The following is a 90,700-nucleotide window of genomic DNA, read 5'->3' on the forward strand; positions in this document are numbered from 1 at the left end:
TAGATGTTTGCAGAAACAATAAAACGAATAAAATGACTCGATTCATCTGCACCAATTCTACTGCGTTTCTCCTCTGGCAAACAACCAATTTTCGCTTTTTCGAAATGGAATAGGCCATTTCCATGGTAGTGGGAAGGCCAAAACATGGAATTTTTACTCAAATTGGAAGATTTGCTCCGCAAACGGAAAGAAGAATTACCTGAAAAATCCTACACAGCGGAATTGTTTCGCGACGGGGTTGATCGTATCTTAAAAAAAATTGGAGAAGAAGCAGGGGAAGTCATCATCGCTGCAAAAAATCCAAATGAAAAAGAACTCATCCATGAAATTGCTGATTTGGTATTCCACTTGGAAGTGTTGATGGTCGAAAAAGGAATCAGTTTGTCCACCATCGCCAAAGAATTAGAAAAACGACATAGCTAAACGTTTCCATTGGGAAACAAATGAAAGTCATCCTCTTACTTTTTTACCCACTCACTTGGGTCTATCGGTTTTTGTTTTGGTTGAACCAAACTAAAATCACACCTTCTCGAATCCCCCATGTGATTGTGATCAGCGTGGGAAATATTACTGTGGGAGGAACAGGTAAAACTCCTTTTGTTCAATATTTAGTTCGTTATTTTCAAAAACATAACAAAGACTATGCGATAACAATTCTCTCACGTGGGTATAAGGCAAAAAAAACAGAGGAAGGTGCCATTTTACCAGATGGAAAATCTCCTGACCTCTATGGTGATGAACCAAGCCAACACAAAGAACGATTTCCAAATGTACAAGTGATCATTGGGAAAAATAGATGGAAGAGTTTTCATACATATAACCAAATCCAATCTCCAAAACATATTGTCATTTTGGATGATGGATTCCAACATAAACAAGTAATTCGGGATTTAGACATAGTTCTGTTAGACGCCAATTCTCCCTTTGGAAATGGATTTACCATACCAATAGGATTTTTAAGAGAACCAATCACTCATTTGCGACGAGCGAGTGCAATTGTATTTACAAAGATCACAGAACACAATCAGGCACAATTCCAAAGAGGTAAAAAGGTTCTGGCAAAAACTGGAATCAATCTGCCAATTTTTTCTTCATTTTTAGATACAGCTTTTTCAGAAATCAATTTAGCACCAGATGCAAAATTTCGTGAAATAGGTCCGAGGACAGATTCTCGGATTTCAGTAAAAAATGTTTCAATTGAGCAAGCACCACCAAATCCAAGTTACTTTCTCTTTACTGGGGTTGGGAATCCGACACAAGTATTACAAACTGCGAAAGATTTTTTAGGAAATCAGGAAATAAAATACAAATTTTTTCCTGACCACTATCCTTTTACAGAATCAGCTTTGTCTTCACTCATTCCCAATCACAATGAGGCGATGGTTTTTTTAACAACGGAAAAGGATTGGGTAAAGGTACGAACACAAACTCAATTTTTAAAAGAACTGGAAAGACGAAAGATCAAACTCTATCTTCTTGCTATTGATGTGATAATCGCAGAAAGTAAAGAATTTGAATCTATGTTAGCTGGTCTCGTTTCCACATACGAAGTAAAAAACGGTCTGGTTTCAAAGACTGGATGATACGATCTGGGATTTCCATTTTTAATTTTGAATTTTCCTTTCTTTCTTTGATGATTTGATCCACTAAAATTTTTCCGGCAAGGAGTGCATGGGTCAGGCCACGAGACCCAAGTCCATTCAAAATCCCAACAGTTTCAAAATAGGGGATTTGAAAGGGTTTTCCATTTTTGCGGAACAAGTTTTGGTACTTCACAGTTGTGTCTAAATCAGAGACTTTTGGAAGTTTTCCTACCACAGGGTGGCGGTCTTGGGACTGAGTCCTATAACTCACTCGAGTTCCAAAGTTTTTTACATCGACTGTCTCGTTTTCGTTAATCACCTTAGCTAAATGTTTCTGCAATCCTTCCCACATCATGATGGTTTCCTTAATCCGAGGTTCTTTTTCTAAATGGAATTCATCAAAACTTGCACCTAATACTCGTTCTCCGTCAATATCCGATGTGATATAGTCTCCATACAAAATGGAAGATTGGTTTTTACAAATAGAGCCAGGAATTTTTACGATTTGACCTCTGACTTGTTTCATTGGAATCCATTGGAGATTAGGATCATTTGCAAATTGGAACCCCTGAGTTAAAAATAAATAATTTGCTGAAAGTGTTCCCGTTTCGGTTTGGCAAATCAGTGTTCCCTCATGGTCATCCATTCCATCCTCTTTACTTGGTTGCCAAGATATGAGGCGTGAGTTACATTTGATTTCCGGTTTTGCCATTTGAATGAGCTCCCTAGTGAGTGCAACAGGGGAAAGGGCTTTTCCTTTGGGAAAGTAAAGAGAATCTAAATTCGAATGGAGTTCTTTTTCAAGGTATGCCTCAGCTTTTGGAATTTGATGTGAAAGTAGTGCATTCGAATAACGGTCATAAGCTGAAATAGTTTCCAGGAGAAAATGAATTCCATCTTTATGCGGGACAAGGGTTCCCAATTCCAAAGATTCCCAAAGTTCTAGAAAGTATCGGTAGGCTAAGTACGAAAATTCCGATTCCGTTGTTTTGTGTTTGGTAAGAAAAGGGTAAACAACTCCAATGGGATTACCACTTGCGTGTTTGGCAGGTGAAGATTCCGATTCTAATAAAATGGTTTTGATTTTTCGTTGAGAAAGAGCATAACAAACGCTAGCTCCCGCAATCCCACCACCGACAACAATTGCCGTTTTTCCTTCGGATTCTCCTTCGTAAGTATTCGTTTCCAATTAAAGGAAAACTCCCGTAAGCATTTCTCTTTTTTTACCAAACCCTTTTTGTTTTTGGATCTGAAACCCAAGTCCCTCTAAATTCCGACGAATGAATCCCGCTGCGGTGAAAGTGGCTAGTCTTGTGCCCACATGGGAATGGGTTTTGATTTTGGTAAGAGTTTCTTCGGACCACATCATTGGATTTTTTTTTGGCGAAAACCCATCCAAGTACCAAAAGTCAACCGATGGAAAATAATCCAAACAATCCAATACATCTCCAAATAACAGTTCTAAGGTGAAAATGTTCTTTGATTGGGGGTGGAGGGTCTCTGTTTTCCAAATCCGATCCATAGGATTTTTTTCCCAACGTTCAAATGCCTTCTCATAGTCCCCGAGTAAGATTTCAGTCCATAATGGCTTACCAGGAAAGGAAAGATTCAGCGACTGTAAAATTTCGATTGGTAGTGGGAACCCTTCTAAACTATAAAAATGGATTGGGGGAGGGTTTGGCAGGTTGTACCAAAATGCCAAGGTCACAAAAAAATTGAGACCAGTTCCAAATCCCAGTTCCCCAATCTGATATATGTTTTTCGAACCTGAGCTTAGAAACTCAGGGATGCGGTTTCCTTCGAGAAATACATACCTTGATTCTTCCCATCCACCTTCTTTCGAAAAATACACATCTCCAAAGCTGAGGGAAATGGGAACCCCTCTTTCAATTCGATAGCAGCTTGGCTTCTGTTTGGTTCCATAAAACTTGTGGGATCGGCACTCTTAACCAATGGTACAAAAGGCAAAGGATTGGGAAACGCAATCTAGATCCGCGTTTTCCAATTCGAATGTTTGGCAAATCATTTCAAAGTCGAAATTTGATCGTTTGCAAAATCAGATTCTCTCGTTCCGTCGGCCAAACAATCGCCCAATCATCCATTCCTTCCCATATCCCTCCGAACTCATGACCAAAGCAACCATACGGGTCAATTTTATTATGTCTCATAAAAAAGACTTTCCAAATAGAGGGTACAAATCATATTTTTCCCAGGTTTGGGGGAGATTCTATGGATTTTGTAAAAATCCGGGGCAAAGACTTACAAGACTGCATCATGCAGATGAAAATGAAGTATGGTCCTGAGGCTCATTTGTATGACCAACGTGTGATCACAGAAGGTGGACTTTTTGGAACCGGCCTTATGGCACAACGTATGTATGAAATCGATGTGGGTGTGCCTGAAAAACAAAATTCCAAAGAAAGGATTGAAAGAAAACTCAAAGACCTCAAAGAACTCATCAAACAAAAACAAAGGACTGAATCCCTCCCCGAATCAGGCCTTGTAGGGATCGGATCCAACCAAAGTCTTTCACTGGCAGGAAGTCCAACTCACAGTTCTTATACGGCACGTAAAAAAAATATTGAATCCGTTCGTCCATTTTCAGAACGAAAACGAAGACAAGGCCAATCGGTTTATGAAATCGAGTCGTTTGAAGAAAGACCAGTGGGTTTGTCCCTTGCGGAAGCAAAAGAATCGTTTTTAGAACCTAAAATTGAATCACCTTCCAAACAAAAAGAAAAACACCCTCATATCCAGAAACTCATCGATCGGCTGTTACGTGAAGGTTTCTCTGAATCCTATTTAGAAGAAATGGCAGTCACACTGGAACAAAGGTTGTCTGCAGTGGACTTAACTCGTTACGCCAATGTGACAGACAAAGCTGTGACGTATTTAGAGGAACGAATCCAAGTGGATTCAGACCTTTTTAGTGGAACCCCTCGGGGAAAACGAAAGGTTGTATTTTTTGTCGGACCCACTGGATCTGGGAAAACAACATCGATCGCAAAGTTGGCTGCTAAGTACAGTTTGCATATGGGGAAAAAAGTTTCCCTTTATACAACTGACAATTATCGTATCGCGGCTATCGACCAATTGAAGTTTTATGCAGATGCAATGGGCCTTCCGTTTTATGCAGCCAAAGACTTACGCAAATGGAAAGAAGCCATCCTACGCGATGGATCCGAACTCATCCTTGTTGACACTGCCGGGTACTCGCACCGTAAGTCAGAGAACCTCGAAAAACTGCAGGAATTTTACGAAGTATTTGGGGAAAAGGATCATATTGAAACCATCTTAGTGCTTTCCTCCACTGTTTCCAAAGACAATGCACTCGCGGTGACAAACGCGTATGAGTCGGTAGGTTATCAAAGAATTTTATTAACCAAGCTCGATGAAGCAGAATTTTTAGGTTCTGTCGTAGAATTAGCCGATACTATTCACAGGGAATTCGCATTCTTAAGTGTAGGGCAGGATGTTCCGTTTGATATCCTAAATGCCACGAAAAAAATCCTTGCCGAATGTGTAATTTTTCCTGAAAAATTGAAAGGGATAGCGGGCGAAGTCTTCGAGAAGACTGTGTAAAAGCGCATCGTTATCCTGATACCTAGGGGTAACGATGGACCAAGCAGCAAATCTTAGAAAGTTAACAGAAACTGGCACCGGATTGAAACTCGTCCAACCCCAGGATGCTGCAAAGAAAACCAAAATCATTGCAGTGGCCTCTGGAAAAGGAGGAGTGGGTAAAAGTACAGTCTCTGTCAATTTAGCCATCTCCATTGCCAAAACGGGCCTCAAAGTGCTTATCTTTGATGGTGACTTGGGTCTTGCCAATGTGAATGTCCTCCTTGGCATCATTCCGAAATACAATTTGTACCACGTTGTCAAAGGCCATAAGTCTTTAAAAGACATCGTAATCTCCACTCCCGAAGGTGTGGACATCATTGCCGGGGCTTCTGGGTACTCCCAACTTGCCAACCTTAACGAAACACAACGAAACAACCTCATCAAAGGATTTGCCGAACTCGATCGTTATGATGTGATGATCATTGATACGGGTGCTGGGATCTCCGCCAATGTGATTGGCCTTGTGATGCCAGCGGATGAAGTCGTGGTCGTCACAACCCCAGAACCTACTTCCATTACCGATTCGTATGGTCTCATCAAATCCATTGTCTCGCAATCCAAAGACAAAAACCTCAAAATCATCGTCAACCGGGTGCGTTCAGCGATCGAAGGGAAAAAAGTTGCAGACCGAGTGATTGATATCTCGGGTCAATTTTTAGAAGTCCAAGTGGAAAACTTAGGGTTTATCTTCCAAGATGAAGAAGTGGAAAAATCCATCCGAGAACAAAAACCATTCATCATTGGTGCCCCACGTTCCAAAGCGGCTGCTTGCCTCACAAGAGTCACTCACACCCTCTTACAGACAGAAGGTGGTTATGATGATGAAGAAGGCCTCACTGGATTTTTTAAGAAGTTCTTTAGTTTTGTGGACTTCAAAGAAAAGGAAATGGAATCCAGAATGGAGGAAGACAACTAAGTGCTCGTCGGATTTGTACTGGGATTTGCAATCCTCGGAGCCATCATTAGTTCCGTTTGTGGATTTTTAGTCGGAAACCGTATCGGTTATATCTTTTTTGTCTCTCTCATATCAACATTTGCTTTTGGTGGACTTGGGTTTGGCATTTTTAGTGTCCTACAAAAGAAAGTCCCTGAATTTTTAGAATTTTTATCTACCTTTTCGATCGGTGGTTTCGGTGGAGAAGGCCATGCGGATGACATGGACCATGACCATGCGGGGATGGAACCTTCTTCTGCCATGGGAACCTCGTCGGATGACTACGGTGTCCAACCGATGGGGGACGCTGCCATGGATGCAAAACTGGCAATGGCCAAGTCAGGAAAGTTTGGAGACCATATCATTGTGGATAAAATTGCGATCAAAAACGAGCCAAAACTCATGGCGGAAGCAATTCGCACCATGATGGCAAAGGATGACCCGCAAGAGGGCTGAAAAATTACTGTTTTTAGAGGACATAAGAAAAAATCCTCTTGTAATTTTCATTTCTTTACGATTTATAAAGTAAAGAGATCCCATACCCTGGTTCCCAATGTCAAGATTGCTAGACAAATACAATCAGTTTGATGAGACAGATCTTTGGAAACAATACCGTGTCAAAAAGGACGCGGAAATCCGAAGTTATCTTGTTGAAAAATATTCACCTCTCGTCAAACACGTGGCCGGGCGGATTGCGATCGGAATGCCACAGAATGTGGAATTTGAAGACCTCGTCAGTTATGGCGTCTTCGGTCTGTTAGATGCCATTGAGAAGTTTGACCCCTCTCGCGAAATTAAGTTCAAAACCTATGCAATGACTCGTATTCGTGGGTCCATCTTTGATGAACTTAGAAGTGTGGACTGGATCCCTAGGTCCATCCGCCAAAAAGCAAAACAACTGGAAAACATCATTGCCATGCTCGAAAACAAAGAGGGCAAAAAGGTGGATGATGAAGAGATCGCCAAAGAACTTGGCGTCTCGATGGAAGAATACAATTCCTTACTTGCAAAACTTTCTGGAACCTCACTTGTTTCTTTAAATGATATCTGGTTTCTCGGTGATGAGAACGATGAAGTTTCCTTTATGGAAACCTTAGAGTCTCCGATGAATATGAACCCAGACAATATCATCGAAAAAGAAGAAATCAAAAACGTAATTGTCGAAGCCATCCAATCCCTCCCTGAAAAAGAAAAAAAAGTCATCGTTCTATATTACTACGAAGACTTAACCTTAAAAGAGATTGGGGAAGTGTTAGAAGTTACGGAATCTAGGATCTCCCAACTTCATACGAAAGCTGTCGCAAGGCTTCGAAGCAAACTCTCCAAAGTCAAATCAGCGATCCAAAAAAGGTAATCGGCAATGTCACTCACTGAATTTCTTACAGAGGAACTAAAAGAGTTCGATCGTAAGGAAAAAGAACAAGTGGAAGTCATTGCTGATACCATCGAAGAGTGTCTGGCCATTGCTTCCAGTCATCTCGGACGCAAAGTTCATGAAATCGATTATACCGTTTTAAAACGTGGGAAAAAATCCTTATTTTTTTCTGAACCATACCATATCCGAGCCTCTGTCATCCCTGATGATATGTTACTGGATGAACTCAGTTTATTGGATGAACACCTAACGGGTGGTAGTGGGAAATTAGTTTCCAAAGAATTAAAAGAACTTGTCACACCAAAAAACAAAGACGGCCGAGTGGTTGTCAAAATTTACAGAACTGGTGTTTTTTTAACCGTTTACCCTCCTTCAGGGGAAGGCCATGAGATGACGATGGCGGATGTTTCCAAAAAACTTTCGTTTCGTGGTGTGGCAGGTGTTGACCAAAACCTAATCAATAAAATCTTAAAAGAGAAAAAAGGGGAACCCGTCCTCATCTCCAACCAAAAACCAAAAGCTGGGAACGACTCCAGTTGTAATGTGGAGATTGCCCAAGAGAACATGCGTGCCTTTGTGACCGTATTCCCTGCAAGGCCAGGTGGACGTGATTTAGAAGTGTCTGACATCGTTGCCGCCTTAAAAGGGATGGGTGTAGCGCACGGACTCAAAGAAGACGAAATCCGCAAAGCCCTTGATGAAGAAGTCCATAACAAACCATTCATTGGGGCAGAAGGTGATTTCCCTGTGAATGGGAAAAATGCAGAGATTAAGTACTACGTCCGCACCGAAAAGAAAATCAATTTTAAAGAAGACCAATCAGGTCGTGTGGACTATAAAGATTTGGATATGATCGAAAACGTTGTCGTTGGACAATTGTTAGCTGAGAAAATCCCCGCTGAAAAAGGAAAGTTCGGTCGCAATTTATTTGGAATGGTTTTACCGGCAAAAGACGGACTCGACACAGAACTCAAACAAGGAAAAGGAACCATTCTTTCCGAAGACAAAATGCGTCTCACTGCCGAAGTCAACGGACAGGTGTTATACGCTGCAGGTCGCCTCTCTGTGGAAACCGTATACCGCATCAATGGGGATGTGGGAGTTCGAACAGGAAATGTTACTTTCCTTGGCTCCATCATCATCACAGGGAATGTGGAAGACAACTATTCTGTGAAAGCTGCAGGGAATATCGAAATTTATGGAACCGTGCAAAAAGCCATTGTGGAAGCAGACGGCGACATCATCGTCCGCCAAGGGGTCACTGGGCGCGAAGAGGCGCGTGTGGAGTCCACAGGTGGGAATATTGTCGCCAAGTTCATCCAAAATGCGACTTGTATCACAGAAAAAGACATCATCGTCCAAGAAGGGATCTTACATTCTCATTTAATGGCAGGTGGAAAAATTTCCTGTAAAGGGAAACGGGGACAAATTGTGGGGGGAACCATCCAGGCCGCCCAACTCATTTCGGCAAAAATCATTGGATCCCAAGCAAACCCACAAACCGATCTCATCGTAGGAAACAATCCCAAGATCTTAAAACAGATCAGTGAGTTTGAAGAGAAGAAAAAAGAAAACCAAGACAAACTCGACCAACTCACGAAAACCATGCGAACTTTAAAGGCACGTAAGGATGCCGATCCTGCTAGTTTTACAGCTGAACAAGATGCCCATTTACAGAAATTAGAAGCAGGGACAAAAAAACTCGAGAAACGGATCGCAGAAGCCAGTAAAGACATCCAAACCCTTACCGAATATATGGACGAACAAGCCGCGAATGGTCGTGTCTCTGTGGAAAAGACCATTTTCCCAGGGGTCACCATCCGGATCCGAAATGCAGATTTCAAACTCCGCCACGAAACCAAAGCCAAAACGTTTTACGAAGAAGAGTCCCAGGTGCGGAGCATGCCGTACGAAGACCCAGATGAAACAAAAAATGACTGGAGAAAAAAGAGAGGGCGTGGTAAGTCTAAGAACTAGGAAGGTTGCCAAATGATACTCAACGAAAATTTCGCCAGTATCGCCCACCACTACGATTTTGCACGTAGGGCTCAGGCTGAAAATCCCTTCACCCACCAAAACCAGGTGGTAGAATTGCAAAAGGTTGTGATCCAAACACAAAACCGAGCCCAAACGGTTCCTGACACAAAATCAGGATACCAAGGTTCGGCTGCAAAACCGAAACAAGACAAAGAGAATTCGGTATTTGCTTATTCCAAAGAAGGGATTATCTACAATCGTCCCAATTTGGAACATGGGTCTCGTTTTGATTCTAAAGCTTAAATTTTTTCTACGGAATGTTGTTGGAAATGTTCTTTAGGGGAAACATATGGAGCTTTTTTCTCTCGTATTAATCAATTTATTATTCTGTGGGATGATGTATGTTTTCATCTCAGCAAAAGTCCAAAAAGCAGTCAGCGAATACTATGATAAAAAACTAAACCGAGCCATCGATATGGCTACGGCGGAAACCATACGGGAGTTAGATGCCACTGTCAGTATCATTGAATCAAAGATGGTGGCACTAAGGTCTATGATGGAAAAGGGTGAAGCTTTGGTAAAAGAATTCAAACATTACCAAAACCAAGGACTCTCCATGAAATCAGAGTTAGTTCCAACTCCTGTTGAAACGGAAGAGCCAATCCTCGATACCAAAGAACAAAGAACAGGTATTGGTAAAATTTACCAAGCAAACCAAATCCCCGTCACAATTGATGAAGCCGAAACTACGGAAGGGGCAGTGAACCAAGCCTTCGGGAAACTAGGAAAAGCTGTGAAAGGAATGTTTGGAATGGAAGCTATGAATTCTCCTACCAAAGAGGCCATCGAAAATTTAGAAGTTCCAACATTCCAACCTAAGATGAATTATACGGTCGGTGGAAATCCTTTCACAGAAGAAAAACCATCCGAATCCATACGCAATGAAATCATAGAAGGCACAAAAAAAAGAGAATTCTTAAATGAAGTATCCAAAGCAAATGATCCTGCTTTTGCTTCCTACCAAAGGATGAACCTTGACAAAGTAGAATTTTCGATTGAGTCTGCATTGGAAGAGTTACCTCCATCAGCCACAAAGATTGATAAAGTGGTTCATCTCATCAAAAAAGGATACAAACACGATGAAATTTCAGAAGCGATAAATATTGGAATTCATGAAATTCATTTGATTGAAACGATTCGACTTGATCGATCTAGAAGAATCTAAAAATATGTTTCCATGTCTTCGTTTCCGGTTCTCAATGTAGGATTTTCCAATGTTGTTTTTGTTTCGAAGATCCTATCGATCCTCATAGCCGATTCTGCAGGAGCAAAACGCCTCCGAACAGAAGCAAAATCGGAGAACCGTCTCATTGATGCAACCTGTGGTCGTAAAACGAGATCTGTTCTCGTTTTGGATTCCGGCCATATCCTCCTCTCAGCCATCCGCCCAGAAAGTTTGTCCAAACGATTGGAGACAGGTGACAACCATATTGGAGAAGGGGAAGAGGAGTCTGAAGATTGAAAGCAATTCCAAATTTATACATCATTTCTTCCGTGGCGGGAGGTGGGAAATCGACCATCATCCAGGCTCTGCTGAAAGAAAACCCGGAATTTTATTTTTCCATCTCTTGCACGACAAGGGCCCCAAGGCCAGGTGATGAAGAAGGAAAAACGTATTATTTTTTAACTGTCCCAGAGTTCCAAAAAAAAATCGTTATGGGAGAGTTTTATGAATGGGCAGAAGTGCATGGCAATTATTACGGAACACCCAAGGCTCCCATACTCGATGCCATCAGGGAACATCGTGTCGCACTTCTTGATTTAGATGTCCAAGGTGCAAAATCCGTAAAAGCAATTAGGCCAGAATCAGTGACCATTTTCATTGAACCTCCGAGCCGTGAGATTTGGATTGAAAGGTTGATCCGCCGTGGTACAGATTCCCAAACCAGTATTGAAAAACGAATCGAAAATGGGATCAAAGAATTAGATGAAGCACCTAGCTTTGATTATGTGGTTGTGAATGATAAATTAGAAGATGCCATCACAGAAGTGAAGGCCATCTTAAGTGGCAAATAAAATCCAAACATCCTTTTGGAACGCTTTCATTCTATTTCACGAAACTGATGTAGAGATTTTACAATCTGGGAAAACCCATTTGTTGTTTTATGGTTCGTCGTTTTCCTCATCAATACTTTTACCATAGTTGGGAACATTTTTGGCACCCGCATCCAACCACTTGTTTGAGATCACTGACCTTCTTTCAGCAGGAAATAAAGTGAGTAAATAGGTAGTGATCGTTTGCCTTCCGTCCTCTTCGGCATCACGATCCATTTGTTCAAAGACTTCAATGATATCATAATCAGGCCAATTGATGAGCATATCCCTCGCGGATTCGGGTGGCATATTGGCAACTTTGTTTGCGAGAACCTTCACTTTTTCGGCACGTGCATTGTCTTTTTTGGCTTTCTCAGCCATTTCCTTTTCTTTTCGTTGGATTCCTTCTTTGAGTTCTTCCAATCGTTCTTTATCTGCATTGAGGGAAGAAGATTTTTCTTCTAACTCACGTTTCATTTGTTCCAATTCTTCTCTGTCTGCAATGAGACGTTCTTTTGCTTTTTCCATTTCCAGTTTTTCCAACTCAGTTGGAGAAAGTAGATCTTGATTTACGAGTCCTGCTTGTTTTTTTAAGAATGGTAAGTAGTCTTCGGCATTGATGACTTGGAAATAATCAAAAACAAAAAATCCAATTGCTACCAAGAAAAAAATCAATACAATCAAAAAGAAGGATCTTGTGTTGTCTGTTACACTTGCCATTATGATTTGCCTTGTCCTAAATAATATTTTTCATAAAAATCGCGGAGAGTTTTAAAGTCAGACGCAAGTTCGTCTCCACCATCTTCTCTGTTTAAAATTTTGAAAGTTTTTGGAATTTTTTTAGAAGCCTTTGGTCCAAAATTTTCAGATGGATCGAATAATGTCTGTTTGCTTAATTGGAAATTAAATTCTTCCACATCCCTTCGTTCCATTCGATTTCTTTTTTTCTTCCATTCGAGAAATCGTTTGTCTTTTAAAACTTCGATCACTTTTTTATTCATTCTTGCCACCATTACATCTTTCCGTACCAAATTCACTTCATGTGTTTGGTTCTCAATTCGGTGGTCTATTTCTTCATTTCGACGAATGAGACCTTTGATGTATTGTTCGATGGAGAGATAATCGGATAAACTGGTTCCCACTTTGGCAGAAGAAAGAATGGCTTCATAAGAAGATTGGATTTCTCTTTCATTATTTTCTTTTTCGGAAATCAAAGTATTGAGTTTGGAGACAACGAGGGACAAACGGCGGATTTCTTCCTCTTCTTTTAGGCTCCGCAGCTTTAAAACCGTTTCCAAACTAAACCGAAATCGTTTCACAGCTGTCTATTTCTTCGGTTCTAAATAATTTTTGTACTCTTTTTTACTCGTCTTTTTAAAAAAATACGTAATTCTTGGAATATTGTCCCATAAATACTTACATCTTCTTCTTTTTCTTTTGAGCCAGGTTTTCGCTACCTTGTCACCTGTCTGGGCCACCCCTCTCAGTGAGCTGGTGGAAAACAGCAAGGGAACTCCTATCCACTTGGAGGGAGATTGGGAGTTTTACCCTCGTGTCTTTTTGTCGGAATCAGAGGAAAGGACAGGTGCAATGCAAACCCTAAAAGTCCCTGGGATTTGGAATTCAGTCCTTGGATCAGGGGAAGGGTATGGCACATACCGCCTTGTTTTGCAAAAACCAAACTTTGTGGAAAAAGACCAAGTCTTTGGAATCAAAATTTTAGATGTCGCCACCGCTTCGCGGGTGATTTGGAACGGGAAATTACTCGGGTCATCGGGAACTGTTGGCAAAAGTAGACCTGAGTCCGATCCATCTTATGTTTTCCAATTGTATCCTCTCCCTTGGAGAGAAGGGACAAATGAACTCTTAATTGAAATTTCGAATTTCCACCATTCGAAAGGGGGAATGTGGGAACCACCTTACATGGGTGAGTGGAACAAATTGTACAAAGAAAGTGAAGCTGATCTTGCTTCTTCTTTGTTTTTAGCGGGCTCTGTATTTATCATCGCTTTATATCATTTTGGTTTATTTTACTTCCGGCGCACAGACAAAGGGAATTTGACCTGCCCCCATTTTCAGTACCAATGGATAAGTTAGTTTTCTCTAAACATTTCAACCATAAGATCGCTTAAACTCTGAAGGAGTCAAGTAATTCAATGAAGAGTGAAGACGCTCGTCGTTGTATTCCTTTTGGAAAATTCGCAAAGCATCGGTTAACTCTCTTTGATTTTTAAAGTAGTGTAGATTCAAACACTCATCTCTAAGTTTACCATTGAAACTTTCTATAAATGCATTTTGTGTTGGTTTTCCTTTTTCAATAAAGTGAATTTCTATCCCCTTATCTTCTGCCCATTTCTGGAAGTCTTTGGATGTAAATTCTGTTCCATTATCCAAAACAAATGCTCTTGGAAGTCTTTCGAGGGTGTTTAAATATCTGATCAACTTTTCTGACGAAAAAGTAAACTCTGCCTGAAGTATGGTATTCTCTCTTGTTAAATGATCAATACCTGTTAAAATTCTTTGCTTTCTTCCATCAATCGTCCGTTCGAAAACAAAGTCCATTGACCAAACTTCGTTTGAATTCTTAGGCAATGGTAGTTGCTGTGATGATGCATTTCTTTTCTTTCGCTTCGGTTTTGTCCTTATTTTAAGCCCTTCTAAGCAATATAGTCGATATACTTTCTTATGATTGATTGTCCTACCCGACCTTCTTAACCTTCGGTAAATTCGTCGATAGCCTTCCCGTTTCCATCGAAAAGCAAGTCTTCGAATTTCGTTCATTGTCTCTTCATCAATAGCTTTCGGCTGATAATAATAACTTGATTTAGGAAGAAGAACAACATCTAGGCTTCTGTTTAGAGAAAGTCCCTCTTCAACTAGCAGATCAACTGCTCTCTCCTTCGTTGATCTGCTCAAAACTTTTTTCCCAAAACATTCTTAATTGCTTGGATTTCGAGAGCCATGTCAGCTACCAATCTTTTGAGATTTGAATTTTCCTGCTCGAGTGCCTTCATCTTCTTGATTTCGCTAAGCTCCATTCCTCCATACTTGTTACGCCAGCGATAAAATGTTTGTTCAGTGATTCCGTATTTTCGTGAAAGTTCCTTGATTGGAATACCTGTTTCTGCTTCCTTTAATATCCGAAAAATCTCGCTTTCTTCTATCTTCTTTCTTGCCATAATGCTCTCTCCTTAATATCGGAGAAAACTAACTTAAATATCGGTGCAGTTTTTGGGGAGCAGGTCAAATTTATTATTTGGCTTTGCTGCGCTGCTTTTGGCACTCAGGACATTGTTTACAGGAGAACGTTTTATCTTTAATGAACTCACTCCAATATTAAGTTGGAATGTATGTTTACGAATTGAATACTTCACCTTTTATCTTTCCCCATATTTGTTCTTTGCTTTTTTTCGAGAATTTTATCCAGATTTTTATCCAAAATGGATGCACCGTTCACTTTTAGTTCCGACACTTTTATTCATTTCTTTTTTATTCCTTTTACCAACGGAAATGTACACAGAGTTAAATGCGTATTTCCAAATTGTCTTTTTGTTTGGAATTTTGATGATTTTGCAAGGTGTGTTCCGAGCCGCCTTTCATAAAAAAGAAAGTGGGTTTTTGTTTTTAGTAGGTATCTGCACGGTAGCCAGTGCTGCCCTTGTCGATTTGTTAAATGCAAATCAAATATTTTATTCCGTAGAAGCAATTCCAATTGGTATTTTTGTTTTTATCCTTGTCCAATCACTCACTCTCTCGAGAAGGTTTAGCAAAGCATTCTCTGAAGTGGAAACTCTTTCCAAACGATTGCTTGCACTCGACAAATTGAAAGATGAATTTTTAGCAAATACTTCCCATGAATTAAAAACTCCCCTAAATGGAATCATTGGAATCGCCGAATCGATGTTTGATGGAATTGGCGGGAAACTCAACCAAGAACAAAGACAAAATTTAGGAATGATAGTGAGTTCCGGGAAACGATTGTCTTCCCTTGTGGATGATATCTTAGATTTTTCTAAAATGAAAAATCGAGATTTAGATTTGGACCTAAAGGCAATTGACCTTCACCAAATCTGTGATTTTGTCCTTGTGATTTCACGGCCATTGTATGTAACAAAAAATCTGACTGTTAGAAATAATGTGCCAATCGATTTTCCCCCAATTTTAGGCGATGAAGCGAGACTCCAACAGATTTTATTCAATGTAATTGGGAACGCGATTAAGTTTACGGAAAAAGGTCGCATTGAAGTTTCTTGTGAGATCGTGGACAAAATGGCAGTCATCTCCGTAAACGATACGGGGATTGGAATTCCAAAAGACAAATTTTCTGATATCTTCCGGTCATTTGAACAAGTTGATTCCTCCACCACACGTAAGTTTGGTGGAACAGGGCTAGGGCTTGCCATCTCCAAACGTTTGGTGGAACTGCATGGTGGTAACATTTGGGTAGAATCAACTCCTGGACAAGGTTCGAAGTTTTCCTTTTCATTGCCACTTGCTAGGGAAGGGGAGATCCCTATGGAAAAACCACAGATGAAAAAAACCGAGATGTGGTTTGGTGGGGATAATTTTGAATTTGAACCGATTGAAGATGCCGAGGAAGAATTTGAAGGGGAAAAGCTAAAAGTCATCGTTGTAGATGATGAACCCATCAACCGTCATGTTTTGAAGAATCACTTAACACTGATTGGTTGTGATGTAAGTGAAGCTTCAAATGGTGTAGATGCAATTCGTCTTGTTAGGGATGAAGGTCCATTTGAACTGATGTTACTCGATATTATGATGCCCGGGATGAGTGGTTATGATGTATGTACAGTGTTACGTGAATCGTATTCCTTATACCAACTACCTATTTTGTTTTTAACAGCCAAAAATCAAATCGCTGACATCATTGCCGCTCTCGAAGCAGGTGGGAATGATTATCTTGCGAAACCATTCGACAAACGTGAATTAATCTCTAGAGCCAAAAATCTCATTACCTTAAAAAAGGCAGTAGAAGAACAAAACAAATTTATTGCCATTCAAAATGAATTGGGTTTAGCAAGAAAACTCCAATATTCCATTTTACCAGAGGAAGCACCAAATGTAGTTGGGATCAAAACTGAGTTTTATTACGAACCGATGGACAGTATCGGGGGAGATTTTTTTGATTTCCATGCCATCTCTGAAACAGAGTTAGGTGTTCTTGTCGCTGACGTATCTGGTCACGGTATCCCTGCAGCCCTAGTATCGGCAATGTTAAAAATCGCTTTTTCCACACAAGTGAGACTTGCAAAAGAACCAGCACAACTTCTAAACCAAATCAATTCCACATTACTGGGAAAAATGAAAGGAGCCTTTGTCACCGCTTCCTATGTGTATATCAATTTAGATACCAAGGAAATGATACATGCACGTTGCGGCCATCCTCCTCTTATTTTAAACCGAAAAGGTGAACCCAAACCCAAACTTAGTATGCCACAAGGAAAACTCATTGGATGGATCCCGGAACTCGATATCCAAGAAGACCATATGAAAATCCAATCGGGAGATAGGATTGTGTTGTATACGGATGGTATTACTGAAGCAACAAATTCCAAAAAAGAGATGATTGGACAAGAAAATTGGGAATCGATGTCCAATCGTTATAGTGGGTATCCTTTGACAGAATCCAAACGTTTGTTACTCGAGAAGATCAAAGAGTTTACAGGTGATCGAACTCCTGATGATGACGTAACTCTTGTGATTTTGGAAATAGAGTGATTGCTTCTACACTTTTATCTTAATCAGTAAATGATTTTCGCTGAAAGAAAATGAAATATGATTTTAATTCCATAGAATTTGAATCAAAATCCATTGGATTTCGAAAATTATTTAGAAATAAATCAGTGAATCGAATTTAAACCAAAAAATCACTAAAATTCATCCTCGTTTCGAGAAGAGGATTGTAAAATTTGCTCTAATCGTTTGATGGCTTCGTTGTAAGAAGATTTTTCCTCAATCCTTTGCCTCAAATAATCATCAATTTGCGATTTTTTATCGATGGCCATATCAATTTTTTCATCTGCACCTCTGACATAGGCATTGAGTAATATGATGTCTTCAGAATTTTTGTATTTGGAAATGAGTTCACGAACGATGGATGCACGCATATAATGGTCTTCGTTGACAATCTTTTGCATTAGCCGTGATAATGAAGAAGGAACATCAATCGCAGGGTAATGGCTTTGTTCTGCCAGTTTTCTTGTGAGTACAATGTGACCATCAATAAACCCACGTACTTTATCTGCTACGATATCATCCATATCGTCTTCGGCATCTGTCAGCACAGTATAAAACCCAGTGATAGAACCGCCGTTATGTGAAGTTCCTGCTCGTTCTACAAGTTTTGCCATTTTGGTGAACACACTGGAAGCATACCCTTTTGTAACGACAGGTTCCCCAATGGACAATTCACGAAGTGCTTCCGCATACCTTGTTAGGGAATCCATATACAAATTGACAGACATTCCTTTTTCACGGAAGTATTCTGCAGCAGAACATGCCAAGTTTGCACAACTCACTTGTTCCATTTTGGAAGAATCGGAAGTGGCAACAAAAACGACCGATTTCGTTAGCGCCTCTTTCCCAAGTTCCACATGGAGGAACTCATTTACTTCACGGCCCCTTTCGCCGATCAGAGCCACTACGTTGACATCGGCGTTTGTATAACGGGCAATCATTCCGAGTAAACTTGATTTACCAACACCAGATCCCGAAAAAATTCCTATCCTTTGCCCACGACCAACAGTTAACATCCCGTCGATGGCCCGGACTCCTGTTTCTAAAATTTCGGTGATGGGTGGTCGATCGAGAGGGTTTAAGAATCTTGGTTCGGACGCTCTTTCTTCTTTGGTGATGAGAATCCCTTTGCTATCAATTGGTTTTCCAAGACCATTTAACACTCGTCCTAAGAGTTCTGGTCCTACATTTAAAGTGATTTGCCTTCCAGAAGAAAACACAAAGGCATGCGGGAATATCTCTTGTGTATCACCTAATGGCATTAAGGTGTAGAGGTGGTCTTTGAATCCAACTAGAACACAAGGCAGATAACCTTTGTCAGAACCTCTTTCGACTTCTAAGATCTCACCCACTTTAGAATCGGGAGGACCTTGTGAATAAATGACATTGCCCACAACAGAAACAACGACCCCACTCTTACGAATGGGTTCGATTTTTTCGACAACATTGAGATACTTCGAAATGGCATCGATTTGTTCTGTGAATTTTTTTTCGATCATGGACGCTTTTCACTCATCCAATCATGTGACATAATTAAATCAAGCGAATTGAGGCCAGGAACCCACCTGGAACCTCTTTCCCGATTTCTTATCGACAGAGTTTGATTTGGTCTAAGTTTGCAATTTGTTTAGGGGAAGGGAGCTTTTTCCCAAGAACCACGTTCCCACCTTCTCCCATACTTGCCGATTCATAGGCCCATTTCCCAAAATTGGTGGAAACGGTATAACAGTCTGGAAAGGACTTTGCTTCTTTCAGTTCTTTTCCCGTCCAAACGAGGATCTTGTCAGGAGTGCGAAGGAAAAGATTTTGTCCATCTTCTGACCATCGGATTCCATAAAGGGGTAAGGCTGTCCAAAAGCTGATGGGATAGGATTGGATTTTTTTGTCTGAAACTTGGAGTAGGTTCAATTCAAATTCTGTAAATTCTCCCTCTCCTGTTGGGTTTGCGGTAACAAGTGCCACCAAATTTCCATTTGGTGAAGGAGCCATTTGGAAAATGATTTTTTTCTCAGGTGTGGCAGGGTACGAAAAAGCGCCCCCAGATTCAGGATAGATGGAGAGGGTTTGGTTTAAGGTTCCGTATTCATCATCCTTTCCCACGAGTACGAAAAGTGATTTGGATAGAGTATGGTAAAAAATTCCATCTCCTAAGGACCAAGAAGGTAATTCCCATTCTCGAATCACTTTCCCACCTGTTTTTTCATTTTGGACCAATTTGATTTTACTTTGGTAATTTCGTTTGTCAGTGGTTCCATTCATCGGATTCCAAGAATCTTTTTCCTGGAAATGGACCGTTAGGATCAGGTTGAAATTTGGGTCATTGCTTGGTGAAATTTCTTCCGCTAATGTAGCATCACGCCAAATCATTTGAGAACAACCAAAAGCAGCGAAAAGGACAATGGGTAACAGAGTTTTCATAGGAAATGAAGATAGTTGGAAAACACTGTCTGTAAACAAAAAAGGGGATCAATGTCCCCTTTCAGTTAGAAAAATAGATAGAAAAAGGAATTATTTTCCTTTTTTAGCTTTCGCTTTTTCTTTATTCTTTTGGTCGATTTCTGCTCTATGAGTATCACAAAGTCTGTAAAGAATGCCTGTTACCGGGTTCTTACGAGTTACTTTTGTACCACAAACGATGCATAGACCTTGCGCTCTTCTTCTTTTGTAAAGTTGTTGAACTCTCTCCGCTCCAGATGCTTTGTACTTGGAGATTTGGATTCTGAATCCTTTGAAAAGGTAATTCCCAATCGACTTCTCAGGGTCTTTTTTTAGATCATCTGCAATTTTATCGATTTGTCCTGGGCCTACTTTTTGTGGTTCCATAGCTTTCTTTTTCCTTTAAACTAATTTATATTTTTTTTGACGAAGGGAAATCCCTTGCCCTAACAAGAGTATCTCTCTTATTTCCAAATAATTCAAGATATTTTTTTTACCGAATAACAATTTTTTGATGTTTTGCGACGTTTTTTTTCTAAAACGTTTGATAGGTGATCGTTAATTTTTGAATAATTTGATTTGAATCGCTTTAGGAAAACTTGGACATGTTTCTACACAAAGTCCACAACCTGTACAACTTGAAAGTGAAAAAACTGGTAAATTCCCCTTAAATTTAACGGTTTTTTCGATTGGGCAGGTAACAAAACAAGCATTACAGGTTGATTCTCCCGTTTTCTCATTGATACAAAATTCCTTTAATAACTTCGCCTTACCAAACTTTGGTGTCGTATCGGACACTTCGTACGGTAGTAGGGCTTCCTCAGGACAGGCAGAGATACATGGCCAATCCGTACAAAGATGGCAAGCTTTCGCATTGGGGTCAAAATGAGGAAAGGATTGGTTTTGGTTTTCTTCTGTAACAGGGAATAAGACGGCGTAAGGGCAGGCAAAAATACATTCATTACAACCCGTACACAAGGAAAAAAAATCAGAACTTGCCCCAGGTGGTAAGGACAAGGTTTGGAACATTCTCGTTTTTCTTTTCCGAACAACTGTCGGTTTCGATTTTAGTTTGTTTAAGGAATCTTTAGAACCTTTCGAACGAATTTTTTTCTTGGCCTTTGCTTTTGGATTGAGTTTCGGATCTGATTCTTCTTTCCAAACTTCTTTGATGGCTTCTGAGATTTCGTCTGCCTTGGTGAAGGTAAACTGGAAAACGGATTTAAATCCTTCTCGAAACAGATCCTTTCGTTTCATTTAACTCGGAATTCTTTCGATTTGAGCCCCAAGAGAACGAAGCCTAGTATCAATGGACTCAAACCCTCTGTCAATTTGAACAATGTTATGGATCTCACTTTGTCCTTCTGCGCAAAGGGCTGCTATGATCATCGCCATTCCGGCACGGATATCAGGGCTTGCCACTCGTTGTCCATACAAACGATTGGCTCCAATCACAATGGCTCGATGTGGGTCACAAAGGATGATTTGAGCACCCATTGCGATGATATTGTCCACAAAGAAGAGCCTGGATTCAAAGAGTTTTTCATGGATGAGAACAGTTCCCTTGCACTGTGTTGCTGTGACAAGGGCCACTGAGGTCATATCTGCCGGGAAACCTGGCCATGGAGCATCATCGATTTTTGGTGTGGCTCCATGGTAGTCTGGGATGATTTCCATTTTTTGGTCAGAAGGGACAAGGATTCCTGTCTCCGTCGGCCTCACTTCGATTCCTAACCTTGAGTAAACCATTCGGATCATACGGATGTCTTCTAAATTGACATCTGTGATGTGAATTTCTCCTCCAGTAACAGCTGCTAGGCTGATAAAGGATCCTACTTCTAAATAGTCGGAACCGATGCGGTGTTTGAGTCCACCTTCGGGGGAGGACAGTGAAGTTACACCTGTGATGGTTAGGTGGTTTGTGCCTATCCCCTCAATTTTTGCACCAGCAGCAACTAGGAAACGACAAAGTCCTTGCACATGAGGTTCAGAGGCGGCATTCCGAATGATGGTGGTGCCTTCTGCAAAAACTGCTGCCATCACAGCGTTTTCAGTGGCAGTGACAGACGTTTCATCAAGAAGGATGTCCTTTCCGAAAAGTCGGTCAGCTGTGATCATATAGCCATCTGGGAAGACTTCGATTTTGGCACCAAGGGCTTCGAGGGCGAGGAGGTGGGTGTCCATCCGCCGCCTACCAATTTTGTCACCACCTGGTTTTGGTAGAAAGACACGCCCAGTCCTTGCGAGGATTGGGCCTGCAAGAGTTACGGCGCCACGGAGCTGGGAACAAAGTTCGTATGGTAAATCCGATTTCACTGGATTTTTTTTCTGAAAGAGGTAGGATCCTTTTGTATCGAGGGAAGTGATTTCCACGCCAATATGGCGGAGGACATCCATGAGCTTTTGGACATCGGCGATTTCAGGAAGGTTTTCTAATATGACATCTCCTTCCCATAAGAGTAGAGCCCCGAGTAAGGGTAGGGCTTCGTTTTTATTCCCTTGGGGAACTATTGTCCCATGGAGTGGATTTTTGCCGATAATTTTGAAGTAGGAAGAACTCACCTTGCTTCCATTCGACACAACAGAGATATGAGGAAAAGTAATTTATGAATTTTATGGCACAAGTCGTTTGGATTTTTCCAAAATTTGATACAATCTACATCTTTTACATCGTGCTTATGGGACTTGCTGCCTTCATTTACGTAAAGTTGATGAATTATTTACAAAACAAACAAGCAAGTGTGGTGAACCATTGGGTGGAATTCCAAAGGTATGCCATTGCCAGAAAATGCAACCAAGTGGAACTCAATATCCTACGCGATTTTTATGATCATTTAAATGAAGAAGAAAGGGAAATTTACCTATTACCTGAAAATAGAAACAAACTTAAAAATGCACTTTATCGTTATTTTTTAAAATCAAATGCGAATACAACGGAAAAGGAAGTAAATTTATTCGATAAACTCTTTCGTTCAGGTGTAGAATTCAAAAAAGAAATTTTATCTCTGAATGACTTAACCATTGGTGAAGTGGCAGCACTTGAGGCTGACGGAAGAGAAGAGCTTACCTATGTGATGCAAAAAACATCCGACGAATTGTTGTTATCTGCGAAAGGGATTTCAAAAGACCTGCTTGTTCCTGGTAAGGAGGCAAAATTGTATGTGTTTCGTCCCAGTAGCGGTGGTTATTTATTAGATGGAAGGGTGATACGCACGAATGATAGTGGTGTGATTTTTCATTTTAATGGGAAAATCGAAAGGAAAGGTGAATCCCATTTGATGTTAATGGATAAAATTTCACTCACAGTTTCGCCTTGGCCACCACCGGAACAGAAAAAGGATTTAGAATTAGATAAAAACAAATTAATGTTAAGCGAAGAAAACATTGATAAACAATTGGAAGTTTTAAAACGGATTGCCAAAGACCAAAAAGAAAATAATGAAAAACGATTTGATATCAAAGAAACAGCCAAGCCATTCATCACATTATCAGAACGTCTGTCAGATCGAGGGATTTTGTTTACGTTTCCAACGGGCATCTCACCAGAAATCTGGAAACACCAAGACTTATGGGAAGTGAGTTTTAGTTTTGAAAAAGGCCCTGAATTTCATATCCGTGCGAAAATGATGCCCACCAAACAAAAGTCAGACTTGTATTTACTTCGTTTTGTAGATGCCGATGAGTCAGTGCGGAAATCTTTGTATGAAGAAATCCGCAAACGTGGTGGAGTGAGAGAAGTATTGTCTTAAAGAAGATGATTTGATTTTATAAATCACTTCAAAGACTCATAAACTTTCAGGAAAGGCACCAATCGAAGGTGTCTTTGCTTCTTTTGTTAGTAAAATTAGATCTACTTTTGGAATATCTTTTCCTGAAGTGAGTTTCGCACCTAAAGCTTCCCAAGATCCTGTAGTCAGTGAAAACGATAACAAATACTCTACATTACGTAACTCTGGCAATTGGATGAAGGGAGTCCCGCCATGCATCACAAGGAATCGTTTATTTGGGTATTTTTTGGCAAGTCCTACAATGGATTTGATTTCGGCTTCCGAAGTAGAATCAAAAACATAGGTGGAATATGCCTTTTGTTTGGTGAGACTAACAAAGGATTTCAAAGGAAAAGATTGGATCTTTCTGTTTTTTAGAAACTCTTTTAATTTTCCATTTTTAACAAAGGAGATGGTTTGTTCTGGAATGATGGTAGCTGTCACAACTGATTTTGGATACGCACGAATCGAGTCTTCGTTGATTTCTTTTGCATAAAATTGGGACTGGTTTAGTTTTGCATAACGATCGTTTCTTTCTTTTTCCCAATTTACCAAATACTCTTTCTGCTTTTGGTTCTCTTCATACATTTGAGGAGAAATAGAATTTTTATCGTATATTCCCAGTTCCAATTTTTTACGAATTTGTTTTTGGACAGCTGATTTTAATATATCGTGTTCTTTTCCTTCTTTGTCGACAAAACGAAACTGACCTTTTTTGTAAGCATCCATGAGTTGTGCTTTGAATTTTCTAGCTGTTTCTCCCCAACTTGTAAGTAGGACGATGTTTGCACCAGCAAGGATTGTGAGGACTCCTGGACGATCTTTTTCATAATTTTTGGATATCGCGTGCATTTCCATTGCATCGGTAATGATGATTCCATCAAATTGTAGGGATTTACGCAAAATGTCTGTTAGGATGGTTTTGGAAAGTGTGGCAGGAAAATTAGCATCGATTTTGGGATACATGATATGGGCTGACATAACTGCTTCCGCACCACCTAATATCGATTGTTTGAAAGGCACTAGTTCCAACTGTTCCAAGTCTTGTAAACTTTTGTTAATGATCGGCAGACCTAAATGGCTATCGACTGTGGTATCTCCATGTCCTGGAAAATGTTTGATCACAGGCAAACACCCACCAGCCCTTGCCCCTTTTTCATAAGCAACAGCAACTTCCGACACTCGATTGACGTCCGATCCAAAGGAACGTGTGTTAATGACTGGATTGAGTGGATTATTATTAATATCTAAAACGGGAGCAAATAAAAAATTAAGACCTAAGTTTCTCAATTCGTAAGAAGTAACAAATCCAACAACTTCACCCCATTCTTTTTTGCCAGTTTGGCCAACTGCCATAGCCCCTGGGTAATGTGTGATCCCATCTTGTACACGGAATACTCGTCCGCCTTCTTGGTCTGTTGAGATGAGAAACGGAGGTAGGCCGTTTTCTTTTGCAGTCAGTTGTAAGTTTTCTGTTAGGGAAAGGATTTCTTCTTTTTTGCCTAAGTTTTTTCCAAAGAGGATGATTCCACCTGGTTTCGTTTGTTTGATTTCTTCGAGAGCTGTTTGGTCAACTGTTTTTGAAGGAATGGCAATGTGGATGGTTTGACCTACCAGTTCTTCTTCCGTCATTCCATTGGTGATGGACCATGCTTTTTCATCTAACCAAACTTTTCGTTCATTGGCTGCAAGTTCTGTCAGGTAAAAACCAAAACAATAAGAAGATCCAAAAAATCCAAACAAAAGGAAAAAGGAAAACGAGGTGCGTAAGAGAACTTGGTTCATAGACTATGTTTATAGGTTTTAAGATACGCTTTTCTAAGACAACTACGAAAAATCTCACCTGACTATGGGATTTGATTCGTCTGACTATTTAATGGATGATTTTTATAAAAACCTAAAAGCCAGTTCCAAATTTCAAAATATTTTTGAAGGGACAACCGTCTCAAAAGTTCCAGATGATTGGTTCGTTCTCATCACAGACATTGTTGGTTCTACAAAGGCAATTGAAGAAGGGCGTTATAAGGACGTAAACACTGCTGGTGGACTCACTGCGATTGCTGTGGCAAATGTGTATGGGCATATGGATTTTCCTTTTGTGTTTGGTGGGGATGGGGTTACATTTTTACTTCCTATCAATTTACTTTTTCCCATTCGTTCCGCAATTGCTGATACAATCTCCCAAGTAAAGGCGGCATTTGGTTTGGAGATGAGGGCAGGGATTGTACCTGTACAAGAATTGTATCGGGCCGGTACGGAATTATTTTTAAGTAAGTTCAAAGCGTCCGATCATTATGTGCAATGTTCTCTCTTTGGTACGGCACTCCCGCTTGCTGAACAATGGATCAAAGAAGGAAAAGACGAATCGTATTTGGTGCGGGAAAACGAAAAGATTTTGCCTGCGGATTTCACTGGTTTTACTTGTCGTTGGAAGGACATCCCAAGTGAAAGGGGAGAGATCGTTTCTCTCATCGTAAAACCAAACCATTCCGATTTGGAAGTATGTAAAAAAATTGTGACAAGAGTTCTCAATTTTATACGTTCTGAATATGGTGAAGAAAAAGATTACCACCCACTCAGTCTCAATCAAATTGAATTGGACAATGGAGATCATTTACGTAAAGAAGCAGTCGCAAGGACAGGAAAACATTCAGGGTTGAAGTTTCGCCTAACACTATTACAAATTTGGATTGAAAGGACACTTATGGCCCTTGCCATCAATTGGAAACTTCCGATCAAATCAGGTCATTATTCATTGGATCGACTTAAAGAATACCAAGTCATGTCTGCTGATTTTAGAAAGTATGATGGCACTCTCAAAATGGTGATTGATGGTTCAAAAAAACACCGATTGGCTTTAGAAAGTTTTTTAGAACAGTTGGAAAGGGAAGGTTTGCTCCACTTTGGAATTTTTGTTTCGAACAGGTCACTTATGACCTGTGTTCTGAAAGTTGCATCCTCTGATGAGGTTCATTTTGTTGATGGAGCTGACGGCGGTTTTGCGATGGCCGCAAAATCCTTAAAGGAAAAACTGAAAGCAAATTAGAGGAAGTTCGAAAGTTTTTACTGAATGGAAATGGTTTGGTTCCATTCAGTATCGATAACGTTTATGAACTTATATCTATTGTTGGACGCAGATGAGTCGTTTCGTTTCGGAACAAACAGATTCTTGGCTTGTGATACTTGTGCTTGAATTCATTGTCCACGACTGACCATATAGGAAGGTTGTAGGTGATGATGGACAGTTTTGGTAAGTAAATCCGTGGCAATTGTGCCGGTAGGTTAGCCCATCGCCTGTACATGCAGGAGTGGAAGCTTGAGTAGCGGGTGTTAACGTATTCGTCATACCTGTCCAATAGTGATGACCTATTGTTGAAAACTCTCTTAATAAATTTGTTGGATCAAATCCTGCCGTACCATTTGCAATAAAAAGCCTTGAGTGTTCATCACTGCAGTTGGAATATCCAGAAGAGTTACATCGATAATAGTGGCGACCAGCAGTTAACACCCAGTTTGTTCCATTTGGAATCCGATCGTTTGTCACACTTCCACCACTATTGCTGACGATTAAAGCCTTATAAGTTCCAGCGGGTACGCCGCCAGGTTTATTATTGTTACAGGTATCATCAGCTGCAAATACCCCTTGTGCCGTCATTTCACCGTTGTAACTGGAAGTGGTGACAAATATTGCCTTTCCTGCCGGTTCATCGTCTTCATTGGTGATGCTATGGTCTCCAGGATTTGCTGCATTTTGGTAATTCGTATCCGTGTTTGCCGCCATTACAAACTGGATATCGAAGGATTGGTTCCCGTCCGCATAGGTATCATCAAGTCCAGTGACAGTAAAGGTTTGTTTTTTTGCAGAACTTGCACATCCAACATCCGATGCATTTCCAGGTTCCACTTCACTATTTACAGGGAAGGTGATTGGAGAAGAAGTGATGGCTCCACATTCACCGGAAGCAGCAGTTCCCGCTGTATACGATTTACAACTGATGTTGAGGATGACAGGTTGCGTCGGGTTATTCCCACCCAAACACACGGATACTGTTGCTGTGTTGGTTGTATTTTCGTTTGTATTCCCCACATGAGAAATATAAAAAGCCTTTTCGTCGTCTGTGGTAGTCGCATAGACATCGATTGGGTCATACGTAAGTCCACCAGAAGATGTTAATGTTGTTACCGTCCAATTTTGATTTAAATCAACGAGGGCATCATCCACATGTGTTAACACAATTTGGTTTGTTCCACCTGATTCCATAAAATTAAAGTTAGATGTTCCGACAGTGACAGTTGCAGGGACAGTCCCTTCGGAGGTATCGGAACTCAAAAGACCAATTGTAACATCAGAGCCAGGATTGGATTGTGAAATTAACCAAATATTGGTGGATCCACCCTCCACTGCCGACAATCGATTGTCTGAAGTTCCTCGTGGTGAACCAGAAAAATTACAAGGTTGGAGCAAGTGGGTTCCATCGTTATCACAGGAACGTATGCTAAATGTGGGTTCCGCTACTGTCGTATTGTAAGTGGCATCGGCAGAGGAAGCAACAAACGAAACTGTATAGTCCGCATTCCCAGTGTTTGCTGAATCCGATTTTCCTTCGACTCGGAAAGTTTGGTAGTTATTCCAATCGGTGGGTGAAAAGGTAAGTGTTGGAGTCAAAATGGTACACTTATTTCCACAATTGGAAGAAAAGGAAAGTGTTACATTGTTTGTTGGTTTGGTTCTTAGTTTCAATTGGAAGTTCGAATACTTGGTTCCCAATTGGTTACTTTCATCTGTTGCAAATCGGTTAACCGCCCCACCTGCTGACCCAGTTGTCCCTGACGTAGAATCAAAGCGAATATAAGCATAACCAGGAACACTTTGGTCTCGATTGTAAACGACCACATTCCTTGGTTTGATACCATTATAATCGGCATCAGCACTACTCGTATTGGATACCTCGACAGTATACACTTTGATGCCATCAATTTCTAAATCGTCAACTGAACTGATTGTGACCGTTTGTTCTGTGGCAAAGTTGGCATTGGTGAAAGTTAATGTCTTCGGATTTGCCGTTCCTTCTCTATTGTTTGCATTGATAGAATCAAACACTTCATTGATGGGAATGGTTACATTGGCAGTGGGTGCAGTACGAAGCCTCACTTGAAAGGTTCCATTCGTCGCAGTGGCAGAAGGACCTGGTTCCTCCATGACTCGAGAAATATTCGAAACTCGAACTCCAGGACCTTCATCATCTTCAAGAGAAACGGAAATATCGCAGGCATCTTTTCCCGTGTAAGTTCCTGAAACCTCTTCTCCACTTCCATTTTTTTGGGTCATGGTTCCTAGGGCAACTGTCATTGGATCTACCTTGGCACTTCTCACTGCATCTTGGGCGACAGTAAAAGTAAAACATTGCCTAACTGCGACTCCATTGCCAGTAAACGTAAGTTTGGTGGGGATGGCAACATCTGGTGCTGGGAAAGTTTTTAGAGATGTGATCCTTGTTCCATAATTGGAAGTGATTGATACGGGGATGTCCAAACTGCCGCTAAATGGAACATTGGGGTAAATACAAGTTTGGAAAGATCGATACCCCCAAGCAGTTCCGCCGTCAGTGTCGACATCAGTTAATCCATTTTCACTCACGGTGCTAAATGTGGAATTCACATCTCCATCTTCCACAAGAGAAACAAGTTTTGTAGAAATGGTAACATCACTCGAACAAGCAGGTGTTTCCCGACTTCCGAACGCTTGTTCAAAACGTTCACTGATACCAAATAAAAATGTGTCACCAGCAGATACAGAACCACTGCATCCCACTAGGAGAGATACTAGGGATAAAGTTATAATGATATGGGATTTCTGCTTAATGAAGATCATACGAAATTTTCCATTTGTGGTTCTATTTTTATTACACTATAAATGGAAGTCATTCTGTTCGTGGCAAATCTATTCTAAAAAATTGACTGATTTTTTGTCACATAATTCATGTTAGATAGTGTTTATCTTTTCAGCAAATGCTGTTAGTTGAAAAAAAATTGCGTGTATATCCTAAAACTATGTGGCAAACAAAAGTTAAATTAATTGTCTCTTCTGGGAATTAATTTCTGAAAGCTAGTTCTTAGAATTAACAATTGATTTCTATACTTGGTGCAAATGATAAGGACAGTTTGTTTTATGTTTAGAAATTTATTGATCATATCCTTTTCGTTCTTATTTGCTTTCGAATGCCAAACCACCACCAAACCAGAATGGATGGAATCGGAATCATTCCAAAAATTTTGTGGCTGTGTCCACATTGATGAATCGAAACCCAGTGAACATTTGGGAAGTTTGCCCGTAGGTTCCTTAGATAAATTGGGCACCCCAGAGTATTTGGAAAAATTATACAAAGGACTAAAAAGTGATTTTGAACACACTGGCACACCTTTTGAAGAAGTGGGTGGAAGTCTTGTTGCCAAAGGTGTAGAACTCAAACGAATCGAAGACGATGAAAAACGCCTAAGAGAACTCCTCATCATTATCGATGGAGACGTTGCCTTTCCTTCTGGAAAATCAACCCTCACACCTAAGGCAAAGGAACTCATTGCAAAAGTGGGGGATGCAATGGAAGCATATCCGGAAACCAATTGTAGGATTGGTGGTCACACTGACAGTGTGGGAGCTTTTTCAATGAACTTAAAACTCAGTAAAGAAAGATCCCAATCCGTAAAAAAAGAACTCAAACTTGTCCATAAAATCGCAGAAGAGCGATTTAAGGAAGTGGATGGTTATGCGGACCAATACAAAATCGTAGATACAATGTTAGCTGAGAAAAAAAATCGTAGGACAGAAATTTACGTAGGGACCGTTCGCATTGTTTACTAATCATTTTCAGGTTTATCTTTTTCGATTCAATTTGTTTTTGCACTTTGTCTTTGTACTCGTGTTTGCATTCAGTTTTGGTTCTTTGCTAGCAGAAGAGTCCAAACCATTGGCGCCTGGTGCTGAGCCAAAAAAAATCCAAACCAGTGCAGTCGATAAAGGAAACCCAGTCCAAAATCCAAATCCAACTCCAAGTGCAAATCCGGAGTCCAATGCAAATTCTAATCCTGCACCCTCTCTTTCTGAAAGAGAAGACAACCAAACTCCAATGGAAATTTTTAATAAGGTCTATGAACACAGGTTCATGATCCGGGGAGGTTGGGGGATTGGAAAATTATCACCTGCCATCCTCAATGAAACGGGTCCGGCTTGGTTTCAAAATTCAGTCTTTCGCCAGATTACAGAACCTGGAGCCCCCCTTTCCGTCCCATATAAACCAGCAAAAGAGTTAGGAATCAATTCTCAGTTTTTTGACATCCGTTATGGGTATAAAAACAAATATGAAATCCAATACGCAGAAGATACTTCCTTAGGGGTTTATAGTCGTGACTTACCTGCTTCCAATAATTTTATATCACCCCGAACGGATACGTATTGGGCCAGTAGTTTTGAAGGGAACCGGTTACTTCGGTTTGAAGGGGTAAGCCAACACTTACGATTTTCTTATACCCACCCCATTACAAAAATATTTATGATAGGACCTTCCATCAACTTCCATCGTTATACGGAACGAAATAATATATCTTACGGCTCTTATTCCACAAGTCGACCAGAAGCTTCTGTTCCCAATAAGGTGACATGGTCGATTGGAGGGGATGCAAACGCAGAATATTCGATGAAAGGGATTTTACCAGGGGTGTATGCAAAATTAAAACTTAGGGATTGGTGGGAGATCCGCGGGCGATTGGAACTACTTGATAGGAAGGGAAACTTTTCTGTGTTAGGTTCTCAAATCATCCAAGAAGTGTATGGTGATGGGACATCTAATTTTTCTGCAGTGTTACCTGCTTATGGTGGGAAAGTCAGAGACAAGGGAACCATTCTCAATTTAGAAACTTCCTTTCAATACTGCCGGTTTACCTTGGACATTGGAATGATCCGCCAAGACGTAAAACGAACTTATGATACCTATTTGGGTGATACCATAGGGAATGTGCCACGGACAGATTATTCGGCACGTAGTGTGTATATCGGTTTTTCTGAAATGTCAACTTCTATCAAACACACAGTGACAGAGTTTTACATCATGCCAGGAGTTTCCTTTTTCTACGACGAGGACAAAATCTATTAGGTTGAAATTTGGTTGGTTATCTGTTTTTCCTTTTTAAAACACTTCGTTCGTGGACCAACCCACTTCCTGCAAAACAAAATTTGATCAACAGAATCTGAATTAAAAAAGTTTGCTTTTTTTAATTTCTATCCCCATCTAAGATGTGATGCGATATCTGTTTACACTTTTTATTTTATTTTTTTTGATTGTTTGTGGAAAACCTTCTGAACCCAAAAACGAAATACCCTCGCAAACCAATGAGTTAAACCAAACCAAACGAATTGTTTATTTCGGAGATTCTTTAACCGCAGGGTATGGATTGGCAAATTATGAGGACGCTTGGCCTCATATTCTCACAAACAAAATCAATTCCGAAGGTTATTCTTACCAAATGACAAATGCTGGAGTGTCGGGGGATACAACGAGTGGTGGTCTCGGGCGGTTGGAGTGGGTGCTTGCGGAAAAGCCAACTGTATTTTTACTCGAGTTAGGTGCGAATGATATGTTACGTGGGATCAGTCCTTCCGTGACAAAAGAAAACCTACGGACTATGATCCGCCAAATCAAATCCCAATACCCAAACACCAAAATACTGTTAGTTGGTATGGTTGCAACGCCCAATATGGGTAAAAAATATGCAAATGCATTCAACTCCATTTATCCTGAACTTGCGAAGGAAGAGGCTGTTCCTCTTGTTCCATTTATTTTGGAGAAAGTCGCAAGCATTCGGAAACTGAACCAAAAAGATGGAATCCATCCCACTGAAGAAGGTCATAAACTTGTGGCTGACACAGTCTACCCTTACTTAAAACCACTTTTAGAAAAATAGGATATCATACAATGCAAAGTCCATTCCCCATCCCTCCATTTGCTAGCGAGTGCAAAACGTACGCCAAAACTTCCTTTGGCGCATCCTTCCAACATCCCTTCGTTTTGGCATTGGCAGATGGCACCCTTGATCCCAAACTCTTTCGTTTTTACCAGATTCAAGATGCAAAATACTTAGAATCATTTTCTGATGCTTGTGCCATTCTTTCCACAAAGGTGACAGATCCAGATGACAAACTTTGGCTCATCGATGCGGCAAGGATGGCTCTTGTGGTTGAAGGGCAACTCCACATTGGGTATGGAAAAACCTTAAATTATGATGCAAAAACCATAGCCGAAACAGAACCAACACCCAATAATTTAGCCTACCAAAACCATATGGTAACCACGGCCTTGAAGGGATCTGTCCTCGACGGCTTTTGTGCAATTGCTCCTTGCCCTTGGCTTTACATTGAACTAGGCCAACACCTATTACGCGAAAAAGGTACGATCCCAGACGACCATCCTTATGCCTCTTGGTTAAAGATGTATTCTGATCCTGGGTTCAACGAGTACATGACCCATCTTCTCGCGAAGTTAGAGAAATATGCTTCCGGTGCTGACACACAAACCAAAAACAGAGCGAAGTTAGCCTTCCAACAAAGTTGTAATTACGAATGGATGTTTTGGGAACAAGCTTGGACAAATCAAAACTGGCCTTCCCGATAAAGGTCTGTTAGTTGGATTTGGGTAGGCTTTTAAAAAGGGGAAATCGTAGGCACAAAATTTCTAATCTCTTAGGGGAACTGGAACCACATGCCAAAAGACTGGTTCGGATCCAGTAACCCTCTGCAACACTTGTTTTGTTTGATCCTTTTCGACTTTTTTCCTTGCCGATTTGTCCTGATTCCAAATGATGGTTTCACAAACCTTCTGCGGGAATAGCTCAGCGGTAGAGCATCTCCTTGCCAAGGAGAGGGTCGCGGGTTCAAGTCCCGTTTCCCGCTAATGAAGGTCTTCTTCTTTTTCTTTCCACTACACTCTCTTTATTTACACTGGATATAATACGATGGAATTTACGGCTAAAAAAAATAACAACGCAACTTGTGACCTCAGCATTCAATTTAGCGCTGAAGAAGTCCGCACCGCCTACTCTAAGGCTTACAAAAATGCTGCTGAAAAAGTAAAAATCCCTGGTTTCCGACCAGGAAAAGCTCCCCTCAATATGGTGGAAAAAGTCCTTGGTGACTCTGTGATGGACGATGCTGCCAACATAATGCTCAACCAAGCAATGGCAGACCTCTTTGATAAATTGGAACACAAACCGATTCGTTTGCCACAATTCCAAATGGAAACTTTTGATAAAAATACTGGTGCCAAAGCGAAAGCCACTTACGACACAAAACCCGAAGTCACCTTACCAAAGTTAAAGAAAATCAAAATCCAACCAAAAGAAATCAAAATTTCTGATGCAGACATCCAAAAAGAATTGGAAGGCATTCAAAAAAATATGGCTCGTAACTCTTTGAAAGAAGAAGGCGAACCTGTGGAAGCAGCTGACTTACTCGAAATCAATTATAAATTCAAGGAAACAGGGAATGAATACCCAGATCAAAGCCAAACTGGTAAATTCCAAATGGGCGCTCCCCAAAACCCACCAGGGTTTGAATCCAACTTACTGGGAATGAAGTTAAATGAAACGAAAGAGTTTACCTTTACTTACCCAGATGTGTATCCGGCATCCCCTGAGTCTGCAGGAAAATCCATTATCTACACAGTAACAGTCACCGCGATTTACAAAGTGACGTATCCAGAAATCAACGACGACTTCGCATCAGAAGTGGATGGTTCTGCCAACTTACAAGAGTTAAAAGAAAAAACAAAAAAACAACTTGTTGAAATTTTTGGTAATGCTCTCACAAAACGAGCTACAGATGATGCTTACAACGAAATCATCAAAGAATCAAAATTCATCATCCCAGAATCACTCATTGTGGAAGAAACAGAAACGGTTTTCAAAAACTTTATGCGTGAATTTGGCCTTCCAGTGACTTCGCTTTCCGACTACGCAAAACGACTCGGAAAGGAGGAAAAGGAAGTTCGTGAATCTTTCTCCAAAGCGGCAGAAAAACGAATCCAAACTTACATTTTGAAGCAAAAAATCGCGGACGACCACAAAATCCAAATTTCGGATGAAGAAGTGGAGGCGGGTTACGAAAAAGAAGCCCAAGCCCAAGGAATTCCTGCCGAAACCCTCAAAAAAGAAGTCCAAAAACAGAAGGCGGAAACCTACTACCGTGACAAATTCCTGTTTGATAAAATTGACGAGTTTGTTTACGCTGAAGTAGAGAAAAAATCGCCAAAAGCAATTTCAACGGAAGAAGCTGAGAAAATTCTTAGCGGGAAAGAAGAGTAAACTATGTCCACATTATTACCATATGTTTCAGAACAAACAAGCCGTGGCATCGATCGTATGGATGTCTATTCAAGGCTTCTACGGGATCGAATTATTTTTTTAGGTGCTGGGATTGACGACACCTATGCCAATGCTGTTTGTGCCCAACTTTTGTTTTTAGAAGCAGAGAACCCAGACCGTGATATCTATCTATACATCAATAGCCCTGGTGGGTATGTGAGCTCTGGGCTTGCGATTTATGACACCATGCAACTCATCAAACCGGAAGTGAGAACCCTTTGCATTGGACAGGCATCATCCATGGCGGCATTATTACTCGCTGGAGGAGCAAAAGGAAAACGTTCTGCACTTCCCAATTCTAGGATTATGATGCACCAACCTTACGGTGGAGCAGGTGGGCAAGCTTCGGATATCGAAATTTCTGCAAAAGAAATCATCAAGACGAAGAACACTTTGATCGATTTATATGGTAAACATATCGGAAAACCTGCGGCGCAAATCCAAAAAGACACGGAAAGAAATTTCTTTATGAGTGCTGAGGAAGCGAAAGAATACGGTATCATTGATAACGTGATCCTAGAACGCAAACAAATGATACAAGCCTAAGGAGGGCTAATCTCCATGACCAAACGTGCAAGCCAAACAGGGAATTCCAGAGAAAAGTTACATTGTTCTTTCTGCGGAAAGGCCCAAGATGAAGTGAGAAGGCTTGTTGCAGGTCCTGGAGTTTATATCTGCGATGAGTGCATTTCCTTATGTAATGAAATCATCGCCGAAGAACCACAATCAGGTGAAAAAACTGCGATTGTGGGTGACATTCCAAAACCTACCGAAATCAAAAAAATCTTAGACCAGTATGTGATAGGACAAGAACAAGCGAAAAAAGCTTTGGCTGTTGCTGTTTACAATCACTACAAACGTATTTTCCATAACGAGCGTAAGGCGGGAGATGTGGAATTGGAAAAATCCAATATCATGCTCATTGGACCTACTGGCTCAGGAAAAACTTTACTGGCGCAAACCCTTGCTCGGATTCTTAAGGTTCCCTTTGCGATTGTGGATGCAACTGCCCTTACAGAAGCAGGCTATGTGGGTGAAGACGTGGAAAACATCATCCTCAAACTCATCCAAAACGCTGACAACGATGTCAAACGTGCCGAAATGGGAATCATTTATATCGATGAAATTGATAAAATTTCCCGTAAGTCTGATTCTGCTTCCATCACGCGCGATGTGAGTGGAGAAGGGGTACAACAAGCCCTCCTCAAAATCATTGAAGGAACTGTTGCAAATGTCCCACCACAAGGCGGGCGAAAACACCCACACCAAGAATACATCCCGGTCGAAACCAAAAACATTTTATTCATCTGTGGGGGAGCTTTTGTAGGTCTCACTGATATCATCAAACAACGAGTTGGTGTAAAATCCATCGGATTCCATTCCAATGAAGCAGTGAATGACAGAGGAAGGAAAATTGAAGAAGGGGAATCCATGGTTCACCATGTAATCCCTGATGATTTGATGAAATTTGGCCTTATCCCAGAATTCATTGGACGACTTCCGATCATAGCGACTCTCGACGAACTTACGATCGAAAGTTTAAAATCGATTTTTACAGAACCAAAAAATTCCCTTCTCAAACAATACCAAAAGATGTTTGATATTGAAAATGTAAAACTCAAGTTCACTGAATCAGCCATCGAAGCCATTGCCCAAACTGCCATCAAACGTGAGAGTGGTGCGCGGGGACTACGTGCAATCGTAGAAGAGATCATGATGGAACTGATGTTCCAAATTCCATCCCGAAAGGATGTTTTGGAAGTTGTGGTGACTGACGAAACCGTTCTCAAAAAAGAAGCACCGATTACGATTCTAAAAGGGGACATCGAAAAGATCGCATAAAGTTAGTTTGTTTGTGCAGTCTGGCATCGTCCGTTTTTTTCTTTTCCTTGTGTTTGGCATTTGGTTTGTCCATTGCCAAACGGTTAACCCATTCCCCTCTGACAAAATAAACGCAAAAACGAATCCAGTTGGAACTTCGATTGAATGGATCAAAATCAAAGAGACGGTTTGGGTCCATAAAAGTTTTGGAAGTTTCCAAGGGAAAATTTATGAGTCCAATGGCCTCGTTGTTTTAACAAATCAAGGTGTTGTTGTCATTGATACCGCTTGGACAGAACCACAAACAGAAGAATTGATCTTAGGGATCCAAACTAAATTTCAGAAAGACATTTTATTCCTCATCGTGACCCATGCACATGACGACCGTATGGCGGGAGTCAGCTTATTCCACAAAAGAAATATCCCAGTTTATAGTACAAATTTAACTGCGAAATTGGCTAAAGAAAAAGGACTCGGAATAACAAATCCCATCTTAGATGTACAAACAAGATTTTATTCTGGCAATCATTCCGTAGAAATCTTTTTTCCAGGCCATGGGCATTCACCTGACAACATTGTTGTATGGTTGCCAGATACCCATATCCTTTTTGGAGGTTGTCTCGTGAAGGATCTCGATGCAATAGACTTAGGGAATGTAAAAGATGCGAATTTAGTAGAATGGGAAAACGCAGTGAAACGAGTGTTAATTAGATACCCTGATGCAGAGGTTGTGGTACCCGGTCATGGAAACTGGGGTAAGTTAGACTTATTACGCCATACGATTCGTTTACTTGTTTCGACGAACCACTAGGATCGATAGTTTTTCCATAGGATTGGATAGGTTTCGTTCCCGCCCAAGAGCACTCATTTTTTTCGCAATGGCTAGTAACATTTGGCGAGAGGAACTAGGCCTTAAGTCAAGTAAGTAGTCCACAAATTCTTCCATGATTTCAAACGACGTGAGTCCAAATTGAGTGAGGGTGCGGTCACTTGCCCAAACCAAATAATCACCAATTTCAATTCCATCAGCCATGGAGATGGGATGTTTGTGGTTGGGATACCAATGGTCATCTCCACTGCCTTCTATCACCTGGATGCCGTGGTCTGAAAATTGAAAGATAGGCATGTCCATATAATGCAAAAAAGACATTTTATCATCTTTGTTTTGGATCACAAAGGCAGAGAGTTTTAATTTGAGAAATGCAAATTGGTGGAGAGCATATTTTAGTTTCGTTAATAATTCTTCAGTGGAAAATAATCCATCTCCAAATGATGACACGATCCCGTGGATAAATACTTTTTCGGAAGATTCCAAAATCCCAGGTTCCATATGACCTGCTATGATTCCAAATAACCCATCTTTTGCACGAACGATCCTTATATAATCTGCTCCCGCGTATCGCATGACAGATGGAAATACTGCAACATCAAAACCTTGGATATTCGGGATTTTGATATCAGGGATCTGTTTGTTTACGGAAGAAGCTTGGGTTGTTTTCCAATCAAATTTGTTTTCAAATTGTTCTTCACCGAGACTTTCTTCCCCTTGTAAAAGAGTAAACATTACGGATTTATAAATTTTATATTCATCCGAATTGCGGCTTAGGTTACGAATGTCCTTTGGGATTTCATTTTCACTATCTTGGATATGAAACACAATGTGAAGTATGTATTGGTATAAAAATCCAAGAAAATAATATACGATAAAACTAATACACAATGCCAAAAGAAAAGAACTATAAATCCCAACCAAATTGAAGTTTAGAGTGTTTTCCCCTTTTGGATTTTGCCAATGGGTGAAAGTGAACTCAGCAAATAAAAAGTGAATGAAAAAAAATAGAAAACTAATGATGCCAAGGAGAATGGGAAGTTTAACGCGGTAACTCATTTTGAATCGGTAGCTTCCAATAATTTCATCATTAGGGCAGATAAAAAGAATAAAAAACTGAGTGGAACAAGTAACATAAGCATTGAAAATACATCAGGCCCTGGAGATAGGACAGCTGATACCACTGCGATGATGAGTACTGCTTCTCTCCATCGTGTGATGAGAAATCTTGAAGACAAAAATCCAATCCTTCCTAGTAAAATGAGAACAATCGGTAATTGGAAGGAAGCCCCAAAAACTAAGTGTAAATTAAAAAACAAATCGTAATACTCATCGATAGGTAAATATGGATCCACACCATCTGGTCTCAGAACGACAAGGAATACCCGTAAAAAATTTTCAAAGACAGTAAACCAACAAAGGGCCAGACCCGACCAAAAGAGCAAGGTAGAAAACAAGATGATGAATTTCCCCCATTTTTCCGTCCTCGGGTCTACGGCGGGTGCGATGAAACCCCAAAGGATATACAGCAAAAAAGGAAGGGAAACGAGAACAGATAGGATCAGGGACGTTTTTAAATAAATGAGAAAGGGAGCCATCAATTGGATCTGAAAAAAATGCGCATCAGGTCCGAGGACAGATTTGTATGGTTGGATGAGAAAACTGTGGATCTCAGAGCCAAAATACAATGTCCCAATCATAAAAACAGAGACAACTAAGATTGAATGGATCAGTCTCTGCCTGAGTTCTTCTAAATGGTCTCCCAGGGACATATACTTTTCCCTGGTTTCCGAATCCTCTGGCAGTGGCAGTGGGGTTCTATTTTTTTTTGCCAAAGGGATGGACTAAGCTTTTTTCTTTTTTGTGGATTTGGAATTGGGTTCGGAATTCTGTTTTGAATCTTCTACAGGAAAACTCGTTTGTGTAGGTTCCTCGTCTTGGCCTGTGAGAGACTTTCGGAATTCTTTGATTCCGGAACCCAAGTCCTTCGCGAGACTTGGCAATCGTTTTCCACCAAAAAAAAGTAAGGCTAAAAAAACGATGAGTGCAATCTCCCATGGTCCTAAATTAAAAAAAGCAATAGGTGCTTGAAAAGAAAACGGATTGGATGGCATATTTCCCTCTTAAGGCAAGAGTTATGCAAGCGAATCTGGAAGCAAGCGGAATGATAGAATTCTTTAAGGTCTTGCCAAACCTATTTTCTGGTGGAGTGTATCTCACCGACCCAAAAACTGGCCAAATTTTATTTTCAAATGAATTTTTTAAGGACAACCTCGGTTGCCAAAAACCTGGGAAAAACTGCCTCGAAACGGATTTATTAGCCTGGGTAAGTGCCGAAGACAAAGAAACCTTCCAAGAACAAATCCTCTCCATGCAGAAATGGAATGACCGAGACCAAATCATCAGTGACTTCAGGTTCCAAATGCCAAATGAAACGCTTGTTCGGTGGTTTCAATTTGAAAAAAGAAAAGTGAACATTCCTGGAATGGATTCATCATTACACATTGTATTTGTCCGAGATATAACGAACGAAAAGACAAATGAAATTAACATCGTTGAACAAATTCAATTTTTCTTAGGTCTTTTTGAAAACGCATCTGTAGGTATGGCCTTACAAGATTGGGAAGGTGGATATTTTCGTATCAATCCAAGGTTTACCGAAATCACAGGTTACAGTTTCCAAAATCTAACGGACTTAAATATCAAGCGGATCAAAGGGGAAACAATTACAGATGAGGAGATGGAATACTTTAGTTTTTTTAAAGAAGGTGCGGAAGAATCACGCCTAACTCGAAAAGATGGAAGGAGGATTAATGTTTACAGAAGGATTAGTGCATTTCGTAACTCACAAGGAAAACCTGATTTTTATTATGTATTTTTGGATGATGTAACAGAAAAAAAACAATTGGAATCATACCAACTCCATTCTCAAAAAATGGAAACCATCGGTAGTTTAGCGACAAACATTGCCCATGATTTAAACAATTATCTCCAACCAATCCACGTGTTTTCACAACTTGGCAAAGAACAAATTGTAAGTGGTAAATTCAACCAAAACCAAGTATTGGATTATTTGGAAAAAATTAGAATGGGTGCAGATAACGCTCGTTCTATGATTCACCGAATCATACATTATTCAAAAACAAAAAACGAACATTCTGTTACTAAAATTGATATCTCTTCTGTGGTTGAGTCTACTATCCCACTGCTCATCTCTGGTTTACCTAAAAATGTTGAAGCACAGTTTGATTTTTATAAATCTCCCCTTTTTACAAAAGTTGATGCGGTCCAGTTTTCAAAAATACTATGTGAACTCACATCTGGTGGGATTTTGGTTTGGGACGATCGAAAAAGGGGTTTAGTGCAAATCCAAACCAAACCTTTCGATGAAGTGCGTTTGTTAGTTTCATTAGAATTTAGTGGTTTGTCTTTACCAAGTTTATCTGAGCTCACTATCCTTGATCTAGCGAATTTTAGTGATGAAGACTTCCAATGGACAGGAATCCATCTGATCAATCGCTATGTGAAAAATTGGGGAGGTGAATTTTATTTAGACAAACCCGATCCCATGACTTTAAAGGTATTTCTCTACTTACCTTTGGAAGAATCATTACCGATTTTGAATCAGTTCCCGACCGGTTTGGAATCGAAACCAAAAGATATATGGTCTGAAATTTCAAAAAAAGAAATTTGGATTGTGGAAGATGATGAAGCTGCCAGTGAAGCGATAAGTTTTGTATTATCACAAAAGCAAATCAAACCAAAGTTATTTGGAACCTCATCTTCCGCCTTGCAGAACCTAAACCAAAATATCCCAGATTTTGTTTTGTCTGATTATCGATTGAGAGAAATGAGTGGCCTTGTTTTGATTCGTAAAATCAAACAAATCAATCCAAATTTGGCGGCTGTTTTGTATACAGGGAATATGGATGGATTGGATGCGGAAGAACTCTTAAAAGAAGGGATATTGGTTCGTTCAAAACCAATATCTGTCGATGAATTGTACGAATCGATTTTGTTATCGTTTGGTTTTCTTTGATTTTTTAACTTCTTCAGCACCAGTTGTGTCTTTGATGAATTGGATCATTTCTTTTTCGATCAGGGCCTTGTCAGTTTTCACATATTTAGAAAGTAGGACATGGGCACCATCTTCAATCTTCAAGAGACGATTTTTTGCATTGGCATTTGGTCCTGATTGGATTGAATCAAACACTGCAAACATGGCGTTTATAGATGCAACAAAGTCATGTTCTCTTTCGGACTTGTAATAATACATGAGTAGGGTAGGAGCACTTACTTTTGGGTATGGATTTTCTTTGTCCATAAACCGTTTGAGATCTAAGATGTTTTGAATGGCACCATAATACTGGTCTAAATACCAATACTTTGCAGACTCATCTTTTGGATCCGTTTTCGAAATTCGAATTTCACCTTTGATGGAATCAATAAACGATTTGCCCCAATAAAAGCGAAAGAGATGAGCAGTTGGATCGTCAAAATCATAAAACGGCGATGCCAAAATCAAACTATCGATAAGTTCTGGGTGTTTGGCAGCAAGGTAAGTGGCAATGTTTCCACCCATACTTGTCCCGATAACAACTGTTTTGTGTCCAAGTTCCTTGGTATAAATTAAACTATCTTCAGCATCTTGTAAGTATTTTTGAAATGGGGTATTTAGATGGTCTTCGATATTGGTTCCGTGGCCAGGCAAACGTACATAATAGGTATTTGCTCCGAAGTATTCACTCAGTTTGTTTGTGACTTCTTCTCCCTCACCACGGCTTGCTCCAAATCCATGTAAATACAAAATTGCAATTGGTGTTGGTTCTTCAGAAACTCTTATCAAATACTCTTCATTGTTAGGTTTTGTATTTTCCTTTTTACTGATTTCTAATTCGTTTTGGTAAAAGGCCTCAAAATTTTCAAATTTGCGATTGGAATCATAATTGTATTCACCGGTAGTCCATTTGTAAGTGGATAGAAGAAAGGAAGATAGAATGAGAGTGATGGCAGTCACCCATTTGATAATTAATCTCATCGAGGTTCTCTTGTTACGAAAGGTAAATAGTACAAATATAGGAATTCTGTTACTAATTCAAGTCAATTTGTTTGTTTTCTGTCACAAAACAAATCCAAACCCTTCGTTATGGACATTCCCAGTTCCCGATGTGGCAAAAACAACGGCAGTTTATGGAATGATTCAAAATCCGTTCGGCAAAGAAGTTTCCATTGTTTCCCTCGAGAGTAACCAATATAAAACAGTAGAATTGCATACAATGGAAATTGATAAAGAAGGAATCAAACGGATGAGAAAGATTGATTTTCCTGTTTTGTTACAACCAAATGAATTGATCCATCTGGAGAGAGGTGGTACTCATCTTATGTTACTCGATAAACAAAATAGAAACGAAAAATTAATCATCACCATTCAATATTCAAATGGGAAAATAGAAAAGCAAGAAGTAGAGAAAAAATCATTATGAAACAACATAAACTCCATACAATATTTACCTTCACAATTTTTGTATTTTTTATATTCCAATGTGGTTCTGGAGTTGAGCTCACAGAACTACCAATAGGTGGAAATATTATAGCCCAAGATAAATCTGGAACAAAAGTAAATTTGAAATCCTTTCCAGAACCAGTAATACTTGTTTTTTTTGGTTATACCTATTGTCCAGATTTTTGTCCCAATACTCTTGCGAAAATCAAAGTGGCAACTGAAAGTTTCACAGAGTTCGAAAGGCGACAGTTTCGGGTTGTGTTTGTATCGATAGATCCTGAGAGAGATTCTAGCGAAACAAGCACAAAGTATGTGCAGTTTTATATTCCGAATGCCATTGGTTATAGTTTTGATTTGGCCACAACAAACCAGATCGTAAAACAATATGCGGCTTATGTCGAAAAAACAAAAGACGGATTATCGTTTGATCATTCTACCTATCTCTATGTTTTGGACTCGAATCGAAAAACTCGCAAACTCATTAAATCAACCGATGAAACAGAAGTCATTACGAAAACCATACGGACGTTAAGCGGCAATACCGTTCAGTCGAAGTAAAGCTTCAATGTCTGGATCTTTTCCATAAAAATCACGAAAAAGATTCATGGCATTGGCAGACCCACCTTTTTCTAAAACTGTTTTTCGGAAATGTGCTGCATGTTCTAAATCAAAGACACCTTTATCAACAAAAGAATAAAATGCATTGGCAGAGAGAAGTTCTGCCCATTTATAAGAGTAGTATCCTGCCGCATATCCGCCAGCAAAGATATGCGTGAAAGAGTTTTGGAATTTGTTGTAAGTGGGTGGAGTGACAACTGCAATTTCATTTCTCACTTGGTTAAGGATTTCTTGTACTCTTTCTTCTGATGGTTTTTCTTTATGAACCAACATATCAAATTTTGCAAACTCTAACTGTCTAACCACACCCATGGCTGACATAAAGTTTTTTGCCTTCACCATTGTTTCGATATATGAATTCGGAATTGGTTCTTTTGTTTGGTAATGTTTTGCAAAAAGTTGTAGAACTTTTGGTTCATATACAAAGTTTTCCAAAAACTGAGAAGGGAATTCTACCGCATCCCATTCCACACCATTCACACCACTCACAAAGGCTTCTTTGACTTTAGAAAGTAAATGGTGGAGGGCATGGCCCAATTCATGGAATAGTGTCACCACATCGCTTGGTCGGAGTAAACTTGGCTGTGACTCTGTTGCTTTGGGAAAACTAGCGACAACGAATGCGATTGGAAGTTCGGTTTTACCTGTTTCATCTTGGAAATGGGGTTTCCAGTTGTGCATCCAAGCCCCACCTTTTTTTTCACTCCGTACTTCTAAATCCAAATACAATCTGGAACGAGTTTCCCCTTCCACTAAAAGATCATAACAAAGTACTGACGGTTCCCAAACATTGGTTTGTATTTGTTTGAATGTAACACCTAACAACTTCTCTAAAAATTGAAATGTACCTTGCAAAACTGTTTCCTTTTCTAAGTAAGGTCGATAGATTTCTTCATCATAGGAAAAAGATTCCTTTTTCAATTTTTCTGAATAGTATGTAAGGTCCCAAGGCTCCAAATCGTTTTGTCCTAACGATTTTGCGTAAGATTTAATTCCATCGTATTCTTTTATGGCGATCGGTTTTGCTTTTTCTGCCAAATGATTTAAAAAGGAAATCACCTCTTCTGGTGTATTCGCTACTTTTGTAGCCAAACTCAAATGGGCATAGGTTTCAAAACCTAAAAGTTTTGCTTCTTCGTCTCTGAAACCTAAAATTTCTTCGATGAGTTTTCCATTTTCAGGGGCTCTTGTGCAATACGCATCATATAGTTCTTTTCTGATCTTTCTATTTTCTCCATAGGTCATATACGCTATGTAAGATGGAAAATGAAGTGTGAATTTATATGTTCCGTCTGGTTGTTTTGCGGAAATTTTATCACTTTCAGGAATGCCTTTTACATCTTCTTCTTTTAAATACAATGCAAATGCATTTGTGGCATTTAACACGTTTTGGGAAAATTGATTGGTTAAATCGGACAATTGAATCCGGATATTTTTAAGTTTTTCCTTCGTGCTTTGATTGAGTCCTACACCTGATAATCGAAAGTCTCTGATTTCGTTTTCCAAAACCTTTGTTTGTTCTGGATTCAATGATTTGTCAGTGGACTGAATTTTTAATAAGGCAGCAAAGATGGTTTCGTTTTGTCCGAGGTCAGTATAATACTCGCTAAGTTTCGGTAAAATTCTACTGTAGATGGTTTGGCTTTCTTCGCTGTTTTTGACAGAGTTGAGATGGGAAAGTTCTGTCACAAGATCTCCAAGTTCTGTTTGGATCCTTTGGTAAGGTTTTAAAAAGTTTTGAAAGGTAAATGAATTTTGGACGAGTAACTCTTCTATGAATTTTTTGTTAGACTCCATCTTTTCTAGAATGGACGCTTCTTTTTGTAATAGATTATCTGAATGAAATTCGGGAAACATCGCTACCTCTTAGGAATTAGACTCGATTTCCAATCCTTAGAGGCCATATTGGAGTTAAGGGGAAAGTATGCCACTGGAAAAAAGGAAAATTGTATTCTTTGATGGTGTTTGCCATCTCTGTATGGGTTCCGTTCAGTTTTTATTGAAACACAATCCTTCAGAATCCCTTTTGTTTTCCAGTATCGGTTCTAAAACGTATTTGGAACTGGTTCCAAAGAGCCAAGAAACATCATTACCTGATAGCATTTTGTATTGGAAGGAAGGAAACCTTTTGGTTGAGTCTGACGCCATCCTTGGAATCACAAAAGAATTAAGTTTTCCTTGGAAACTTGGCATTTTCTTTTGGATTGTACCAAAATTGATCCGAAATGGAATCTACCGTTTCGTCGCCAAACACCGTTACCAATGGTTTGGCAAAGCAGAATCTTGTATGGTGCCAACACCAGATGTAAAAAAACGATTTTTGGACTAAGGATTCGTTTTCACCAACCGAAGTGTTAATTTTTTATTTCGATCGTAAGCATATAGGGAGATGGGATCAGTTATCGCTTCGGTTTTGACTCCTAAGGCATCTAACATGAGTCTGTCGGAATCTGTTAGTAGGATTTTTCCTTTTACTGTCAAAATTTTATCAATACTGATTTCTTCTACTTTCCGTTCTAAATAGAAAGCAAAACTTGGAATGCCAAGGCCACCAAATGAATATAAGGTTTCATTAGGTAGTAGTTCTTTTTGAATTGTTTCAGCTAATATTTTTGTCTCTTTTCTCATATCACTAAATTTAGGTACAATTACAAATCCAATCACACAGAACATTAGGATAGCAGTTCCTAAATATATTCTGTATAAGTAAATCTGGTTGTGTTTTTTTGATAAATGTTCTGCAAGTAAAATCGAAAGGATTGGATAAGCTGAGAGTGGATACGAAGGAAGTTTGCTGGAAATGAATTCATAAAATACCCAAGAAAAAATTAATCCCACCATCAAAAAAGATCTAGGGGATAGAGGGAGTAGGATACCATTCCGAAACGATGAAAAAATAGTATCTTTCATTTCTTTTGCGTTTAAATGAGAGATGAATCTCCAAAACATTTCCTTGAGAAAGGAAAGATACACTCTTGTCCAAGGGAATAAAGTAATGAAAAATAAGACTAAGTAGGTACCTGGAGGTCCTGATTGGCCAAAGACGGGATTCGTCGCCCTACGTAAGATGTACCAATCAATCATCCAGCGAATGAGTGCTCCATCGTCTCTTTGCCAAGATTCATAACCCCAATAAAAAATTGGTAAGATTGCCAATGGCAAACCAAACCATGGATGTAGTTTCCAAATAAGTGGGCGTACCTTCGAAAAAAAAAGTAAAACAAAACAAGTGCCACAAAGAAAAATCAGGATTGGTGGCCCCTTTATGAGGAGTCCCAAACTCACCGAACTCCAAAAAATGAAAACATAAATCCATTTTCCAGATTGAATCAAATGATACAGACAAACAAATCCAATCATTCCAAAAAATACTAAGGAAGAATCAACAAGTGCGATTTTTCCATTTAACGGAAAGTAAAGTGAAAAACTAAGAATGCTAAATGCATACAATGCAGTACGGCTGTTAAACATAATATGAGCTAAATGGTATGTCAATAGAGAAGTGCCTAAAATGCAAAGAGCAGGAAATATCCTTAGCACAAATTCATTTGTTCCAAACATTTCAAAGAAAGCCGATGTGATCCAAAACTGAAGTGGTGGTTTTCTATGTGGTTCTGAATAAGGGAATTCCATTTTCAGATAATCCTTAGATTCTGCCATATTCCGCGCAAAACCTGCGTAGGCCGCTTCGTCCTGGTCGATGAGTGGGGATGCATTGCCCCAAAACAAATACAGAGAAAACCCAATGAGGAGGAGGAGAAATGTTCGTTTAGGAGTGAAAAATGGCACAATCCTAAAAGGAAAAGGGGTTAAGCGCTGTCAAAACCAATTTTTGAAAAGGGCTTTTGTCTTCATTTTGTAACAAAACTGGAATCAAATTGGAAAATAGATTTTATAGAGTATTTCCATGTTATTGCATGTCCCAGGTCCGATGATTGAAACGGAAGGAAAGGTTGTCAGGCCATCCCTATGGAAGTATCGATATCCACTTTTTCTCATTACCCTGCTTGGGATTTTGTTTACTTACCAACTAGCTGTTGTTTTGCTCCTTCGAAAACCAAAACAAACCATTGATGGTTCATTCACTGGATCCAAAATTTTAAATCCCTATGAAAATTGGGACAATGAAAAGGGTGAAAAAATTTCTCTCCATACTCACTCAGATGAAGTTTGGTTCACACCAGAACGTCATACAGTAGCTGAAATCACAAACGAGTACAAAAAAGAAGGATTCTCCAATCTTGCCATTACTGATTACGGTCAAATTTCTGATACCGAGGACAAAACCTATATCCGTGGGTTTGAATGGGGTCAAAACGTTAAAAAAAGGCATATCCTTGCCATCGGAATCAAAAAAGCGATTTATGATTTTTTCCCCATCTATGCATCCAGAGAAAATCTAAACTGGGTAATGGATCGTATGAAAAAGTTAGGTGGTTACGTAATCCTACCACACCCAAAATTATTTGATTCTTACTCCAAAGAAGAAATGTTGTCGATTGAAGGATTCCAAGCTGTAGAAGTGTATTCACCATATGGAGACGACTCTAAAATTTTGGACTCACTCCTTAGCAATGGGAAAAATATACATTGTATGGCAAGTGACGACTTACATTATTTCCCCGAAACAATTGTAAACAAGTTTGACCAACCTTTTTGGAAAGATATGATCCAAACTCTAGGCCACCAACGTGGTCGCAAGGGTGAAAGTTTTTTACGTTATGTCGTAACAAATGCTGGTGTCAGTAACGAAACTTCCGTATTACAAGCATTACATTCAGGATCTTTCTTTTGTGTGAAAAAATTCTTCCAAGGTGCCGAGGATCCAAAAGTTCCTCTCATCCGCGTGAATGACAAACACCAAATCCAAGTGGCATCCAAAGAACGTTATTTGGAAATACGGTTTATTGGAAAAATGGGAGAAGTGTTACAAGTAAACCCCGACACGAGTACAGCAACTTACGAGATTTTGGAATCGGATCCATACGTTAGAGTGGAATTGATCGCACTCACGGGTTCTATTCTTTCCAACGCAATTGTAAGAGGCCAATAAAGAAAAACACTAAACGTGCTTTGGTTTGGGATTTTTTACTCGAGTGTTCCTTTCCATTGAGATGAAACTCCAAAGAATACAAGTTGTGAATCGCTGGATTTCATTTTTGATTTTGAATCGGTTATTTGTTCCTGAAACGTTACAAAATCAAAAGTTCCATCCAACGAAAGTCTCGTCTCTTAGAATATTGCCCTATTATTTAAACGATAGATTCTGAGCAGAACCATCAAAAGCATCCATATATGCTTTGGAAGTTTCTTCGTATTGTTTCACAGTTCCAAGGGCTGCTTGGCCTGCAATACTTGCTCCTAATGCCACATAGGTTCGATTGAAGGCTTCATCGACTGACATAAAATCAGAGCCACCCACAGTGGGGCTTGGGTAATCTGCTGGGACTTGGTCTGCATTCAATTGGTCTGTGACATATCCATTGATATTAAAGATTCCATAAGACAATTTGGCTCCTGCAAAGGAGGAGGCAGGAAGGTTACAAATGGTTTCAGCTTTTGTTGCTAAAGTAGTAAAGGTAGCTTTTGCGGTGGTTTGGAAAGGCAAATCAAACTTTTGCATGTACGCTAATACATAATAAATATTGTCACTACCACCACAGGCAGCTTTCAATTGGTCCAGTCCTGTGGCATTGGATGGGTTGATTTCTTTTAGTTTGGTAAAACTCAATCGCACAACCGATCGAAAACACAATTGCCTTCCAGAATCCACTTCTGTTAAAACCACTCGGCCATGTTTGCTAATCCAAGAAGAGTTCTCGGGGCCATTCCGCCAGGTATAGGTTTGGAATTTCGTTCCATAAATGGATTCATTTCCTGTATAACTTTCTGTGATCACATCTCCTACATTGGCAAACTGTGGGTTCCCAAAATCAACTAACCGGTAGTAGATGAGAGCTCCATCATTTCCAAGGGTGGTGTTTGGGTCATCGAAAAACAATTGTAAGGAGGGAATGGATGCCCCAGTTTTTTTGATTTCAAAAAAATGGTTAAAGGTTTTGTTCCCTGTGTAAGCTGTGGATGCAATGTTAGCCGTTGGTGTATTGATTTTGATGGTAAGCGTGGCAGATCCGAACCCACTTAAGTTCACATTGGTGAGAACATCGGTTCTTGTTTCCCCAGGATTATTAAAATACCCAGCGTTTTTCAATGCTAAAATCAAATTGTCTATGATGCCCGAGTTCCCTCTCGCCCAAGTGGCAGATTGTCTCACAAAACCCCAGTTATCTGCGCTTGTGGCGGACCAAAGTTTTTCTGTTCCAATTCCCAATTGGATGGCATCAGCAAACATTTCAGAGAGGAGGGTTTCTTTAGATTTTCTAGTTTGGGATTGGAAATCCGTAACCTGAAGGCTAACCGTCAAAAAAAGGATGAAAAGTAGGATTTTTTTCATCACTTACTCCGCAATCCCTTTGGGGATACAAATGGTAAAACCTGACTTCGGTCCAGAACATCCGGCTGCTTGGTTGTACGCATAGACATAGAGGAGGAGGGCAGTCAGTGCATCTTCTTTTTTGTTGTCTTCCTTTTCAAAGAGAGAACAAGAAAGAGTGAAACTCAATATGAGAAAGGAGATAATGGGAATTAGATAGGATCTCATACCTTATATAACAAAAGGTATGAGATGTTTTTGCAAGGATTTTAGCGAGAGAGGATTTCGTATTCCCATTCGGTCACAAGGCTTTGTTCGATGGGAGAAGTGAGGCTAGGAGGAGCCACAAGGGAACGCGCTAAGGTTTTGGTTCCTGTCACAGCTGGAGGTAAGAGGTGATAAAAGGAATCCTCTTTTTTGCCACGGAGTTGGAACTCTTTCCATTCTTCCCTGGTGACAAAGGCACGGATGCGATCCTTGGAAGGGGTAGGAGAAGCGCGAAAGGAAATCCGTTTGTCTGGGATCGTCACCTTTTCGCCTTTCTTCACAAAATTGTCATTTTGGATTTGGTTTGGGAAGAGGAGGACTGGTTCTCCTTTTTGGTTTTCAGGCACTAGGACGACATAAACATAATTGTCTTCCGTGGTTTCCAATTCAAAACGAATGGGTTCCCCAGCCACGTACGTTGATTTAAGCGAATTGATTTTGACTTGGGAAGAAGTGTTGGCACCGGTATGGGAAAGCGCTAGGTAGATATTTTTTTTGTCTAGGTAACTCAGGAAATCAGAGACAAGGGTTTTGGCTAAGGATTCAGGAAGTGCATTTCGATACTCTAAGGTTTCGTGTAAAACATCAACAAAGGAAATCAATGCTTGCCCATCCTCATTGGAGACCAAAACCAATTTATCAACTTGTGTTAACTTCTGTAAGTTGGTCTTTGTCTCTTCTGTTGCTTCCCCAGCTTTGTCAAATTCCCAAACCAGTTTTTCTGATTCAGGAAAGGTGAAAGTTAAATTGCCTCTCCCACTGGATTGGATTTGTTCTTTGATAAAGTCTCTTAAGATTCTACTTTCTTCTGTGGAAGGATAAGCTTCTACCGCAATTTTAAAAACAGGAGTGCTTACACTTCTATCAGCGGATACAACAGATAAACCTGCGATCGAAAAAATTACCAAAAAACGTTTCATCTTAACCTTGGCCTTTATAATCGTTCATCATTTGGTCATTTTTTTCATACTGTTCTTTGATGCGTTGGTAGTTCTCTTCTTTGATGGCTTTGAACTGTTCAAAGATACGCATTTTTTCTTTTACAAATTCATCTAAAATTTGTTTTTTTAATTGTTTGCCAGAAACCACCACTTCTTCGTTTTCTGCAACTAATGTTTGTTTGCCTTTTTTATCAGGACTTACGGCAACTGTCCCTTCATTGACATAAACTCCCGTCTCCACATCCTTCAATTCTTCATCCTCACCGCCTTGGTTGGGAGTGGAAACAAGGAACTCTGTGCCTCTCACACCTGCTACAAAACTTGGATTGACGACGCTAAGTTGGGTGTTACTTGGTGCACCACCTTCTGGTTTGTGTGCTTTGACAAATAACTTACCACTCACTAAATTGAGAGTGGTTGATTTCGTTTTCGGATTGAGTAGTTCATCGATTTTGAGAGAGGAAAATTTGGAAAGTCGTACGGTGGCTTGCGTTGCCAATTGGATTTCGCAACTTCCGTCCTCTGTCGTGATGGTGTCCCCTTTTTTTAGGACACTCCCTAATCGAACCGTTTCCTTCGCATTTTTAAAACGTGGGCCTGAAATGTAATTTTTCCCTTGGACAAAACTCACAACACCCACTTCATCAGCGGTGATGGCAGTTGCGAAAAGGAGTAGGAATATAAGAGAGAAATAACGGGTCATGCCACTTTTATAAAGGAAGAGTTTCCTCTTACAAGCCAAAAATCAGAAAAAAAAATCAAAAAAATCCCTACAAACGATCTATTTTTGGAACCAATATAAAAATCCTTCACCTATCCAGCGATATGCGGCGAAGTCTTTGGCTTTTGTTACTACTTCTGAGTTTTGTCCATTTACCAGTGGGTGCGGAAGGGCAATTGTTTTGGGAGGATTGCGTTTGGATTGGAATGGAGCGCAATCTCCACCTAAAATTGGAGAAAACCAAATCAGAATTATTCCCCATTTTGCTCAAAGAAAAATGGAAACAATACCTCCCCAAATTAGGAGTTCATTATTTTGGCATATTCTCTCGGAACAAAGAACAAATTGACCAAGAATACCGAGACGTTCGGATCCAAATCCAACAAATGATTTACGATGGAGGAGAAACGGAACGAGAAAAACAGAAAATTGAAATCAAACAACTCATCCAAGTAGAAGAAAAAAAAATCATAAGGGAAAAGGTATTTAAGTCTATATCCAATCACTATTTTAATGCCAACAAACGAATGTTTATTGATTTGATCTACCAATTGAGAAGTGATCGGTATGGTTTGGAAAAAGAAAAACAAAAAACAGAAGTGGCTTCAGGGATCATCGCTCCAAAAGAAGAAAAAGTTGGTAGGATTTGGGAGGCTGAGTTTGCATCAAAACGAATCCAAGCGAAATCTCAACACTTATTAGCCAATTTAGAATTGAAACAATCAATGTTTTTAGAACCCGAAGAGATATTCCATTTAGAACCAGGATTTATGGAAAGGATCCAAATCCATCCACCCATTCTCAGCAATATAGAAACGAATGAAAATCATCCCTTACGAAAAAAAAGTCGTTTGCAATTGGAACTTGTCTCTTTGGAAGAAAAATCATTAGAAAATGATTGGAAACCAAAATTTCTTTTGGGAGGTTATGTTGGCCGGAATGGGAATTCTGGTTTTCCCTTACAAAATGAAATTTATGGAATTAGTTTTGGTGTACAGGCAAACTTAGGTGGATCTAGTTTTACGTCCAATTCGCAAAACGGAACCCAGTCGGAAGGAAATGGTATCCAAAGGATCCCTGGATATGGACCGCAACCCGTAGGGCCCGGTGATAATTCTTTTCAAAGTGGATCGTTTGGATTGTTTGATGAAATCGGGAGAGAGAAAAAAAGATTTGATGTCAACTTAAGTCATGAACAAGCATTTTTAGAAAAATCACAAAACGAACTGATCTTAAGGAATAATAGTAAAACAACGGAAATCAAACTTTCTGAAGCATACCAAAAGTATTTATTATATTTAGAATGTACAAAATCGGCAATTTCTAATCTTAAAAAAAAGAGATGGGAACGTAACTTATCCTTAATATCTGAATTAGAATATTTGAAATTAGAAGAAGAAGTTTTCCTCCCATTGGAAATGGCCATCGAACATTATTTTGCTTATCTAAGTTATGCTTTAGAAATGGCCTTGTATTTAGGAGAAGATCCCTTTTCCAATCGTTATTATCACTTAAAACAAGAGAAGTCGAATCACGAATTAGTCATGCTATTAAAGGAGTGGAGTTTTTCCAATCCAATCGAAAAAAATCAAACTCCGGAACCAAATGTGATGAAACCAAACCCTTTCCTTTGGGAGGAAAGGTATGAGAAACGTTAAACAAAATCTTTTTTGGATTCTTATTTTGATTTTTCCCCTCCTCTCTTGCGATTCAAATTTTGGAACTTCTAAGGAATGGCTAAGTATTTTGGCAACAGATGAAGCTCCTAAGGTGATTTCTTTTACACCAACGTCTGGTAGCCAAGATGTCCCATCCAAAACTGAGATTTCCATTCTATGGAACCAACCCATGGAGATCCAATCTTGTGTATCCGCTTTTTCGTTAGAACCACAAGTGAAAGGAAAATTTGAAACAACGGATTTCTCACTTAAGTTTTTGCCCAATCAAAATTTAGTTGCTGGAGGGTATGTGATCCGTCTCACCAAACAATGTGAGAACAAAAAAGGAAAGGATTTGGACCGAGTGTATTCCATTCCTTTTTCTGTAGTGGAACCTGAAGAACCAAAAATTAATTCTTTTTTCCTATCAAGTGGAACACGCGATGAATGTTTGTCAGGTGGAATTCAAATCAATAGAATGTTAGGACTTGCGGAATCTGTCTGCACTGGAACACCGGGGCCTCCTAATTTCAGAGTTGTTTTCAACAAACCCATGGACAAAACAAATGTGGAACTTCTTTTGCGTTTTGAACCTTATCTTTCTCATCGATTGGAATGGGAAACAAATGAATCACTTCTCATCCAATTTGATTCCTTATTGCCATCTTCTACACGTTTCCAATTCCTCCTACCTTCAGGAATATTGGCTTTGGATGGCAAAAAGTCTTCAGAACCAATACGATTGGATTTTTTTGTTGGAGAAGGTGTAACGGATCCTTTTGTCATCGGATTTGGTTTGGAATCACAAAATTGTGGAATCGGTATACAAGAGTTAGGTTCTAGCTCACATTCTCGTTGGGACGCAAGTACATGTTTTTGGAGTACGGGCTTACCCATTCTCACACCTGAATCATATTACTTTCGAGGTGGTGACGATGGCACTGGCGACTCGGGAGAAACAGGTGCTTGTGCAGATGTGAATACAGACAATTTTCGAATTTTTTTCAACCAGTATATGGACACCACGTCTGTTATTTCCGCATCAAAACTCACAAAAATATCTCCCCCATCGTCAAACATACGTTTGTCTTCATGGGTCTGGAGCCATTGCCAAACCCAATCTCCATATGGATGCCGACAACTAACCTATTCATTTGCAGAAAGTGAGGCTAGTTGTAATGGATCTTTATTCGGAAATAATGGAACAGGTGGGGATTTTAATCTCACAAACTCCTCTTCTTCTCCTAATTTGTATCCATTTTATGAATTTCGTTTGGATTCTGATGCTAAGTCAAGTTTTGGGAAAAAAATGCCACATGCGTTTGTGATCCAGATGGAGGCAAAGTGAATTCCAAATTTCGTTTGTTTGTGTTATTCTTTGTTTCCTGTATCTCCTGTGGCGAAGCAGTTGGGTATTTAAAGTATCCAATCCCTGATGGGAATCAATTGCTACTAGTGCCGACTGCTTCGCATATTTTTTCAGACCATTATAGTTTAGAAAAAGAAATTTTAATTTCGATCAGTGAAGAATTTGAAAGAAACGGCTTCCAAGTCATTCCAAAAGAAGAATATAGTTTAGCCCTTCACGAAGCCCCGAATGCAAAAGATCATTTAGAGCGATTAGAATTTGAATTAAGCCAATCAAAGTCAAGTTATGAACCAAAACTCAAACATTGGATTCGCATCGCAAAAGAAAAGGGAATCCCTGAACTTGTTTTCGTTCGGTTTATGAAACCTGAGACGAGGAACTTGATTCAGGTTCGGTTGTTATGGATTCATATCATAGAAAATGAAATGGAACGGTTTGATTGGAACTGGGAAAATCCAAATCGTTTTCCATTTCTCAAATCGAAACAAGAGGGAAGACTATGAAGTCGATTTGGGTTTGTTTCACTAGTATATTGTTATTTGGCTCTCAGATTACTTGTCATCGTGGTGAACCTTCGGAAACGAAAGAGTATCAAATCCTGAAAGATGCTTATTTATCAGGCCACCTGACGGTCGTTCGTTCTATTTTGGCTGGTAAATCGAAAGAAAGAGGGCTTCACCCAAAAGAATCCATTCTCTATTTAAAATCATTATTTTACCTCAAAGAATGGAAGGAATTTTTTCTAGTTTGGAAGGATTCAAAAATCCATCCTCCGGAGTTGGTATTACTTTACTTCAAGGTGTTATTACTTGTTGGTGAGGATGAGAATGTAAACGAAGCAGAATTAAACCAATTAATGGATTTGGTTATGGTTTCTCCTGAAGCCATCCTTTTATACCTTCGTGTGAAAAACCACAAAATCAGCGTTAGCGAAAAAAAACTTTTTTTGGCCCAAGTGAACGCTTTTCGGAACACATTGGATGTATTAGAGAAGGAGTTAAATCGCAAATGATTGGTTCATTCATACAAAGACTGTTGTCCCCAACAGTTTGGTCCCTTCGGATCTCCATTTTCCTTCCGCAATTGTTATCCCAACCTTGGTTTTATTTTGTTACCTACACTTTGTTATTTTCTTTAAATTGTGTATGGAACTGGGATGCCTTCCAACAGGAAAATCATAACTTACTTACAAAACAAACTGGTAACAAATCAATCATCCCTTTTTGGCAACTGTATCCATTCCAAATTTTTAGTATTTATTTTTTGGCTTTTAGCTTTATATCCTTTTCTTGTATTGTTTTCTTCCTTCTTTCTTATCCCTTTCGTTATCAATGGCAAAAACAAATGGTTTCGATTGTAACAATCTCGTTTCGATCCTTTTTTATGTTCTTTTGTATTTTGTTTCTGGGAAACAAAATTTTGGGAGCATTCAATTCGAATCATGATTATGGGATGATCCTTTTTGCCTTTTGGATGATACTATTGTCATTGTTTGTGCAATACTATTCCCGTTTGGTATCAAAGCAATTATCAAATACGAAATTATCTGACAGACTAAGATTTACGATTTTAGGTTATTTCATGCCACTTAGCTTTTTACTGATGGTTTTGGTACTTTGGAAATGAAATTTAAATTTTTACAAAAAGTCCTCTATCAAAAAATCCGAAGTATCTTGATCCTGGCATTTATTTTCCTTTTGGCTTCATTTTTCTATTCAAGGTTTGCGCCAAAAAACATTCGTTATCGTTTGCCTTTGCTATCAAAGTTTTTGGTCTTCTCAGTTTTTGAAAAAAATACAATCGAATCAATTGAATCTTCAAACAAAAATAAGAGTCGTCATTTCATAAATCCTCGTATTGTGGAAGAGAATGAAATGATGGAATTTCCCGCAGTTGTAGAACCATCAAAAGAAATTTTCATCCAAAGCAAACAACCTGGACGTATCAAAAAAATCCATGTAGAAGAAGGCCAGTCCGTCAAAATAGGACAACTTTTACTCGAGTTAGATGATGAACTCATTCGTTTGGAAGGTGATAGGTTACAAATCAATTTGATTGCAGCAAAATCTCAGGAAGTGATTACCCGAGAAAAATGGGAACATGCTAAAAAACAAATAGAAGTGAAGGTAAGAGAAATTGATAAAAAAACAGAATGGGTGGAATTGGCAAAAAAGGAATACGACTATGCAAGTGATCTAAAATCAAAAAAAGAAATCCTTTGGAAACAGGGTTACATTTCGAGTCCAGAATATGAAAAATTGAAACTGGAAGAAGAAACAAAACTGACCCAATTTAAAAATTTAATTAGAGAGCGAGAGAGTTTGTTGTCGATGGTATCCGTTCCATCCGATCCAAACAGGATCTCGTTTGACGAAAAGTTAAAAGAATGGAAAAACCAAAACACAGTTTTGGAGAGGGCAGAGTATGAACTCAGTTTGTCCAATATCAAAATCATCCAAAACCAAATCAAAGCCAATGAACAATTAAAAAATGATTCCAAATTGTATGCTCCTAGTTCGGGAAAAATTCTAAAGTTGAGTGTAAAAGAAGGTGAGGTGACAAGTCATATACCGCTCATGAGTTTAATGGAAAAGAATGAAATTTCTGTCTCTTTCCATGTGGGTGAAAGAGAATTAAAAGAAATTCAGTTAAAAAAAGAGGTCCAATATTTTCCTTCTATTTCGAATCAGACAATTGCCATCGGAATATTAGAAAAGATGAATGGATATTTAGATCCTAAATCCCATGGGATTATGATCAAGGCAAAACTCATTAAACATTACCAATCATTGTTGCCTGGTATGTTTGGAATCGTTAAAATCAGTTCTTCCGCAAAAAAAGAAAAAATATTGGTACCCACTAGATCTTTGTTTGGTGATTACAATTCTGGTTTTTATCTCCATTTGAAATCAGAAACCGGAATCGAAAAGAGATTTGTTCAAATTAAAACCTATTCTGAAACCGAATCAGAAGTCATCGCGGGACTTGGTCCTTTAGATGCCTTTGAAATCCAACCTTTATGATACGCTTGTATGAGGTCTATCAAAAACGAAATCGATCGTGTTTGGTTTTTGTTTTGTTTATCTTTATCGTATTACTCTTTCGATTGCAAGAGATTCAGATCAAACTCCTTCCCGAGTTAACATCTCTACGATATTTTATTGTGACTGATTTTCCAAATCATTCTGCGTTGGATGTGGACCAAACTGTTAGTTTGCCAATCTCCAATCGAGTTTCTTCCTTAAAATCAGTAAAAAAAATCAGAACAAGTTCTATTCATAGTGAATCTAGTGTTCAAATTGATTTACAATTTGGTTCCAAAGTTTCGGAATTCAAAGATGGTCTTTACCAATTATTATTTGAGATAAAGGAATCCCTTCCTATTGGTGTGAATACGCCAAAATTATCAGAAAGAAGTGAATACGAACAACCATTCGCAGAAATTGTGATCCCCAAATCTAAAAATCGAAATCCATTAGAGTTTGATTATCAATTGCGTGGGATTATCGAAACATTAGAAAGAATCTCGGGTGTAAGCAGTGTTAGTACATTTGGAGATGAGAAAGCAAACATACTCATTTCAATGGACCAACACTATTTCAATTTTTTCCCGATCAAACTGAGAGATTTGGAATTTCAAATCCAAACTGGCATTCAAAATGGTTCGCTAGGTAAGTATTATGGAGCGAAGGATGCAACGGAAATTAAATTCCAGTCTGAAATCGCAGACCAATTCACTTTAAAACAATTTCCGATACATTTAGGAAATGGTGAATTTTTTCCTTTAGATCGAGTTTCACGAATCACAAATGTTCCTTCTGGGAGGAATTTCCTTACGAGATGGAAAGGTGAGGAGTGCATTTACATTCGAATCGCTGCTGATCCAAAACACAATCCTCTACAGATTGCAAACCAAATTGAAAGTGTTGTGAATGAAAACCAAGGATTAAAAGGAATAGAGATTATTTCGAGTTCTGCATCGGAACTGAAAGCCCAACTCTTCCAGTTTTTCTTTTTTTTTCTGATTAGTTTTGGTATGGCTTTATTTTTTTCTTATCGATTATACCAAAACTTACATGGAGTGATCATCTTATCAGTTTCTGTAACATTCACCCTTGTTCTTTTTTTACATCTTTTATTATTGTTTTCAGTTTCCATAAATTTACTTAGTTTGAGTGGTATTTCTGTTGGAATAGGAATGTTGTTTGATGCCAATAATTTAACGTATTATTCAATTGATACGGAGTGGAGAAAGTCGGAAGTTTTGGAGCGATTTGAAGTATTGGAAAAAGGGATTCGTTCTATCTGGACATCATTGGTCTCATCCAGCTTCACCACCATTATCGTATTTTTACCACTTCTTTTATACGTACATGAATGGAGAGAATTTTTTTTTGATATTGGTTTTTGTATTATTTTGTTAATTTTCTGTTCTTTATGTTCTTCTATCTTTTTTGTTCCCTTGTTTTATCTGAGTTTGCCACGAGTCGTTTCGAAGTATCCTCTTCCTTCGAAAACATTTTCCTTTTTAGTAAGGTTCCGAAAAATAGTTCCCTTAATTTTAAACAAAAAATCTGTTTGGAGATATAGTTCCCTTTTAGGATTTCCTGTTTTATTTTTTTTGTTTCTCTACTTTCCGAAATTTTTGATTTACCCCGAGCCATTACCTGTTGGTAAAACCATACAATTGTTTCCGAAACAAATGATTTCTAACAAGGAGTTGGAAGAAGTTTTGTTTCGACTCTCAAATGCCTGCAAAACGAAAGAATCAAATTTGAATTTGTTGGTGTTGCCCATTGGTGGGAAAAAAACAAATTCTTTAACGCAAACGGTAACTCCCTTTCAAATCAAAGTTTGGGGAGAAAATCATTCCTGGGAATGTTTGGCAAAACTCACTCATTTTTTTCCTGAATCCAAGTGGACATGTAAGATTGTAGACATTCCATCAGAAATCTCAAAATCGTTACCCTTCCAATCACAAGACCATCTTACCATCTTAAACGCAAATTGGAATTTACTTGTGCAATTCTATGAGAAAATCAAACAAACAAAACAATCTTTCAGTGGAATATTCTCATATGAGCCTAAACAAATTTTTATGGAATTTTTGACTCCTAAGAAAATTCCAATTGGAATGGAAGATTCAGATCCAGACGAATTCCGCAGGCAAATTTTATATGCCAATCACGCAAAGTATTTAGGATCCATTGGTTTGGGTGAAAAGGAGGATTTATACCTCTCTACAAATTGGAAAGAAGATTTTGTTATGAAAAAAAAGAATTCTAATCAGAATGATTCCACTCAAACATTTAGTTTCACAAAATCGGTTCCATATGAAGATGTTTATGATAAAAAAGTGGAAACCATTTACGAAGAATACAAGAGGGAATCAGGTTTATTTTACTTAGAATGGCTCGGAGGCATGAGTCAGATTCAAGATCTTTTACAAGAAAAAACAAATGGATTCCAATTTATCTTACATTCGAGGAGAGATGAAATTGTAAATTTTTTTACCACACTATCTTCTCTGCTTTTGATTTCATTTTCCTTCGTATATTTGTTATTAGTTGCAATTTATGAATCATTTCGTAAACCATTTTTGCATCTTTTTATTTGTATGATTGTTTTTCTTTCGGTAATTTTGATTTTATTTTTGTTAGTTTCTGAAATCCATTTCGGACATTATATTGGGATTGTCATTGTTCTTGGAATTTCTGTGGATAATATCTCACTTTATGATGAAAAGTGGAGAGAATTTAATTCCATCAAAAATTCAGAGATACGAAATACAAAGGTGCTCAATTGGATAGAAAAGCCAATCCTTTTGAATTCTGGTACGACTGTCTTTGGATTGTTACCTATTATCGCTATGAATCTTTCTGGAATGGAATTTGTTCGTTCTATTGCAATATCGATGTTTGTTGGAATTTCGGTTTCCTTGTTCTATTTTTATACTTTGTATCCAAAGTTATTTGCAAAGAATTTCGATTGAAATTATGCCATTTGCCATCATTCAGAATTATCGTTACCAGTTTGTCTCTGGATTGGCTTTTTTAGTTTTCCTCTCTCTTTTTTATTCGAATCAAATTTCCATTGAAGACGAGAATCAGGAAGATGAATTTTTGCAGTTAGAGATTTCTCATCATTGGCCAGGCAAATCTGCTTTGCAAATTGAAGGACAAATTGCTAAACCATGGGAGACAATATTGAAAACAGTAAACGGATATAGGGAACGTCAATTTGTATCCGATCATGGTATCTTAAAAATCTACTTGCAGATGGATAAGGTCAATTCGCTCTCAGAATTCATTCAAACACTTCGCAATGTATACATATTAAATCAAAACCAGTTTCCAAACGATGTACATTTCCCTCGTATTCAATCAAGGGAAGATAAGTCCTCTTTTTTCATCGTTTTAGAACAGATAGGTGGTTACGATGCTACCTCTGAAAAGGAACTCGAGCTGATATTGAGAAATTGGGAAACGGTTTCATCGGTAAACTTCCAATCTGGGATGGAAAAAGAAGTTGTTGTTCAGGTAAATGGAAACGATTTCCAAACTGACAAACTGCCAGCTTTATCGGAAGTTTTCCAAAATTTAAAACAAAGTCATTATGGGATTGGAAAAGAAGTAGAAAGTGGTCGCATTTCCTTAAAAACAATTCCGAATTCCATTGATGATTGGAGGGATGGAGTTGTTTTACAAAACCAAAAAAGTCCAGAATGGATACGATCATTATTACATTTCCAGCTGACTGATACCAATCAACAATCTGCGGTTCGCGTGAATGGTGAATCAAAATCAACAGTTATGGTTTATGCAAAGTCAGCATTTCATCTTCTCTTACTGGAAATTCAACTGCAAACTTTACTCAAAGTTCATTCCCATTGGAAGATCATTATGGTTTCGAAACAAATTTTTATTGAAAACGCGAAGGAGTTGTTCTTCCTTTTGCTTTTTTTGGATCTTCTATCTTTTATTTTTTTAGGGTTATATCAAAAAAACTGGCTCCAACTATCGGCACTCATGATCATTTTTTATATATCAGTATTGTATTATCTTTTTTTATCTTCTGTATTCCATCTAACATTGGGTAATTTTAGTTTCATTATTATTTTGTTTTTTAAATTACACTTACCTTTTTCCAAGAGACTTCGATGGAAACTTTCAGGTACGAAGCTCTTCCTAGTTTTAATTTTACTTGGGCTCTCCGTTTTAGTTGGATGGGTCCCTTTACTCGTTTTGAAACTTGTTATTTTTTATGGTTTATTACTTTTATTTTCTCAGATTTTATTTCGTATCTGCGATTGTTTTTGTGAGAAACATGTTTTCCCATTGGGAAGGGCAAAAGAAGAAAAGATTTTGTGTGCATTTGAAAAGTGGAATGGAAAACGAATGAAAAATCCTAAGTTTTACCAAGTGGCACTTTCTCTTTTTGTTTTGATTTTTACCACATTGTATTTGTTATATGATGCTGGAATGTCAAAACCAATTGCAATGGAAGACAGTTTTATGAAGTATGCAAAATTGGAATTTCCAAATTATATTTCTGAAGGGGAAGTTTACCGGATCACAAAACAAGTGGAATCTAAGTTGATTGATGGCAATTGGACAGATTTACTCATTGTCATTCCAAAACCTTATCGCTCTGAGTTTTATTTCAAAAATAAACTGAATGGATTGGAAATTCCATTTCGAAAATTGCCAACAGAATTGGGTTATTTTCACTTAGTAGAAGGAAACCATGCCGATACGTCTCAAATTTTGCGGTTCACACAAAATGATTTAGCGAAATTGGAATCGGATCTCATGCAGTTAGTTCCGTGGTTACAATACAAAAGTGAAATCTCCGATGTTGTATTATGTTTCCAACCTTCGCACGAAGGATTAGAATTCAAAACAAATTCATTTTACCGAGTATTCCTTGGTCACTCACACCAAACTTCGATAAAAGAAGATATTTATACATTGCAACCCAATTTGTTAGGAAAGTTTTTATGGAACGGAAGATTGATAGATATCAAATTTCAGGTGAATCATTGGGAAAATTTAGATCCTTATTTAAAACAGATGAAAAAGTTAACTTTGAATCAAACAATATTTGATTCTTCAATTCGGAATTACTCTCCAGTGAAACTGTTGAATCGATTTTACCAAATCAACGGAAAACCAACCTTAGAACTTATGGTCAAAGGTGAAAACATCAATTGGGCAAAACTCGAATTCGAAATTCATGATTTTTTAAAACAAACAGATACGCATTTGTATGAGAGAATTTCCCCTAGTGCTCCCGTTCCTCAATATTCGATTTTACTTATTGTTTTGATTTTTGGAATCGTTAGTTTTCGTAAAAATGAAATTTTGAATTCTTTCCTTCGGATTTATTGTTTGTTGTTGGTTTCGAAACTCCAAAACACTTGGTTTGAAGCGAATTACATTCAAATCGTTTGGGTATTGATTTTTATACTGAGTGTAGAGTTAACAAGTAGGAAAAGGAATTTATTTCGAGTGATATTTAGTTACCCGTTTATTTTTAGTTTTATCTTTTTACTCCTGTATCCAGGAAATGTTGGTTATTTATTATTTTCTACGGTATGTTTAATCATGTTATATGCAATCCTTTCTCTAAAATTAAAACATTCTTTGCATTTTTTAAAACCAAAATATTAATTTGAAACCCTTAGGGGCAGAGGCCCTTTATGGTACAATTTTCCAAACGTTTCCAATCCATCCTATTGTCCTTATTGGTATTGTTTTCTTTCATTTTTCATTCAGTTCTTGCAGATTCTATCACAGATACTTGGGAAGTTCCAAATTACCAAAAGCAAAACTATGCAGAATTTTATGCATACCAATACTTCTCAAGTTCATTAGAAGATTGGGATTTCAAAGTGGAAGAGATGTTGGCGGAATCAATCAATTCTTGGTTAAGGGAAGCAAATGATCGAATTGAAAGTATTTTGGCAAATGAAACTGATTCGGATCTGATCATTTCCAATGAAGGTTATCTTGATGAGAGAAAACGATCATTAGTATCTGAGGTATCCATTCTGTATGCGGAATGGGAAAGGGAACTTTTTGGTGATTACTTCGAAAATCGAGATGCCTTTTTGTTGAAACTAGAGACAGGCAAAGTTGACCAATTGTATTTGGAAAGGATTGGTTTGGAAACAATTTACGATGAATATACTAAAGAAGAATTATTACAGTTAGAAAATCGTGAAAAAATCATACAATCCGCAAAAGAATGGGAATATGAATGGGAAAATTCAAAACAGGAAGGTCTAGATGCGTTTGCTACTTCATTAGAGTTATTGAAACAAGATTACGAGTCATATTTATTTAAAATTGAAGAAACGGAAGACCGATTCCAAACCAATTTAAGTGCGATTAGTGAATACAAGGAAACAGTTAAGAGTGTCATTTCTTATATGGTCTCTCAATTGAAGGATGGATTGGAAGTCAATTGTGGCATTGCTACAGGTTGCCAATATAAAAACATCGATGGAAGTTTTAATGAAGCTGGTAAAATTTTATCCAAACTAATTTCAGAATTATCTGAAGAATTGATTTCATCAAATGAAAATCCAGATTCCATTTTAACCTTAATTTCAACGAAAATTCAAAATTTTCTTAGTATAGAATCGAATTTGGCCTTAGAGGAACATTCGTACTTTCAAAATCGAATTTATACTTATCAAACTGGACTCAATGTAAATTTAGATCAAACGAAATCTAACTTTGATTTGGGACTTGCCGATTGGATTTTACGCACTCAATTGTACCATGCGCTCACACCAGACCAAAAGTATGAAAATTGGAGGATTGAAACTGATGAAAAAATTGGAAATTTTTATAAAATTCATGATCCGTTTTTAAGAGCAATTTTCCAGTCAATCCATCATTCGGATGAAAATCGATTGGTGAGTTTGATCAATGAAAAGTTAGGGCCTGGACGTAGAGTCAATTCCATGTTAGGTTCTAATTTATATACAGATGTACATCATTTTTTGAATAATGATGAGATTTTAGGAATTCCCATTCCATTTGATAGCGCAACAAATGTGAACGGAAATTTATTGAGAGATGGAAATTTTTATTATGCATTTTGGAAAATGGAGAGGACCACTCCCGTTTTCCCTTCTGGAACATTTTATCGCCAAATGGGCGCTATCGGTTATTCTATTTTGTTTGAGATGTATGACGAAACTTCTTCTACTTCTGCACAGTATTGGAATGAGAATTACTCACAACTAAATTCACAAAATCATCACTTCCAAAATCGGTTATTACCTGCTATCGGAAGTTGGGAATCGAAAGTGAAACAATATGCTGATGACTTTCGGACTTGGGCAGATGCCAAAGAAAATTTGAAAAATGAAGCCAAAACAAATTTAATTGCAAATATTGAACGATTGGAGGTTTCCAAAGAGAATTGGCTAAGCCAAATCGATAGAGAAAAAAAAGAGGGGGACGAGACATGGCTTAAATTGTATGAAAAAGGAGAAGCTGTTCTTGTAAGTCCGACTAAAGAAGTTTCCAAACCAAATGAATTTTTGGTCTCCAATTTTGATGAAAAAGGATTAAAGTCATTTGAGGAATTATCAGATTGGAAAGGAACAAATGAAGTTTCCGTTGGCGAACAAACTTTGTTATCGGAATTCCAACGGACCATTACTGGTGTAAATCAATATGCAAATGTTTTGCAGATGAATTATGATTTGGAGGCTCTCCAAAAAAAAGAACAAACTAAACTTTTAAACCAAATGGTTTATTCACTGAACCAGGACTTATTGCAAAGTCGATCCTTCACAAAAGAGGAAAGTATACTGGTTGGGAACTATGATTATCAAACACTTTCAGCGGAGGAACGAAAGAATTTTGGACTTTGTTATGAAAATCCGAATCGGGCAGAATGTAACCATTTATTAAAAAAAGAATACGAAATTCAAATCAATCATAAAAGCCAAAATGTAACCATACGAAAAGAAATTTATGATGGGATGTTAGGAGTCAAAAACCAAGAAGGTGAATATACGGCCTCCAAAATGGAGACGAATCGTCATTTTCAATTGAGCCAAATTGGAAAAATCCAATCTTCCGATAGAAAGGATTTTTTTGTGGAATGGTCAGATGAAGATTGGAATCTTTTGACTCAGAAACAAAACGAACTATCAAACCAATTTTTAACAAAATCTTTGGCGAATGACCAACTAACAATTGCTTCAAATATCCAATCCATTGAATTTCAAAATCAAAGGAATATGGAAACATTTTATGCAAATAAAGAGAAACAAGAAAACCAAGATTCTCTGATGCAAGAAATTGTCCTTGCATATCTAGGTGATGGCACAAAAGGCATAAAGGCATCCATGCAAGGTAAAATAGAATCTTCGATTAATAGTGAATTGGCAAAAGTTTGGATCCAAGCTTCGGGTGGAAGTGAGGCAGATATCCAGAAAGCAACCATGGCCATTGAGTTCATGCGAGGAAGATTGAAAGCTAAGAAAATTGAATCTAGGGACAATTTTGTTTCCGTGCAAAATCCGATGAGTGCAATTGAAACGGTTATCGGTAAATCGATATCACATGGAATGCAATTTTTGAATCATTCTACAGGAGGGATTTACACCATTCCCATCAATTTAGCAATTGGGGGTGTCCTGACTCATACAAAAAGTTTAGTTGGTGAAACGCGATATGATGCATTAAAAGAACAAATTTCAGGTAGACATGAGGAAATTGCTGATCTGAAAGCAAACGAAGTGCAAATGGCAAAGAACGCAATTTCAAATGAGATCGCAACGGTTACGGGAATTGATTTAGATATCATGTCGAAAGTGATTGAGGACAAGTACAACCAAAGAGAAATCAAAAAATCAAAACGTAGGAAATCGGAAAATAAGATTTCCGATCTTCAATCAAAATCAATTGGTGCCTATGGTGGGATGATCAAAACCGCCATGGTAGCAACAGGGATCAATGAAGCCGAAATTGCTTCTTTGTTGGAAGACACAAACCAATTGATCCATTCTCGGAATATAAAACCTGATTCTAAAGTCGCCACATACTTTCAATATACAGAACAAGGTTTTGGAATGCAAGCATCAGGAACACAATACCAATCTTCGTTTTTGGATTATACGGATGGAAAGACAGTTGTCACAGAATTAGGAAAACAAGCCCTAACAAAAGAAATTTCCAGGCTAACAGGAATTGATGAATCCTTTCTAAAACAAAGCGTAGATATTTCTTATGGCAATCGCGAGCGTGATAAGGCAAATCAAAAAGCCAAATCGAAAGCGGCAAGACAATCCGTTGTAAACGCCATTTCTTTAGCGATAACAATGGGAGCTAGTGGTGCTTTAACAGGTGTCAATTCGGTTTTATCTTCTGTTGGAAAGGCGGCAAGTTTCGTGACACAAGGTGTGATCCCTGCTACAGTAAAGATGGGACAAGTGATTTCCACAACCATCGTGCAGACAGTTGCTGGGAGCCATGAAGGTCCGAAGGGGGCTGTCGCAGGATTCACCAATGGTGTATTAAGTGGAATGATTGGGGAACGAACGAAATTCCAATCGGGATTTCTCAAAGGATTAATCCCTGGAATTGGAGTGAAATACAGTGCAGAAGAAGGATGGGGTGGAACCATTGGAATTGGAAATTCGACAAGTAATATCAGTTTGAGTGTTTCTGAAAAAGGAAATTCCTCCCTTCAGGTATCCAAGTCCATCGGTGATGGAGTTCAACTCACAGGAGATTTTACTTCCAATCAAGCATGGAATGTAGGGGTCCAATACAATCCCAAAGGTGAAGGTCCTAGGAAAGATTGGAATTATTCCATGATGTATGACTTAAAAGGATCGGGCCTTAGTGGTAGCATTGGTTATACAGACCCAGAAACGGGGATTGGATTAACTGCGAACTTTGACAGGGCTGGCATATCCACATCTTCCGAGTTAAATGGTGTGAGAGTTGCAACTTTTGGAAACAATGGGTTTCAATTGGAAGACTATGATTTTGCTAACCAAAATATCAATTTAGCACAGGATTTAAGTGATAGTAAGGTAGATTCTATCATCACTCAGGAAAATGGGGGAGAAGATACTTTTTCAGATTTACTTAGTCAATTATCAATGTTAGGTGGAGTTCTAGTCGGTGGAATTGGACTTGTGAATTTACTTCGCAATCGACAAATTTCTGATGCAAACCAATTGAATTTGAATGGAAATGATCTTGGAACTTCACCTTTTCAGGTATCCGCAAATGGTTCTGTTTTTGGCAGAATCGCTGATAAAGTCAAATCAGGATTTTTTAATTTAGGGACTTCCATTGGTCGTTTTTTTGACTCGTACAAAACCCAAAAATCTCTTTCCCAAGGAAATAATGCAACTAACTCGCCTTCTACACAAGAGACCGATAGAATCACGAAATTAAAAACGAAAATCATAGATGACTATAAAAAGGATTCAAGACTTGATACAGAAAAAAAACTTTATGAATTGAAACAAGCAGGTGTGGATACCACGGAAATTGAAGCCAAAATCAAAGCGCTACGTGGTGGCAAAGATGTTCCGATGACAAAGGCAGTCCAAAAGTCCTTAAATGAATACAAACGACTTAGGGAATCGCGTTCTATCGAACCAATTGGAACGGAAACTGCGGTTTACCTAACTTCCGAAGTTGCCCTTACGGATGTAAAGGTTTCCTATGATCCAAAGATAGAAACCAAACAAGCATACTTTCAAAGACTGGGAAATGAAATCTGTGAAGCGACAAAAAAAGTGGATCTTTCTAGTGACGAACTTGTCGCCTTACACACTGCAAACGTCGCAAAACTCTTGGGTGAAAACCTAAAGAGCTTAATAAAATATGGACGTTATGTATTAAAAGATGGAAAACAAGACGTCTCTGGTGTAAATACGGTAAATGATGATGGATTCCGCCAAATAACAGAGACAGATTGTATCCGTTACATTGGAGCTGTTTTGCATGCGGCAGGCCTCACCGATAGAGGGGGCTTCGCCAATTTGAATTCGGATGTATTTTTAACTCCTGAGGAAATGGAACGAATGAATGCGGAGTATGAATCTGGTTTAGTCCATCAAAATGGAGTAGAATTCTTTCGACAGGCTGGAGGATTTTCCAAATTGGTATCAGAAAGGCTAACCACAGAAAAAGATTTGAATGCACATAAAGAGAAGGGAGTGATCCCTGAATTAAAAGTGGGTATGATTGGGATTACGAGGAAAATGGAATTAGTTGAGGGTACAAAAAGAGCGGCGATGAAGTCCGACCATATCTACATTGTGATCGGTAAAAAATTCAATCCAGATCTAGGAGTGAATGAATACTTAATTTCAGAATCAGCAGGTGGATCCGGAATACAAAATCGATGGATCACATTGGAGACGAATGCGATGTTACTGGAAAATATCAAAACAAGATTAAAAAAAGAAAATTTTACTGATAAAGAAATAAAAGATAAGTTGAGGTCGATTAAGTTCCCAGCAAGAAATGCAGATTATCTGTTACGATCTGAATTTCATGAATTAACTCCACAGACAAGGAAAAATCCAAATGAAACCTAGTATCCTATTTTTTATTGTTTTATATATGTTTACTTTTTGTAAAGAGAAGCAAGTGAGCGTACCACAAGCTGAGGAAGAGGATCCAATCACGATTCTTACAGAAAGGGGTTGTGTTCCAAATCCAGAAACAAATCAAACCTGCTTGCGTAAAAAAGAAGAACTGAGCTGTTATAAAACTTTGGAAGAGGTAAAAAAATCAAAATTAGATAAGATATTTTTCAATCAAGTCTGGATGGGAGATGACCAACAAACATTATTTTATCATATTGATTCGAAAGGGAATTTGAAAATTTTTGAAGGTGGACCGGATAAACTTCCTCATGAACGCCGATTGATTGGTTCAGGAAAATTCTTTCATGATCAAAACCAATGGTATTATGAACAGTCATGTAAAACTGATGTTTGTGAAAATTTTAAAATACCAATCCTATATCTAGATTGTGCATTAACTACAAATTTCAATAATCAAGGCGCAGTAAGAATAATCGAATTCGGAAATCATGATAACATAGATGAAGAAAAAATCAAGAACAAGAAAAAGTATAAAGTCGTGACAATCGTTCAAGAAAAGGCGGAGCCATCCCAAATTTTTCATTATTTTATTTCGACTCCTGTCCCACCCATCCCCTCCAATTGATCCAACCACAACCTGACTTTGTTTATACTTTCCAAATGTATACAAAGTCAGTTCGGTTTGCCCAGGGAAGGGGAAATTCCACTTTTTTTAATTTGATGTCGTTGTTCCGCAAATACTCACGGATGTCTTTGTCTCTAAATATGGTTTCGCTAAAGGAAATTTCACCCGAATTGGTAACCGATTGAATTTTTGCAGTGTAATTGACTGTGTTTCCAAAGTAATCGATATTACTATTTAGGTTTACTGCCAAACAATTGCCCGTATGGATCGAAATCCGTATCCGCACGGGAGTGTGTTTGTTTTCTGGATGAAACCACTCCTGCATTTCTTTAGCGGCTTTTAGGGCTTGGAGTGGGGAAGAAAAACTAGCCATCACTGCGTCGCCGATCGTTTTTACAACCACACCTCTGAAATTTTGAATGATTTGATTGGTTTTGATAAAGTGTTCGCGTACTTGTAAAAAGGCTCCATGATCACCTTCCGTTTCATAAAACTTGGTCGAGCCAACAATATCAGTGAACAAAATTGTTTTGATCCCGATATCCAATTGTAAATTCGTCGCGATTGCTTCTTCAGAAAACAAATCCCGGAATTCTTGGTAATCAAAAATCTCAGAAGGCCGCAAACTATTTTGATCTTCACTTCTTTCTTCTAAGACGATGGTTACATCTTCTTCCAAATCATTTTCAAATACCAAATTTGGTTTTGGGATCACCTTTATTTCTTCATCATTTGTCTCAGGTAACCACAAAATATCAGTTTGGTTGTGACTTTGTTTTGACTCTACCAATCGATATTTTTTTTCACCTTTTTTTCTAAGTCGATATACGCCCGAACCAATCAGCAAACTGGATGAAAAAGATTTACGACCACCAACTCGTTTTGTTAACAGAATATGTTGTTTGGTTGCAGGTTCTGCAGCACAATACATCTGTTTTTCGACAATCCTTACACTTGGATGGAGATGGAATGTTACCTCGATTGAGTTTACTCCAGTTGTATCAAAATCAATTTCGCAAACGTCACATTGGTCTTTTGCTGGCATATCTCCAAGTTTTGTTAAAGATGTTCGAACACCTCTGCAATGAGGGCATACAATGTCCCAACTTAGTGTAAATATGCCTAGTCGGCAACCATGCAAAAATAAAAATAAAACCTCGTCTGGATTTAAATCCAAAAGTCTGCTAACGGATTTTATGCGAATTCGGTCCAACTCATTGTCGGGAGATTGTTTGATCCAAGTAAATACTTTTGCGATGGTTTCTTTTTGAATTCCTTTTTCGACAAGGATAGGTGTTTGTTTATCTAATTTTTCTGGATGGATCCACTGTGCTTCGGGGAAAAAAGTTTTTTCCTTTCCACTTATAGATTGCAGTTTTGGTTTTCTAAGTTTAATTTCTTCTTCGATTTCTTTAAATCCTTTTTGAAAGGATTCCTTTAGTCGTGGGAGGGCGATCTCTAATATTTTTTTAGTGAAAAAATTGCGGGGTATGGCACCTAAATAAACATAAACTTTGCATCTTGATTCCCCAAGAGGTTCGGCGAGGATTTTGATACGAACATACTTGGCAAAACCTCTTTTGTAGATTCGCGCATTTCCAATTTCTTTTAGGTATTCCCATTCCCAAGGGACCTCCTCCCATTCTAATTGAAACCCAGCTTGTTTTGTTTTACCAAAAAGTTTACCTTCTTTTTCCAGGTATTGGAATCTAGGTAAGCCAATCCTTTTGTTAAAGGAAGAGGTATCGATCAAATAAGGCCATACTTCTTCTCTTGTGATGGACAAATCAAATTCCCAAAGGTTGTCCATGTGTTTACCCATAGACTTCCAAGGTTCTTCCCAAGGGTATTTTTGGAGTAAGGTATTTAAATCAATCATAATGGCCTTAGGGTAACGGAAGATTTGCCCCCATTCCCTTTGACTGTCAATTCACCGTTTGTTTCGGAAATTTTTTCAGCATTAGAAAGTACAATCTGTACGCCATTTGGGTAAACAAATCTAGGTATTTTAATCAGAGAAGGTTCTGGTATTTCAAGATCAGAGATCCATTCCAAAACAAATTCCCTTGTCTCCAATTGGTATTCCATCTTTATGGGAGTTCCTTGGATCATTGCAGCGTAAGGTCGACAGAACCCTTCAATGGCTCGTCCCCCCCCTCCATACACATCTGGATCAGAACCCGGAATGACTTGGTCTTTTGAGTAAATACTCAAATCTTCTTGGTTCCAGCCATCACCCACCATCAAATCATTTTCATTGGAAGCTGTGTAGTTCCAGAGAGTATTGGATAAAAATAAACTGTCCATTGCATTGTACATCGCATCAAGTGCCATGACATGCCGTTTCCAAATTTTTGGAGAATGGTTTCCTTTTTTCCATTCCTTATAAGCTTTCCCACCTTGTAAGTCGAATGGTATCCCGAACTCTCCGACTAAACTAGGAATTTTACCCGGGACCGAATTCGCGGTATCTTTAATTCCCGTTAGCTGGCGAATGTACATCGATTCAATACCTGATCTACCAAAAACGGGTCGTTTCGTAAGTGTATCAATCGCGATGGGATACAAAAAGGTTTTGAATAAAAGCGTGAGTATATCATACCAATGGGCAGCATTCACTGATAGGGGAGGTACTTCTCCATTGAGATGCGGGTTTGTAAAAGCATCGGATGCTTCCCGTTCAATGAAAACCATCCAATCACTTCGAATTGCCTGTATGGTTTTACCGACAGTTCGCATGAAGGGAATTAAGTAATCCCGATCAAAATCAATTTCCTTCCCATTTACTTGTTGGAAAAAATCATTTTTCTCAATAAAAGGTGTTCCATCTTTTGTGATGGTATAAGCACCTTCTAATTGGAACGGGTCACCTGGTGATTCAGGTAACCAAATGGAAACTTGATTTTGATTTACTGTAACAGTTTTTGAAGGAACAAATCCACCTTTCCAAACTTTAAGAGTTAGGTATGGTAAATCTACAGAATGTCCATGGGATGAATACAAAGCATCGATTGGTGACCAAGCTAGCCCAGGTTTCGCAGGGTCTTCCTCTTTATTGATCAAACCACGATCATTCATGGCTCTACCAATGAATCCTTTGCCTGGTTCATTTAAGGAATCAAAACCCAAAACAAAATCAAAGTCTTTGACTCTCTCTGCAATTTGTTTCATACAACCCAGGTAATGGTCCTGTAAGTAGTCCTGTACATTTTTTCCATCGATTAAAAAATGAGGGGCAAAGTCACGACCTCCAAAAAATAACGTCCATAAAATTCCATTTCCAGCATAACGATAGTTTTGTGACCAGCACATGGTAGGGTAATTATTTTCTTGTCTAATCCCTGGATTAGAGTAGTCATACGCCCGTTGCATAACAATGGCAGCATCAGCTTCCGATAATTTTTGATAATCGATTCCCAATTTTTCAAATATCCAACCTGGTGCTCCGTCTCCACCTGTCATCCTGGACCAAACGTCCTGGTGGAAATCAATGAAAACATAAAATCCGTATTCTCCTGCTAGGCGAACAATCTCTGTGAAATAGTTTAAGTAGGCTTCATCATATTCACCAGGACCTTTATGTTCGACTGCCTCCCACGTGGTTAACAAACGTAAAACATTAAATCCCCATAATTTTAAACGAGTGAAATGGGATTCTGCTTCTTCTAAAGGGAATGGTCGACCAATAAAACTCACTTCCTTATGGTCTGAAAAATCAGTTGGGAATTGGGTTCCACCATTCGGATATGGTACCTTTGTATCTCCACCTAAATTGACACCACGAAGGATGACTTTTCTGCCACTTGGGTCTACAAACCATTCGCCTTTTGGAGATAATTTTTTTAATGCCATACGATTATCCTACTTTGCCAATTTCTTGTGAAGTTTCTAAATTCAAATTTTTTTCCACATGATAGTTCAAATAACCTAATAAAAAATAAAAGACAATAAGAACTTCATCATCTTGGAAATAACACTGAAGCAGTCCAGAGGCAAAAAATCCAACTAGGCCATAGGTCATAAAACGAATCGATTTGGGAATTTGGGAATCTAAGAGATGGTAAAGGATCGTCGCAAATAAAATTAAATACAATACAGTTTGCGGGAACCCGAAGACTGCTGTTAAATGAAAATAATCATTATGGGCATGACCCCTTTGGGTCACTTCGTAAAAAAAGGCAAGTTCTCTGTTTTCCTTTTCTTTGTTTTTCCTTGAGATTTCAATTTCCTTTTGGTAATTTCCAGAACCAATCCCAAAAATTGGATTGTTTTGAATGAGTGGGAATGTTGAGTCCCAAATGAATGTACGTCCAGAGTCTGTGTGTTTTTCACCACCAAACAGAGGGTCAACAACTCTCTTGACAGCACTTGTGCTTTTGTAACCAACAAATAATAGAATCAAAAATCCAAGCAGAATGATACTTGTGCGTTTGATCATTTTTTTGGAAATGTCTTTGTCGATAAATATTAAAATGTAAATACCAAAACTGACACTTACCATGGCTCCTAGTAGGGATGACCTTGCGTTGTTAAATAAAAACACAAGAGAAACCAGTAAAAGTAAAACTGAATGCGTAGCAATGTTTAATTTTGAAGATTTATTGTACCAAGAATCATAAAGTCTAAACACAAAACCAGGAAAGATAAACGCAAGTAACCCACCAAAGGTTAAATGTGTATTCATAAGTCCAATGGGAAGATAGATATTCAATGTACCAATGTTCCCATAATGGTGTTGGTAGGGCCAAGAACTAGAGGATTTGTACAGATCCGAAATAAGTCTTGAAAGCCTCGTCATTGAAAAAATGGAAATAAAGCCTGTAAAAACAATCACTAGCGAAAAAATAAAAAAGGTTTTATATAAATAGGATTTGTCTTCTTTTTTGATGCCTTGCACAGAAACAAAAGCGGTCACAAGGAAGATATCTTTCATTTCATCACGAAACGCCTGTTTAATGGAGTTCATGTCAAATCCGACCGCTGCAAAATGATACAAAACGGTTACAATTTGCCAAAGGTAAAAAACAAAAAGAATTTTGACTAAGTTACTTGTGAGTTTGGGTTTTTCATCTAGAAATAGGAAAAATACGAAAGATAAGAGCAGGAAAAGTTGGCTTAGAGAAACAGAAAGTGCACAGGAAATGATGGACAAGGCAAGAAACGAACGATAGAGTCGGTAAATCATAACTTTGGATGAGACTAATCTTTTTCTCTCATTTGTAAAGAGGTAACAGTTGCGAGTTTTATATTTTTCCGATACTTTTTTGCCAAAAACCGATGGGGTAGCTGTTTCCATTAAGAATTTTTCTGAGCTTTTGGCACTCCGAGGCCACCAATTCTGCATTTGTGCTCCCAAATACGGGGATGGAGACTTTGATCGGATGACAGACAATATCCAGGTGGTCCGCTTTCGGTCTGGGTATTTGCCAAGTTACCCTGATATCAAGGTGGTTTTGCCTTCTCCTGGAAAAATCAAACGGATCATCGAAGACTTTAAACCCGATCTCATCCACATCCACACACCTGGCCTACTCGGACTCTATGCGGTGAATGCTGCCGAACGATTTGGAGTTCCGACAATTGGAACCTATCATACACTCATGGCGGAACAAGAGATGTATGTTTCTTTTTATCGCCTGTTTAAACTCGATAAACTATTTTTTAAGGCAAACAAATTCAAAAAAAAGTTAAACATCGAAGAACTTGATAAAATTGTAAAATTTGATAATTTCAATATTCGCAAAAAAATCATTCTTAAAATTTGTAATGATATCTATAATAGATGTGATGTGGTGATCTCACCAAGCCATCTCATCAAAGAACAATTGATCCAATATGGAATCACACGCCCGATTACCGTTGTTTCCAATGGTATGGATCTCAAACGATTCCAAGGTAAACCAAAGGAATACTTAAATGGAGATGCACCAAAGTTTTTACATGTGGGTCGTATCTCATACGAAAAAAATTGTGATATTGTGATCAATGCTTTCAAACTCATTCATGAACAATTTCCCAAAGCAACTCTCACCATCATTGGAGAAGGACCAGCCATTCCTTCCTTACAACGCCAAGCAGAACATCTAGGCATCGAAAACTCAGTTGAGTTCAAAGGGTTTGTCCCCAATGCAGTGTTACACGATGTGTACCCACAGTATGATGTATTTTTAACAGCTTCCACAATGGAAACACAGGGATTGGTAGTTCTAGAGGCGATTGCTTGTGGACTTCCTGCAGTAGGAGTGGATGCCTTTGCTCTTCCTGAACTCATTCGGCACGGAGAAAATGGTTTTATCGCAAAATCCTTTGATGCAAAAGGCATTGCCCAAGGTGGATTGGAAATCGTTCGGAATCCTACCATGTATGCTAAGTTTTCAAAACAATCCATACATATTGCCTCAGGCCATGAGATGGAAAAATGTGTGGATGTTATGGAAGAAGTGTATGGAAAAGTCATCGAAGCCATGAAGGGGAAAGTCAAAAAAACGACTATCTTCGATTTGTTTTTTGATTTTATGCAATGACCAATGGATTGGGAATTGAAATCCGATCGTTTCTCAGTGCAATTGCCGTAGGAATCACATTACTTGCGTACGTTCCGTACTTAAAAGGTATCAAATCTGGGAAAGTCCAACCCCATGTATTTTCTTGGATTATCTGGGGATTGACAACTTGTATTGTGTTTTTTGCACAACTTGTGGGCAAAGGAGGGATCGGAACAATACCCATCGCTATCTCTGGTTTCACAACTCTTCTTGTTGCACTCTATGCTTATCAAAAAAGAGGGGAGATCAAAATTACAAAATCAGATTGGTTCTTTTTTGTTTTAGCACTTTCTAGTTTGCCCTTTTGGTTTTATTTTTCGAGTCCACTTGCTGCTGTGATTGTCCTTTCGTTTGCCGATTCCCTTGGATTCATACCCACGATTCGAAAGGGTTATGTTTTGCCTCATTCGGAACCACTTGGTTTTTATTTGTTATTTTTAATCAGAAACAGTTTGGTCCTCTTGGCTTTGGCTGAATGGAACCTAACAACTACACTTTTTCCTAGTTCTGCGGGACTCGCCTGTTTCGTTTTTGTTTTGGTTGTAAAATACCGACAAAAGAAAATTTGAAATTTGATGATTTTGATGGAATGTTATGGTGATTCTTTGTTTGGAAGTGGGTAAAAGATAACGGACCGAACTTGTTTTCCTTCTTCTGTTTCTTCATAGGTTACTTCGGCTTGTTTGGATCTGGCAGGTAAGTACATTTGGAGGGCTTCTACGAGTTCGTATGCACTCAAAGTATAATCCAAAGCTTTGATTGCAAGTTCAAGGCTTAAAAAACGTTCTCTTGTGACCATTTTTGTTTCTGTTTTTTTAGAAATGATCAGCCATTTGTATAACCTTGCGGAACGATTGGTATCGAGTAAATTTCCTATGTCCAATTTCGCTTGTGGTAGAACAGCTTGTGTTTGACCAAACCGAACTTCAATTCCCCTTGGTTTTGGTTCACTTAAACGTAAGGAAAGTTGTTTATCAAACAGTTCATCATCAATATATTCAATTCGATCACAAGTTGAGTAAACAGTTTCACATAGATTTCCATAATTTTTATGGAAAAAAAATATCTGCAATATCTTTCCACTCGTTGGGTGGTATAATACTTTTGCGTTGTAATGTTCCATCCTTCCAAATTTGACAAAGGAACGGATTCGTTTGTATAAGTTATACGAAAGTCCAAACAAATCCTTTACGACGGGGACATCTGCAATCCCAATTGCTCTTGTCGCCATATAAAACGGCTCAAAACTCACATGCCCATCTCGTTTTGCAATTTCCCTGAGGTATTCTGTGATATCCTCCAACCCTGGTTCCGTGATTTTCATAGGAGAATCTAACAAATTGATGACTAACTTTCCACCGTTTTTGCCAAGTTCTTCCCAAACTTCGTTCAAATAGTTTCCATCTGCAGTGTAATTGATCTGTTTACAAGTCTCAATAGGGCATTTGATTTGTTCTTCGAAGTCTTTTTTGTTAGGTGACGGGAGTTCAATTGTTTGGAATTCCGTACTAAATTCTTCGGCCTTTACTTGGGAGAGAGAAAAGTTAATGATTAGAACCGAAAGTAAAATTTTATAAATAATGGAAATGGAATTTGATGTGAGTTGTTTACTTAGGCGAATCATCATATTTCCGATTTTTTGAAACATCGCAAACCTACTAAGAACAAGTATTCCAACAAAAAAATTAAGACATTACCATAGAGTGTTTACATTTTGGATGAGGCGAATTCGTCTCACAACATCCAATGGATCAATGAGTTCCATACAAGCATGGTCACCACGCCAACATTTTGTGTTCCCATAAATGGAACATGGTCTACAAGGCAAATCAACTTGCAAAACTCCTGAATCCTCTTGGGCAAATGGTCCAAAACCAGAAATTGGGTGAGTGGTTCCATAAATTCCAATCACTGGTTTTTTTAATAAAGCAGCAATGTGAACGTTGGAACTGTCCATTCCTATCATTACATCGAGCCTATCCATAATCCCAAGTTCACCACGGATACCTAAATTTCCGCCTTGGACGATATGAACTTGTGTTAGGTTGTTTCTCAAAATTTCAAGTTCTTTGGCTTCATCACGACCACCAAATAAAAACACATGGCAACCCGGAAATTCTGTGACCAATACTTCGACAAGGCGTTTGCACTTTTCGAAACTCCATTCTTTTAACGCATGTCCTGCAAATGGAGCAAATCCAAACCATTGGCCATCCTTTTTGTCAATTCCTATGGATTTAAAATAGTCTTTCGCAAACATCTTGGATTCACCATCTACATTGAGCCAAGGGCCTTTTCGAATGGGAGCATCATAACCTGATTTACGGAAAACATTTAAATACCGTTCTACAGTGTGAGGGAGTTGGTTTAATTTTTTATTGTATCGCCTAGTTTGTGCTAATTTTTCCCTTCTACCTTTGATGATTTTAGCATAAGGAACTCCCTTACATCGGAAAAAAAATGCAATGAGTCTGGACCGTACAGATCCATGTAGGTCGATCACGTTTCCGAATGGACCAAGTTTGTCAATGTCTCTGTACATCCTCCACAAACCCAAAAGCCCTTTGTATTTTTTAAGATTGATGCCTAAAACGTTTAAGTTGGGGATATTATAAAAAAATGGAGCAAAGTTTCCTCTTGTAACAACCGTTAACTGAATATTTGAATATTTGGCTGCAATTGCAATGAGAGCTGGTGTCATCAAAGCAACATCACCCATTGCAGAAAACCGAAGTACGAGAAGGTTTGTCATTTTTGATTCTTGTAAAGAGATGGGTTTAGATTTTGGTCATTGTACATTTTCATTTGACGGTAAACCTTGACTCGTTTGATCCCTTTTGCATAATCATCAAACAATTCCTCTAAACATTGTTTTAAGTCTTCCCTTTGGTCGAGTAAAACGGTTAATTTTGATTGGCATTTTTCGATATGTTCTTTGGTTGCAGAAGAATCTTTCCTGTTCACTTGTTCTTCCATATGGAATATTTTTAATTCTAAGATACTCATCCGGTCAAGTAACCAAGCCGGAGATTCAGAATTTAGCCTTGCATCTGGTTTTGGTGTAACGGAACGGAACATCTCAATGACAAAATCATCTAACTTTTCTACCATATCGGTTCTGTCTTGGTTGAGTTTGTCAATTTTTCGTTTGAGAGCCACTACCTCTTCTAAGGCAATGTCCGGCCTACGGATTTCGTCTTCAATGTGCCACTGTATGGTATCAATGTGGTTTTTTTGGTAAAGGGTGAATTCTAATGTGCCATCCGGATATGGATTGGGGTGTGGGGCTTCTTTTTTATGCCAATCCAAAACGGATTCTTGGAAAATAGAGACGGCTTTTGTGGCTTCCAATGCTTTCATAACGTAATGCAATTCACGTTTTCATATGGTTTTTGGGGTTCAATCCAAATATTTCTTAGGTTTTTCGCTTTCTTTTCGTAAAGTCTGGAATGTCTTAGTGGGAAATGTGTTTAGTTGTGATTGCCTTTAGGATTCATCCTGATTTTCCCCTTGTCATCGCATCCAACCGAGATGAATTTTTTGAGCGACCAACAGAAGGTTTGCATATCTGGGAAACGAATCCTAAGATTCTTGCTGGTAAGGATTTAAAAGCAGGTGGGACCTGGCTTGGTGTGAATTCATTTGGAAAACTTGCCTTCTTAACAAACGTTCGCAATTTTCGAAAACCCCCTCATCCCCATCCTAAATCCAGAGGAGGACTTGTGACTCGGTTCTTAGAAGATGAGTCCGTGCAAGCAATCGACTTTGCAAAACAAGTGGATTCAGAAAGAGAAAACTTTGAAGGATTCAATTTGTTTCTCTTTGATGGAAAGGAAGCTTTCGCGGTTGGTGGGGATCCTTTTTCTACGCAATTCGTAGATGCAGGTTTCCATGCAGTGAGTAATGCCAGTTGGAATACCAAGTGGCCCAAAACAGAAACATTGAAATCGCAAATCATCGAAAAAATTTCCGATTGGACCTCTGGTAACATTTCAAAAACAGAACTCGAACTGGAAATGTTTTCTTCTTTAAATGATTCTGAGCTTGTAAAAGAAGAACATCTTTTGCCAGATACAGGCATTGGCAAAGAGCGGGAAAGGTATCTTTCGTCAGTGCGGATCAAAACACCTAACTACGGCACACGGGCATCAACACTTGTTTTTTATGGAAAGGATTCTATCGAGATGGTGGAAAGGTCCTTCTCCGATCCGCTATCCGATGGATATACGGAACGGAGAGAAATTTTGAATTGGTAAAAAATTAGTTTTCCAATCGGAAGTTTTTCATTGGGAAAGCATCTGTGATTTCTTTCACTGCCGCTTTCACTTTGGATTCGTAAGACACATCACCAAAATGTTCTAAGTAATCGCAAATCAAATTGCCAACGGCTTCGATTTCTTTCTCTTTGAGTCCACGAGTGGTAAGAGCTGGAGTCCCAAGTCGGATCCCTGAAGCAACTGCCGGTGGGTTTTTATCAAAGGGGATTGCGTTTTTGTTTACGGTGACTCCGATATGATCAAGTCCATCTGCAGCGTCTTTTCCAGTGAGTCCTTTTACCGACACATCAAGGAGAACGATGTGGTTGTCAGTCCCACCTGATACAACCCGGAAACCTCGTTTTTGGAAAACTTCCGCCAATGTTTTTGCGTTTTTCACCACTTGTTTGATGTAGGTTTTGAATTCTGGTTGGAGAGCTTCTCCAAACGCGACTGCTTTTGCGGCAATCACATGCATGAGTGGTCCACCTTGGATTCCAGGGAACACACGAGAGTTTAATACCTTTTCATTTTCTGCAGAAGATAAAATAAGTCCCCCTCTAGGTCCGCGAAGTGTTTTGTGGGTTGTGGTAGTCACAAAATCACAAACGCCGATTGGACTTGGGTGTTCGCCAGCTACCACCAAACCAGAGATATGTGCAATGTCTGCCATGATTTTGGCACCGATATCATTTGCAATTTCTCTAAATTTTTTAAAATCAATGATACGAGGGTAAGCAGAAGCTCCTACAACAATGAGTTTTGGTTTATGTTCTTTGGCAAGTTTTGCGACTTCATCATAATTGATGGTTTCAGTTTTTTCATCCACACCATAAGGGATTGGTTTAAAGTACTTTCCGCTGATGTTAACTGCACTACCATGTGTTAGGTGACCACCGTGTGCTAAATTCATCCCTAGGAAACTATCTCCTGGCTCAAGAGTGGCAAGGAAAACTGCCATATTCGCCTGAGCACCGCTATGAGGTTGAACGTTTGCGTATTCGGCACCAAACATTTTTTTGGCTCTTTCAATGGCAAGTTCTTCTACTTTGTCGGCATTTTCACAACCATTGTAGTATCGTTTTCCAGGATATCCTTCCGCATATTTATTGGTAAGTGTAGAATGATAAGCTTCGAGAACAGGACGGGAAACAAAGTTTTCACTCGCAATCATTTCGAGGGAATGTTCTTGTCTTTCGTCTTCTTTTTTTAAAGCGGCGTAAACTTCAGGATCTTGTTTTTCTAAATAACTCATGTCGGAATTTCTCTGTGGAGTGTGTATTCTGGATTTTGGTATTTCTTCTTGCGAATAATTTCAGATTCTCTGAGCACTTGTTTCCGAAAAGTAGAAAAGTCCTTTCCAAAGAAGGAAATTTTTGAAAAATCGGTGGGTGAGGGCAGATTTAAATAGTGGAAAACTTCCCGAACCAAATCAATTGCCCATTTTTCTTCGGAAAAAAAGGAAGGGAGTGAGGTTAAAAAATCTTTGTGAGTCCTCTCTTTTCGGTAATCCGGTTCTTCAGGAGGATGGTGTAATACTTCAGAAACTTGGGCGATGAGACTCTCTTCTAAGATCAGAGTACCATGTTGGACAATGCAATTTCGTTTTCGAAACTGTGCATTGCCTGAAATTTTTTTAAACACACCATCCTTTTCCAATACAAGATCTGATTTTCCCTTGGGATAGGATTGGATGTTTTGGGGTGATAATGATTTTGAGATGATCCCGAGGATATGGTCATAACTATCCTTAACCGGAAAGAGTTCCTTTCTTTCTTCTAAATTAAAATACAAAGAATAATTGATATTTCCTGACATTGAATGGAAGACGGTCCCACCACCAGAGGCTCTCCTTGCGATATAACAAAAATTTGGTTTTGGTTTTTTTCCAAATCCAATCCCTTTTGCTTCGGTTTCGTAAGCAGTTACCACATGTTCTTTGATGTTGCGATATGGGTTTTCGGAAAGACCAAGGATGATAGAATCAGGATTTTTCCATAACCGGATCCCTGCTATAAGATTTGATTTTACCATATGCAAAGCAATGGATTCCTCAATCGCCAAATTATAATAAGGCGATCTTGGTGGAGTGGGTGGGAAAAAGAATACTTTTGAACTCACTCGTTGAAGTATTTTTGCGAAGCTTCGTTTAAAAACTTACGTTCTTTTCTAGATAAAGATTCCATTCCGTTTTTTGAAATTTTTTCCAAAAGTTCGTCCACTTTGGTTTTTGCATTTTCTCGTTTTGCCATTTCTTCCTGATACCGCATAAACCTACGTTTTTGTAGGTATCGAGATAAAGACCAAGTGGGAAGGGAGGATTTAGTCCCACGCCAACCTGTGTACAGTTTCATCAGAATGAGCCCACCAATGGCTCCACCCAAATGGGCAAAGTGTGCCACTCGTTCTCCTTGGGCAAAAAGTACCATAAGCATCACGATCATCACAAAGTATTTGGCACGCATAGGAAAGATGAGGAATACCAAAAGTTCACGATTTGGCCATGTCATCCCATAAGCAACGAGGAGACCATAGATACTGGCACTCGCTCCGACAACGATTCCTTGTGGGATTCCAAAAAATTGAGCCGTGATGGTCCCTATCCCACCGAGAAATGCAGTGAAAAAATAAAATTTAAGGAATGCACGTTCCCCCCATACCTCGGCAAGTTCAGATCCAAACATCCAAAGGCTTAACATATTAAAAAGGATGTGTAAAAAACTTCCATGTAAGAAGGCGTAACTCACGAGTTGCCATACCCAACCTCGGAAAACAAGTTCTGGAGAGAGACCCAAATAGAGTTCCGCTAAAGGAGATTGTAAGGTGAGTTTTGTCAAAAGTTGCAGAATGAAACAAATCACATTGATGAAGATGAGTGTGCGGACTACGGGAACCATGGGAGGTCCAAATCGAAGTTCATATCCTGGGGTACGAGAGGCCATAAATTCAAGATCGTAAATCTTGAGTGACAAGGAAAGTCGATTTCCTAGCATCGAGGAAGTGATTGTGCAACTCTACGGAGTCCGCGGTTCCATTGCGAGCCCACTCCGAAACCAAGACTACCGCAAAAAGATAACTGAGATTCTTGACCTCTACAAACAATCGGGGGCTGAAGGATCTGCGGACGAGTTTTGGCAAAATCTTCCCTACCATTTAAAATTTGTCACAGGATCTGACACAACCTGTGTTTCGGTGACGGATGACGATGGGGAAACCTATGTTTTGGATATGGGAACGGGATTACGCAATTTAGGGGATGAACTTGTTTCCGAATACTTCACAAACCAACTGAAAAAAACAGTTTCGTTTTTCATCACCCACACCCACTGGGATCATATCCAGGGACTTCCGTTTTTCAAACCGATTTATTTCCCTGATTTCCATCTGCATTTTTATTCTCCGTATTCTGATTTAGAAAAACGACTGCAAAGGCAACAAGAACCAGAGTTTTTTCCAGTGCCTTTGGATGGAACTGGTTCTGCAAAGGAGTTCAAACTGTTTTTCCCTGGGGATGTTTTGGAATTTCCTTCCGGACTAAAGGTGGAGTGTTACCCACTCAAACACCCAGGAGGTTCATTTGCATACAAGTTCACCAATCGTGCTGGAAAAATTTTTATTTTTGCAACAGATGCTGAGTTCACAGGGGCAGACATGGACCTCATCCATGAGTGTTTGCCATTTTTTGCTGATGCTGACCTTTTGATCTTAGATACACAATATACCTTGGATGAATCGTTTTCCAAATTTGATTGGGGTCATACGGCTTATACGATGTCAGTGAATTGTGCCTCGTCCTGGCGTGTTAAAAACTTAGTGCTCACCCACCACGAACCAAGTTATTCAGACGAAAAAATTTATGAAATTTATGAAAGTGCCAATTTGCATAAACAGCAATTAGGTGAAAAGAAATTAAAAATTCATTTAGCGAGAGAAGGACTTAGGTTCCATCTATAATGACTATGAACAAAGAAAAAACCTTACGTATCACCATTACAACATTCTTTAGCATTGCCTTACTTGGTGGACTATTTTTTGGTTACATCCTCTCTGAGGTGAACAAAGGAAAAGAATTACAAAAACTTGCCTCCTACCAACCTACAACTCCTACCAAACTATATGATACCAATGGGGTGCTCATCGCAGAGTTGTACCGACACAAACAGGAACTCTTAAAATATAGTGATATCCCACCTCATGTGATCCACGCATTTTTATCTGTTGAAGATGATAATTTTTTTAACCACTTTGGAATCGATTTTTTGGCCATTGTTCGTGCAGCGATAAAAAATATTTTTGCAGGACGAATTGTCCAGGGGGGATCTACCTTAACCCAACAGTTAGCAAAAACGATTTTGCAACAGAGGAAAAAAACCTTTGGTCGAAAATTTTTAGAAGCCCTTCTTACCTTACAAATCGAACAAGAGTATACCAAAGAAGAAATCTTAGAAATCTATTTTAACTTAATTTATTTGGGTCATGGAACAACAGGATTGTCATCTGCGGCCAATGTATACTTTCAAAAAGATGTAAGGGACTTAAGTATTGCGGAAGCGGCGATGCTTGCTAGGCTTCCGAAAGCACCAGTGACTTACTCTCCATTCAAAAATCCAAAAGAAGCCAAACAAGCCCATATGGTAGTGCTTGGCCTCATGGCAAAAAATGGATTTATCCCAAAAGACCAAGTCCAAAAGATCCATGATGATTTTTGGGATCGGTATTGGCCTGTTGTCATCACACAATCTCCTTCACGTTCCACATGGGGTGCCAAACTCAACAGGGCACCTTATTTCACTGAATGGGTACGCCAAATTTTAGAAAAAGAATTAGGTGAAGAAGCCTTGTATACAGGTGGACTTCGTGTTTATACCACATTGGATGTAAGAAAACAAGAAATCGCTGATGAAGAACTTCGAAAAGGTCTTATCGAACAAGATAAGTATGCATTTGGAGCAAACTTTCGTTATGCGGGTCGTGCTGACCGCGGTTTAGTTTCCTTATACAATTTGTTTGGTTCCATTTTTCCTGTGGGTGTTCCTTATGTGACAAGTCTTGATGATAGACAAGTATTTCGTTTGCATTTAGAAAAAGAAATGGCACCAGCACTTGAATTGTTAACTGATTTCATTCCTTCTGAAAACGAAAGTGCTGCTGTCAAAGAATTCCAAAGATCATCTCTGGTATTTTCTTCCAACTTACATGTGGAAGGTGCCATCATCACCATTGACCACCAAACTGGTTATATCCAAACCATGGTTGGTGGATCAAGATTTTCACCTAAAAATCAATTCAACAGAGCCATGCAAGCAAGGCGCCAAACTGGTTCTGCTTTCAAACCTTTTGTTTATGCAGCTGCAATCCAAAACCGTGCTGTTGGTTCGGGAACAGGGATCATGGATGCTCCTCTAACGACAATTACGGAAGAAGGGGAAGGATACTCACCACAAGATATTTCGGGTGATTTTCGTGGGATGGTTCCACTTTCAAGAGCATTATCTTTATCACTCAACATCGTTTCTGTCCAAGTTCTTATGAGAACAGGAACAGACTCTGTTATCGATTTTGCATCCAAAGTCACCAAAACAAACAAATCTCGTTTCCCAACTGGACCCGCACTTGCACTAGGTGTGGCAGAACTCACACCTTATGAAATGGCACTGGGTTATTCAATCCTTGCCAATAAAGGAAAAGATGTAATCCCGTTTAGCGTTCGTTATGTGTTGAACCAAAGTGGAACGGTTGTTTACAATAAAGAAAAAGAAGTGCAAGAAACTTTGGCAGAAGAAGCCAAAAATGGTACCATCCAAATCATTCCAGAAGCCACTGCTTATATCATTAAACAAATGTTAATTGGTGTGGCAATGGGGGGAACACCAACCCAAGCACTTCGGGCATCGGATAAAGGGAATTATAAAGGGGAATCAGGTGGAAAAACAGGATCCACTTCTTCTTATACCAATGTTTGGTATGCAGGATTTGACCCTAAATACACATCCATTGTTTGGATGGGATTTGATAAATCCTCCCTGTCCCTCGGGAAAGGAGTGACAGCTGCGGGAGTTGCGGCTCCCATCTGGGGGAAAATGTATTCGCGGTTTTATAACGAAGGACCTTACCCAAGTTTTTATCCGAATGGAAAGGCGGAAGAGATTCCGAGTGATGTGGTAAAAGGGGCTACTTGTGCCTTTAACGGTCTTTCTCCTGGTCCCAATTGCCCCGTTACTGGGAATTTATTCCTCAAACCCATTACCATTGCGGGCCGAACTTTGGCTGTGCCGGGAGGGCGCCAATGTGATGGGGATAGAGACCACTACCGTTCTATGGACCTAAATGATTTCTTACAAAGAGAATTGGAAATCACTGACGAAGAACTCAAATAAAAGATCAGTTCTCTCTAGTTTCTCATTTTCGTTTTCCATCATGGAACCAAAAATCCAACTGCCTGGAGGGGCATCGGGCAGTGGATTTACTGACCACAACCCTTCCCAAAGTTCCCCTTTTTTTTCTGTCAATTTCTTGCAAACCAGTCATTTTGTATAAATTTTAAGCAATTTTTTCTTTTTTTCCCGATTGGTTAGGGATTGCAAATCGCTAGAACCCTCTTGTTTGGCCATTTCAAGGCGATTCGTATCTTGGCACGATAGTTGCATCTATTCCATTGAACAGTTCGTTCGGAGGGAATATGAAAAAACTACTCTTACTCATGACCATCACTCTACTCAACTACTCAGCGTTTGCAGGAGAGGCAACGCTCGCGAATGAAGAAGTGGCATCCCTCGTCGAACAATATGACAACGAAACCCTTGTTGTGATCTCCAATGAATTGGTAAAAATGGCAAACGAAGAAGAAGGGATTGGTGAATTCGATTTAGCATCGACTCATTATGATCGTGCTCTGAAAATCAGAGAAGCGATTGGAATGCAAACACACAAAAGTTTCGCATCCATCCAATACTTAGCAAGCCAAGCATACTCAAAGGCAGGAAATTTTTGTGAAGCATCACTCTATGCGAAAAAAGCAAGTGAAGCGTTTCGTAGCCACGGAATTGTGAAATTCGAAGAAAAAGCCCAAATGGAAGCAAAGGAATTTGCGAAGGCATGTGCGGTGGTTGCTGCCCGTTAATCAATACTGTTATGATTCTTTCTAGAGATGGTTACCCTTTTTTTGATTCTTCTTCGAATCAATCCAACTTCACGTGATGATACACGTGGGGTTGGAATTCTTTTTTTCCATACTTCAATTTAGCAATTTCAAATAGTTTCGTTTTTGTGTAGGGTTCATCAGATTCCCAAGCAATTCCAAAGTTTGCTTCTTCATACCCAGATTCATATTGCAATGGATACAAAGACTTACCGTCATAATAATACACTAAGTTGTGTTGGTATTTTTTGGTAACATCCAATGAAAACATTTCGCAGGGAATCTTTTGGATCAAACGTTTGGCTTTTAGGTTCGGTATTTTTTCCACTCGGCATTCTTTTGTATTCACTTCTTTTGTGGAAAGTAAAACCCAATCCTTTGATTTTTCAAACTGGCCCTTGCCAATGATTTGACGGAATTGGAGATGGTCTTCGTATACCTTCCATTCTCGCCAAGTTTTTTTGAATTCTGTATCCGATACAATTTGGATGGTTTCCTTCCAAAACAAATGGAATGATTTCGAACCCATTGCTGATTTTTTTTCCGTAGGCCTGTCATAGAATCCAAGAGGAAGGTCTTGGTCTCTCGGGAATGAGCTGGGGAGGGTGCGTATCCATCCTAACTTCGGAGTGCAGGAAGCGAAACCCATACCAATGGCCACCAAAAGAAAAAAAACGAATTTCTTTTGGGAACCAATCGAACCCGGTTTTTGTTTTTTGTTAGAACTGGAAGTAAATAAAATCTTGCCCACCATCTCCAAAAATTCCGAGTAAAAGTAAAATCACAACGGATAAAATGGGGAGTAATACATTCTGATATGGTTTTAGTTTTTCATACACAAAAGGAGAGTATTGGAACCAATTGAACATAAGGCCCAGTGCAATGAAAGTAGGGAGTTCATCCACACGGCTCAGTGTATCCCCTGTATTGCGAAGGGTCAAAACCCCTTTAAAGATTTCATAGGCAACGTTTAGTGATTCGGAACCCCTTGCGGCCGCACGGAAAAAAACTCCCGAAAAAGTAAAAACGATGAAGATCACGATGGTACGGATGAAACCTGCCAAGGGGAAATTATCCGGAATGAATTTCTTTTTGCCTCGGTGTAAGTAGAGAGAACGTTCGATCCAAATGAGAGCACCCAAATAGGCTCCCCAAATCACAAATGCCCAGTTGGCACCGTGCCAAAGACCCCCAAGGCACATTGTGATAAAGGAATTTAAATTGGAACGGAAAATGGATCCCTTACTTCCACCTAACGGAATGTATATGTAATCACGTAACCAGGAAGATAAGGTGATATGCCAACGGCTCCATAGTTCACGAAAGGATTGGGATAAAAATGGACCTTGGAAGTTTTCAGGAATCTCATACCCAAGTAAATTGGCCGATCCCCTTGCCATATCTGTATAACCAGAGAAGTCACAATACACTTGGATTCCAAATGCTAGGACACTAAAAAAGATAGAAAAACTATCATACTTGCTTGGGTCCATGTAAAGGGGAGCGATGATCGGAGCAATGTTTTCAGCAATGATTACCTTTTTAAACAAACCTCCGATGATGAGAAAGATTCCCTTTTTCATTCTGTCTTCATCAATGGTTGGGTTGTCAAGTTGCGGAAGGAAATCCTGAGACCTCATGATTGGCCCGGCAATCAGTTGAGGGAAAAACAAAATGAATAAAAAATAATCCACTGTGGACATTCTTTTTTCGATGACACCTCGGTAGATGTCCACTTGCACTGCGATGATCTGAAATGTATAAAAACTAATGGCAAGGGGTAAAAAGATACTCCAGGAACCAGAGATTTCCTTAAAACTTGGATATCCTGTTAAACCATACAAAGAGTCGGTGATAAAGTAAAAGTATTTGAAAAACGCTAAATTGATTACGTTTAATATAACAATTGTATACAATACAGAATCAAATGTTTCCCCTTTGTCTTTTTTGCGAAACATCCATTCGCTAAAAGCATAGTTGATGAGGATGACGAAGAGGAAGTGGAATAAAAACGGAAAACTAAAGTATGCATAAAACAATAAGGAAGATATCACAAGCAGGGGTTTGCGCCCCTTTTGTGGTATGTTCCAATAGATTAAGTATGTGAATGCAAATAAAATTAAATAAGGAATCGAATTAAATAACATGCAATTGGTAACCTAAACTCAAATGTCCCAAAGGTACAAAAACTTTGCGTTGGTTTCATTACCAAGAAGTTTGTCTGCGATTCCAAAAGAGATTGGATTTCCTTTGGCATCAGTTGCTTGGTAAATATTTTCAACAGGAACTTTTCCTCTTTGGTAGGTTACGATCCGAGGGGAACCTTGTGGATTGCCTTCGTATCTTGGGTGTTTCATGAGTTCGATTACAAAGTTGTCAAAGTATCCGATAAAATCGATCATCCACTAGAGGCGT

81 protein-coding genes and 1 tRNA gene (1 of these 82 running past the window's edge) are annotated in these 90,700 nt (G+C 38.9%); 45 read left to right on the top strand and 37 right to left on the bottom strand.

All coding sequences use genetic code 11. From position 1 onward, the window contains the following. A protein-coding gene (locus LEP1GSC202_RS14365) for a thioredoxin fold domain-containing protein (RefSeq protein ID WP_039929120.1) crosses the window boundary here: on the bottom strand, positions 1–46 show its 5' portion. 776 nt of this gene lie to the left of the window's left edge; 46 of the gene's 822 nt are visible here — the first part of the coding sequence; the start codon lies at positions 44–46; its stop codon lies beyond the left edge, outside the window. Between the two features lie 98 nt (positions 47–144). Here LEP1GSC202_RS14365 and hisE point away from each other — a divergent pair, with 98 nt between their 5' ends. Beyond that, positions 145–423: a phosphoribosyl-ATP diphosphatase gene (hisE, locus tag LEP1GSC202_RS14370; protein WP_015678552.1), complete on the top strand. Its 279-nt coding sequence runs from the start codon at positions 145–147 to the stop codon at positions 421–423. A 20-nt stretch (positions 424–443) separates the two neighbouring features. Then, entirely contained in the window at positions 444–1,583 is a 1,140-nt protein-coding gene (lpxK, locus tag LEP1GSC202_RS14375) for a tetraacyldisaccharide 4'-kinase (protein WP_039929094.1), read from the top strand. Here lpxK and mnmC1 read toward each other — a convergent pair. From mnmC1 to LEP1GSC202_RS19920, 3 genes are all read right to left on the bottom strand, one after another. Continuing rightward, positions 1,519–2,772, bottom strand: coding sequence for an FAD-dependent 5-carboxymethylaminomethyl-2-thiouridine(34) oxidoreductase MnmC1 (gene mnmC1, locus LEP1GSC202_RS14380; protein ID WP_015678522.1), 1,254 nt, complete (start codon positions 2,770–2,772; stop codon positions 1,519–1,521). The two genes, lpxK and mnmC1, sit on opposite strands and share 65 nt — an antisense overlap. Then, on the bottom strand, positions 2,773–3,435 hold the full coding sequence (mnmC2, locus tag LEP1GSC202_RS14385; protein WP_015678444.1) for a tRNA (5-methylaminomethyl-2-thiouridine)(34)-methyltransferase MnmC2: 663 nt from the start codon (positions 3,433–3,435) through the stop codon (positions 2,773–2,775). Positions 3,436–3,610: 175 nt separating this feature from the next. Continuing rightward, positions 3,611–3,751 (bottom strand): hypothetical protein, encoded by a 141-nt coding sequence (locus LEP1GSC202_RS19920; protein WP_015678499.1) that lies wholly within the window; start codon positions 3,749–3,751, stop codon positions 3,611–3,613. Between the two features lie 61 nt (positions 3,752–3,812). Between LEP1GSC202_RS19920 and flhF the strand changes: the two genes are divergently transcribed. From flhF to LEP1GSC202_RS14430, 9 genes are all read left to right on the top strand, one after another. After that, on the top strand, positions 3,813–5,165 hold the full coding sequence (flhF, locus tag LEP1GSC202_RS14390) for a flagellar biosynthesis GTPase FlhF (protein WP_015678539.1): 1,353 nt from the start codon (positions 3,813–3,815) through the stop codon (positions 5,163–5,165). Positions 5,166–5,199: 34 nt separating this feature from the next. After that, entirely contained in the window at positions 5,200–6,123 is a 924-nt protein-coding gene (locus tag LEP1GSC202_RS14395) for a MinD/ParA family protein (RefSeq protein WP_015678483.1), read from the top strand. Further along, the gene (locus LEP1GSC202_RS14400; RefSeq protein ID WP_015678555.1) at positions 6,124–6,597 is read left to right on the top strand and encodes a hypothetical protein; all 474 of its coding nucleotides are present in this window, start codon (positions 6,124–6,126) and stop codon (positions 6,595–6,597) included. A gap of 97 nt (positions 6,598–6,694) precedes the next feature. Continuing rightward, positions 6,695–7,495, top strand: coding sequence for an RNA polymerase sigma factor WhiG (gene whiG, locus LEP1GSC202_RS14405; protein WP_012387953.1), 801 nt, complete (start codon positions 6,695–6,697; stop codon positions 7,493–7,495). 6 nt (positions 7,496–7,501) lie between these two features. After that, on the top strand, positions 7,502–9,493 hold the full coding sequence (locus LEP1GSC202_RS14410) for a FapA family protein (protein ID WP_015678554.1): 1,992 nt from the start codon (positions 7,502–7,504) through the stop codon (positions 9,491–9,493). 12 nt (positions 9,494–9,505) lie between these two features. Beyond that, the gene (locus tag LEP1GSC202_RS14415) at positions 9,506–9,796 is read left to right on the top strand and encodes a hypothetical protein (protein ID WP_015678493.1); all 291 of its coding nucleotides are present in this window, start codon (positions 9,506–9,508) and stop codon (positions 9,794–9,796) included. Between the two features lie 46 nt (positions 9,797–9,842). Beyond that, entirely contained in the window at positions 9,843–10,718 is an 876-nt protein-coding gene (locus tag LEP1GSC202_RS14420) for a hypothetical protein (RefSeq protein WP_015678449.1), read from the top strand. A gap of 12 nt (positions 10,719–10,730) precedes the next feature. Next, a complete protein-coding gene (locus LEP1GSC202_RS14425) occupies positions 10,731–11,015 on the top strand; it encodes a DUF370 domain-containing protein (protein WP_015678489.1) in 285 nt (94 codons plus the stop codon). Further along, the gene (locus LEP1GSC202_RS14430) at positions 11,012–11,569 is read left to right on the top strand and encodes a guanylate kinase (RefSeq protein WP_015678525.1); all 558 of its coding nucleotides are present in this window, start codon (positions 11,012–11,014) and stop codon (positions 11,567–11,569) included. Before LEP1GSC202_RS14425 ends, LEP1GSC202_RS14430 begins: the two co-directional genes overlap by 4 nt. An 87-nt stretch (positions 11,570–11,656) precedes the next feature. Here the strand turns inward: LEP1GSC202_RS14430 and LEP1GSC202_RS14435 are convergent, their stop codons facing one another. Together LEP1GSC202_RS14435 and LEP1GSC202_RS14440 are read right to left on the bottom strand one after the other, a co-directional pair. Beyond that, complete coding sequence (locus LEP1GSC202_RS14435) at positions 11,657–12,307, bottom strand: periplasmic-type flagellar collar protein FlbB (protein WP_015678547.1); 651 nt, start codon at positions 12,305–12,307, stop codon at positions 11,657–11,659. After that, positions 12,307–12,906 (bottom strand): flagellar export protein FliJ, encoded by a 600-nt coding sequence (locus LEP1GSC202_RS14440; protein WP_015678509.1) that lies wholly within the window; start codon positions 12,904–12,906, stop codon positions 12,307–12,309. Before LEP1GSC202_RS14440 ends, LEP1GSC202_RS14435 begins: the two co-directional genes overlap by 1 nt. Before the next feature lie 139 nt (positions 12,907–13,045). On the opposite strand from LEP1GSC202_RS14440, the gene LEP1GSC202_RS14445 reads away from it, so the two are divergent. Continuing rightward, positions 13,046–13,684 (top strand): hypothetical protein, encoded by a 639-nt coding sequence (locus LEP1GSC202_RS14445; RefSeq protein ID WP_244147731.1) that lies wholly within the window; start codon positions 13,046–13,048, stop codon positions 13,682–13,684. Between the two features lie 15 nt (positions 13,685–13,699). Here LEP1GSC202_RS14445 and LEP1GSC202_RS14450 read toward each other — a convergent pair whose 3' ends face one another. Both LEP1GSC202_RS14450 and LEP1GSC202_RS14455 read right to left on the bottom strand, forming a co-directional pair. Next, a complete protein-coding gene (locus LEP1GSC202_RS14450; protein ID WP_015675630.1) occupies positions 13,700–14,503 on the bottom strand; it encodes an IS3 family transposase in 804 nt (267 codons plus the stop codon). Then, entirely contained in the window at positions 14,500–14,766 is a 267-nt protein-coding gene (locus LEP1GSC202_RS14455; RefSeq protein WP_015675631.1) for a transposase, read from the bottom strand. Before LEP1GSC202_RS14455 ends, LEP1GSC202_RS14450 begins: the two co-directional genes overlap by 4 nt. Before the next feature lie 43 nt (positions 14,767–14,809). On the opposite strand from LEP1GSC202_RS14455, the gene LEP1GSC202_RS14460 reads away from it, so the two are divergent. Beyond that, complete coding sequence (locus LEP1GSC202_RS14460) at positions 14,810–17,326, top strand: SpoIIE family protein phosphatase (RefSeq protein ID WP_244147732.1); 2,517 nt, start codon at positions 14,810–14,812, stop codon at positions 17,324–17,326. 152 nt (positions 17,327–17,478) lie between these two features. On the opposite strand, the gene LEP1GSC202_RS14465 is transcribed toward LEP1GSC202_RS14460, so the two are convergent. The 5 genes from LEP1GSC202_RS14465 to murA form a co-directional block, all read right to left on the bottom strand. Beyond that, entirely contained in the window at positions 17,479–18,843 is a 1,365-nt protein-coding gene (locus LEP1GSC202_RS14465) for a FliI/YscN family ATPase (RefSeq protein WP_015678485.1), read from the bottom strand. Between the two features lie 88 nt (positions 18,844–18,931). Beyond that, complete coding sequence (locus LEP1GSC202_RS14470; RefSeq protein WP_039929124.1) at positions 18,932–19,711, bottom strand: hypothetical protein; 780 nt, start codon at positions 19,709–19,711, stop codon at positions 18,932–18,934. A gap of 141 nt (positions 19,712–19,852) precedes the next feature. Beyond that, positions 19,853–20,167 carry an LIC10235 family protein gene (locus LEP1GSC202_RS14475; protein ID WP_015678495.1) on the bottom strand — a complete coding sequence of 105 codons (315 nt, stop codon included), beginning with the start codon at positions 20,165–20,167 and terminating at the stop codon, positions 19,853–19,855. Between the two features lie 171 nt (positions 20,168–20,338). Beyond that, positions 20,339–21,037, bottom strand: coding sequence for a 4Fe-4S dicluster domain-containing protein (locus LEP1GSC202_RS14480; protein WP_015678546.1), 699 nt, complete (start codon positions 21,035–21,037; stop codon positions 20,339–20,341). Further along, positions 21,038–22,342 (bottom strand): UDP-N-acetylglucosamine 1-carboxyvinyltransferase, encoded by a 1,305-nt coding sequence (gene murA, locus LEP1GSC202_RS14485; protein WP_015678491.1) that lies wholly within the window; start codon positions 22,340–22,342, stop codon positions 21,038–21,040. Between the two features lie 44 nt (positions 22,343–22,386). On the opposite strand from murA, the gene LEP1GSC202_RS14490 reads away from it, so the two are divergent. Next, positions 22,387–23,529: a hypothetical protein gene (locus LEP1GSC202_RS14490; RefSeq protein WP_015678443.1), complete on the top strand. Its 1,143-nt coding sequence runs from the start codon at positions 22,387–22,389 to the stop codon at positions 23,527–23,529. A 36-nt stretch (positions 23,530–23,565) separates the two neighbouring features. Here LEP1GSC202_RS14490 and LEP1GSC202_RS14495 read toward each other — a convergent pair whose 3' ends face one another. Then, positions 23,566–25,332 carry a glycoside hydrolase family 3 protein gene (locus LEP1GSC202_RS14495; protein ID WP_015678511.1) on the bottom strand — a complete coding sequence of 589 codons (1,767 nt, stop codon included), beginning with the start codon at positions 25,330–25,332 and terminating at the stop codon, positions 23,566–23,568. Positions 25,333–25,423: 91 nt separating this feature from the next. On the opposite strand from LEP1GSC202_RS14495, the gene LEP1GSC202_RS14500 reads away from it, so the two are divergent. Then, positions 25,424–26,593 (top strand): DUF3095 domain-containing protein, encoded by a 1,170-nt coding sequence (locus LEP1GSC202_RS14500; protein WP_039929125.1) that lies wholly within the window; start codon positions 25,424–25,426, stop codon positions 26,591–26,593. A gap of 75 nt (positions 26,594–26,668) precedes the next feature. On the opposite strand, the gene LEP1GSC202_RS14505 is transcribed toward LEP1GSC202_RS14500, so the two are convergent. Continuing rightward, positions 26,669–29,419: a lipoprotein gene (locus tag LEP1GSC202_RS14505; RefSeq protein WP_015678484.1), complete on the bottom strand. Its 2,751-nt coding sequence runs from the start codon at positions 29,417–29,419 to the stop codon at positions 26,669–26,671. A gap of 297 nt (positions 29,420–29,716) precedes the next feature. On the opposite strand from LEP1GSC202_RS14505, the gene LEP1GSC202_RS14510 reads away from it, so the two are divergent. The 9 genes from LEP1GSC202_RS14510 to bla all read left to right on the top strand — a co-directional run bounded on the left by LEP1GSC202_RS14510 (position 29,717) and on the right by bla (position 37,588). After that, positions 29,717–30,406, top strand: coding sequence for an OmpA family protein (locus LEP1GSC202_RS14510; RefSeq protein ID WP_015678467.1), 690 nt, complete (start codon positions 29,717–29,719; stop codon positions 30,404–30,406). 31 nt (positions 30,407–30,437) lie between these two features. After that, a complete protein-coding gene (locus LEP1GSC202_RS14515) occupies positions 30,438–31,694 on the top strand; it encodes a hypothetical protein (RefSeq protein ID WP_425256026.1) in 1,257 nt (418 codons plus the stop codon). A 145-nt stretch (positions 31,695–31,839) separates the two neighbouring features. Continuing rightward, positions 31,840–32,502, top strand: a complete 663-nt coding sequence (locus tag LEP1GSC202_RS14520; RefSeq protein ID WP_015678498.1) for an arylesterase — start codon at positions 31,840–31,842, stop codon at positions 32,500–32,502. An 11-nt stretch (positions 32,503–32,513) separates the two neighbouring features. Then, a complete protein-coding gene (locus tag LEP1GSC202_RS14525) occupies positions 32,514–33,209 on the top strand; it encodes a TenA family protein (protein ID WP_015678521.1) in 696 nt (231 codons plus the stop codon). A 206-nt stretch (positions 33,210–33,415) separates the two neighbouring features. Then, a tRNA-Gly gene (locus tag LEP1GSC202_RS14530) sits at positions 33,416–33,487 on the top strand. Positions 33,488–33,549: 62 nt separating this feature from the next. Next, positions 33,550–34,896, top strand: coding sequence for a trigger factor (gene tig / locus LEP1GSC202_RS14535; protein WP_015678445.1), 1,347 nt, complete (start codon positions 33,550–33,552; stop codon positions 34,894–34,896). A gap of 3 nt (positions 34,897–34,899) precedes the next feature. Then, positions 34,900–35,502 carry an ATP-dependent Clp protease proteolytic subunit gene (locus tag LEP1GSC202_RS14540; protein ID WP_015678494.1) on the top strand — a complete coding sequence of 201 codons (603 nt, stop codon included), beginning with the start codon at positions 34,900–34,902 and terminating at the stop codon, positions 35,500–35,502. Positions 35,503–35,517: 15 nt separating this feature from the next. After that, complete coding sequence (gene clpX, locus LEP1GSC202_RS14545; protein ID WP_015678458.1) at positions 35,518–36,798, top strand: ATP-dependent Clp protease ATP-binding subunit ClpX; 1,281 nt, start codon at positions 35,518–35,520, stop codon at positions 36,796–36,798. A gap of 13 nt (positions 36,799–36,811) precedes the next feature. Further along, positions 36,812–37,588, top strand: a complete 777-nt coding sequence (bla, locus tag LEP1GSC202_RS14550) for a subclass B1 metallo-beta-lactamase (protein WP_244147735.1) — start codon at positions 36,812–36,814, stop codon at positions 37,586–37,588. Here the strand turns inward: bla and rktP are convergent. From rktP to LEP1GSC202_RS14565, 3 genes are all read right to left on the bottom strand, one after another. Next, positions 37,565–38,665: an Arg-Lys translocation region protein phosphatase RktP gene (gene rktP, locus LEP1GSC202_RS14555; RefSeq protein WP_015678472.1), complete on the bottom strand. Its 1,101-nt coding sequence runs from the start codon at positions 38,663–38,665 to the stop codon at positions 37,565–37,567. The genes bla and rktP overlap by 24 nt on opposite strands. After that, a complete protein-coding gene (gene tatC / locus LEP1GSC202_RS14560; RefSeq protein ID WP_015678504.1) occupies positions 38,662–39,378 on the bottom strand; it encodes a twin-arginine translocase subunit TatC in 717 nt (238 codons plus the stop codon). The genes rktP and tatC overlap by 4 nt, the downstream gene beginning before the upstream one ends. A gap of 72 nt (positions 39,379–39,450) precedes the next feature. Further along, a complete protein-coding gene (locus LEP1GSC202_RS14565) occupies positions 39,451–39,720 on the bottom strand; it encodes a Sec-independent protein translocase subunit TatA/TatB (RefSeq protein WP_015678452.1) in 270 nt (89 codons plus the stop codon). A 23-nt stretch (positions 39,721–39,743) separates the two neighbouring features. Between LEP1GSC202_RS14565 and LEP1GSC202_RS14570 the strand changes: the two genes are divergently transcribed. Further along, complete coding sequence (locus LEP1GSC202_RS14570; RefSeq protein ID WP_015678508.1) at positions 39,744–41,645, top strand: hybrid sensor histidine kinase/response regulator; 1,902 nt, start codon at positions 39,744–39,746, stop codon at positions 41,643–41,645. Here the strand turns inward: LEP1GSC202_RS14570 and LEP1GSC202_RS14575 are convergent. Next, the gene (locus tag LEP1GSC202_RS14575; protein ID WP_015678503.1) at positions 41,625–42,644 is read right to left on the bottom strand and encodes an alpha/beta hydrolase; all 1,020 of its coding nucleotides are present in this window, start codon (positions 42,642–42,644) and stop codon (positions 41,625–41,627) included. The two genes, LEP1GSC202_RS14570 and LEP1GSC202_RS14575, sit on opposite strands and share 21 nt — an antisense overlap. Before the next feature lie 10 nt (positions 42,645–42,654). Between LEP1GSC202_RS14575 and LEP1GSC202_RS14580 the strand changes: the two genes are divergently transcribed. Then, the gene (locus tag LEP1GSC202_RS14580; RefSeq protein ID WP_244147736.1) at positions 42,655–43,089 is read left to right on the top strand and encodes a copper chaperone PCu(A)C; all 435 of its coding nucleotides are present in this window, start codon (positions 42,655–42,657) and stop codon (positions 43,087–43,089) included. After that, positions 43,086–43,667 carry an SCO family protein gene (locus tag LEP1GSC202_RS14585; RefSeq protein ID WP_015678438.1) on the top strand — a complete coding sequence of 194 codons (582 nt, stop codon included), beginning with the start codon at positions 43,086–43,088 and terminating at the stop codon, positions 43,665–43,667. The genes LEP1GSC202_RS14580 and LEP1GSC202_RS14585 overlap by 4 nt, the downstream gene beginning before the upstream one ends. On the opposite strand, the gene LEP1GSC202_RS14590 is transcribed toward LEP1GSC202_RS14585, so the two are convergent. Beyond that, positions 43,638–45,584 (bottom strand): M3 family metallopeptidase, encoded by a 1,947-nt coding sequence (locus LEP1GSC202_RS14590; RefSeq protein WP_015678481.1) that lies wholly within the window; start codon positions 45,582–45,584, stop codon positions 43,638–43,640. The two genes, LEP1GSC202_RS14585 and LEP1GSC202_RS14590, sit on opposite strands and share 30 nt — an antisense overlap. A gap of 67 nt (positions 45,585–45,651) precedes the next feature. Between LEP1GSC202_RS14590 and LEP1GSC202_RS14595 the strand changes: the two genes are divergently transcribed. Next, entirely contained in the window at positions 45,652–46,056 is a 405-nt protein-coding gene (locus tag LEP1GSC202_RS14595) for a thiol-disulfide oxidoreductase DCC family protein (protein WP_015678551.1), read from the top strand. Here the strand turns inward: LEP1GSC202_RS14595 and LEP1GSC202_RS14600 are convergent. Then, positions 46,053–47,516 carry an ArnT family glycosyltransferase gene (locus LEP1GSC202_RS14600; RefSeq protein ID WP_015678476.1) on the bottom strand — a complete coding sequence of 488 codons (1,464 nt, stop codon included), beginning with the start codon at positions 47,514–47,516 and terminating at the stop codon, positions 46,053–46,055. The two genes, LEP1GSC202_RS14595 and LEP1GSC202_RS14600, sit on opposite strands and share 4 nt — an antisense overlap. A 118-nt stretch (positions 47,517–47,634) precedes the next feature. On the opposite strand from LEP1GSC202_RS14600, the gene LEP1GSC202_RS14605 reads away from it, so the two are divergent. Continuing rightward, positions 47,635–48,780 (top strand): hypothetical protein, encoded by a 1,146-nt coding sequence (locus LEP1GSC202_RS14605; protein ID WP_039929102.1) that lies wholly within the window; start codon positions 47,635–47,637, stop codon positions 48,778–48,780. Between the two features lie 195 nt (positions 48,781–48,975). Here LEP1GSC202_RS14605 and LEP1GSC202_RS14610 read toward each other — a convergent pair whose 3' ends face one another. Genes LEP1GSC202_RS14610 through LEP1GSC202_RS14625 form a run of 4 tightly spaced genes read right to left on the bottom strand, consistent with a single transcriptional unit; the run spans position 48,976 to position 52,071 of the window. Continuing rightward, complete coding sequence (locus tag LEP1GSC202_RS14610) at positions 48,976–50,181, bottom strand: LIC_12337 family protein (protein WP_015678460.1); 1,206 nt, start codon at positions 50,179–50,181, stop codon at positions 48,976–48,978. 3 nt (positions 50,182–50,184) lie between these two features. Continuing rightward, positions 50,185–50,388: a hypothetical protein gene (locus tag LEP1GSC202_RS14615; RefSeq protein ID WP_015678534.1), complete on the bottom strand. Its 204-nt coding sequence runs from the start codon at positions 50,386–50,388 to the stop codon at positions 50,185–50,187. A 41-nt stretch (positions 50,389–50,429) separates the two neighbouring features. Beyond that, entirely contained in the window at positions 50,430–51,347 is a 918-nt protein-coding gene (locus tag LEP1GSC202_RS14620; protein ID WP_015678553.1) for a DUF4384 domain-containing protein, read from the bottom strand. Between the two features lies 1 nt (position 51,348). After that, positions 51,349–52,071, bottom strand: coding sequence for a FecR family protein (locus tag LEP1GSC202_RS14625; RefSeq protein ID WP_015678434.1), 723 nt, complete (start codon positions 52,069–52,071; stop codon positions 51,349–51,351). A gap of 122 nt (positions 52,072–52,193) precedes the next feature. On the opposite strand from LEP1GSC202_RS14625, the gene LEP1GSC202_RS14630 reads away from it, so the two are divergent. From LEP1GSC202_RS14630 to LEP1GSC202_RS14675, 10 genes are all read left to right on the top strand, one after another. Beyond that, a complete protein-coding gene (locus LEP1GSC202_RS14630; protein WP_244147737.1) occupies positions 52,194–53,747 on the top strand; it encodes a TolC family protein in 1,554 nt (517 codons plus the stop codon). Further along, on the top strand, positions 53,734–55,095 hold the full coding sequence (locus LEP1GSC202_RS14635) for an Ig-like domain-containing domain (RefSeq protein WP_015678517.1): 1,362 nt from the start codon (positions 53,734–53,736) through the stop codon (positions 55,093–55,095). The genes LEP1GSC202_RS14630 and LEP1GSC202_RS14635 overlap by 14 nt, the downstream gene beginning before the upstream one ends. Further along, positions 55,092–55,619, top strand: coding sequence for a hypothetical protein (locus LEP1GSC202_RS14640; protein ID WP_015678447.1), 528 nt, complete (start codon positions 55,092–55,094; stop codon positions 55,617–55,619). Before LEP1GSC202_RS14635 ends, LEP1GSC202_RS14640 begins: the two co-directional genes overlap by 4 nt. Next, positions 55,616–56,128 (top strand): hypothetical protein, encoded by a 513-nt coding sequence (locus LEP1GSC202_RS14645; RefSeq protein WP_015678542.1) that lies wholly within the window; start codon positions 55,616–55,618, stop codon positions 56,126–56,128. The genes LEP1GSC202_RS14640 and LEP1GSC202_RS14645 overlap by 4 nt, the downstream gene beginning before the upstream one ends. Beyond that, positions 56,125–56,742, top strand: a complete 618-nt coding sequence (locus LEP1GSC202_RS14650; RefSeq protein WP_015678466.1) for a hypothetical protein — start codon at positions 56,125–56,127, stop codon at positions 56,740–56,742. The genes LEP1GSC202_RS14645 and LEP1GSC202_RS14650 overlap by 4 nt, the downstream gene beginning before the upstream one ends. Positions 56,743–56,990: 248 nt before the next feature. Next, positions 56,991–58,139, top strand: a complete 1,149-nt coding sequence (locus tag LEP1GSC202_RS14655) for an efflux RND transporter periplasmic adaptor subunit (protein ID WP_244147738.1) — start codon at positions 56,991–56,993, stop codon at positions 58,137–58,139. Beyond that, positions 58,136–61,108 carry an efflux RND transporter permease subunit gene (locus tag LEP1GSC202_RS14660; protein ID WP_039929103.1) on the top strand — a complete coding sequence of 991 codons (2,973 nt, stop codon included), beginning with the start codon at positions 58,136–58,138 and terminating at the stop codon, positions 61,106–61,108. Before LEP1GSC202_RS14655 ends, LEP1GSC202_RS14660 begins: the two co-directional genes overlap by 4 nt. Then, complete coding sequence (locus LEP1GSC202_RS14665; RefSeq protein WP_156825395.1) at positions 61,089–63,788, top strand: efflux RND transporter permease subunit; 2,700 nt, start codon at positions 61,089–61,091, stop codon at positions 63,786–63,788. Before LEP1GSC202_RS14660 ends, LEP1GSC202_RS14665 begins: the two co-directional genes overlap by 20 nt. A gap of 29 nt (positions 63,789–63,817) precedes the next feature. Next, positions 63,818–69,709: a TIGR04388 family protein gene (locus tag LEP1GSC202_RS14670; protein ID WP_015678469.1), complete on the top strand. Its 5,892-nt coding sequence runs from the start codon at positions 63,818–63,820 to the stop codon at positions 69,707–69,709. After that, positions 69,699–70,346 (top strand): hypothetical protein, encoded by a 648-nt coding sequence (locus tag LEP1GSC202_RS14675; RefSeq protein ID WP_015678475.1) that lies wholly within the window; start codon positions 69,699–69,701, stop codon positions 70,344–70,346. The genes LEP1GSC202_RS14670 and LEP1GSC202_RS14675 overlap by 11 nt, the downstream gene beginning before the upstream one ends. A gap of 22 nt (positions 70,347–70,368) precedes the next feature. Here LEP1GSC202_RS14675 and LEP1GSC202_RS14680 read toward each other — a convergent pair whose 3' ends face one another. The 3 genes from LEP1GSC202_RS14680 to LEP1GSC202_RS14690 are packed head-to-tail and all read right to left on the bottom strand — an operon-like array spanning position 70,369 to position 75,531. Continuing rightward, positions 70,369–72,225, bottom strand: a complete 1,857-nt coding sequence (locus tag LEP1GSC202_RS14680) for an adenylate/guanylate cyclase domain-containing protein (RefSeq protein ID WP_015678515.1) — start codon at positions 72,223–72,225, stop codon at positions 70,369–70,371. Further along, entirely contained in the window at positions 72,222–74,198 is a 1,977-nt protein-coding gene (locus LEP1GSC202_RS14685; protein ID WP_015678490.1) for a glycoside hydrolase family 5 protein, read from the bottom strand. Before LEP1GSC202_RS14685 ends, LEP1GSC202_RS14680 begins: the two co-directional genes overlap by 4 nt. A gap of 4 nt (positions 74,199–74,202) precedes the next feature. Continuing rightward, positions 74,203–75,531: an O-antigen ligase family protein gene (locus LEP1GSC202_RS14690; protein WP_015678437.1), complete on the bottom strand. Its 1,329-nt coding sequence runs from the start codon at positions 75,529–75,531 to the stop codon at positions 74,203–74,205. A gap of 49 nt (positions 75,532–75,580) precedes the next feature. Here LEP1GSC202_RS14690 and LEP1GSC202_RS14695 point away from each other — a divergent pair, with 49 nt between their 5' ends. Both LEP1GSC202_RS14695 and LEP1GSC202_RS14700 read left to right on the top strand, forming a co-directional pair. Continuing rightward, a complete protein-coding gene (locus tag LEP1GSC202_RS14695; RefSeq protein WP_015678453.1) occupies positions 75,581–76,870 on the top strand; it encodes a glycosyltransferase in 1,290 nt (429 codons plus the stop codon). Next, entirely contained in the window at positions 76,867–77,460 is a 594-nt protein-coding gene (locus LEP1GSC202_RS14700) for a hypothetical protein (protein WP_015678523.1), read from the top strand. The genes LEP1GSC202_RS14695 and LEP1GSC202_RS14700 overlap by 4 nt, the downstream gene beginning before the upstream one ends. Before the next feature lie 23 nt (positions 77,461–77,483). Here the strand turns inward: LEP1GSC202_RS14700 and LEP1GSC202_RS14705 are convergent, their stop codons facing one another. The 3 genes from LEP1GSC202_RS14705 to LEP1GSC202_RS14715 are packed head-to-tail and all read right to left on the bottom strand — an operon-like array spanning position 77,484 to position 80,251. Next, entirely contained in the window at positions 77,484–78,539 is a 1,056-nt protein-coding gene (locus LEP1GSC202_RS14705) for a hypothetical protein (RefSeq protein WP_015678465.1), read from the bottom strand. Positions 78,540–78,584: 45 nt separating this feature from the next. Then, positions 78,585–79,643, bottom strand: a complete 1,059-nt coding sequence (locus tag LEP1GSC202_RS14710; RefSeq protein WP_015678544.1) for a glycosyltransferase family 9 protein — start codon at positions 79,641–79,643, stop codon at positions 78,585–78,587. Next, positions 79,640–80,251 (bottom strand): DUF4254 domain-containing protein, encoded by a 612-nt coding sequence (locus LEP1GSC202_RS14715; protein WP_015678479.1) that lies wholly within the window; start codon positions 80,249–80,251, stop codon positions 79,640–79,642. The genes LEP1GSC202_RS14710 and LEP1GSC202_RS14715 overlap by 4 nt, the downstream gene beginning before the upstream one ends. A gap of 104 nt (positions 80,252–80,355) precedes the next feature. Here LEP1GSC202_RS14715 and LEP1GSC202_RS14720 point away from each other — a divergent pair, with 104 nt between their 5' ends. After that, positions 80,356–81,147 carry an NRDE family protein gene (locus tag LEP1GSC202_RS14720; RefSeq protein WP_039929106.1) on the top strand — a complete coding sequence of 264 codons (792 nt, stop codon included), beginning with the start codon at positions 80,356–80,358 and terminating at the stop codon, positions 81,145–81,147. 4 nt (positions 81,148–81,151) lie between these two features. Here the strand turns inward: LEP1GSC202_RS14720 and glyA are convergent, their stop codons facing one another. From glyA to LEP1GSC202_RS14735, 3 genes are read right to left on the bottom strand one after another with little or no spacing between them, the layout of a single operon-like run. Further along, the gene (glyA, locus tag LEP1GSC202_RS14725) at positions 81,152–82,402 is read right to left on the bottom strand and encodes a serine hydroxymethyltransferase (protein ID WP_015678540.1); all 1,251 of its coding nucleotides are present in this window, start codon (positions 82,400–82,402) and stop codon (positions 81,152–81,154) included. Further along, on the bottom strand, positions 82,399–83,268 hold the full coding sequence (locus tag LEP1GSC202_RS14730) for a lipoate--protein ligase family protein (protein ID WP_015678474.1): 870 nt from the start codon (positions 83,266–83,268) through the stop codon (positions 82,399–82,401). Before LEP1GSC202_RS14730 ends, glyA begins: the two co-directional genes overlap by 4 nt. Continuing rightward, positions 83,265–84,089, bottom strand: coding sequence for a rhomboid family intramembrane serine protease (locus LEP1GSC202_RS14735; RefSeq protein WP_039929133.1), 825 nt, complete (start codon positions 84,087–84,089; stop codon positions 83,265–83,267). Before LEP1GSC202_RS14735 ends, LEP1GSC202_RS14730 begins: the two co-directional genes overlap by 4 nt. Before the next feature lie 58 nt (positions 84,090–84,147). Here LEP1GSC202_RS14735 and LEP1GSC202_RS14740 point away from each other — a divergent pair, with 58 nt between their 5' ends. The 3 genes from LEP1GSC202_RS14740 (at position 84,148) to LEP1GSC202_RS14750 (ending at position 88,267) form a co-directional block, all read left to right on the top strand. Then, complete coding sequence (locus tag LEP1GSC202_RS14740) at positions 84,148–85,101, top strand: MBL fold metallo-hydrolase (RefSeq protein WP_039929108.1); 954 nt, start codon at positions 84,148–84,150, stop codon at positions 85,099–85,101. A 5-nt stretch (positions 85,102–85,106) separates the two neighbouring features. Then, positions 85,107–87,524, top strand: coding sequence for a penicillin-binding protein 1A (locus LEP1GSC202_RS14745; protein WP_039929134.1), 2,418 nt, complete (start codon positions 85,107–85,109; stop codon positions 87,522–87,524). Between the two features lie 302 nt (positions 87,525–87,826). Further along, positions 87,827–88,267, top strand: a complete 441-nt coding sequence (locus LEP1GSC202_RS14750; protein ID WP_015678496.1) for a tetratricopeptide repeat protein — start codon at positions 87,827–87,829, stop codon at positions 88,265–88,267. A 58-nt stretch (positions 88,268–88,325) separates the two neighbouring features. Here LEP1GSC202_RS14750 and LEP1GSC202_RS14755 read toward each other — a convergent pair whose 3' ends face one another. The 3 genes from LEP1GSC202_RS14755 to LEP1GSC202_RS14765 are packed head-to-tail and all read right to left on the bottom strand — an operon-like array spanning position 88,326 to position 90,687. Further along, complete coding sequence (locus LEP1GSC202_RS14755) at positions 88,326–89,039, bottom strand: hypothetical protein (RefSeq protein ID WP_015678432.1); 714 nt, start codon at positions 89,037–89,039, stop codon at positions 88,326–88,328. Beyond that, complete coding sequence (locus LEP1GSC202_RS14760) at positions 89,005–90,432, bottom strand: MBOAT family O-acyltransferase (protein WP_015678492.1); 1,428 nt, start codon at positions 90,430–90,432, stop codon at positions 89,005–89,007. Before LEP1GSC202_RS14760 ends, LEP1GSC202_RS14755 begins: the two co-directional genes overlap by 35 nt. An 18-nt stretch (positions 90,433–90,450) precedes the next feature. Next, positions 90,451–90,687, bottom strand: a complete 237-nt coding sequence (locus tag LEP1GSC202_RS14765) for a hypothetical protein (RefSeq protein WP_015678436.1) — start codon at positions 90,685–90,687, stop codon at positions 90,451–90,453. Between the last annotated feature and the right edge of the window lie 13 nt (positions 90,688–90,700).

This window comes from Leptospira yanagawae serovar Saopaulo str. Sao Paulo = ATCC 700523 (genome assembly GCF_000332475.2).
GTDB classification, from domain to species: domain Bacteria; phylum Spirochaetota; class Leptospiria; order Leptospirales; family Leptospiraceae; genus Leptospira_A; species Leptospira_A yanagawae.

Bases quoted from the DNA above. Each gene is read 5' to 3' on its own strand.
- LEP1GSC202_RS14500 (WP_039929125.1), top strand. From the start codon at position 25,424: ATGGATGATTTTTATAAAAACCTAAAAGCCAGTTCCAAATTTCAAAAT.
- LEP1GSC202_RS14505 (WP_015678484.1), bottom strand. From the start codon at position 29,419: ATGATCTTCATTAAGCAGAAATCCCATATCATTATAACTTTATCCCTA.
- LEP1GSC202_RS14630 (WP_244147737.1), top strand. From the start codon at position 52,194: ATGCGGCGAAGTCTTTGGCTTTTGTTACTACTTCTGAGTTTTGTCCAT.
- LEP1GSC202_RS19920 (WP_015678499.1), bottom strand. From the start codon at position 3,751: ATGAGACATAATAAAATTGACCCGTATGGTTGCTTTGGTCATGAGTTC.
- LEP1GSC202_RS14455 (WP_015675631.1), bottom strand. From the start codon at position 14,766: ATGGCAAGAAAGAAGATAGAAGAAAGCGAGATTTTTCGGATATTAAAG.
- LEP1GSC202_RS14660 (WP_039929103.1), top strand. From the start codon at position 58,136: ATGATACGCTTGTATGAGGTCTATCAAAAACGAAATCGATCGTGTTTG.
- rktP (WP_015678472.1), bottom strand. From the start codon at position 38,665: ATGAGTTACCGCGTTAAACTTCCCATTCTCCTTGGCATCATTAGTTTT.
- LEP1GSC202_RS14605 (WP_039929102.1), top strand. From the start codon at position 47,635: ATGTTATTGCATGTCCCAGGTCCGATGATTGAAACGGAAGGAAAGGTT.
- LEP1GSC202_RS14685 (WP_015678490.1), bottom strand. From the start codon at position 74,198: ATGGCATTAAAAAAATTATCTCCAAAAGGCGAATGGTTTGTAGACCCA.
- LEP1GSC202_RS14680 (WP_015678515.1), bottom strand. From the start codon at position 72,225: ATGATTGATTTAAATACCTTACTCCAAAAATACCCTTGGGAAGAACCT.
- LEP1GSC202_RS14700 (WP_015678523.1), top strand. From the start codon at position 76,867: ATGACCAATGGATTGGGAATTGAAATCCGATCGTTTCTCAGTGCAATT.
- LEP1GSC202_RS14625 (WP_015678434.1), bottom strand. From the start codon at position 52,071: ATGACCCGTTATTTCTCTCTTATATTCCTACTCCTTTTCGCAACTGCC.
- LEP1GSC202_RS14470 (WP_039929124.1), bottom strand. From the start codon at position 19,711: ATGATTTGGCGTGATGCTACATTAGCGGAAGAAATTTCACCAAGCAAT.
- LEP1GSC202_RS14735 (WP_039929133.1), bottom strand. From the start codon at position 84,089: ATGGCCTCTCGTACCCCAGGATATGAACTTCGATTTGGACCTCCCATG.
- LEP1GSC202_RS14510 (WP_015678467.1), top strand. From the start codon at position 29,717: ATGTTTAGAAATTTATTGATCATATCCTTTTCGTTCTTATTTGCTTTC.
- LEP1GSC202_RS14755 (WP_015678432.1), bottom strand. From the start codon at position 89,039: ATGGTGGGCAAGATTTTATTTACTTCCAGTTCTAACAAAAAACAAAAA.
- LEP1GSC202_RS14635 (WP_015678517.1), top strand. From the start codon at position 53,734: ATGAGAAACGTTAAACAAAATCTTTTTTGGATTCTTATTTTGATTTTT.
- LEP1GSC202_RS14590 (WP_015678481.1), bottom strand. From the start codon at position 45,584: ATGTTTCCCGAATTTCATTCAGATAATCTATTACAAAAAGAAGCGTCC.
- tig (WP_015678445.1), top strand. From the start codon at position 33,550: ATGGAATTTACGGCTAAAAAAAATAACAACGCAACTTGTGACCTCAGC.
- LEP1GSC202_RS14410 (WP_015678554.1), top strand. From the start codon at position 7,502: ATGTCACTCACTGAATTTCTTACAGAGGAACTAAAAGAGTTCGATCGT.
- LEP1GSC202_RS14595 (WP_015678551.1), top strand. From the start codon at position 45,652: ATGCCACTGGAAAAAAGGAAAATTGTATTCTTTGATGGTGTTTGCCAT.
- LEP1GSC202_RS14650 (WP_015678466.1), top strand. From the start codon at position 56,125: ATGATTGGTTCATTCATACAAAGACTGTTGTCCCCAACAGTTTGGTCC.
- LEP1GSC202_RS14610 (WP_015678460.1), bottom strand. From the start codon at position 50,181: ATGAAAAAAATCCTACTTTTCATCCTTTTTTTGACGGTTAGCCTTCAG.
- LEP1GSC202_RS14425 (WP_015678489.1), top strand. From the start codon at position 10,731: ATGTCTTCGTTTCCGGTTCTCAATGTAGGATTTTCCAATGTTGTTTTT.
- hisE (WP_015678552.1), top strand. From the start codon at position 145: ATGGAATTTTTACTCAAATTGGAAGATTTGCTCCGCAAACGGAAAGAA.
- LEP1GSC202_RS14750 (WP_015678496.1), top strand. From the start codon at position 87,827: ATGAAAAAACTACTCTTACTCATGACCATCACTCTACTCAACTACTCA.
- LEP1GSC202_RS14705 (WP_015678465.1), bottom strand. From the start codon at position 78,539: ATGTTTCAAAAAATCGGAAATATGATGATTCGCCTAAGTAAACAACTC.
- LEP1GSC202_RS14395 (WP_015678483.1), top strand. From the start codon at position 5,200: ATGGACCAAGCAGCAAATCTTAGAAAGTTAACAGAAACTGGCACCGGA.
- LEP1GSC202_RS14710 (WP_015678544.1), bottom strand. From the start codon at position 79,643: ATGACAAACCTTCTCGTACTTCGGTTTTCTGCAATGGGTGATGTTGCT.
- LEP1GSC202_RS14575 (WP_015678503.1), bottom strand. From the start codon at position 42,644: ATGAGATTAATTATCAAATGGGTGACTGCCATCACTCTCATTCTATCT.
- LEP1GSC202_RS14465 (WP_015678485.1), bottom strand. From the start codon at position 18,843: ATGATCGAAAAAAAATTCACAGAACAAATCGATGCCATTTCGAAGTAT.
- LEP1GSC202_RS14570 (WP_015678508.1), top strand. From the start codon at position 39,744: ATGCAAGCGAATCTGGAAGCAAGCGGAATGATAGAATTCTTTAAGGTC.
- LEP1GSC202_RS14540 (WP_015678494.1), top strand. From the start codon at position 34,900: ATGTCCACATTATTACCATATGTTTCAGAACAAACAAGCCGTGGCATC.
- glyA (WP_015678540.1), bottom strand. From the start codon at position 82,402: ATGAGTTATTTAGAAAAACAAGATCCTGAAGTTTACGCCGCTTTAAAA.
- LEP1GSC202_RS14415 (WP_015678493.1), top strand. From the start codon at position 9,506: ATGATACTCAACGAAAATTTCGCCAGTATCGCCCACCACTACGATTTT.
- LEP1GSC202_RS14690 (WP_015678437.1), bottom strand. From the start codon at position 75,531: ATGATTTACCGACTCTATCGTTCGTTTCTTGCCTTGTCCATCATTTCC.
- LEP1GSC202_RS14745 (WP_039929134.1), top strand. From the start codon at position 85,107: ATGAACAAAGAAAAAACCTTACGTATCACCATTACAACATTCTTTAGC.
- LEP1GSC202_RS14525 (WP_015678521.1), top strand. From the start codon at position 32,514: ATGCAAAGTCCATTCCCCATCCCTCCATTTGCTAGCGAGTGCAAAACG.
- LEP1GSC202_RS14715 (WP_015678479.1), bottom strand. From the start codon at position 80,251: ATGAAAGCATTGGAAGCCACAAAAGCCGTCTCTATTTTCCAAGAATCC.
- LEP1GSC202_RS14675 (WP_015678475.1), top strand. From the start codon at position 69,699: ATGAAACCTAGTATCCTATTTTTTATTGTTTTATATATGTTTACTTTT.
- LEP1GSC202_RS14585 (WP_015678438.1), top strand. From the start codon at position 43,086: ATGAAACAACATAAACTCCATACAATATTTACCTTCACAATTTTTGTA.
- LEP1GSC202_RS14760 (WP_015678492.1), bottom strand. From the start codon at position 90,432: ATGTTATTTAATTCGATTCCTTATTTAATTTTATTTGCATTCACATAC.
- LEP1GSC202_RS14720 (WP_039929106.1), top strand. From the start codon at position 80,356: ATGTGTTTAGTTGTGATTGCCTTTAGGATTCATCCTGATTTTCCCCTT.
- LEP1GSC202_RS14420 (WP_015678449.1), top strand. From the start codon at position 9,843: ATGGAGCTTTTTTCTCTCGTATTAATCAATTTATTATTCTGTGGGATG.
- LEP1GSC202_RS14435 (WP_015678547.1), bottom strand. From the start codon at position 12,307: ATGGCAAGTGTAACAGACAACACAAGATCCTTCTTTTTGATTGTATTG.
- whiG (WP_012387953.1), top strand. From the start codon at position 6,695: ATGTCAAGATTGCTAGACAAATACAATCAGTTTGATGAGACAGATCTT.
- LEP1GSC202_RS14495 (WP_015678511.1), bottom strand. From the start codon at position 25,332: ATGAACCAAGTTCTCTTACGCACCTCGTTTTCCTTTTTCCTTTTGTTT.
- tatC (WP_015678504.1), bottom strand. From the start codon at position 39,378: ATGTCCCTGGGAGACCATTTAGAAGAACTCAGGCAGAGACTGATCCAT.
- LEP1GSC202_RS14490 (WP_015678443.1), top strand. From the start codon at position 22,387: ATGAATTTTATGGCACAAGTCGTTTGGATTTTTCCAAAATTTGATACA.
- LEP1GSC202_RS14765 (WP_015678436.1), bottom strand. From the start codon at position 90,687: ATGATCGATTTTATCGGATACTTTGACAACTTTGTAATCGAACTCATG.
- LEP1GSC202_RS14620 (WP_015678553.1), bottom strand. From the start codon at position 51,347: ATGAAACGTTTTTTGGTAATTTTTTCGATCGCAGGTTTATCTGTTGTA.
- flhF (WP_015678539.1), top strand. From the start codon at position 3,813: ATGGATTTTGTAAAAATCCGGGGCAAAGACTTACAAGACTGCATCATG.
- lpxK (WP_039929094.1), top strand. From the start codon at position 444: ATGAAAGTCATCCTCTTACTTTTTTACCCACTCACTTGGGTCTATCGG.
- LEP1GSC202_RS14670 (WP_015678469.1), top strand. From the start codon at position 63,818: ATGGTACAATTTTCCAAACGTTTCCAATCCATCCTATTGTCCTTATTG.
- LEP1GSC202_RS14475 (WP_015678495.1), bottom strand. From the start codon at position 20,167: ATGGAACCACAAAAAGTAGGCCCAGGACAAATCGATAAAATTGCAGAT.
- LEP1GSC202_RS14615 (WP_015678534.1), bottom strand. From the start codon at position 50,388: ATGAGATCCTATCTAATTCCCATTATCTCCTTTCTCATATTGAGTTTC.
- LEP1GSC202_RS14645 (WP_015678542.1), top strand. From the start codon at position 55,616: ATGAAGTCGATTTGGGTTTGTTTCACTAGTATATTGTTATTTGGCTCT.
- LEP1GSC202_RS14480 (WP_015678546.1), bottom strand. From the start codon at position 21,037: ATGAAACGAAAGGATCTGTTTCGAGAAGGATTTAAATCCGTTTTCCAG.
- LEP1GSC202_RS14520 (WP_015678498.1), top strand. From the start codon at position 31,840: ATGCGATATCTGTTTACACTTTTTATTTTATTTTTTTTGATTGTTTGT.
- clpX (WP_015678458.1), top strand. From the start codon at position 35,518: ATGACCAAACGTGCAAGCCAAACAGGGAATTCCAGAGAAAAGTTACAT.
- LEP1GSC202_RS14565 (WP_015678452.1), bottom strand. From the start codon at position 39,720: ATGCCATCCAATCCGTTTTCTTTTCAAGCACCTATTGCTTTTTTTAAT.
- LEP1GSC202_RS14655 (WP_244147738.1), top strand. From the start codon at position 56,991: ATGATGGAATTTCCCGCAGTTGTAGAACCATCAAAAGAAATTTTCATC.